The organism is Streptomyces sp. NPDC037273 (genome assembly GCF_055603625.1).
This window is the reverse complement of the sequence record NZ_JBVJVO010000016.1, coordinates 1-110,714: the sequence shown is the minus strand read 5'-3', so window position 1 is coordinate 110,714 and position 110,714 is coordinate 1. Positions and strand designations below refer to the sequence as shown.

The window sequence follows — 110,714 nt, the reverse complement described above, 5'->3', positions numbered from 1 at the left end:
CGAAACCGGGCTTGGTGCAGAACTGGCCCGTGCCCAGGGTCATGGAGCCGGCCAGGCCGCCGCCGATCTCCTCGGCCCGCTCGCCGACGGCGGCCGGGGTGAGCACGACCGGGTTGAGGGAGCCGAGTTCGCCGTGGAAGGGGATGGGGACGGGCCGGGCGACGGCCGCGTCGAAGAGGGCCCGGCCGCCGCGGATCGAGCCGGTGAAGCCGGCCGCCGCGACCAGCGGGTGACGGACGAGTTCCACGCCCGCGTCGAAGCCGTGCACCAGGACGAGGACGTCCTCGGGGAGCCCGGCCTTGGCGGCGGCCCGGCGCAGCAGGGAGGCGCAGAGCTCGGAGGTGGCCGGGTGGTCGGGGTGGGCCTTGACCACGACGGGGCAGCCGGCGGCGAGGGCGCTCGCGGTGTCGCCGCCGGGGACGGAGAAGGCCAGCGGGAAGTTGCTGGCGGCGTATACGGCGACGACGCCGAGCGGGATCTTCCAGCGGCGCATGTCGGGCCGGGGCGGGGTGGCTCCGGGGTCCGGGAGGTCGATGCGCACGTCGAGGAAGGAGCCCTCTTCGACGACCTCGGCGAAGGCCCTCAACTGGGCGGTGGTGCGGGCGAGTTCGCCGGTGAGGCGGACCGGTCCGAGTGCCGTCTCGGCGTCGGCGGCCTCGGCGATCTGCGCGCCGGCCCCGTCGAGGAGGTCGGCGGCGGTACGGAGGAAGGCGGCCCGCGCGGTGCGGTCGGCGAGCGCCTCGCGGGTGGCGTGCGCGCCCCGGACGGCCCGGTCGACCTCGGCCGCTGTGGCCTCCACCGCAACCTGTTCGCGCGGCTTCCCCGTCCGGGGGTCCACACTCCACACTGGTTCTGCCGCCACCGCCACGCCCCTGTTCGCTATTCTGAACACAGTTCCCGTAGATGAACGCATCTGTGCGGGACTCTATTGACGGCCCGGCCGTCTCCACAAGGGCTCCGGCCCGCGTGACGGGGGGGGCGACGGGACAACGGAAAAGGGGCGAGGGTCATGGCGACTGCCGACGCGGGTGGGGCACAGGTGAAGTCCGCCGTGCGGACCGTGGAACTGCTCGAGTACTTCGCCGGGCGCCCCGGGATGCACTCGCTCGCCGCCGTCCAGGAAGCCGTCGGCTACCCCAAGTCCAGCCTCTACATGCTGCTGCGCACCCTCGTCGAGCTGGGCTGGGTGGAGACCGACTCCACCGGCACCCGGTACGGCATCGGTGTGCGGGCCCTGCTCGTCGGCACCTCGTACATCGACGGCGACGAGGTCGTGGCCGCCTCCCGGCCCACCCTGGACCGGCTCTCCGACGACACCACCGAGACCATCCACCTGGCGCGCCTCGACGGCACCAACGTGGTCTATCTGGCGACCCGCCAGTCCCAGCACTACCTGCGGCCGTTCACCCGTGTCGGGCGGCGGCTGCCCGCGCACTCCACCTCGCTCGGCAAGGCGCTGCTCGCCACCCACACCGACGAGCAGGTGCGCAAGCTGCTCCCGGAGACGCTGCCGGCGCTGACCGAGCACACGATCACCGACCGCGAGCGGCTCATCGAGGAGCTGCGGGTCATCCGCGAGCAGGGCTACGCCGTCGACCGCGAGGAGAACACCCTCGGACTGCGCTGCTTCGGCGTCGCCATCCCCTACCGGACCCCGGCACGGGACGCCATCAGCTGCTCGGTGCCGGTGGCGCGGCTCACCCCGGCCCACGAGCAGATGATCAAGGACGCGCTCTTCGACGCGCGCGACCGCCTGACGCTGGCGACCCGCCGGCTCTGAACCGGAGGCCGGCCGCGCGCCTTGCACACCGGCCGGCCGCGCCCTGCGTGGCGGTCAGCCGCGCTCGGCGAGGGCGGCCTGCCAGACCGGGCTGTCGACGTAGTGGTTGTCGTACTGCTCCGAGGACGCCTTGATCTCCTCGAAGCTCGCCTCGCCCCGCATGACCCGGCCGAGCAGGCGCAGGTAGTCGAAGCGGGCCATGCCGGGCGTGAAGGCGAAGAGCACGTCGGCCTCGGCGCCGGGAGCCGCCGCGAAGGCGTGCGGGGTGTGCGGCGGGACGAGCAGGAAGTCGCCCTGCTCCAGGACGGTCAGCTCCTCGCCGACCAGGACCTGGAGCGAGCCGCCGAGCACGAAGAACATCTCCGAGGCCTTGGTGTGGAAGTGCGCCGGCGCCCCGACCGCGCCCTTCGCGAACGAGGAGCGGTAGCTGGTGAGCTGCCCGCCGGTGGTGTCGGAGTCGGCGAGCAGGGTCATCACGCTGCTCGGGTCGGCGGTGGTCTCGGCGGTGGCGGCGCGGGTCAGGAGCGGGGCGAAGGTCTCGATCTCGTTCATGATCACTACCCTAGGGCGCCATTGACCCGGCCGAAGGGTTCAATCGATCACCAAGAAGTCGGGTCAATTCCGGCCGCACCGGCGGCCCGTAGGAGGGCTCCTCACGGCCCGGGAGGAGGGCCCCTCCCCCGTGCGGCGGAGGCGGTTCACCATCGGGCAGGAGGTGGGGACACCGGCCCGCGCGGGAGCGTGGAGCCATGACACAGACCGCGCACCCCACCGCCCCGGCGACCGGCACCGGCCACGGCCCCGGCGCACTCCGCAGGGCGCTCCGCGTCCTCGCGATCCTGGCCTGCCTCCCGTACATCGTGCTCAAGGTCATGTGGGTGGCGGGCGCCGAGACCGGCATCCCGGCCGGGAGCGCGCTCCTGGAGCACCGGCAGATGCTGGTGATCGCCAACTCGGTCTCGATCGTCGCCGACGCGCTCGTCGTCGTCCTGGCCCTGCTGCTCACCCAGCCCTGGGGGCGCCGGGTGTCCGCCCCGCTCCTCGCCCTCCCCATGTGGGCGGCGACCGGGCTGCTCACGCCGATCATGACGGGGTATCCGGCGCAGCTCGCGGTCTCCTTGTTCACCGGCGGCGAGAAGGCCGCCGCGCCGAGCGAACCCTTCCTCGACCCCTGGGTGTTCGGGGTCGTCTACGGCGGTTTCATCCTCCAGGGCCTCTCCCTCGGCACCCTCTTCGCCCTGTACGCCCGGGACCGCTGGGGTCACCTCTGGCGGGGCCGGCTCGGCGAGCTGTCCGCCCGCACGTCCGGGCCCGTGGCGCGGACCCTCGCCGTCGCCGGCGCCGCGGTCGCGCTCGTGCCCGCCACGCTCCACCTGCTGTGGGCGGCCGGCGCCACCGCGGGCCTGTCCGCCCGGCGGATCGCCGAACGCGACGCCGACTTCCACGTCCTGGAGGCCGAGCGGTTCGGCTTCGTCGTGGTCGCCGTCGTCTTCACCCTCCTCCTGGTCCTGCGCCGTCCCGCCCGGCTCCGGGTGCGCACCACGCTCGCCCTGGCCTGGACGGGGTCGGCCGCCGCGGGCTGCTGGGGCGCGTACCTGTCGCTCGTCGCGCTGCTGCCGGACCCGGATCCGACCAAGCGCGTCCCCGAGCTCGTACAGCTGTCCTACGCTGGCGACATGATCACCGGGTTCCTGCTCGCCGCGTGCGTGGCCGTCTTCCTGCGGCGCCGGAGCGCCGAGGCGTGAGGCGGGCCGCGGTCGCCCTGTTCGGGCAGCGGGCCAGGCGGCGCTGGCTCCATCTCATCCTGGGCGGCGCGCTGTTCATGCCCTTCTGGATGGTCGGCACGCTGGTCACGGGCCCCCTGGCGGGCGGCGGCGGGATGTTCACCGGCAGTCTCGGAGTCCAGTTCGGGGCGTACGCGGTCGGGCTGCCGCTCGCCGCCGTCGCCGCGCTCTTCCCGCTGGCCCGGCCGATGTCGGTGGCCGTGGCGCGGACGCTGTGCGGGGTGCCGGCGGACCGGTTCGCGGACGGCCCGGCGCGGGGCCGGGCGGCGAAGGCCAGGACGGCCGGCTGGTTCGCCCTGCACCTGGGGGCCGGGGCGCTGATCAGCGGCGCGAGCCTCGCCCTGCCGCCGTTCGCGGTGTCGGTGATGGCGCTGCCGTTCTCGCCGGCGCTGCGGGAATCGGAGCTCGGCCGGATCTGGGGGCTCGACCGCCCCGGATGGGTCTGGGCCGGGCTCCCGGCGGGGCTCCTCATGCTGCTCGCCCTGGCCGGCGCGGCCGCGGCCGCCGGGGCCCTGCTCGCCCGGCAGGCACCCCGGCTGCTCGGGCCGAGCCCGGCGGACCGGCTCGCGGCGGCCGAGCGCCGCGCGGCGGAGGCCGAGTCCCGCAACCGCCTCGCCCGTGAGCTGCACGACTCGGTCGGCCACGCGCTCAGCGCGGTCACCCTCCAGGCGGGCGCGGCCCGCCGGGTCCTCGACGGCGACCGGGCCGACCTGGACTTCGTACGGGAGGCGCTGGCGGCCATCGAGGAGACCACCCGGCGCACGGTCGGGGAGCTGGACTGGGTCCTGGGCGTCCTGCGGGACGACGGGGCGGCGGCGCAGGCCGGACCCGGGCCCGGGCTCGACGCGCTGGAGGCCCTGGTGCGGGGGGCGGGCCCGCGGGTGGCGCTGACCGTCACCGGGGACCCGGCGGAGGTACCGGAGGCGCTCTCCCGCGAGGCTTACCGGATCGTCCAGGAAGGGCTGACGAACGCGGCCCGTCACGCGGGCGGCGAGCCCGTCACCGTACGGCTCGACGCACGGGCCGCGGAAGTGGAGATCACCATGGAGAACCCCCTGTCCGAGCGGCCGCCGGCGGTCCGCCCGCACGGCGGACGCGGCCTGCTCGGGGTCGGCGAGCGGGCCCGGCTGCTCGGCGGCACCGCCGAGGCGGGGCCGACGGACGGCGTCTGGCGCCTCGCGGTCAGGATCCCCCGGTGAGCGCCCCGGTCAGGGTCGTCCTCGCGGACGACGAGCGGATGGTCAGGACCGCCCTGCGGGTCATCCTCGACGCCGAGCCCGACCTGACGGTCGTCGGCGAGGCGGCCACCGGCGCCGAGGCCGTCTCGGTCGTCCGGGCCGAGCGGCCGGACGTCGTCCTCATGGACGTGCGGATGCCGGAGATCGACGGCATCCGGGCCACCGAGCAGATCCTCGCCGGGATGGCCGAGCCGCCCCGGATCGTCGTGGTCACGACCTTCGAGAACGACTCCTACGTCTACGACGCCCTGCGCGTCGGCGCCGCCGGCTTCCTCCTGAAGCGCGCGGCGGCGGAGGACCTCGTCAGCGCCGTCCGCCTCGTCGCCCGCAGCGACTCGCTCCTCTACCCGGCCGCCCTGCGCGGCCTCGCCGCCGAGCACGCCCGCCACCGGCCGCCCACCGCCCCGCCGTGGGCCGCGCGCCTCACCGAGCGGGAGGCCGACGTCCTCCGGCTCGTCGTCACCGGCCTCACCAACGCCGAGATCGCCGACCGCATCGGCATCGGCCCCGCCACCGTCAAGACCCACGTGGCCGCCGTCCTGGCCAAACTCGGCGCCCGCGACCGCACCCAGGCGGTGATCCTGGCCTACGAGTCGGGGTTCGTCCGGGCGGGGTGACGCCGGCGGCCGGTCACGACGGCGCGGCGGCGCTCTCACGAGCGTGAGCGGCCCTCACGACGGCGAGGCGGCGCTCACGACCGTGCGGCGGCCGTCACGACCGTGTGGCGGCCCGGCACTTCCCCGCGACCGCGGCGCCCTTGTCCAGGGGCGCCGTGCGGTCGTACGGGTCGACCATCGGGCCGCCGTCCAGGGGGACGTCGGAGCCGCCGCCGAACTCCGGCCTGAAGAAGCCGGTGGGGGCGCCGCAGCCGCCGTTGGTCTGCTCGTACCGGTACGACAGGAGGCTGAGCTTCCCCTTCTCGGTCATCACCTTCGCCGGGTCCTCCCAGCTCACCACGGTCTCCCGCCGCACGATCACGCGCACGACCTCGTCGCCGCCGCCGGCCGGGGCCACCGGGTAGACGTAGGTGACGTCGGCGGTCACCTCAAGGGCCCCGCGCTTCCCCTCCCGGTAGGAGATCCGCCCCCGGGTCCTGACCACGTCGCCGACCGGGCGTGCTTGCGCCGGGTCGAAGCGGCTGAAGAGCGCCACCGGGTCGTGGTCCTCGTCCGGCGCGCGCAGCGCCGTCGCCACCAGGGTCCTGACGTCCTCCTGGTGGGGGTTCATCAGGGCGATCGCCTTCTCCGGGCGCGCACCGCGCAGCACCGCCCGGTCCAGGCTGCCGGCGACGAGGAAGTCACGGGTCCGGGTGAGCGCCCGCGCCACGTCCGCCTTCGTCATCCAGCCGGTCGCCTGGGCGGGCGGCACCGTGATGCCGGCGGCGCCGTTCGCCCAGTGCGCGGCCGGGGAGCCGCGGAACGGCTCGGCGAGCGTGGGCCGGCCGCCGCCCTCGGCGGGCGGCGCCTCCGTCGGCGCCGCCGTCTCCTGCGCGAGGGGCTTGCCGTCCGCGCCGCCGCCGCCCGACGACCACCCGATGAAGCCGCCCGGGTCCACGGCCACGACGAGGAGCGCGACCGCGGCGACGAACCCCGCCACGTACCGGCCCTTCCGGCGCCGGGGCCGTACGGGCGCGTGCGCACGCCAGGCGGTCGGCTCCGCGGGCTCGTTCCGCAGCCGGCCCGCCACCTCGCGCGCCCGCGCGGACGGCTCCTTCGGGGCGTCCGCCGTGCCGTCGGCCGAGGTCCGCAGGAACTCCGCCCACACCTCGTCCGGCACGTCCTGGCCGCCGCGCTCCCCGCCCTTGCTCATGCTCGACTCCCCACCCCGTACGTCTCGGGCCCCTCCCCAGGGCCTCAGCATGATCACATCAGCGGTGCCGGGCCCGCACGGCGGGGCGGGGACATGAAGGTTCGCTGAGAAAAGGGACACATGCGGAACGTCCCGTACCGCGCCGTTCGTCCCCACCAGTGCGATGAACAAGACGATCAGGCACACGTCGGTCTTCGTCCTGGTCCTGGTGCTCGCCCTGCTCGGGCGGGCCACCTGGGTCCAGGCGTACGAAGGCAAGGCGCTCGCGGACGACTCGAAGAACCGGCGGAAGACCATCGCGCAGTACGCGCAGCCGCTCGGCAACATCGTCGTGGCCGGCTCGCCGGTCACCGGCTCGAAGAAGACGAAGGGAGAGGACCTCGCCTACCAGCGCACCTACACGGACGGCGAGCTGTACGCGGCCGTCACCGGCTACAGCTCGCAGGCCTACGGCGCCACGCAGCTCGAAGGCATCTACTCCGGCGTCCTCGACGGCACCGACGACCGGCTGAAGAGCCCGCTGGACGCCGTCACCCGCAAGCAGCAGGAGCCCGGCACGGTCGTCACCACGATCGACCCCGACGTCCAGAAGGCCGCCTACCGGGCGCTCGGCGGCAAGAAGGGCGCGGCCGTCGCCGTCGACCCGGCGACCGGCCGGATCCTCGCCATGGTCTCCACCCCGTCCTACGACCCGTCGAAGATCGCCGGGACGACCGACGGCGCCGCCTGGAAGGCGCTGATGGCCGACGAGGACAAGCCGATGGTCAACCGCGCGCTGCGCCAGCCGCTGCCGCCCGGTTCGACCTTCAAGCTGGTCGTCGCGGCGGCGGCCCTGGAGGACGGCCTCTACGGCTCGGTCGACACGGCGACGGCCAGCCCGAACCCGTACACCCTGCCCGGCACCCGGAAGGTCCTCGCCAACGAGAACCCCTCCGCGCCCTGCGAGAACGCGACCATCCGCACCGCGCTCCAGTACTCCTGCAACAACGTCTTCGCCAAGATGGCCGTCGACCTGGGGCAGGACAAGGTCAAGGCGATGGCCGAGAAGTTCGGCTTCAACGACGACGAGCTCGACGTCCCCGTCCGCGCCTACGCCAGCGTCTACCCCTCCGGCATGGACAAGGCCCAGACGGCGCTGACCGGCATCGGCCAGTTCGACGTCACGGCCACCCCGCTCCAGATGGCCATGGTCTCCGCCGCCATCGCCAACGACGGCCTCCTCGCCGCCCCGCACATGGTCTCCGAGGTCGTCGACTCCGACGGCGACACCCTGACCTCCTTCAAGGACGGCGACGACAGGCGGATCGTCTCCTCCTCCACCGCCGAGCAGCTCCGCAGCGCCATGGTCACCGTCGTCGAGAAGGGCACGGGCAGCAACGCCGCCGTCTCCGGCGCCGAGGTCGGCGGCAAGACCGGCACCGCCCAGCACGGCGAGAACAACAGCAAGACCCCGTACGCCTGGTTCACCTCCTACGCCAAGGACGCCGCCACCGGCAAGCAGGTCGCCGTCGCCGTCATGATCGAGGACTCCGGCGCCGCCCGCTCCGAGGTCAGCGGCAACGGCCTCGCCGCCCCCGTGGCCCAGAAGATGATGGCCGCGGCCCTGAAGTGACGGGGGACGGCGGCCGATTGGCCGTCGAGCCCCGTCACACGATATGCAGGGGCACTCCCCACGATTCGAATGTCCGATCGGATCGCGGGGAGTGCCCCTGTTCCCGTCCCACGGAGGACCGCCGTGCGCCGCCTGCCCCGTTCGCTCTCCGGCTGGACCATGGCGGTCTTCGGCGCACTCGCCGCCGCCCTGGGGATCGTCGGCCTCGTCACCCCCGACGCCCTCCTCACCGTCATGGGCTTCGACCCGGTCCCCTCGGGCGCCCGTGCCGACTCCGACCACACCCTGGTCTTCCTGACCGCCTCCTCCATGGCCGCCCTCAACATGGGCGTCTACTACGTCCTCGCCGCCCTGGCCGACTGGAAGCCCTTCTTCCGCTGGACCGTCCCCTTCCGCCTCCTCACCTGCGCCGTCTTCACCCTCGCCGTCCTCACCGGCCGCGCCCCCGCCGGCTTCCTCGGCGTAGGCCTGTGGGAGGGCCTCGGCGCGCTCGCCACCGGCCTCGCGCTGCGGTACGAGAAGCAGGGCGCCGCGGTAAGGGAGGCCGGCGCCGCGGTAGGGAAGCCGGCGCCCGAGAAGCCCGCGCCCTAAGGCCCTCCCCGCCCCGGCCTCGGCGCGGTTCTAAGGCAGGTGACCGATCCGGGCGCGCGTCCTCAGACAGCAGGCTGCGGGCATGCGCTGGTATCTGACAGGTGTCGTCGTGTCCGGATTCGGGACGACGGCGATGTGGCTGGTCTCCGGTATCTGGGTGAAGTCCCTGACCGGGTCGGACAGCCTGGCGGCACTGACCGCCTTCGCCCTCTGGGCGCCCGTACTCCTCGGGCCGGTTCTCGGCACGCTCGCCGACCGGGTGCGGCGCAGACCGCTCCTGGTCGCCGTCAACGCGGCGATGGCGGTGCTGCTCCCGCTGCTCCTGTGGGTGGAGTCCGCCGACCGCGTCTGGCTGCTGTTCGCGGTGCTCGTGCTGTACGGCGCGCAGGGCGCGATCCACGAGGCGGCCGAACAGGCCCTGGTGGCGACGGTCCTCGACGAGGACCGGCTCGGCACCTTCAACGGGCTGCGGATGACCGCCAACGAATCGATGAAGCTCGTCGCGCCGCTGGTCGCGGCGGGGCTCTTCGCCCGGTACGGAGGCGGTCCCGTCGCCCTCATCGACGCGGCGAGCTTCGCGGTGGCGGCCCTGGTGTTCGCCCTCATGCCGGTCCGCGAACCGAAGCCGACGCCGCCCGCCGCCCGCCACTGGTGGCGCGAGACGGCCGAGGGCGTCCGCATCCTCCGCGCCTCGCCGGTCCTGCGGCCGCTGGTGGCGACGGGCGCGGTCACCATGCTGATCGCCGGCGTCAACGGCGCCGCGATCTACTCCGTCGTCGACCGCGTCCTCGGCCACGCGCCCGCGTACGCCGGTGTCCTCTACGCCGTCCAGGGCGCCGGCTCCGTCCTCGCCGGCCTGGTGGCCGGCCCCCTGCTGCGCCGCGTGCCCGAGCGGACGCTCGCCACCACCGGCCTCGCCCTGTTCTCGCTGGCGATCGCCGTCCGCGCCCTCCCCTACGACGCGACGGCCCTCGCCGCCAGCGCCGCCATCGGCCTCGGCCTCCCCTGGGTCCTCATCGCGGTCGTCACCGCCGTCCAGCGCGAAGCCCCCACCGAGGCCCTCGGCCGCGTCGCCGCCACCGCCCACACCCTCGTCCTCGCCCCCAACGCGATCGCCATCGCCCTGGGCGCGGGCCTGGTCGCCGTCTTCGACGTCCGCGTCCTGCTGGCCGTGCTCACCGTGGTGGGCCTGGCCTGGGCCGTGACCGTCGCCCCGCGCGGCCTTTTCGGCGCGCGGGGCGCGTGGGGGACGGGGAGCATGGAGGGAGGTGGTGCGTCGGGAGGAGGGCAGGGTGACGGCCGGTTCCTTTCCGGGGACGACGGGGCTGGTCGGGGTGCGCCTGGAGGGACGGGGACTGCTTGACGTCCTGGGGGTGGCGGCCGTCGTCATCGACGCCCGGGGACGGATCGTGCTGTGGAGCCCCCAGGCGGAGGAACTGTTCGGGTTCGCGGCGGACGAGGCGCTGGGGCGGTACGTGGCGCGGCTGATCGTGGGGCCGGAGCATCGCGAGGAGGCGATGCGGCTGTTCGGCGAGGTGCTGCGGGGCGGGGCGACCTGGTCGGGGACCTTTCCCGTACGCCACAAGGACGGGACGGAACGGCAGGTCGAGTTCCGGAACATGCGGCTGACCGACGACCGGGGGGCGTTGTACGCGCTGGGGATCGCGGCGGACCGGTCGGCGGTGGAGCGGGTCGAGACGGAGCTCGCGCTGTCCGACCGGCTGGTGAGGCAGTCGCCGATCGGCCTCGCCCTGCTCGACACGGAGCTGCGGTACATGCTCGTGAATCCGGCCCTCGAACGGATCAACGGCGTTCCGGCGGAGCTGCACGTGGGGCGGCGGATCGGCGACATGCTGCCGTCGCTCGACACGGGAGGTCTGGAGACGGCGCTGCGGGCGGTGCTCGCCACGGGGGAGCCGCTGCTCGACCACACGACGAAGGGGCGCACTCCGGCGGACCCGGACCACGACCACTCGTGGTCGGTGTCGCTGTCGCGGCTCGAAGGGCCCGAGGGCCGGGTCCTGGGCGTCGCGGTGTCGGTGATCGACGTGACGGAGCGGCACCGGGCGGACGCGGCGGCGGACCGGTCGCGGCGGCGGCTGGCGCTGATCGCGGATGCCTCGGCGCGGGTGGGCACCACCCTGGAGGTGGAGCGGACGGCGGACGAGCTGGCGTCGGTGGTGGTGCCGGAGCTCGCGGACATCGCGGCGGTCGACGTGCTGGACTCGGTCCTCGCGCTGCGGCGGCCGGGGGCGCCGGAGGAGGGCCCGGAGCTGTTCCGGGCGCTGGCGGTGAAGGCGGCGGGGCGGACGGAGGCGCTGCCGGCGGCGGACCCGCCGGGGGCGGTGGCGATGTACGGGGCGGACCGGCTCGTCACCCGGTGTGTGCACACGGGTCTGCCGGTGCTCGTGGAGCACGTCGGACCGGGGGACCTGTCGCGGATCGCCCGCAGTCCGCAGGCGGCGGAGCTGCTCGCCCGGGCCGGGGTGCATTCGTATCTGGCGGTGCCGCTGATCGCGCGCGGCGAGGTGCTGGGGGCGCTCGACCTGAAGCGGGACCGGAACGCGCTGCCGTTCGACGGCGACGACGTGCTGCTCGCGACGGAGCTGGCGGCCCGGGCGGCGGTCAGCATCGACAACGCGCGCTGGTACCAGAGCGTGCGGAACTCGGCGGTGACGCTCCAGCGCAGCCTGCTGCCGGGCGCACCGCCGGAGCTCGCGGGCCTGGAGATCGCGGCCCGGTACCAGCCGGCGCAGGCGTCGAGCGAGGTCGGCGGGGACTGGTACGACGTGATCCCGCTGCCCGACGACAAGACGGCGCTGGTGGTCGGGGACGTGATGGGCAGCGGGATCGACGCGGCGGCGACGATGGGCCGTCTGCGGACCGCGACCTGCGCCTTCGCCGACCTCGACCTCTCCCCCGCGCAGGTGCTCCGGCATCTGGACCGGATCACCGCGGGTCTTGAGCACTACATCGCCACGTGCCTGTTCGCGGTGCACGACCCGGTGCGCGGCCGGTGCCGGATCGCGAACGCGGGCCATCTGCCGCCCGTGCGCGTCCCGGTGGACGGGCCGGCCGAGCTGGTCCGGCTGTCGACGGGGGTGCCGCTGGGCGTCGGCGGCGGCAGCTTCCACACGGCGCGGGTGCCGTTCCGGCCGGGGGACCGTCTGGTGCTGTACACGGACGGCCTGATCGAGACCCGTGACGAGGGGATCGACGAGCGGCTCGAACTGCTCGTGGGGCTGCTCGACGAGGCCCGCGGGCCCTTGGAAGAGACCTGCGACCTGCTGCTGCGGGCGCTGCGCCGGCCGGGTGCGCCGGACGACGTGGCGCTGCTGATCGCGCGGAGCACGGGATGACGGCCCGGGACGGGCCCGGCGCGGGCCGCGGGAACGGGGGACGGCGGGACCCCGGTGCGGGCCGGTGGTGGAACCGGGGGCGGGGCGGGGCGCGCGGGCGGGAGCGGGAAGGGCGGGCGACCGGGCTGCGGAGCCTCGCCGGGCAGGTGTTCGCGCTCGAGGCGCTGATCGCGCTGCTTGTGATCGCGGCGGCGGTGTTCGTGACGTTCCACCAGGCGCGCCTCGACACCGAGCGGGACGCCCGGATCCGCTCGCTCGCGGTCGCGGAGGGCTTCGCGCACGCGCCGGGCGTCGACGCGGCGCTGATGTCCGCCGATCCGACGGCGGAGCTGCAGAGCCGGGCGGAGGCGACCCGGCGGGCGACGGGCGTCGACTTCATCGCGGTGCTGAGCCCGTCCGGGGTGCGCTACACCGACTCGGAGCCGGAGCTGATCGGGCGGAAGGCGACCGGGGACCTCTCGCGGGCGGCGGTGGACGGCGAGTCGTTCACCGAGCTGTTCCACGGCGCCCCGAACGACGCGGTACGGGCCGTGGTCCCGGTGGAGGACGAGCGCGGCCGGATCGTCGGCATGGTGAGCAGCGGCATCGAGGTGGAGAGCATCACGCACGCGGTGGAGGGCCGGCTGCCGCTGCTGATCGGTGCGGCGGGCGGGGCGCTCGCGCTCGCGGTGGGCGGGGCGGCGCTGGTGAGCCGGCGGCTGCGGCGGCAGACGCACGGTCTCGGCCCGGCGGAGATGACCCGGATGAAGGAGCATCACGAGGCGGTGCTGCACGCGGTCCGCGAAGGGGTGCTGATCGTGGGCGCGGACCGCCGGCTGCTGCTCGCCAACGACGAGGCCCGCCGTCTCCTCGGGCTCGCCGCGGACGCGGAGCGGCGGCACGTCTCGGAGCTCGGTCTCGATCCCCGTACGGTCGAGCTCCTGGAGTCGGGCCGGTCGGCGACCGACGAGGTGCACCGGGCGGGCGACCGGCTGCTCGCGGTGAGCGTCCGGCCCACCGTCGCGGGCGGCGCGGAGTCCGGGTGCGTGATGACGATGCGGGACACCACGGAGCTCGCCGCCCTGACGGGCCGGGCCGCGGTGGCCCGGGGCCGGCTCCAGCTGCTGTACGAGGCGGGGGTGCGGATCGGGACGACCCTGGAGGTCGTACGGACGGCGGAGGAGCTGGCGGAGGTGGCGGTGCCGCGGTTCGCGGACTTCGCCACCGTGGAGCTTCTCGAACCGGTGCTGCGCGGGGAGGAGCCGCCGGAGACCGGGGCGGCGGCCACGGAGCTGCGGCGGACGGCGCTGAGCGGGCTGCGGCCCGACCAGCCGCTCCAGCCCGTCGGGGACACCGTCCGCTTCGACGTGCCCAGCACGCCGATGGCGAAGGCCCTGCACGCGGGGCACGCCGTGGTGCAGCCGGAGCTGGCGTCGGCGGAGGGCTGGCGGGCGCAGGACCCGGAGGGTGCGGCCCGGGCGCTGGCGTACGGGATGCACTCGCTGCTCACGGTGCCGCTGCTGGCCCGCGGGGTGGTCCTCGGGATGGCGAACTTCTGGCGCGCGGACACCCCGGAGCCGTTCGGCGAGGAGGACCTGTCGTTCGCGGAGGAGCTGGCGGCGCGGGCGGCGGTGGCGATCGACAACGCGCGCCGGTTCACCCGGGAGCACGCGATGGCGGTGACGCTCCAGCGGAGCCTGCTGCCCCGGGTGCTGCCGGACCAGAGCGCGGTGGAGGTGGCGTACCGCTATCTCCCGGCGAAGGCGGGGGTGGGCGGCGACTGGTTCGACGTGATCCCGCTGCCGGGTGCGCGGGTGGCGCTGGTGGTGGGCGACGTGGTCGGGCACGGCCTGCACGCGGCGGCGACGATGGGGCGGCTGCGGACGGCGGTGCACAACTTCTCGACCCTGGACGTGCCGCCGGACGAGCTCCTCGGCCATCTCGACGAGCTGACGGGCCGGATCGACGACGTGGAGACGGGGGGCGCGGAAGGCGCGGACGCCGTAGGGCGGCGGCGGGACGAGGGCATCACCGGTGCGACCTGTCTGTACGCGATCTACGATCCGGCGTCCGGGCTGTGCACGATGGCGAGCGCCGGGCATCCGGGCCCCGCGCTGGTGAGCCCGGACGGGCGGGTCGAGTTCCCCGAGCTGTCGCCGGGGCTGCCGCTCGGCCTGGGGCTCGGCGACGTGCCGTTCGAGGCGGCCGAGCTGCGGCTGCCGGAGGACAGCAAGCTGGTCCTGTTCACGGACGGGCTCCTGGAGGACCACGGCCGGGACATGGACACCGGGCTCGGGCTGCTGCGGTCCGCGCTCGCCCGCCCGGACCGCAGCCCCGAGCAGACCTGCGCCGACGTCCTCGCCACGCTCCTGTCCGCCACGCCCCGCGACGACATCGCCCTGCTCGTGGCCCGCACCCAGCGCCTCGACCGGTCTCGGATCGCCGAGTGGGAGGTCGTACGGGACCCGTCGGCGGTCTCGCCGGTACGGAACGCGGCGGCGGCGAAGCTGGCCGAGTGGGGGCTCGAAGGGCTCGCCTTCTCGGCCGAACTGGTCCTCAGCGAACTCATCACGAACGCCGTGCGGTACGGGGCCGATCCGGTACGCGTACGGCTCCTCCACGACCGGGCCCTGATCTGCGAGGTGTCCGACGGCAGCAGCACGTCCCCGCACCTGCGGCACGCGGCCACGACCGACGAGGGCGGCCGCGGGCTCTACCTCGTCGCCCAGTACGCCGACCGCTGGGGCACCCGTTACGCCCGCCGCGGCAAGACGATCTGGGCCGAACTCCGCGCGGGCGCCGGCGACGCCGAGCCGGTCGCGACGGCCGTGCCGGACCTGGACGCGCTGGAGGACCTCGCCTGGTGACGGCGAGGCGGACCACCACGACCCTTGGTATACCAAGCCGTGGTATACCAGAAGGCGCCCCTTCGCCCCTTCGCCCCTTCGCCCCTTCGCCCCTTCGCCCCTTCGCCCCTTCGCCCCTTCGCCCCTTCGCCCCTTCGCCCTCGCCCCGCCACCCCAAGGAGCCCCCGTGACCACGCCGCAGCCCCGCACCGCGACCCTGTTCCACGACGTACGCCCCTTCGGCGGCCCGGCGCGCGACCTGTTCGCGGTGGACGGGGTCCTCGTGGCGGAGGTCCCGGCGGACGCGCGGGTCGAGCGCGTGGACGGGGGCGGGCGGCTGGCGCTGCCGACGCTGGTCGACGCGCACATCCACCCCGACAAGACGTCCTGGGGCGAGCCGTGGCACAGCCGGCGGCCCGCCCGGGGCATCGCCGAGTACGTCGAGGGGGACGTGGAACTGGCCCGCGCGCTGCCGACCCCGGTGGGCGAGCGGGCGCTGCGCCTGATGTCCCACGCGGCGGCGCGGGGCACGCGGGCGATGCGCGCCCACGCGGACGTGGCTCCGGCGTTCGGGCTCGCGGGGATCGAGGGCGTCGCCGAGGCCGCGGCGAAGCTCGCCGGGGTGGTGGACGTGGAGCTGGTGGCCTTCCCGCAGCACGGGGTGGTGCGGACGCCGGGAGTGGCCGAGCTCCTCGCCGAAGCGGCCGCGAGCGGTCTCGTCACGCACATCGGCGGGATCGACCCGGCCGGTTTCGACGCCGAGGGCGACCACGACGGCGACCAGCTGGGCACGGTCTTCGGCCTCGCCGAGAAGCACGGGCTCGGGCTCGACATCCACCTCCACGACCGGGGCGAGCAGGGCCTGGCCCCGCTGCGCGACATCGCGGCCCGCACCCGCGCCCTCGGTCTCCAGGGCCGGGTGAGCGTGGCGCACGCCTTCGCGGTGGCGCAGCTGTCCGGGCGCGAGCTGGACGAGACGGCGGACCTGCTCGCGGACGCCGGGGTCTCGCTGACGACGGTGGCGCTCTCGGTGACGACGATCCTGCCGTTCCGGCGGCTCGCCGAGCGCGGGGTGCGGGTCGGTCTCGGCTCGGACGGGGTGCGGGACAGCTGGAGCCCGTTCGGGAACGCGGACATGCTGCACCGCGCCTGGCTCGCCGCCTGGGCGCTCGACGTGCGGCTCGACGAGGAGATCGAGGCCTGCTTCCGGCTGGCCGCCGACGGCGGCGCGGAACTCCTCGGCCTCCCGAAGGCGGACCTCGCGCCGGGCTCCCCGGCCGACTTCATGCTCGTGGACGGCGAGTGCCTGCCGCAGACCGTGGTGGACCTGCCCCGGCGCGACCTCGTGGTCCGCGCGGGCCGGGTGGTGGCCAGGGACGGCCGCCTGGTGTGACGGCACGACAGGGGGCGCCGGCCGGTCTGCGAGGATCGGACGTCCACCGCCCCCCACGCCCTCCTGGAGCCCTCCCCATGACCACCCCCCGCCCCGCCGGTGAGGACGGCCGCCCGTCCCTGCGCGAGCGCGTGTACGTGGAGCTGCGCGAGCGGATCGTCGAGGCGGAGTACCCGGCGGGCACGCGGCTCGTGGAGCGGGAGATCGCCGACGAGCTCCGGGTCTCGCGGGTGCCGGTGCGCGAGGCGATGCAGCGGCTCGAATCGGAGGGCTTCCTCTCGGTGCGGCCGCGCCGGGGCGCGGTGGTGACGGACTTCGGCCCGCGTGACGCCGCGTACCTCTTCGACGTGCGGGAGAACCTGGAGGGCCTGGCCGCCCGCCTCGCCGCCCGGCACGCCACCGCCGCTCAGCTCGACGACCTGGAAGGGCTGCTCGCCCGCGCGAGGAGGGCGTCCGAGGCGGGGCGGCTGCGCGAGGCGGTCTCCCTCAACGCCGACTTCCACCGGCGGATCGTCGAACTCTCCGGCAACCCCCTCCTGGTGGACCTGATGGCCCCGCTCGACTCCCGGCTGCGCCGCCTCTTCCGGCTCACCTCCGCGCAGTCCGACGGCGAGCCGATGTGCGGCGCCCACGAGCGGCTCTACGCGGCCGTCCGCGACCGCGACGAGGACCGCGCCGAGGCCCTGGCCCGCGCCCACGTCGCCGACACCCGCGCCGCGGCCCGGCGCCTCCTCCCCGAACCCCCGGAGGAGGACGCCTCCTAGGGGGTGCCCCTCACAGCTCCCCCAGTGCCCTGCGGACCGCGTCCAGGTCCTCGTCGGAGGCCAGTCCCGCGTGGTAGAGCCGCAGTTCGGTGGCGCCCTCGGCGCGGGCCCGCGCGCCGAGCCCGGCCAGCCGCTCCGGGGCGCCGCCCATGCCGGTGACGACGGAGAGGTTGGCGGCGAGGACGGAATCCGGGCGGGCGTGGGCGGCGAAGGCGGCGAGCTTCGGGGGGCGGGCGACGACCCCGTCCGCGAGGCCCAGGATGTGCGCCGGGTCGGTGCCGGCGTCGGCGCCGCAGCGGTACGGGTCGGGGTCGGCGTGCAGCAGGACGCGGAAGCCGGGCGGGGCGGCGGCCCGTACGGCGGCCACGGCGGCCTCCTGGAAGCCGCGGGCGGTCCCGGCGCGCCAGGCGAGGGCGGGGGCCTCCAGGGCGCCGAGGCCGCCCGCGGGTCCCTTGCCGGCCCACACGGGTTCCAGGGCGGCGCGCACGGCGGCGGCCAGTTCGTCGGGGTCGGCGCCCCCGTCTCCGTACCCCTGCCGGCAGGCGGGGCAGAAGCAGAGCGACATCAGGTACCGCTCGCGCTCCTCCAGGGCGATCCCGCCGGTCTTGTCGTGGGCGTGCAGGTGGGCGAGGCCGTACCAGCCGCAGGATTCCAGTTCGGTGCCGGCGGCGCCGGGGCGTACGGCGGCCTCGGCGGCGAGGTCGACGAGGAGCTCTCGGACGTCGGGGCGGGCGACGCAGGGGGCCCAGGGGTAGCGGTCGCCGTAGGCGTTGACGACGGAGGTCTCGGGGTGTTCGGCGCCGAGCCGGGAGTTGTGCGCGAGGACGACCCAGCTGTGCACGTCGAGGCCGGTGTCCGCGAGGGCTTCGGCGGCCCGCCCGTACGCGTCGCCGGGTGCCCACTCCCCCGCCGGGTACGGGCGGAGGGCGCGGCCCGCCCAGCGGTCCGGGTCCGGCGGGTAGAGCACGGCGGCGTGGTCGGCGGTGACGATCCGGTGGGCCGGGTGGCGGGGACTCAGGGCCCGGGTGGAGTGGTAGGCGGCGGCCAGGGTGACCTGGGCGATGCCGAGTCCGGCGAGCAGCGCGGGCGCGGCGGGGTCTCCGTCGACGTCCCACGGGTAGAGGAAGGCTCCCGCCCTCATGCTCCGGCCTCCTTGAGGAGGGCCCGGCCGCGCTCGACGAGGGCGGCGAGTTCGCGCAGGTGGGCGGGGGTGGGCTCGCTGAGCGGCGGCCGTACCTCGCCGACGTCCAGGCCTCCGGCCCGTACCGCCGCCTTGACGAGGGAGACGGCGTATCCCCGTCCCTGGTCGCGGAGTTCGACGAGCGGCCGGAAGAAGCCGTCGACGAGCAGGTCGACGGTGGCGTCGTCGCCGGCGGCGAGGGCGCGGTGGAAGGCGAGGGCGAGGTCGGGGGCGAAGCAGAAGACGGCGGAGGAGTAGAGGGTGACGCCGATGGCCCGGTAGGCGGCGCCGGTGAGTTCGGCGGTCGGCAGGCCGTTGAAGTACAGCAGGTCGAGGCCTTCGGCGCGGACGGCGCTGACGATCCGCTGCATGAGGCCGAGGTCGCCGTGGCCGTCCTTGAGGCCGATGACGCCGTCGGTGCGGGCGAGGGCGACGGCGGTCTCGGGGGTGAGGATCGCGTTGTCGCGCTGGTAGACGATGACGTCGAGCGAGGTGGCGGCGGCGAGTTCGGTGTAGTGGCGGAGCAGTCCGGCCTGGTCGGCGACGACGAGGTACGGGGGCATGGCGAGGAGCCCGTCCGCGCCCGCCTCCTCGGCGAGGCGGGCGAACGCGACGGCGAGCGCGGTGCCGTAGCCGGTGCCGGCGACGACCGGGACGCGGCCCGCGGCCTCCTCGACGGCGGCGGCGACGCAGTCGCGGTACTCCTCGGGGCCGAGGGCGTGGAACTCGCCGGTGCCGCAGCAGGCGAACACGGCGGCGGCGCCCGCGTCGACTCCGGCGCGGACGTGGGCCCGGAAGGCGTCGAGGTCGACGGAGCCGTCCGGCGCGAAGGCGGTGACGGGGAAGAAGAGCAGGCCGTCGAGCCGGCCGGCGAGCGGGGCAGTGGTCACGGGCGCTCCCAGGGAAGTCCGTCGTACACAGATGCCGCACACAGATGCTGTGCACAGTCATGACTGTCATCCATATGCTTGAACGATGCCGTCAGGCACGCTAGATCAGCCCCGAACAAGGGTCAAGGCGAAGTGCGCCGGGATGACCGACCCTTGACGCTCCGTCGGACCGCTCCCTAGCGTGTCCATGGTTGTGAACGACGCTTGACCAGCCGCATGGCACCCGACGGAGGAGACCCGCCCCATGCCCGCACCCCGCACCGTCCTGCTCACCGGCGCCGCCGGAGGCGTCGGCACGCTGATGCGGGAGCTGCTGCCCCCGTACGGCTACGCGCTCCGCCTCCTGGACGCCGTCCCCGTGCCCGGCGAGCCGGACGCGGTCGTCGCCGACCTCGCGGACCGCGCGGCGCTGCGCGAGGCGGTGCGGGGCGTCGACGCGATCGTGCACCTGGCGGGCATCTCCCTGGAGGCCGACTTCGAGAAGATCATGGCCGCCAACATCGCCGGCACCCACCACCTCTACGAGACCGCCCGCGAAGAGGGCGTCCGGCGCGTGGTGTTCGCCTCCAGCAACCACGCCGTCGGCTTCACCCCGCGCCCGCGTGCGGGCGACCCCCTGATCCCGGTCGACACCCCGCACCGCCCCGACACCTTCTACGGCCTCTCCAAGTGCTTCGGCGAGGACCTGGCGCAGCTCTACTGGGACCTGCACGGCATCGAGACCGTCTCCGTCCGCATCGGCTCCTGCTTCCCCGAGCCCACGTCCGTGCGGATGCTCTCGATGTGGCTCAGCCCCGCCGACTGCGCCCGCCTCCTGCACGCCGCGCTCACCGCCCCCGACGTGGCCCACACCGTCGTGTACGGCTCCTCGGCCAACACGCGCGCGTGCTGGGACCTCGGCAGCGCCCGGGCGCTCGGCTACGAGCCGCGGGACGACTCGGAGCCGTACGCGGAGAAGCTCGTCGCCGAGAAGGGATACCCGCCGGAAGGCAGCGCCGACGACCTCTATCTGGGCGGCCACTTCTGCGTGGACCCGCCCCGCTGGCCGCACTGAGCGGGGGGCGGCCATGCGGGGGACGGGGGTACGCAGGACCCGGCCGGACTGATACGGGGGAGCCGGCCGGGGCCCGGGTCTCGGTGCGCGCTGGCGACCGGACCTGCCCACCGTAGGCCCGCACGAAGATCATCGCGATCCGCGGAACGCGACCCCTGTCCGGAATACGCGACGAATGGGCGCACAGAAGCACGAACCGGCGTGCAGGGGGCACACAGCGCGCCCGTCGGCCCCTCGCCCCGCCCCGCACCGCGCGCCCCCGGTGCGTCAGCGGCCCTCGCGGAGCGTCCGGGACGGCGATTCGCCGAACCTCTCCCGGTAGCGGGCCGCGAACCGGCCCTGGTGCGCGAAGCCCCAGCGCCACGCCACCTCGCTCACGCTCACCTCGTCGGGAGCCGCCGCCCTGAGCTCCTCGTGGACCCGGTCGAGCCGGACCTCGCGGACGTACGCCATCGGCGACATCCCCACGTACTCGCGGAACGACTCCTGGAGGCGCCGCACGCTGACCCGGGAGAGGGCCGCGAGCTCGGTCGTCGTGAAGGGGTACTCGGGGCGCTCCCGCACCGCGTCCATCGCCCGCTTGACCGGCGCCGGGCGGAGCGGCTCCGCCGGGTGGGCGAGCGCCTCGCGCCAGGGGTGGTCGGCGGCGAGCAGCAGCCCGTTCAGGAGGGCCTCCTGGAGGGGCCGCGCCACCAGTTCGTGCCGGGCGAGGCCCTCGCCCGCGAGCGCCTCCGCGGCGACCTGCCGGGCGAAGCGCACCCAGCTGAGGCCGGGGCCGCTCGTGATGTCCAGGTGGGGCGCGAAGGCGAGCGGGCCGCCCGGCGGCCGGCCGATGAGCTCGCCCAGGCGCTCGCGCAGCGCGGCCGCCCCCACCTTCACCGACAGCGCGCGGCAGTCCCCGCTCCAGCGGTCCAGATAGGTGTCCCCGGACGGGTCGAGGAGCAGCGCCTCGGCCGGCGAGGCGACGATCGTGGGCCCGTGGCCCTGGCGCAGCTCCATCGTCCCGCTGAGCGGCGCGTTCAGGTGGTAGGCGCCGAGCTCGCCGAAGCTCATCCGCACGTCGGCGCCGCAGCTCAGGTCGCCGATGACCAGCGGCCCCAGCGTCACGGTGTCGAAGCGGGCCGCGAAGGGCCGCCGCTCCCCCGCCAGGACGTCCATCCGGTTCGCGTAGTAGCGCGTGTCGAGCTCCAACCGCGCCTCGTCCACGTCCTCCGTCCGGAACGAACGCCCGCCCATCGACCCCGCGGCGTCCGCGGTCCCCACTGCACCCATGGACCGAAAGAATATTCATATGACGGATCTGACCGGGAACGGCAGGATGCCCGGCATGCCACGACCCCATGGATTCAGCTACGAACAGCGCGCGGACGGCTCGGTCGTCCTCACCCACCAGGGGCGCGCCGCCGGCGTGCTGCGCGGCGGGCGCGCCGAGAAGTTCCTCGCGGAGGTGGAGTCGGGCGACGCCCAGCTGGTCATGGCCCGGTGGACGGGCTCGTACCGCTTCGGGAACGAGCGGCAGGCCAGGAACCACCCCCGTAACCAGGGCCGCCGGTAACCAGGGTGGCCGAACCGGGCGCGGGTAAGGGAACGGCAAAGGGACCCGGATCGTTAGCCCTGGCATGACCGCTATGACCCCCGGCTCGAACATCCCTCTCACCGCCGCGCGCGTGGCGGTGGACGTCGCCGCCCCGGTGCGGCTCGACGTCTCGGGCCTGCTGCTCGGCGCCAACGGCAAGGTGCGCTCGGACGACGACTTCATCTTCTACAACCAGCCCACCGGGCCCGGCGTCTCCTACCGCTCCGGCGGCGGGACCGCCCCCGACGCCATCCTGGTGGACACCGGCGCCGTCCCGGCCGGCGTCGAGCGGATCGTCGTCACGGCGAGCCCCGACGCCGCCGGCCAGACCTTCCAGGGCATCGAGCCCACGGCCACCCTGCGCAACGCGGACGACGGCACCGTCCTCGCCACCTTCACGCCCCCGAGCCTGGCCACCGAGACGGCCCTGGTGGTCGTCGAGATCTATCTGCGCAACGGCGCCTGGAAGGCCCGCGCGGTGGGCCAGGGGTACGCGAACGGCCTGGCCGGCATCGCGACCGACTTCGGCGTCTCGGTGGACGAGGAGCCGGCCGCCGCCCCCGCCGCCCCCGCCGCCGTCGCCCCGCCGGTCCCGCCCGCGCCGCCCGCCGCCCCAGTGGACCCGCGGATCGCCGCCCCGCCGGCGCCGCCCGCTCCCCCGGCCGCCGCGCCCGCCGCCCCCGTCTCCACCGGCAAGATCAACCTCGACAAGGGCCGGGTCAGCCTCCAGAAGAACCAGACGGTGTCCCTGGTCAAGGGCGGCCGCCCGCTGCTCTCCCAGGTCAAGATGGGCCTCGGCTGGGAGCCCGCCTACCGCGGCAAGGACATCGACCTGGACGCCTCCGTCATCGCGTACGGCCCGCAGCGCAACCACCTGGACAGCTGCTACTTCGGCAAGCTGTCCATCCTGAACGGCTCGATCAAGCACTCCGGCGACAACCTCACGGGCGAGGGCGCGGGCGACGACGAGGTGATCGTCGTCGACCTCGGCCGCCTTCCGGCCGACGCCACCGGCCTGGTCTTCACGGTCAACTCCTTCTCCGGCCAGAAGTTCACCGAGGTCGCCAAGGCCTACTGCCGGCTCATCGACGCCGCGACCGGCGAGGAGCTGGTCCGCTTCGACCTCACCACCGCCGAGCCGCAGACCGGCGTCATGATGGCCAAGCTCATCAAGCAGTTCTCCGGCGAGTGGGAGATGACCGCGATGGGCGAGTTCGTGAAGTCCCGGACCGTCCGGGGCATGGTGAAGCCGGCCGCCCAGTCACTCTGAGCGGCCGGCCGCGGCGCCGCTAGAACAGGGCGCTGTAGGCGTTGAGGGCGGGCTGGCCGCCGAGGTGGGCGTAGAGCACGGTCGAGTCCCGGCCGATCTCCCCCCGGTCCACCAGGTCGACCATGCCCGCCATCGACTTCCCCTCGTAGACGGGGTCCGTGACCATGCCCTCGGTGCGGGCGGCGAGCCGCATCGCGTCGAGGGTGGCCTCGTCCGGGACGCCGTACACCCCGCCGTGGTAGCGCTCGTCCAGCTCCACGTCGGCCGCCGTCACCTCGCGCTCGACGCCGATGAGGGCGGCCGTGTTCCGGGCGATCCGGGTGATCTGCTCGTGCGTCGGGCCGGGCTTCGCCGAGGCGTCGACGCCGATGATCCGGCGGGCCGGGCCGCCCTCCTCGGCGAGCGCGGCGAAGCCCGCGACCATGCCGGCCTGGGTGGAGCCGGTCACCGAGCAGACGACGACCGTGTCGAAGAAGACGCCGAGCTCCCGCTCCTGTTCGGCCACCTCGTAGGCCCAGTTCGCGAAGCCGAGCCCGCCGAGCCGGTGGTCGGAGGCGCCGGCCGGGATCGCGTACGGCTTCCCGCCGCCCTCCTCGACCTCCCGCAGCGCCTGCTCCCAGCTCTCCTTGAAGCCGATGCCGAAGCCGGCCTTCACCAGGCGCACGTCGGCGCCCGCGAGCCGGCTGATCAGGATGTTGCCGACCTTGTCGTAGACCGGGTCGGGCCAGTCGACCCAGCTCTCCTGGACCAGGACGCACTTCAGTCCCGCCCGCGCGGCGACGGCGGCGACCTGCCGGGTGTGGTTGGACTGCACGCCGCCGATGGACACGAGGGTGTCGCAGCCCTGCGCGAGGGCGTCCGCGACCAGGTACTCCAGCTTGCGGGTCTTGTTCCCGCCGTACGCCACACCCGAGTTGCAGTCCTCGCGCTTGGCCCACAGCGTGGCCCCGCCCAGATGATGCGTGAGCCGCTCCAGCGGATGGACCGGCGAAGGCCCGAAGAGGAGCGGGTAGCGTTCGAAGTCGGTGATCGGCAAGGCGGCTCCCGGTGAGTGGCGGCTGCTGGGACGACTGGGGCTGTTCAGGGGGTGCGTTCCGCGGGGGCCGGGATGCCGGTGACCTCGGCGACCTCGATGGCGTCGTCCGCGAGCTGTTCGAGCGCCGCCCAGATCTCGGTGGTGACGCGGACCGCCTCCTCGGCGTCCCCCGCCGCGCAGGCGTCGATGAGCCGGGCGTGCAGTTCGGCCGAGCCGCAACTTCCGGAGTCGCCGAAGAGCCGCCGTTCGACACGGCGGATGAGCGGGGTGTAGCGCGCGATCGTGGCGGCGGCGGCGTGGTTGCCGCTGGCGACCACGAGGACCTCGTGCAGTTCGTCGTCGGCGCTCAGGGCGGCCTCGACGTCGGAGGCGCGGACGGCGGCGGCGAAGCGCTCGTTGGCCTCGCGCATGGCCCGGATGCCCTCGGGGCCGAGGAGGGGTACGCCGGTGCGGGCGGCGAGTTCGTGCATCACGCGCACCACCGAGGCGGCGTCGCGGACGACCCGGCTGACCGGCCGGGTGACCCGGGTGTAGCTCTGGGGCTTGGACTCGACGAGTCCCTCGTCGCCGAGCCGGGCCAGGGCCTCGCGCACGGGTGCGCGCGAGAGCCCGAGCCGTTCGGCGAGATCGGCGTCCTTCAGCGGGGCGCCGGGCGCGAGGTCGCCGCGCACGATGGCCTCGCGCAGTGCCTCGTACGCCCGGTCACGCAGCAGGGTCCGGCCCACGGGCCGCAGTGCGTCCATGGGCTGACATGTTAGATGTCAGCCCATGGGGGTGAACAGGGATCAGTTTCGGCCCCCCCGACCGGGAGAGGGCCGTGCGTCGGGACCTAGCCGCGCGGCTGGCGGCGCCACGGGCCGGTGATGGCCACCATGATGCCCGGGTCCTGGATGTTGGCGAACAGGGTGTCGCCGTCGGGCGAGAAGGTCACGCCGGTGAACTCGCTGTCGTTGAGGTCGTTCCGGGCGATCGCGTACGTGCGGCCGGAGTCGGTGGCGCCGAAGAGGTGCTGGACCCCCTCGCCGTCCTCGGCGATGACGAGCCCGCCGTAGGGCGAGACGGTGATGTTGTCGGGGCCGTCGTAGGCACCGTCCTCGGCGGGCGCCGGGTTCACGCCGAGCAGCACCTTGAGGGTGAGGGTGCGGCGCTTGGGGTCGTAGAACCAGACCTGGCCGTCGTGCGCGGCGCCGGGGCTCTCCGCGCGCGCGTAGGAGGAGACGACGTAGGTGCCGCCGTCGGCCCACCACATGCCCTCCAGCTTGCGGGCGCGGGTGACCTGGCCGTCGGCGAACTGCTTGCGGACGGCGGTGGTGCGGCCGTCGCGGTCGGGGACGTCGACCCAGTCGACGCCGTAGACGGTGCCGATCCGGGTGGCGCGCGAGAGGTCGTCGACGAACCGGCCCGTGGAGTCGGTGCACTTGAAGGCCTGGAGCACACCGGCGTCGTCGGCGAGGGTACGGAGCTTCCCGCGGCCGTGCTCGAAGCCCGCCGGCGGCGTCCAGCGGAAGAGCAGCCCGTTGGGGTTGGAGGCGTCCTCGGTGAGGTAGGCGTGACCGCGCTTGGGGTCGACGACGACGGCCTCGTGGTCGTAGCGGCCGAAGGCCTTGACCGGCTTCGGGTCGAGGTTGGCGCGGCGGTCGCGCGGGTCGACCTCGAAGATGTAGCCGTGGTCCTTCGTCATGCCGTTCACGCCGGCGCGGTCGGAGTTCTCCTCGCCGGTCAGCCAGGTGCCCCAGGCGGTGCGGCCGCCGGCGCAGTTGGTGGAGGTGCCGGCGATGCCGACCCACTCGGCGACGGTGCCGTCGCGGTGCACCTCGACGACCGTGCAGCCGCCGGCCGCGGCCGGGTCGTAGACGAGGCCCTCGGTGAGCGGCACCGGGTGGGCCCACTTGGCGCGGGGGCCCTTCAGCTCGTGGTTGTTGACGAGGTACGTGGTGCCGCGCGGGCCCGCGAAGGCGGCCGTGCCGTCGTGGTTGGACGGCGTGAACTCGCCGCTCTCCAGGCGCGTCACGCCGCTGTGCGTGATGACGCGGTACGAGAATCCGGCGGGCAGCGCGAGTATCCCGTCCGGGTCGGCCTCCAGCGGCCCGTACCCGAGCGTGCGGCCGTGGTGGTGGCCGTGCTCGTGGCCCGCCCCGTACGTCTCCGGCTCGTCGGAGGCGAGCGCCTCGGGCGCGGTGGCGAGGGCCCCGACGACACCGGTGAGGGCGAGGCCCGCACCGGTGGCGGCGGACTGCTTGGCGAACTCTCTGCGGTTGAGAGGCATGGTGTGGGGTTCTCCCTGTGACGGCCGGATCTCGCGCGCCACCCTGCCCCGCCTCCGCGAACACCGCCTGAACGCCACGGAAACACCACCGGACGCCGCCCACCCGGGCTGGGACCGGGCGCGGGGCCTCAGGACCCCGCGCGCGAGCGGGCCTTGAAGGCGGCCTTGCGGGCGTCCTTCGCGGCCGTCTTGTCGCGGTGGAGGCGGCCCATCGCCTCCAGGACCTCGGCGGTCGCCGGGTGTTCGACCCTCCAGGCGGCCTCGAAGAAGCCGCTGTGCCGGCCGGTGAGGCCCTCGATGAGCTCCTGGAGCTCCTCCAGGTCGCCGTCCGAGCCGAGCTGGGCGGCGATGGTGTCGATGGCCAGCCAGAAGATCATCGACTCCGGCGGCGCGGGCACGTCCGCCGCGCCCCGCTCGGCGAGCCAGACCCGGGCCAGGCCGCCGAGTTCGGCGTCGTCCAGCACCTCGCGTACCGCGGGCTCGGCCTCGGGGCCCACCAGGGAGAGCGTCTGCTGGCAGTGCAGGCGGCGCAGCGGCGAGCCGGCGTCGGAGCCCCGGGCGGCGGCGAGCAGTTCGCGGGCGGCGCTGACCGCGTCGCGGCCGGCGAGCCACGCGGCGGTCTCCTCGCGGGCGGCGCCCTCGGGGTAGCCGGCGATGCCGTCGAGGAGCGCGTCGGCGCCCTTCTCCGTCAGGTCGCCGACGGCGGGCGCGTCGACGCCGGCCTCCAGCATGCGGGCCCGGATGCCGTAGAGCCCGAGGGGGGTGAGCCGGACCATGCCGTACCGGGAGACGTCCTCGTCGTCGACGGGCGGCGCGGGCTCCTCGCCCTCCTCGGCCATCAGGGCCTCGTCGACGGGCTGGTACTCGACGAGGCCGATCGGCTCCAGGAGCCGGAACTGCTCGTCGAGCCGCATCATCGCGTCGGAGACCTGCTCCAGGACGTCGTCGGTGGGCTCGCCCATGTCGTCGGGCACGACCATGGACGCGGCGAGCGCGGGCAGCGGCACCGGGCCCTCGCCGGCGCCGCCCTCGCTGACGGTCAGCAGGTAGAGGTTGCCGAGGACGCCCTCCAGGAAGTCGGCCTCCGCCTCGGGGTCCCAGTCGAGGGCCTCGAAGTCGACCTCGCCGTCCTCGCCGACGATGGCGTCCAGGTCGTCGAGGACGGGGGCGACGGCGTCCGCGAAGACCGCGTCGAAGCCGTCGAGCCAGAGCGCGAGGACGTCCTGGGGGGAGCCGCCGGTGACGAGCGCCAGGTTCTCGCCGGGGGCGGCGCGCCCGGGCGTCTCGCCGCCCTCGGTCTCCTCGCCGTCCTCGACGTCCACGAGCCCGGTGTCGACGGCGAGCCGCCAGGCGTCACCGGCCAGGAGCTCGGCGTCCTCCTCGCCGGCGAGGCCGAGGACCTCGACGGCCTCGGGGAGCTGTTCGTCGACGAGTTCGCCGCCCGCGTCGACCCGGGTGTCGGGCCCGGCCCAACGGGCGAGCCGTACCGCCTGGACGAGGAGGGGGGCGGCCAGGGCGTCCCGCGCCAGCTCCGCGTCCGCACGGAGCCGAACGGGGGGAAGGGTGGGGTGGTCCGCTGACATCTGGGGGGTCTCCTCGACGCGTGCGTGGGTGAAGGGGGAAGGGCTCACGGAGCGGTCCTCAGCGTAGACGCATCCGGGGGCCCGTCCGCCGGTTCACGGATCCGTCAGCCTTCGTACACCCGTCGACTCTTGACAAGTCCACCGCTCTCACCGGAGATTGACGCGCGTAGATGTTTCTGCCGATCGTCCAAGCACCCTCGGAGTCCTCTGATGTCTTCCTCCATACCGAGATCCGCCGCGGTCTCCGCCGTCGTCGCCGCCGCTCTCGCCGCCGGTCTGCTGGCGAGCTCGTCGAGCGCCGCCGCCGACGAGGCGGCCGCCGGTGTCCGCATCCACGACATCCAGGGCACGACCCGCGTCTCCCCGCTCGTCGGCAAGCAGGTCACCGGCGTCACGGGCATCGTCACCGGCGTCCGCACCTACGGCTCGCGCGGTTTCTGGATCCAGGACCCCGAGGCCGACGCGGACGCGGCGACCAGCGAGGGCATCTTCGTCTTCACCAGCTCCGTCCCGACCGTCGCCGTCGGCGACGCGGTCCGCCTGAACGGCACGGTCACGGAGTACGTCCCCGGCGGCCTGACCTCCGGCAACCAGTCGCTGACCCAGATCTCCAAGCCGGTCGTCACCGTGCTGTCGAAGGGCAACCCAGTCCCGGCCCCGGTCACGATCTCGGAGTGGTCGGTCCCCGAGGAGTACGCCCCCGAGGGCGACCCGGCCGCGGGCGGCTCGATCAACGGCCTGACGCTCGACCCGGAGACGTACGCCCTGGACTACTACGAGTCCCTGGAGGGCACCAACGTCCGGATCGACTCCTCGCGGGTCGTCGGCGCCACCGACGCGTACGCCGAGCTCTGGGTGACGGTGAAGCCCTGCGAGAACGACAACGAGCGCGGCGGCACGGTCTACGGCTCGTACGAGTCCCAGAACACCGGCCGGCTCCAGATCCAGTCGCTGACCCCGCTCGCCCAGCAGCCCTTCCCCAAGGCGAACGTCGGCGACCGGCTGACCGGCACCACCGAGGGCCCGCTCGACTTCAACCAGTTCGGCGGCTACACGCTGACCGCCCGCACCCTGGGCACGGTCGTCGACGAGGGCCTGGAGCGCGAGACCACGGACAAGCAGCACAAGAACGAGCTGGCCGTGGCGACGTACAACGTCGAGAACCTCGACCCGACCGACCCGCAGGAGAAGTTCGACGCGCTCGCCAAGGCGGTCGTCGACAACCTCGCCTCGCCCGACATCGTGGCCCTGGAGGAGATCCAGGACAACAACGGCGCCAAGAACGACGGCACGGTCGCCGCCGACGTGACGGTGAAGAAGTTCACCGACGCGATCGTGGCCGCCGGCGGCCCCGCGTACGAGTGGCGCTCGGTCGACCCGCAGAACGGCAAGGACGGCGGCGAGCCCGGCGGCAACATCCGTCAGGTCTTCCTCTTCAACCCCGAGCGGGTCTCCTTCACGGACCGCGCCGGCGGCGACGCGACCACCGCCACCGCCGTCACGGGCACCAAGGGCCGCGCGGCCCTGACCCTCTCCCCCGGCCGCATCGACCCGGCGAACGCCGCCTGGGAGGCCAGCCGCAAGCCGCTCGCGGGCGAGTTCGTCTTCCGCGGCCGCACGGTCTTCGTGATCGCCAACCACTTCGGCTCGAAGGGCGGCGACGAGTCGATCGTCTCGCACCACCAGCCGCCGAACCGTTCCTCCGAGGCGAAGCGCCTCCTCCAGGCACAGGCCGTCAACGCCTTCGTGAAGGAGATCACCGCGGTCGAGAAGCAGGCCGACGTCCTCGTCGTCGGCGACATCAACGACTTCGAGTTCTCCGGCACGACGCAGGCGCTGACCGACGGCGGCGCGCTGTACCCGGCCGTCAAGTCGCTGCCCCGCAGCGAGCGCTACTCGTACGTCTACCAGGGCAACAGCCAGGTCCTCGACCAGATCCTGACCAGCCCCGGCGTGCACCACTTCGAGTACGACAGCGTGCACATCAACGCGGAGTTCGCCGACCAGGACAGCGACCACGACCCCCAGGTCCTGCGCTTCCGCCCGTAAGCACACCCGTCCGGGAGAACCGGTCCGGTCACACGCCCGCGCTCAGGCTGAGCGCGGGCGTGTACCGCTTCACCCGGCCGCCCGTGAGCCCCGGGTGGTGGTGCACCCGCTTCCAGGCCTCGGTCAGCCGGCCCTCCTCGGCCAGCCAGTCCTCATGGGCCCGCTCGCTCTCCCACTCGGCGTAGTTCAGGACCCGGCCGCCGTCGACGGTCAGATGGAACTGTCCGCTGATCCCGCCGGACTCCCGCCCGGCCGCCGCGTCCTCCGCCAGGGCGGTGAACACCGCGTCCACCCACTCCTCCCTGCTCCCGTCCGCCCCGTCGAAGTCCGCCTCGACGATCACGACGACCCCGGGCTCCTTCGCCGTCCCCGTCCCGTCGAGGGCCGTGGAGCGGTGGATGGGCCCGTAGCGGCGGAGTTCCACCCGCTCGATGCCGGGGACGGCCGCGTCGATCTCGGCGTTCCGGTCGTCGCGGTAGGTGCGGACGAAGTCGTCGTACGCCCGCTGCTCGGTCCACTGCGAATAGTGCAGCAGCGTGTCCCCGTCGGTCCCGACGGCGACGCTGTACGAGAGCAGGCCGAGGTCCGGCCACGGGCGGCTCTCCCAGGCGGCCTTGATCGCCGCGACGGCGGCGCGCTGGCGCTCGGGGGTGCCGACCCGCCAGGTGCTGACGAGGACGGCGCCGACTCCGGGGCGGTGCAGGTCGGGGCGGGCGTCGGGGTGTGCGACGGCGTTCACGGGGTTTCTCCTCCTGCTCGGTGCGGATGGTTCGACCCTCCTCCCTCAACCACGCTTGAGGTCAAGGGAATCCTCCGTGCGACACTCGGCGCCATGATCCTTCGCCCCGCCACCCGCGCCGAACTCCCCGCCGTCCTCGCCCTCCTGGCCGACGAGGACACGGTCGTGGAGCCGGCCTCGGTCACCGTCACCGAGGCCTACGAGCGGGCCTTCACCGCCATCGAGGCCGATCCGCGCAACGAGATCCTCGTCCTCGTGGACGGCGACCTCGTCCTCGGCTGCCTCCAGGCCACGTACATCCCCGGCCTCGGCAAGGGCGGCGCCGAGCGCGCCCTGATCGAGGCGGTCCGCATCAGGGCCGACCGACGCGGCACCGGTCTCGGCCGGGCCCTGATGGAGGGCGCCATGGCACGCGCGGAGGAACGCGGCTGCGCGCTGATCCAGCTGACGAGCAACAAGCAGCGAACCGAGGCCCACCGCTTCTACGCCTCCCTGGGCTTCACCCGCAGCCACGACGGCTTCAAGCGCGCGCTCTAGCCGCCGCGAGCCCGGCCTGATCGGCAAGACACCCCCCTAGCCCAGCAGGTGACCGCCGCCGTCGACGAGGAGCACCTCGCCGGTGATGTACGGGGAGTGGGCCAGGTCGTGGACGGCGCCGGCGATGTCCTCGGGGCGGCCGACGCGGCGCAGCGGGACGACTCCGGCCACGTGTTCCTTGGCGGCGTCGGCGCCGTCGACCCCGTCGAACCAGGGGGTGTCGATCAGTCCGGGCGCGACCGCGTTGACCCGGATGTCCGGCCCGAGGGTCTTGGCGAGGAGCTTCGTCATGTGGTTGACGGCCGCCTTGGAGACGGCGTACGGGATGGAGCTGCCGCCGGGCCGGACGCCGGCCTGGGAGGAGATGGTGACGATGGCGCCGCGGGTCTTCCGCAGGTGCGGGACGGCGGCCGTGACGGTCTGCCAGACGCCGATGACGTTGACGTCGTAGAGGTGGCGCCAGACGTCCGGGGAGGCGGCTTCGAGGTCGTCGTGCGGGATGAACCGGGTGGTGCCCGCGCAGTTGACGAGGATGTCGAGGCGGCCGTACGCCTCCACCGCGGCGGCGACGAGTCCGGCGGCCTGGGTCTCGTCGGAGACGTCGGCCTGGACGTAGACGGCGTCCGGCAGTTCGGCGGCGAGGGCCCGGCCGGCTTCGACGGAGCGCGCGGAGTTGACGACGACCCGGAGGCCGGCGTCGGCGAGCCGCCGGGCGATGGCGGCCCCGATGCCCGAGGACGAGCCGGTGACGAGTGCGACGCGCTGTCCGGCCGTGCTGTGTGAGCTCATGCTGTGTTGTTCTCCATGTCCCCCTGTCGCGCCCGGCCGATCATGCCAGACACCCATCGTTCACAGAAACTGAATTCTCAAGCCAAGCAGATCTAAGTGGACCTTCACGGTCACTGGCGCACAGACTTCTCTGATGAACACGGAACGCCCCTTCGGCCGCGCGCTCTGCGCGATGGTCACCCCGTTCGCCCCGTCCGGCGCGCTCGACCTCGACCGGGCCGGCGAGCTGGCCGCCCGGCTCGTCGCGGAGGGCTGCGACGGGCTCGTGCTCAACGGCACCACCGGCGAGTCCCCGACCACCACCGACGCCGAGAAGGCCGCGCTCGTCCGGGCCGTCCGGGAGGCCGTCGGTCCCGGCCCCTCGGTCGTCGCGGGGGTCGGCACCGCGGACACCCGGCACACCGCCGAACTGGCCCGGGAGGCCGAGCGGGCCGGCGCCGACGGCCTGCTCGTCGTCACCCCGTACTACAGCCGCCCGCCCCAGGCGGCCGTCGAGGCGCACTTCCTGAAGGTCGCGGACGCCACCGGCCTGCCGGTCATGGTCTACGACATCCCGGGCCGCACCGGCACCCGCGTCGAGCCGGCCACGATGCTGCGGCTCGCCGCCCATCCGCGGATCGTCGCGGTCAAGGACTGCGCGAACGACCTGCTGGGCTCGGCGCGGGTGATCGCGGAGGGCGGCCTCGCGTACTACTCGGGCTCCGAGGAGCTGAACCTGCCGCTGTACGCGGTCGGCGGCGCGGGCTACGTCAGCACGGTCGCGAACGTGGCGCCCCGGCAGCTGCGCGCGGTCCTGGACGCCTTCGACGCGGGCGACACGGCCGGCGCGGCCCGCCTCAACGCCCGGCTGCTCCCGCTCACCGAGCTGATGATGGCCTCCGGCCTGCCCGGCACGGTCACCGCCAAGGCGCTCCTCGGCGGCCCGGTGCGCGAACCGCTGCAGCCCGCCGACCAGGAGACGGTCGACGGGCTGCGGGCGGCGTACGAGGCGCTGATTCAGGCGGAGTCGGTGGTCGTGGTGTGACCCAGGATCGCGGCGTGCTCCAGGACGTCCTCCAGCGGGTCGTCGATCTGCCCGGTGGAGATCAGGGAGACGTTCGGTCCGTTGTGCGAGTGACTGTGCGTCTCGTCCGCCAGGGCCTCGCCGGCCGGCAGCAGGACCGCCGCCATCGTGAGCACCCCGACGACCGTGGGCTTCGTCCTCATGTCGACTCCTCGCCTTGTCTGCGTGCAGTGACTCTGCGCCCTGCCTAACGGCAGTCGCTGACGCAGAGTCACCACGTCAGTTGTGGCTGTGCAGGACGTCGTTCAGGCCGCCCCAGACCGCGTTGTTCGGGCGGGCCTCGACGGCGCCGGTGACCGAGTTGCGGCGGAAGAGGATGTTCGAGGCGCCGGAGAGCTCGCGGGCCTTGACGATCTGGCCGTCGGGCAGGGTGACCCGGGTGCCGGCGGTGACGTACAGACCGGCCTCGACGACGCACTCGTCGCCCAGCGCGATGCCGACGCCCGCCTCGGCGCCGATCAGGCAGCGCTCGCCGATCGCGATGACGACGTTGCCGCCGCCGGAGAGGGTGCCCATGGTGGAGGCGCCGCCGCCGATGTCGGAGCCGTTGCCGACGACGACGCCGGCGGAGATGCGGCCCTCGACCATGGAGGTGCCGAGGGTGCCGGCGTTGAAGTTGACGAAGCCCTCGTGCATGACGGTGGTGCCGGCGGCGAGGTGGGCGCCGAGGCGGACGCGGTCGGCGTCGGCGATCCGGACGCCGGCGGGCACGACGTAGTCGGTCATGCGCGGGAACTTGTCGATCGAGGTGACCTGGAGGTGCAGGCCCTCGGCGCGGGCGTTGAGCCGCACCTTCTCGATGTCGTCGACGGCGACCGGGCCGAGCGAGGTCCAGGCGACGTTGGCGAGCAGGCCGAAGACGCCGTCCAGGCTCTGGCCGTGCGGCTTGACCAGCCGGTGGCTGAGCAGGTGGAGGCGGAGGTACGCGTCGTGGGCGTCGAGCGGCTTGTCGTCGAGCGAGGCGATGACGGTACGGACGGCGACCACCTCGACGCCACGGCGGGCGTCCACGCCGAGGGCCTTGGCGGCGCCCTCGCCGAGGGCGTTCACGGCCTCGTCGGGGCTGAGCCGCTCGGTGCCGGCGACGCCGGGCGCGTCGGTCAGCTCGGGGGCGGGGAACCAGGTGTCGAGAACGGTGCCGTCGCCGGAGATGGTGGCGAGGCCGGCGGCGACGGCGCCGGTGGTGCGAGGAGCAGTGGTCATGACGGAAAACCTAACCGGCGGGCCCCCGCCCGGGCCAACCGGTCTCAGGTGTCGGTCGAGCTCGTAGGCGGTTTCGACGAACTCCCGGAGCCGCTCTTCGGCTCTTCGTTCAGGACCCGCGCCAGCACGGTCCTCGCGTACTCCTCGTCGTACGTCCCGTCGGTGAGCAGCACCTGGAGGCAGATTCCGTCCATCAGGGCAACGACGGCCCGGGCCGTGACCGGGTCGGTGTGCGGGGCAAGGGCGGCGGCGACGCCCTCGCACCACTCGGCGGCGACCGGCCGCAGCGCGGGCCTGCGCAGGGCCGCGAGGTACAGCTCGTATTCCAGCTCCACGCGCGCGCGTTCCCCGCCGAGCCACTCGCCCAGCAGCCGGGCGATGACGCCGGCGAGGTCGCCCTCCGGCACGGTGACGCCGGGGCTCTCGCGCAGCAGCCTCCCGAAGCCCTCGTTCGCCTTCCGCAGCGCGGCGACGAGCAGCTCGTCGAGCGAGGCGAAGTGGTACGTGGTCGAGCCCAGCGGCACGTCCGCCTCGGCGGCCACGCTCCGGTGGCTCAGCCCCGCGATCCCGGACCGCCCCGCCACCCTGAGCGCCGCGTCCACGATCCGCTCCCGCCGCCCGGGGTCGTACCGTCGCGCACGGGCGGTCAATGCGCCCCTCCGAGGTTCAGGACCGCGACCCCGGCGATGATCAGCACGATCCCCGCGATCTTGGTCGCGTTGAGGCTCTCGCCCAGGAAGAGGAAGCCGATGGCCGCCACGGCCGCGGTGCCCACCCCGGACCATATGGCGTACGCCGTCCCGACCTGCAGCGTCTTCAGAGCCTGCGCGAGCAGGGCGAACGCGATCAGATACCCGGCCCCGGTGACGACCGAGGGCCACAGCCTGGTGAACCCCTCGCTGTACTTCATCGAGGTGGTGGCCAGAATCTCCGCCGCGATGGCGCCCGCGAGCAGTCCGTATCCCATGCGTACGAGCGTACACATCGACGGACGCTACCGTGTGGCCATGACATATCCCTCGGGGCCGTACGGATACGGATACGCTCCCCCGCCGCCACCGCCGAAGCCCGGCGTCATACCCCTGACGCCGCTGTCCTTCGGCCAGATCCTGACCGGCGTGTTCAGTACGTACGGGCGCTACTGGAAGCCCCTCCTGGGCGTCGCCGTCACCGCCTACGGGCTGGCGACGGCGATCGTCGGCGGCGCGATGGTGCTCGGCTGGAACGCCGTGTCCGACAACGTCGAGCGGCTCTCGAACCTGCCGCGGTACCAGGACCCCGACTTCGCCGACCTCCGGGCGCTCTTCCTCACCTTCGGCTGCGTCTGGCTGACCGGCGCGATCTGTCTGGTGCTCGCCACCGGCCTGGTCTCCGCCGCCGCCCCCGCCGTCGCCCAGGAGGCCGTCCTCGGCCGCCCCCTCGGCTTCCGGGCCACCTGGCGCCGCGCCTGGTCACGCCTCGGCGCGGTCCTCGGCTCCGTCTTCCTGACGATGCTGGCCGCCTTCCTGCCGACCCTGCTCTTCCTGCTCGGCTTCGGCTTCCTGATGTTCGGCATCGTCTCGAACGTCAACGCGTCCGGCGCCGACGAGGACTACGGCCCCCTCATCGCCGCCCTGCTGATCTTCCTGCTCGCCCTGGCCACCTTCCCCCTCGCCCTCTGGCTCTGGGTGAAGTTCAGCCTCGCCCCCTCCGCCGCCGTCATCGAGGGCACCGGCGCCGTCGCCTCCATGCGCCGCTCCGCCGCCCTCGTCCGCGGCTCCTGGTGGCGCGTCTTCGGCTGCACCCTCGCCATGGCCGCCATGGTCGCCGTGGCCGGCTGGCTGGTCCAGCAGATCTTCTCCTTCGCCGCCTGGATCCCCATGACCACCGTCGACGTCGACCCCGACACCACCCCCGGCGACTTCCTCGCCTCCATGGCCGGCGTCCTCGGCTTCGTCTACCTCGGCGCCATCGCCTCCCAGGCCCTCCTCGCCCCCTTCCAGCCCCTCGTCTCCGCCTTCCTCTACGTCGACCAGCGCATCCGCAAGGAAAACCTGGCCCCGTCCCTCGCCCAGGCGGCGGGCGTGATCTGAGCAACGGAAGAGGGCCGCACCCCCAGGGGGTGCGGCCCTCTTCGCGTCATGCGGCGGCGTCCGCGGGACGCCGGTGATCAGACGTTGAAGCCGAGCGCGCGGAGCTGCTCGCGGCCGTCGTCGGTGATCTTGTCGGGGCCCCACGGGGGCATCCAGACCCAGTTGATCTTGAGCTCGTTGACGATGCCGTCGGTCGCGGACTTGGCCTGGTCCTCGATGACGTCGGTCAGCGGGCAGGCCGCGGACGTGAGCGTCATGTCCAGGGTCGCGACGTTGGAGTCGTCGATGTGGATGCCGTAGATCAGGCCCAGGTTGACGACGTCGATGCCCAGCTCGGGGTCGACGACGTCGTACAGCGCCTCGCGGACTTCTTCCTCGGAGGCCGGCTTCATGGTGGCCTCGGCGTTCTCGGTCATGCCGACTTCCTCTCCGCGTCGCCCAGCGCCTGGGCGGTCGCGTCCTTCCACGCCATCCAGCTGAGCAGCGCGCACTTCACACGGGCCGGGTACTTGGAGACACCCGCGAACGCGACCGCGTCCTCCAGGATCTCCTCCATCGCGTCGTCCGGCTCGATCTGGCCCTTGGACTGCATCAGCTCCAGGAAGGTGCCCTGGATCTTCTGCGCCTCGGCCAGCTCCTTGCCGACGAGCAGCTCGTTGAGGACGGACGCCGAGGCCTGGCTGATGGAGCAGCCCTGGCCCTCGTACGACACGTCCTCGATGCGCGAGCCGTCGTACTTCACGCGGAGCGTGATCTCGTCGCCGCACGTCGGGTTGACGTGGTGCACCTCGGCGTCGCCGTCCCGAAGACCGCGCCCGTGCGGGTGCTTGTAGTGGTCCAGGATGACGTCCTGGTACATCGAATCCAGCTTCACGAGCCGTTCCCCTAGCCGAAGAAGTTACGGACGTGCTCCAGCCCCTCGACCAGGGCGTCGACCTCGGCCGGAGTGGAGTACAGATAGAACGACGCTCGCGTGGTCGCGGGAATTCCGTACCGCAGGCAGACCGGCCGCGCGCAGTGGTGGCCGACCCGGACCGCGATGCCCTGCTCGTCGAGGACCTGGCCCACGTCGTGCGGGTGGATGTCGCCCAGCGTGAAGGAGATCGCGGCGCCGCGGTCCTCGGCCGTGGTGGGGCCGATGATCCGCAGGTCGGGGACCTCCTGGAGGCGCCGGACGGCGTACTCCGTGATCGCGTGCTCGTGGCGCGCGATGTTCTCCATGCCGATCGCCGACAGGTAGTCCACGGCCGCGCCGAGGCCGACGGCCTGGGCGATCGGGGGCGTACCCGCCTCGAACTTGTGCGGGGCCGGCGCGTACGTCGAGGAGTGCATCGAGACGGTCTCGATCATCTCGCCGCCGCCGAGGAAGGGCGGGAGGTCCTCCAGGAGCTCCTGCCGTCCCCACAGCACGCCGATGCCGGTCGGACCGCACATCTTGTGGCCGGTGAAGGCCACGAAGTCGGCCTGGAGCGCCTGCACGTCCAGGACCATGTGCGGGGCCGCCTGGGAGGCGTCGATGCAGACGAGCGCACCGACCTCCTGGGCGCGACGGATGATCGTCTCCACCGGGTTGACCGTGCCCAGCAGGTTCGAGACCAGCGTGAACGAGACGATCTTGGTCTTCTCGGTGATGACCTCTTCGATGTTCGAGAGGTCGAGACGGCCGTCGTCGGTGAGGCCGAACCACTTCAGCTTCGCGCCCGTGCGCTGCGAGAGCAGCTGCCACGGCACGATGTTGGAGTGGTGCTCCATCTCCGTGATGGCGATCTCGGTCTCGTGGTCCACGCGGTAGGGCTCTTCGGCCCAGCCCAGCATGTTGGCCACGAGGTTGAGCGACTCGGAGGCGTTCTTGGTGAAGATCACCTCGTCGCGGCTCGGCGCGTTGATGAAGGCCGCGACCTTGTCACGGGCGCCTTCGTACAGCGCCGTCGCCTCCTCGGCGACCAGGTAGACGCCGCGGTGCACGTTGGCGTTGTGCTGCTCGTAGTACTCGTTCAGCGCGTCGAGCACCTGGCGCGGCTTCTGCGAGGTCGCCGCGGAGTCGAGGTACACGATCTTCTTGCCGTCGTGGACCACGCGATCCAGGAGCGGGAAGTCCTTGCGGATCGCCTCGGTGTCGAGGAGGCCGGAGAGCCCCTGATGGGCAGAAGTCACGCGGATGCGCCACCCTTCACGTACTTGTCGTAGCCCTCGTTCTCCAGCTGGTCGGCGAGCTCGGCGCCGCCGGACTCGGCGATGCGGCCGTTCGCGAAGACGTGCACGAAGTCGGGCTTGATGTAGCGCAGGATGCGCGTGTAGTGGGTGATCAGCAGGGTGCCGACCTCGCCGGTCTCGCGGACGCGGTTGACGCCCTCGGAGACGATGCGGAGCGCGTCGACGTCCAGGCCGGAGTCGGTCTCGTCGAGGATCGCGATCTTCGGCTTGAGGAGCTCCAGCTGGAGGATCTCGTGGCGCTTCTTCTCACCGCCGGAGAAGCCCTCGTTGACGTTGCGCTCGGCGAAGGCCGGGTCCATCTGGAGCTGCTCCATCGCGGACTTGACCTCCTTCACCCAGGTGCGCAGCTTGGGCGCCTCGCCGCGGACGGCGGTGGCGGAGGTGCGCAGGAAGTTGGAGACCGAGACACCGGGGACCTCGACCGGGTACTGCATGGCGAGGAAGACGCCGGCGCGGGCGCGCTCGTCGACCGACATCTCCAGGACGTCCTCACCGTCGAGGGTGACGGTGCCGCCGGTGACCGTGTACTTCGGGTGGCCGGCGAGGGAGTACGCCAGGGTCGACTTGCCGGAGCCGTTGGGGCCCATGACGGCGTGGGTCTCGCCCTGCTTGATGGTCAGGTCGACGCCCTTGAGGATCTCGCGGGGGCCGTTCTCCGCCTCGACGGAGACGTGCAGGTCGTGGATTTCAAGCGTAGCCATGGGTGACTCAGGACTCCTGGGTGACGGAGACGAGCACATCGTCCCCTTCGATCTGTACGGGGTATACGGGGACGGGGCGCGTCGCGGGAAGGCCGGAAGGCTTGCCGGTGCGCAGGTCGAAGCTGGAGCCGTGGAGCCAGCACTCGATCGCGCAGTCCTCGACCTCGCCCTCGGAGAGGGAGACGTTCGCGTGCGAGCAGATGTCGTTGATGGCGAACACCTCGCCCTCGGTGTGCACGAGGGAGATCGGCGTGCCGTCGACCTCGACCCGCTTCGGGGTGTCGGCCTCCAGCTCGCTCAGCGCGCAGACTCGGACGAAGGCCATCAGACGGAGGCCTCCAGCTCGGCCTCGATCTTGGCGATCAGGCGCTCCTGGACGTCCGGCAGCCCGATCTGCTGGACCAGCTCGGCGAAGAAGCCGCGGACGACGAGGCGGCGGGCCTCGGCCTCCGGGATGCCGCGGGCCATCAGGTAGAACAGCTGCTCGTCGTCGAAGCGGCCGGTGGCCGAGGCGTGACCGGCGCCGGCGATCTCGCCGGTCTCGATCTCCAGGTTCGGCACGGAGTCGACCCGGGCGCCGTCCGTGAGGACCAGGTTCCGGTTGAGCTCGTACGTGTCGGTGCCCTCGGCGGCGGCCTGGATGAGCACGTCGCCGATCCAGACGGCGTGCGCGTCCTGGCCCTGCAGCGCGCCCTTGTAGGCCACGTTGGACTTGCAGTGCGGGGTGTTGTGGTCGACCAGGAGGCGGTGCTCCTGGTGCTGGCCCGCGTCGGTGAAGTAGAGGCCGAAGAGCTCGGCCTCGCCGCCCGGAGCCGCGTAGGAGACGCGCGGGTGGATGCGGACGACGTCGCCGCCGAAGGTGACGACGACCGACTTGAAGGAGGCGTCGCGGCCGACCAGCGCGTTGTGCTGGGCGACGTGGACGGCGTTCTCGTCCCAGTCCTGGACGGAGACGACGGTGAGCTTCGCGCCGTCGCCGAGGACGTAGTCGACGTTGGCGGCGAGGACGGCGTCACCGGTGTGGTCGATGACCACGACGGCCTCGGCGAAGGCGCCGAGCTCGATCACCTGGTGGCCGAACGCGACCCCGCCGACGCCGTGCACCGCGATGCGGATCGGCTCGGTGAGGACGGCCTCCTTGGCGACGGTGACGACCGAGGCCTTCTCGAAGGAGGTGTACGCCTGGGCGGCGACCCGGTCGACGGGCGTGCCGGCCTTGCCGAGTCGGGCGTCGTCGCGGCCGACGGTCTCGACGGTGACGCCCTCGGGGGCCTCGATCTCGACCTTGACGCCCTCGCCGGAGGCGACGGCGGTGCCGTCGTGGAGCCCGCGCAGCCGCGCCAGCGGCGTGAACCGCCACTCCTCTTCACGGCCGTGCGGGACGGGGAAGTCCGCGACGTCGAAGGACGGGGGCGCGCTCATGCGCGTGGCGACGGTGGACTCGGCGGCCACCGCGATCGAGCCCGCGGTCGTGGAACCCGCGGGGATGTTCTGAGCCTCAGCCATGGCTGTCGTGTTGCTCTCTTCCTGCGTACGTAGAAGTCGGTCGCTGCGGGTGCGGGGCTCTTAGCCGACCGCGCCTTCCATCTGCAGCTCGATCAGCCGGTTGAGCTCCAGCGCGTATTCCATCGGCAGCTCCTTGGCGATGGGCTCGACGAAGCCTCGAACGATCATCGCCATCGCCTCGAACTCGGTGAGGCCGCGGCTCATGAGGTAGAAGAGCTGGTCCTCGGAGACCTTGGAGACGGTGGCCTCGTGACCCATGGAGACGTCGTCCTCGCGCACGTCCACGTAGGGGTACGTGTCCGAGCGGGAGATGGTGTCGACGAGCAGCGCGTCGCAGAGCACGTTCGACTTGGCGCCCGGGGCACCCTCGCCGATCTCGATGAGACCGCGGTAGGAGGTGCGGCCGCCGCCTCGCGCCACCGACTTGGAGACGATGTTGGAGGAGGTGTTCGGGGCCATGTGGACCATCTTGGCGCCGGCGTCCTGGTGCTGGCCCTCGCCCGCGAAGGCGATGGAGAGGGTCTCGCCCTTGGCGTGCTCGCCCATCAGGTAGACGGCCGGGTACTTCATGGTGACCTTGGAGCCGATGTTGCCGTCGACCCACTCCATGGTGGCGCCCTCGTAGGCGACGGCGCGCTTGGTCACCAGGTTGTAGACGTTGTTCGACCAGTTCTGGATGGTCGTGTAGCGGCAGCGGCCGCCCTTCTTGACGATGATCTCGACGACGGCGCTGTGCAGCGAGTCCGAGGAGTAGATCGGGGCGGTGCAGCCCTCGACGTAGTGGACGTAAGCGTCCTCGTCGACGATGATCAGCGTCCGCTCGAACTGGCCCATGTTCTCCGTGTTGATACGGAAGTAGGCCTGGAGCGGGATCTCGACCTGCACGCCCTTCGGCACGTAGATGAAGGAGCCGCCGGACCACACGGCCGTGTTCAGGGAGGCGAACTTGTTGTCGCCGACCGGGATGACGGTGCCGAAGTACTCCTTGAAGAGCTCCTCGTGCTCCTTCAGCGCGGTGTCGGTGTCGACGAAGATGACGCCCTGCTCCTCCAGGTCCTCGCGGATCTGGTGGTAGACGACCTCGGACTCGTACTGGGCGGCGACACCGGCGACGAGGCGCTGCTTCTCCGCCTCCGGGATGCCGAGCTTGTCGTACGTGTTCTTGATGTCCTCCGGCAGGTCCTCCCAGGACTCGGCCTGCTTCTCGGTGGACCGCACGAAGTACTTGATGTTGTCGAAGTCGATGCCGGAGAGGTCGGAGCCCCAGGTCGGCATGGGCTTCTTGTCGAAGAGGCGCAGACCCTTGAGGCGGAGCTTCAGCATCCACTCGGGCTCGTTCTTCTTCGAGGAGATGTCGCGGACGACGTCCTCGTTGAGACCGCGCTTGGCAGCGGCGCCGGCGGCGTCGGAGTCGGCCCAGCCGTACTCGTACCGACCCAGGCCCTCGAGCTCGGGGTGGCTGATCTCGGTGGTCATGCGGGGTTCCTCCCGGCCGTGCTTGCGGATGCTGATTCGGTGGTCTGTGGGGCGCCGTGCGGGATGAACGTGGTGCAGACGCCGTCACCATGCGCGATGGTGGCCAGACGCTGGACGTGCGTTCCCAGGAGGCGGGAGAAGAATTCTGTCTCCGCCTCACACAGCTGGGGGTACTGCTCGGCGACGTGGGCGACCGGGCAGTGGTGCTGGCAGAGCTGCTCGCCGACCGGCGCGTTCCGCGCAGTGGCAGCGTACCCGTCCGCCGTCAGAGCCTTGGCCAGCGCCTCGGTGCGCTGGGCGGGCTCGGCCGATTCGACCGCCGCGCGGTAGGCGTCGGCCTGGGCCTCGATCCGGTCGCGGGCGAAGGCGGCGACGGCCGCCTCTCCTCCGGCGTTGCGCTCGATCCAGCGGAGCGCCTCGACGGCGAGGGAGTCGTACGACTGGTCGAAGGCGTCGCGGCCGCCGTCGGTGAGCGCGAAGACCTTGGCCGGTCGGCCGCGGGAGCGGGTGCCGTAGACGCGCTTCTCGCGCGCTTCGACGACGCTCTCGGCGACCAGCGAGTCGAGGTGGCGGCGGACGGCGGCCTGGGTGAGGCGGAGCCGTCCCGCCAGGTCGGCGACGGTCGAGGGACCGTGGTCCAGGATCGACCGCGCGACCCGGTTGCGCGTCGAACGCTCTCGGGTCGCGAGTTCCTCCACCGGAGCCGCGCCAACGTTTTTCACAACGCCATTGTTGCGTAATTAATCGAAGACTGACAAGCCGCGCCGGGACCGGCGGCGGTGCCGTGCGTCACTCAGGTAAGGCTTACCTGACCTGCGTAAACGATCATTCGTAGGACGAATCGGCGGCCCGCTCGGGACGCCCCGTGAACCAGTACGCGCAGGCCACCAGCGCCCCGCCGCCCACGATGTTCCCCGGCACCGTGAAGATCAGGTTCCGTCCCAGATCGCCGAAACCGGCCGTCCCGTCGAGGATCGCCAGCGCGAACAGCGCCATGTTCGCCACGCAGTGCTCGAAGCCCACCGCCACGAAGACCAGCACCGGCAGCCACAGCACGAAGACCTTCGCCCCGTCGCCCTTCGCCCGGTAGAACATCCAGACCCCCAGGCAGACCAGCATGTTGCAGAGCACCGCCCGCCAGAACAGCTGACCGCCCCCGAGCGCCTCCTTGCCGGCCACCAGCTCCGCCAGCATCGCCTTCGCGGACGGCGCCGACAGCACCCCCGAGGCGTGCACCATCGCCCCGAACGCGAACGCCCCCGCCAGGTTCCCCGCCAGCGACAGCGCCCAGCTCCCCACCAGGTCCCGCACCCCCGTACGCCCGGACAGCGCGCCCAGCAGCATCACCATCACGTTGCTGGTGAACAGCTGCGCCCCGGCGAACATCACGATCGTCAGCGCGACCGGGAAGACCGCCCCCTCCAGCAGCTTCACCGCCGCCGAGTGCTGCGCCACGAACGGCGACACCGCCACGAGCAGCAGCACCTCGCCGATCCCGATGTACGCCCCCGCCAGCATCGCCGACACCGTGTACCGGCCCGGTCTGGCCAGGTCGTGCGCCTTGTGCGCGGCCTGACCGACGGTCTCCTGGAGGTTCTCCGCCACACTGATCACCCCTCGACGCTATGCCCGCCCCCGGAGGCGAACCGCACGGAAAAGTCCCGATTCCAGGGACCCGGGCCCCGCGCCGGAGGGACCTTCGCCCCCTCTCTAGACTTCCTCCCATGGGAAATCAGTCCGTCGTCCAGGTCCGGGGTCTGGTCAAGCGGTACGGCAGCAAGACCGCGGTCGACGGCCTCGACCTCGACGTACGGGCCGGCACCGTCACCGCCGTCCTCGGCCCCAACGGGGCCGGCAAGACCACCACCATCGAGACCTGCGAGGGCTACCGCAGGCCCGACGGCGGCACCGTCCGCGTCCTCGGCCTCGACCCGGTCACCGAGGCCGCCGCCCTGCGACCCCGGATCGGCGTGATGCTCCAGTCCGGTGGCGTCTACTCCGGCGCCCGCGCCGACGAGATGCTCCGCCACATGGCGAAACTGCACGCCCACCCCCTCGACGTCGACGCCCTGATCGAGCGCCTCGGCCTCGGCTCCTGCGGCCGTACGACCTACCGGCGGCTCTCCGGCGGCCAGCAGCAGCGCCTCGCGCTCGCCATGGCCGTCGTCGGCCGCCCCGAGCTGGTCTTCCTCGACGAACCGACCGCCGGACTCGACCCGCAGGCCCGCCGCGCCACCTGGGACCTCGTCCGCGAGCTGCGCGCCGACGGGGTGAGCGTCGTCCTCACCACCCACTTCATGCAGGAGGCCGAGGAACTCGCCGACGACGTCGCCATCGTCGACGCCGGCCGCGTCGCCGCCCAGGGCAGCCCCGAGGAGCTCTGCCGCGGCGGCGCCGAGAACACCCTCCGCTTCACCGGCCGCCCCGGCCTCGACCTGGGCTCCCTGCTCAAGGCGCTGCCCGACGGCACCGCCGCGGTGGAGCCGCTCCCCGGCACCTACCGGATCACCGGCGCCGTCGGCCCCCAGCTGCTCGCCACCGTCACCACCTGGTGCGCCCAGCACGGCGTGATGCCCGAGGGCATCTCCGTCGAGCGCCACACCCTCGAAGACGTTTTTCTTGAGCTCACGGGCAAGGAGCTGCGCGCATGATGCCGGCCGACATGGAGACTCGCCGGGGGTCCGGGGGTTGTCCCCCGGATGGACACAGCCTGGAACTGACAGGCAAGGAACTGCGGTCATGAGCACGGGCACCTACTCCCCCAAGCCGGGCGCGGCGCCCGTCGGCCGGATGATCGCGGCGCAGACGGCGCTGGAGACCCGGATGCTGCTGCGCAACGGCGAACAGCTGCTCCTGACGGTGATCATCCCGTCGCTGCTGCTCGTCCTGTTCTCCACCGTCGACATCATCGACACCGGCGCGGACAAGGCGGTCGACTTCCTCGCGCCCGGCGTCCTCGCGCTCGCCGTGCTCTCCACCGCCTTCACCGGCCAGGCCATCGCCACCGGCTTCGAGCGGCGGTACGGAGTCCTCAAGCGGCTCGGCGCCTCACCGCTCCCCCGCTGGGCGCTGATGACCGCCAAGACGCTCGCCGTCCTGGTCACCGAGGTCCTCCAGGTCGTCCTGCTCACGGCGATCGCGCTCGCCCTCGGCTGGTCGCCGCACGGCAACCCGCTCGCCGTCGTCCTGCTCCTGGTCCTGGGCACGGCCGCCTTCTCCGGCCTCGGCCTGCTCATGGCGGGCACGCTCAGGGCCGAGGCCACCCTCGCCGCCGCCAACCTGGTCTTCCTGCTGCTCATCGTGGCCGGCGGGGTCATCGTGCCGCTCGACAAGTTCCCCGAGCCCGCCCGCGCGGTCCTGGAACTGCTCCCGATCTCGGCGCTCTCGGACGGCCTCAGGGACGTCCTCCAGAACGGCGCCGGAATGCCCTGGGGCGACGCTTTGATCCTCGCGGTCTGGGCGGTCCTGGGCCTGGGCGCGGCGGCGAAGTTCTTCCGCTGGGAGTAGCCGAAGCGGCTCAGAGGGTGACGTTTCCCGACAAGGCACCCCCTCGTGAAAGCGTGCACAAGCCCCGGCCTACGATGGGGCCCGTGCTGACCCCCCTCGCCTACATCGCCCAGCGCTGGACCCCGTCCCCCCGGACGCTCCGGCGCGCCGCGCTCTCCGCCGTCGTGATGAGCGTGCTCATCATCGTCACGGGCGGCGCGGTCCGGCTGACCGGTTCCGGTCTCGGCTGCGACACGTGGCCGAAGTGCACCGACGACAGCCTCATCGTGACGCCCGAGCAGGGCTACCGCGGCCTGATCGAGTTCGGCAACCGGATGCTGACCTACGTCCTGTCGGCGGCCGTCGGCTGGGCGATCGTCGCCGCCCGCTCCACCAAGCCGTGGCGCCGGACGCTGACCCGCTGGGCCTGGGCGCAGTTCTGGATCGTCATGAGCAACGCCGTGATCGGCGGCATCACGGTGTGGATGGGCCTCAACCCGTGGACCGTGGCCGGCCACTTCATCGCCGCGAACTCGCTGCTCACGGTCGCCGTCATCACCTGGCACCGGGCCGGCGAGGGCGACACCGCCCCCCGCCCGCGCGTGCCGCGCCCGGTCCGCAAGCTCTCCTGGGCCATCACGGTCGTCTCGGGCCTGCTGATCGTCCTCGGCACGACGGTCACCGGCGCCGGCAAGCACGCCGGCGACAGCAGCGACGTCCCGCGCATGCCGTGGGACTGGACGAACGCCGCCCACGTCCACGCCATCGCCGCCTGGGTCGTCTGCGCCCTCGCCCTCGCCATGTGGCTGGTCCTCCGCGTCGTCGACGCCCCGGACGACACCCGCGCCCGCGCCCGCGACCTGCTGATCGTGCTGCTCGCCCAGGGTGGCGTGGGCTACCTCCAGTACTTCACCGGTGTCCCGGAAGTCCTGGTCGCCGCCCACATGTTCGGCTCCTCGCTGATGTGGATCGCCGTCGTCCGCCTGGCCCTGAGCCTGCGCGAGCGCCCGGCCCCCACCCCGGAGATCCCGGCGCAGGCCGACTCCGAGCTCGCGACCGCCTGATCACCCGCCGCGTCTACCAGCGGGGCCCGGCAGCGGGTCCCAGCCGGTAGACGCGGCGTGCGTTGTCCGCGGCGATCATGCCGGCGACGCGCCGGGCGTCCGAGGGGGACCAGGCGCCGTCGGCGACCCATTCGCCGAGCACCCGGGAGAGCGCCGAGCGGAAGGTGCTCGCGGCCACCACATGGAGCTCGGGCAGCGCGTGGGCGCCGCTGGAGAAGAGCAGTTTGCCGAACGGCGCCCGTTCGAGGACCTCGGCGAGCGCCGCCGCCGCCCGCGCCCCCGTGTGCGCGAGTACGGGTCCCAGGTCGGCGTACACGTGCGCGTGGACCCCGGTCAGCCGCGCCGCCTCCCGGTGGTACGGGTAGGCGTGGAGCAGCACGAGATCGGCCCCGAGCCCCGCGGTCGCGGCGGCGAAACCGGCGACGACGGACGGGTCGCGGTCCCCGGTGTGCAGCTGGAGGGGGCGCCCGGCGGTGACGGCGATCCAGAGCAGATGGCGCAGCAGGACGGGGTCGGTGAGCCGGTCGCCGGCGGCGCGGCCGGCGAGCCAGCGCCCGGCGGCCCCGCGTACCTCACCGGGACCCGGCGGGTCGGGGGTGTGCGCGAGCCCTCGGCGTACCCCCGAGGAGGAGGCGAGGGCCACCGCGCCGGCGGCGGCTCCGTGGACGGCCTCGGCGAGGTTGGCGAGGAAGGCCTCGACGGTCCCCGAGGTGTCGGCGACCTGTTCGGCGAGGGGTTCGAGGCGGACGATCTCATGGGCCTCGGCGGCGCCCGCGGCGGCGAGCTCGGCAGGTCCTGTGAGGTCGCCGGGGAGCCCGGTGTCGACCAGGTACGTGGAGATCCCGGAGGCCCGCAGCAGCCGGCGGCCCGCCTCGGCGGCGCCGAGTTCGCGGCGGCGGGCGAGGTAGCGGGCGGGCGGGCAGTGCGGTTCGAGGCCGAGGAGCGGCGGGCACCAGCGGCGTACGGCGAACCCGGTCTGGGTGTCGAACAGGGTAGTGCCGGCGGCGGGCAGCGCGGTGGCCTGGCCGAGGTGGGCGCCGAGCCGGGCCTCGAAGGTGCCGAGGCCGAGCTCGGTACGGAGCACCCCGTGGCAGTACTGGTCGACCAGGCTCGGCGTGTCGATCATCTCGGGGGGCTCCCTGTGTGGACGTGTCTCCACACGTCCTAACGGGTGAGCCCCGCGCGAGGTTGTTGCCTCGGCCGTCAGCTGTTGGACGGGCCGCCGATCTGGATACCGGCCATCCGGGTCCACTCGTACGGGCCGGTCTCGACCTTGGCGGCGAACTCGCCGTCGAACTCCTCGTGGAGGGTGAGGCCGGCCTTGTCGGCGGCCTGTCGCGCGACCTCGTAGGTCGGCGCCACCAGGTCGCCCCAGCCGCCGTCCGTGCCGACGAGGACGATCCGGGTGCCGGCCTGGCCGATGTGCGCGAGGTGGCCCTCGGAGCCGCCGTGCTCCTTGGAGAAGGCCTGGATCTCCTTGGCGAGCTTGGCCGCCTTGCGCTCTGCCTGCTTCGTGTCTGCCATGACAGGGATGCTACCGAGCGGTAGATCGACTGGCGACGGCCGGGTCACGTGGCCTATCCCACGTGACCCGGCCGCCGGCCGTGCGTATCAGATGAGCGCGTCAGCGCAGGAAGGGGTCCACCGCGACCGCCACGAAGAGCAGCGAGACATAGGTGATGGACCAGTGGAAGAGGCGCATCTCCTTGAGCTTGGCGCCCGTCGCCTCGGCCTTCGCGCGGTTGAGGAGCGCGTGCGCCTCCCAGAGCCACCAGCCGCCGGTGAGCAGCGCCACCGAGGTGTAGAACCAGCCCGTGTAGCCCAGCGGGGTGAGCAGCAGCGAGACGGCGACCATGACCCAGCTGTAGAGCACGATCTGCTTGGCGACCACCTTGTTGGAGGCCAGCACCGGCAGCATGGGCACGCCCGCGCGTGCGTAGTCGTCCTTCACCTTCATGGACAGCGGCCAGTAGTGCGGCGGCGTCCAGAAGAAGATGACCAGGAAGAGGATGACCGCGGCCCACGACATCGAGTTCGTGACGGCCGACCAGCCGATGAGCACCGGCAGGCAGCCCGCGATGCCGCCCCAGACGATGTTCTGGGCGGTGCGCCGCTTCAGGATCATCGTGTAGACCACGACGTAGAAGAGGAGCGCGCCGAGCGAGAGCGCGGCGGAGAGCCAGTTGACCAGCAGGCCGAACCAGAGCGTGGAGACCACGGCGAGGGTGAGTCCGAAGACCAGGCCCTCACGCGGGGTGAGGACGCCGGTGACCAGCGGCCGCTGGGAGGTGCGGTCCATCAGCGCGTCGATGTCGCGGTCGATGTACATGTTCAGCGCGTTGGCGCCGCCCGCCGACAGGTAGCCGCCGAAGCAGGTGGCGAGCACCAGCCAGAGGTCGGGCACGCCCTGCTCGGCGAGGAACATCACCGGGACGGTGGTGATGAGCAGAAGCTCGATGATCCGCGGCTTGGTCAGCGCCACGTATGCCTTGACGCGGGCCCCGAACGGCCGATGGCCCCCCGGGCTGGGAGTCAAGACGACCCCTGCGGGTCGGGACTCGACGGCCGTCACGCACACCCCTGACAGAGAATTTCCCAGCAAGCTCCCCGGATGAAGGCGGGGTGAAGCTTGCGCGTACCACGCCACTGTAGACGTTGCCCAGACGCCGATCTTCGCGGGGGTGGGGTCGTGTTGGAGGGGTACGTCCCAAGGGGTGGACGCGTTCTGCGGCGAGTCCGGGCGCGGCTCGGCAGGCGAAGTCGCACAGCCACCGGCACTCTTGCTGTGTCCTTTCATTTCTCCGCTCATTTGAGGGGCATGGACACGAAAAGAGGGGCGTTCGGCGGGGGTAGGCTCGACAACGCCGGTACACCCTCAGTCACCGGCCCAAGACATGTGGAGAGGAGCCCTGACCCAGGGTGAGCACTAAGCCGACCACCACAGACCTCGAGTGGACCGAGTTGGACCAGCGGGCCGTCGACACCGCCCGCATCCTGGCCGCGGACGCCGTACAGAAGGTCGGCAACGGCCATCCCGGTACGGCGATGAGCCTGGCGCCCGCCGCGTACACCCTCTTCCAGAAGGTGATGCGGCACGACCCGGCCGACCCCGAGTGGGTCGGACGCGACCGGTTCGTCCTCTCCGCCGGCCACTCGTCCCTGACCCTGTACACCCAGCTCTACCTGGGTGGCTTCGGTCTCGAGCTGGACGACCTGAAGACCTTCCGCACCTGGGGCTCGAAGACCCCCGGTCACCCGGAGTACGGCCACACCGCCGGCGTCGAGACGACCACGGGCCCGCTGGGCCAGGGTGTCGCCAACGCCGTGGGCATGGCCATGGCCGCCCGCTACGAGCGCGGTCTGTTCGACCCGGAGGCGGCCACCGGCACCTCCCCGTTCGACCACCACATCTACGTGATCGCCGGTGACGGCTGCCTCCAGGAGGGCATCTCCGCGGAGGCGTCCTCGCTCGCCGGCCACCAGAAGCTCGGCAACCTGATCCTGCTGTGGGACGACAACCACATCTCGATCGAGGGCGACACCGAGACGGCCGTGTCCGAGGACACGATGAAGCGGTACGAGGCGTACGGCTGGCACGTCCAGCGCGTCGAGCCGCAGGCCAACGGCGACCTGGACCCGGCCGGGCTGTACGCGGCGATCAAGGCCGCCGAGGCCGAGACCGAGCGTCCGTCGTTCATCGCGATGCGCTCGATCATCGCCTGGCCCGCGCCGAACGCGCAGAACACCGAGGCCGCGCACGGCTCGGCGCTCGGCGACGAGGAGATCGCGGCCACCAAGCGCGTCCTCGGCTTCGACCCGGAGCAGACCTTCGAGGTCTCCGACGAGGTCATCGCGCACACCCGCTCGCTCGGCGACCGCGGCCGCGAGGCCCGCGCCGCCTGGGAGAAGTCGCTCGCCGAATGGCGTACGGCCAACGCGGAGCAGGCCGCCCTCTTCGACCGGATCCAGGCGAACGAGCTGCCGGCCGGCTGGGCCGAGAAGCTCCCGGTCTTCGAGCCGGGCAAGGGTGTCGCCACCCGCGCCGCCTCGGGCCAGGTCCTGCAGGCGCTCGGCGCGGTCATCCCGGAGCTGTGGGGCGGCTCGGCCGACCTCGCCGGCTCCAACAACACGACGATCGACAAGAACTCGTCGTTCCTGCCCGAGGGCAACCCGCTGCCGGAGGCCGACAAGTACGGCCGCACGATCCACTTCGGCATCCGCGAGCACTCCATGGCCGCGGAGATGAACGGCATCGCGCTGCACGGCAACACGCGCATCTACGGCGGCACCTTCCTGGTGTTCTCCGACTACATGCGCAACGCCGTGCGTCTGTCGGCCCTGATGCACCTGCCGGTGACGTACGTCTGGACCCACGACTCGATCGGTCTTGGCGAGGACGGCCCGACGCACCAGCCGGTGGAGCACCTGGCCTCGCTGCGCGCGATCCCGGGTCTGAACGTGGTTCGCCCGGCCGACGCCAACGAGACGGCGATCGCCTGGCGCGAGATCATGCAGCGCCACACCAAGGTCTTCGGCAAGGGCGCCCCGCACGGCCTCGCGCTGACCCGCCAGGGCGTGCCGACGTACGCGCCGAACGAGGGCACCGCCAAGGGCGGCTACGTGCTGTTCGAGGCCGAAGGCGGCGACGCCCAGGTCGTGCTGATCGGCACCGGCTCCGAGGTGCACCTCGCCGTCGAGGCCCGCGATCAGCTCCAGGCCGCCGGTGTCCCGACCCGGGTGGTCTCGATGCCGTCCGTGGAATGGTTCGAGGAGCAGGACCAGGCGTACAAGGACTCGGTCCTGCCGCCGTCGGTCAAGGCCCGGGTCGCCGTCGAGGCGGGCATCGGTCTCACCTGGCACAAGTACGTCGGCGACGCCGGCCGGATCGTCTCCCTGGAGCACTTCGGCGCCTCGGCCGACGCGAAGGTCCTCTTCCGCGAGTTCGGCTTCACGCCCGAGGCGATCGTCGCCGCGGCGCGGGAATCCCTCGACGCCGCCGCGCGCTGACGCCCATACGTACGACTTAATGGAGATGCAATTCCCATGACAGACGCTCTCAAGCGCCTCTCCGACGAAGGCGTCGCGATCTGGCTGGACGACCTCTCGCGCAAGCGGATCACGTCCGGCAACCTGGCCGAGCTCATCGACCAGAGCCATGTGGTCGGTGTGACCACCAACCCGTCGATCTTCCAGAAGGCGATCTCCTCGGGCGACGGTTACGAGCAGCAGCTCGCCGACCTCGCCGCCCGCAAGGTGACCGTCGACGAGGCCATCCGCATGATCACGACGGCGGACGTCCGCGACGCCGCCGACATCCTGCGGCCGGTCTTCGACGCGACCGACGGCCAGGACGGCCGGGTCTCCATCGAGGTCGACCCCCGTCTCGCCCACGAGACGGCCCCCACCATCGCCGAGGCCAAGCAGCTGGCCTGGCTGGTGGACCGCCCCAACACGCTCATCAAGATCCCGGCCACCAAGGCGGGTCTGCCGGCGATCACCGAGGTCATCGGCCTCGGCATCAGCGTCAACGTGACGCTGATCTTCTCGCTGGAGCGCTACCGCGCGGTCATGGACGCCTACCTGGCGGGCCTGGAGAAGGCCCGCGAGCGCGGCCTCGACCTCTCCAAGATCCACTCGGTGGCCTCCTTCTTCGTCTCCCGCGTGGACACGGAGATCGACAAGCGCCTGGACGGCATCGGCACCGACGAGGCCAAGGCACTCAAGGGCAAGGCCGCGCTGGCCAACGCCCGCCTGGCCTACGAGGCGTACGAGGAGGTCTTCTCCTCCGACCGCTGGGCCGCCCTCGACAAGGCGCAGGCCAACAAGCAGCGTCCGCTGTGGGCCTCGACCGGCGTCAAGGACCCGGCGTACAAGGACACCCTGTACGTGGTGGACCTGGTCGCCCCCGGCACCGTGAACACCATGCCGGAAGCCACCCTGGAGGCCACCGCCGACCACGGCGAGGTCACCGGTGACACCGTGCGCGGCACCTACGAGCAGTCCCGCGCCGAGCTGGCGGCCATCGAGAAGCTGGGCATCAGCTACGACGAGGTCGTCCAGCTCCTGGAGGACGAGGGCGTCGAGAAGTTCGAGGCGTCCTGGAACGACCTCCTCAAGTCGACCGAGGCGGAGCTCGCCCGCCGCGCACCCTCGGAGGCGTAAGCACCTTGAGCGCAGTCACCGGAGCCAACCCGCTCCGTGACGCCGCAGACCGACGGCTCCCGCGTATCGCGGGGCCGTCGGGTCTGGTGATTTTCGGTGTCACGGGCGATTTGTCCCGTAAGAAGCTGATGCCCGCCGTCTACGACCTCGCGAACCGTGGTCTGCTGCCGCCGGGCTTCTCGCTGATCGGCTTCGCCCGTCGCGAGTGGCAGGACGAGGACTTCGCCCAGGAAGTCCACGATGCCGTCAAGCAGCACGCCCGCACCCCGTTCCGCGAGGAGGTGTGGCAGCAGCTGATCCAGGGGATGCGCTTCGTCCAGGGCGACTTCGACGACGACGACGCCTTCGACCAGCTGAAGGCCACCATCGAGGAGCTGGACAAGGCGCAGGGAACGGGCGGCAACTTCGCCTTCTACCTGTCGGTGCCGCCGAAGTTCTTCCCCCTCGTCGTCCGGCAGCTCAAGAAGCACGGCCTGGCCGACCAGAAGAACGGCTCCTGGCGCCGTGCCGTCATCGAGAAGCCCTTCGGCCACGACCTGGCCTCCGCCAAGGAGCTCAACGAGGTCGTCCACGAGGTCTTCCCGCCCGAGGCGGTCTTCCGCATCGACCACTACCTCGGCAAGGAGACCGTCCAGAACATCCTGGCGCTCCGCTTCGCCAACACCCTCTTCGAGCCGCTCTGGAACCGGTCGTACGTCGACCACGTCCAGATCACCATGGCCGAGGACATCGGCATCGGCGGCCGCGCCGGCTACTACGACGGCATCGGTGCCGCCCGTGACGTCATCCAGAACCACCTGCTCCAGCTGCTCGCGCTGACCGCGATGGAGGAGCCCGCCTCCTTCGACGCCGACGCGCTCGCCGCCGAGAAGACCAAGGTCCTCGGCGCCGTGAAGCTGCCCAAGGACCTGGGCGAGTCCACGGTCCGCGGCCAGTATGCGGCCGGCTGGCAGGGCGGCGCGAAGGCCGTCGGCTACCTCCAGGAAGACGGCATCGACCCCCAGTCGAAGACCGACACCTACGCGGCGATCAAGCTGGAGATCGACAACCGCCGCTGGGCGGGCGTCCCCTTCTACCTGCGCACCGGCAAGCGTCTCGGCCGCCGCGTCACGGAGATCGCGGTCGTCTTCCAGCGCGCCCCGCACTCCATCTTCGACCACACCGCGACCGAGGAACTCGGCCGCAACGCCATCGTCATCCGGGTCCAGCCGGACGAGGGCGTGACGATGCGGTTCGGCTCCAAGGTGCCCGGCACCCAGATGGAGATCCGGGACGTGTCCATGGACTTCGCGTACGGCGAGTCCTTCACGGAGTCCAGCCCCGAGGCGTACGAGCGGCTCATCCTCGACGTCCTGCTCGGCGACTCGAACCTCTTCCCGCGCGTCGAGGAGGTCGAGCTGTCCTGGAAGATCCTCGATCCGATCGAGCAGTTCTGGGACAAGCACGGCAAGCCCGCGCAGTACCAGTCCGGGACCTGGGGTCCGGTCGAGGCGGACGAGATGCTCGCACGAGACGGCAGGAGCTGGCGCCGGCCATGAAGACCGACCTGACGGACACCACGTCCTCCAAGATCAACAAGGCGCTGGTGCTCGGGCGGCGGGCGATCGGTACGCCGGCCGTCGGCATGGTGCTCACCCTCGTGATCGTCACCGACGAGGAGAACGCCTACGACGCGCTGAAGGCGGCCAACGACGCGTCCCGCGAGCACCCCTCGCGGACGCTCGTCGTCATCAAGCGGGTCTCGCGCTCGCCGCGGGACCGCGCCACGGCGCGGCTCGACGCCGAGGTCCGCCTCGGCGCCGACGCCAGCACCGGCGAGACGGTGGTGCTCCGGCTGTACGGCGAGGTCGTCGACCACGCCCAGTCGGTGGTGCTCCCGCTGCTCCTCCCGGACGCCCCCGTCGTCGTCTGGTGGCCGGTGAACGCGCCGACCGACCCGGCGCACGACCCGCTGGGCGCCCTCGCCCAGCGCCGGGTGACCGACACCTACTCCGCCGAGCAGCCCATCCAGGAGCTGACGGCGCGGGCGGACACGTACACCCCGGGCGACACGGACCTCTCGTGGACCCGGATCACCCCGTGGCGCTCGATGCTGGCCGCCGCGCTCGACCAGGTCGCGTGCGAGGTCACCTCCGCCGAGGTGGAGGGCGAGGAGTTCAACCCCAGCGTCGAACTGCTCGCGATGTGGCTGGCCGAGCGGCTGAAGGTGCCGGTGCGGCGCTCGAAGTCGACCGGCCCGGGCCTGACCTCCGTCCGCATGGAGACCAGCACGGGGCCGATCGTCCTCGACCGGCCGGACGGCTCGCTCGCGACGCTCTCCATCCAGGGGCAGCCCGACCGTGCCGTGGCGCTGAAGCGCCGCGAGACGGCCGAGCTGATCGCGGAGGAGCTGCGCAGGCTCGACCCGGACGACACGTACGCGACGGCGCTCAAGTACGGCCTTGAGCGTCTCGACGAGGAGGCGGCCACCATCGCCCCCGAAGCCGCGCCCGAGGCCCCCGAGGCCGAGGCCGAGGCCGTCGTGACGCCCGAGCCGGCCGCCAAGCCCGCCGCGAAGAAGGCCACGGCCAAGAAGGCGGCGGCCAAGTGAGCGCCCCTCAGCTGGTCGTCCACCGCGACAAGGAGCTGATGGCGCAGGCCGCCGCGGCCCGGCTCATCACCCGGATCGTGGACGCCCAGGCCACCCGCGGCTCGGCCTCGGTCGTGCTGACCGGCGGCCGCAACGGCAACGGCCTGCTCGCGGCGCTCGGTTCGGCGCCCGCGCGGGACGCGGTCGACTGGTCCCGGCTCGACCTGTGGTGGGGTGACGAGCGCTTCCTGCCCGAGGGCGACCCCGAGCGGAACGTCACCCAGGCACGTGGGGCACTCCTCGACCGGGTCCCGCTGGACCCGGCGCGGGTGCACGCCATGCCCGCCTCCGACGGCCCGTACGGCGACGTCGACTCCGCCGCCGCCGCGTACGCGGAGGAACTGGCCGCGGCCGCCGAACACGGCCCGGTACCGGCCTTCGACGTCCTGATGCTGGGTGTCGGCCCCGACACCCACGTGGCCTCGCTCTTCCCCGAGCTCCCGGCCGTCCGCGAGACCGAGCGCACGGTGGTCGGCGTCCACGGCGCCCCCAAGCCCCCGCCGCTCCGCGTCTCCCTCACCCTCCCGGCCATCCGCGCCGCCAAGGAGGTCTGGCTCCTCGCCGCCGGCGAGGACAAGGCCAAGGCCGCCGCCATCGCCCTCTCCGGCGCCGGCGAGATCCAAGCCCCCGCCGCCGGCGCCTACGGCCGCACCCGCACCCTCTGGCTCCTCGACGCCGCCGCCGCGTCCGAGCTCCCACGAGACCTGTACCCACCGGCCTCGGCCTGACGCACCACCCCACAGGCCCGGTTCACCCCTCGGTGGACCGGGCCTTTGGCATGTGCAGGGTCGCGGCGCGGTCAGCGGCGCCCGCGGAGCGAGAGGCGCGTCCTGCCCAGGACCAGCCGGCGTCCGGGCTCCTCCACATACGTGTAGAGAAGGGCGGCGAGCGCGAGGGAGGCGGCGAAGGCCAGTCCGGTGAGGCCGAGCGCCGGCAGCGTGTCGAGCCCCGGCTTCTCGCCCACCCACAGCCGCAGGGAGTGCATCACCAGCAGGTGGATCATGTAGAAGGCGAACGACCACTCGCCCAGCTTCACGAGCGCCGGACGGCGCCACATCGACGGCTCCGCCTTGATGTCGGCCACGGCGCCCGCGGCGATCAGCGTGGTGAGGCCGATGAGCGCGGTCCAGGAAAGACCGCGCGGTGACACGAGCGGGACGGCGAAGTAGCCGATCAGCGTCAGGGCCATCGCGCCTTCGAGGCCGGGCCCACGCCACTTGCCGAGCTGGACGAGCCTCGCCACCGCGATGCCGAGGACGAACTCGGCGAGCCTGGCCGGCGGGAAGCTGTAGAGGTAGTAGTCGTCGGGCTGGTAGACGACGCTGAGCACACACAGCACCGCCACCCCGGTCAGGACCTTCGGTCCCACCCTTCGCAGCACCGCGTAGAGCAGCGGGAAGCACGCGTAGAAGAACGCCTCGCAGACCAGGGACCAGCTGACCGGGTTGGCCGCCTGCCACCAGTCGTAGTCCCAGGAGCTCACCAGGAGCAGGTTGGCGGCGATCGCCTCGGGTGCGGTCCGCTCCCCGCTACGCAGCCAGGGCAGCACGGTGAAGGCGAGGGCGAGGGCGATGCCGGCGGTGACCAGGTGGACCGGGTAGATACGGGCGAGCCTTCGCCGGAAGAAGGTGAAGAACCGATCCTTCGGACGGGCCGACCAGGTCAGCACGAATCCGGAGAGGACGAAGAAGAACATGACCCCGACGCTGCCGGAGCGGGTGGCCCAGGCCACCAGCTTCTCCTCCTCGGGTCCGTAATATCCGAACTTGTACGTGTGGAACGCGAAGACCAGGAAAGCCGCGGCCCAGCGCATGCCCGTCAGTGACGGCAGCATGCCGCCCGCGCGTCCGGCCGAAGGAGCGGCCGGGGCCTCGGGCAGCGGCGCCTCGCGTATGAGCGTGGGCAAGAGCGGACTCCGTTCGACGGTGGACCGGCAGGAGCGCGGCACACCGCGATCAGGCCCGATTCAGGCGCACATATTACGGTGCACCGCTCACACGTTCCCCAGGGGCTTCGCGTCCTCCTCGCGCGGGCTCCGTTTCGAGGAACGGCTCCAGGAGGCCGGGCACGGCCCCGGCGGCGAAGGACAGGCCCTGGGTGTCGCTCGCGTCCAGGATGTCGTAGGCGCCCTGTCCCGCCGCTGTCGTGGCGGTGAGGGTGAGGAGGCCTGCCTTGCGTTGGAAGTAGGACTGTTTGAGGGTCCAGCCGATGACGCCGGAGCGTTGGAGGGCGACGGTGGCGCGGCGGAGGGTGCCGGAACGGGTGACGAGGTAGTCGTCGGTGAGGGCGTGGCCGAGGCCGCGGTAGGCGTCGAGGGCGAGGAGGGTGGCGAGGGGGGTGAGGACGAGGGCGCAGCCGGCGGCGACGTAGAGCAGGACCGGGGTGAGGAGGAGGCCGAGGAGGGCGAGGAGGGCGACGGGGGCCAGGACGCTCCACAGGGCCCAGCGCACGCGGCGGGTGCGGGCGGCGCGGGGGTGGGGGGTGAGGGGGGCGGCGGTGGGGGGTTCGGGCTCGCGCAGGACGAGGGCGGCGACCCTGTCGGCGGTGGCGCGGTCCACGGCCGGGAGCAGGTTCTTGAGGTCTGCGTGTTTGTCGCCGTCGTCCTGGGCGAGGCCGGTGGCGACGGCGTCGACGCGGGCGGCGCCGAACAGTCGTACGCCGAGCGGCTGGACCAGCTCGATCCCGCGCAGCCTGCGTTCCTCCAGGGAGACCGAACGGGCGGTGAAGAGGCCGCGGACGACGCGGAGGGTGCCGCCGGGTTCGCGCTCCAGGCGGTAGTTCCACCACATCTCGACCCAGAGGCCGAGGGCGCCGACGGCTCCGACGACGGTGGCGATCAGGGCCAGGTCGACGATCATCCAGGGCACGGAGATGTCCTGGAAGCGGTCCCCTATCCAGTGGATGACCTTGCCCTGGGCACCGAACCACTCGCTGACCTGCATGACGGCGCCGGCGGCCGCGCCGCCGAGGGCGGGCGCGAGGAAGGAGACGGGGGCGTAGCGGATCCAGCGCGGGTCGAGGGTGGCGAGGGTGTGGTCCTCGTCCGTTTCCCCGGCGGGCTCGGCGGTGCGGGCGAGCAGTTCGTGCCGGAGCCGCTCGCCCTCGGCCCGGGTGACCAGGTCGAGTTCGAGGGTCGACTCGCCGCCGCTGTGCTCGCCGGTGCCGACGCGGACCTTGACGAGGCCGAAGACGCGCTGGAGGGGGTTGGCGCTCAGGTCGGCGCTGCGGACGCGCTCGCGGGCGAGCGAGCGGCGCTGTATGACGAGCAGTCCGGTGTGGAGTTCCACCCGTTCGGGGCCGATGCGGTAGCGGGTGCGGCGGTAGCGGACGGTCTCGGTGACGATGTCGACGGCGAGGGCGAGCGCGACCCCGGCGGCGACCCAGCCGAAGGCCTGCCACAGCGGCCGGTCCCCGGCCAGGCCGAAGGCGATGGGCAGTGCGGCGCCGCCGAGGACGCCGGCGAAGAGGGCGACCCGGACGACGACGGTACGGGGGTCCAGCTGCCGCCACTCCCCGCCGTCGGCGCCGCCGGGCGCCTCGCTCATGTGGCGTCCCCGGGGGTGGCCCGGGTGAGCAGCGTGAGCCGTTCGGCGAGTTCGGCGGCCGGCTCGTGGTCGAGGCCCTCGATGCGGATGGCGCCCTTGGCGGAGGCGGTGGTCACGGTGACGGTGGCCAGTCCGAAGTACTGCTCCAGCGGGCCGCGCACGGTGTCGACGGTCTGGATCCGGGACATCGGGGCGATCCGCCATTCCTGCCAGAAGGCCCCGGTGCGGACGTAGACGGCGTCGTCGGTGACTTCCCAGCGGTGGACGCGGTACCACCAGGCGGGGAGGAACGTGGTGCAGGCGAGGCCGAGGGCCGCCACGGCGCCGGCGGCGGTGAGCAGCCAGGGCCGGGCGGGCCCGATGAGCGCGCCGAGGACGGCGAGCACCAGCACCGGGAGGGCGGTGGTGATCAGGAGCCGGCATCGCCACCAGGTGACGGCCCGCTCGTCCACGGCGTTCCTCGGCGGCCTCAGCCGCACCGCGTTCTCCCCCGTCATGGTGTTCAGCCCCGGTCGCGCAGCGTTCGGTAGGCGGTGACGAGCCCGGAGGTCGAGCTGTCGAGGTGTTCGCCGCCCTGGACCCCGTCGGCAGCCGTCAGGACCGGCTCGATCTTCTTGGCGAGGACCTTGCCGAGTTCGACGCCCCACTGGTCGAAGGAGTCGATGTTCCAGACGGCGCCCTGGACGAAGACCTTGTGCTCGTAGAGCGCGATCAGCTGGCCGAGGACGGACGGGGTGAGCGCGTCGGCGAGGATCGTGGTGGTCGGGTGGTTGCCCTGGAAGGTCTTGTGCGGGACGAGCTCCTCCGGGACGCCCTCGGCCCGTACCTCTTCGGGCGTCTTGCCGAAGGCGAGTGCCTGGGTCTGGGCGAAGAAGTTGGCCATCAGCAGGTCGTGCTGGGCGACGAGACCGGGGAGCAGGTCGTCGACGGGCCGGGCGAAGCCGATGAAGTCGGCGGGGATGACCTTGGTGCCCTGGTGGATCAACTGGTAGTACGCGTGCTGCCCGTTGGTGCCCGGGGTGCCCCAGACGACGGGTCCGGTCTGCCAGTCGACGGGGTTGCCGTCGCGGTCCACCGACTTGCCGTTGGACTCCATGTCGAGCTGCTGGAGGTAGGCGGTGAACTTGGAGAGGTAGTGGGAGTACGGCAGGACGGCGTGCGACTGGGCGTCGAAGAAGGCGCCGTACCAGACGCCGAGGAGGCCGAGGAGCAGGGGCGCGTTCTCCTCGGGCGGGGCGGTGCGGAAGTGCTCGTCGACGAGGTGGAAGCCGTCGAGCATCTCGCGGAAGCGCTCCGGGCCGATGGCGATCATCAGGGAGAGGCCGATGGCGGAGTCGTAGGAGTAGCGGCCGCCGACCCAGTCCCAGAACTCGAACATGTTCGCCGTGTCGATGCCGAACTCCTCGACCTTCTCGGCGTTGGTCGAGAGGGCGACGAAGTGCTTGGCGACGGCCTCCTGGCCGGCTCGCAGTTCGGTGAGGAGCCAGTCCCGCGCCGAGGTGGCGTTGGTGATCGTCTCGATGGTGGTGAAGGTCTTCGAGGCGACGATGAAGAGCGTCTCGGCCGCGTCGAGGTCGCGGACGGCCTCGTGGAGGTCGGCGCCGTCGACGTTCGAGACGAAACGGAACGTCAGGTCCCGCTGCGTGTAGGAGCGCAGGACCTCGTAGGCCATGGCGGGGCCGAGGTCGGAGCCGCCGATGCCGATGTTGACGATGTTCTTGATCGGCTTGCCGGTGTGGCCGGTCCAGGAGCCCGCGCGGACGGTGCCGGCGAAGGCGGCCATCTTGTCGAGGACCGCGTGGACGGCGGGGACGACGTTCTCCCCGTCGACCTCGATCACGGCCCCGCGGGGGGCGCGGAGCGCGGTGTGGAGGACCGCCCGGTCCTCGGTGGTGTTGATCTTCTCGCCGCGGAACATGGCGTCGCGGAGCTCGGCGACGCCGGTGGCGGCGGCCAGTTCGCGCAGCAGGTTCAGCGTCTCGCCGGTGACGAGGTGCTTGGAGTAGTCCAGGTAGAGGTCGCCGACCCGCAGGGTGTGGTCGGTGCCGCGCGCCGGTTCGGCGGCGAACAGCTCACGCAGGTGGGTCTCGCCCAGCTGCTCACGGTGCTTGCCGAGGGCCGCCCACTCGGGCAGCCGGTTGAGCCTGGTACGGCCTTCGGTAGTCATCTCGGACATCGCCCACTTCTTCTCTTACTGCTTGTCTGCCCCGCTGCACCCCCCAACCTAATTGATCAGGGGGGCGGTCGACGCGCAGCGGAGCGGGAACGGCGAACGGGCCCCGCCCGCGAATCGAATTCGCGGGCGGGGCCCGTTCGTCACACCGTCACACCACGCTCAGATCTCGCCGCGCAGTTTGGCGAGCGCCTCGGCGAGGATCGCCTCGCCGTCGGCGTCGCTGCGCCGCTCACGGACATAGGCGAGATGGGTCTTGTACGGCTCCGTGCGCGGCGGGTCCGGCGGGTTGTCCCGGTCCTGACCTGCCGGGAAGCCGCAGCGCGGGCAGTCCCAGGTGTCCGGGACCGCTGCGTCGCTGGCGAAGCTCGGCTGCGTCTCGTGCCCGTTCGAGCACCAGAAGGAGATGCGGAGGCGCGGTGCCGACTCGCCCCGCTCGGCCTCCCCCATCGGCCCCGCTCCGACCCGGCTTCCCCGGATCGCGTTGCCACTTGCCACGGTCGTAACTCCCTGCGTGATGGTGCTCGAAGATGCCCCAGTCTACGTAAGGCCCAACGCGCGTCCAGTGATTGGAGTTACCCGTCCAACTTCATCAGCAGGCCGAGTACGACAATGCACGCGAACCAGAGCAGACCGACCACGACGGTGATGCGGTCCAGGTTGCGCTCGGCGACCGAGGAGCCACCGACGGAAGACTGCATTCCGCCTCCGAACATGTCGGAGAGGCCGCCACCCTTGCCCTTGTGCATCAGAACGAGCAGCATCAGCAGCCCGCTGAAGACGATGAGGGCGATCGAGAACCCCATAACCACGGCTGGACCAACTTCCTCGGACTTATACGGACGGGGGCCGGGCACCTGCCCGACCCCCGCAAGGGTACGACGTAACTCCGCTACCGCATACTCACTGGTCGCGGAAGCGAACGATCTTGACGAACTCGTCGGCGTCCAGCGCCGCGCCGCCCACCAGGGCGCCGTCGACGTCGGGCTGCGCCATGATCGCGGCGACGTTCCCGGACTTCACCGAGCCGCCGTACTGGATGCGGACCTTGTCGGCCAGCTCCTGCGAGTACAGCTCGGCGAGGCGGCCGCGGATCGCCCCGCAGACCTCCTGGGCGTCCTCGGGGGTGGCGACCTCGCCGGTGCCGATCGCCCAGACGGGCTCGTACGCGATCACGATGGTCTCGGCCTGCTCGGCCGGGATGTCCTTCAGACCGCCGTCGATCTGCGCGAGGGTGTACTCGACCTGGTTGCCGGCCTTGCGGATGTCCAGGCCCTCGCCGACGCAGAGGATCGGGGTGATGCCGTGCTTGAAGGCGGCCTTCACCTTGGCGTTGCAGACCTCGTCGTTCTCGGCGTGGTACTGGCGGCGCTCGGAGTGGCCGACGGCGACGTAGGCGCACTTCAGCTTGGACAGCATCAGGCCGGAGATCTCGCCGGTGTAGGCCCCGGAATCGTGCGCCGAGATGTCCTGGGCGCCGTACTTGATCTTCAGCTTGTCGCCGTCGACCAGGGTCTGGACGGACCGCAGGTCGGTGAAGGGGACGAGGACGGCGACCTCACAGGCGTCGTAGTCCTTGTCCGTCAGGGCGAAGGCGAGCTTCTGGACGTGGGCGATGGCCTCGAGGTGGTTGAGGTTCATCTTCCAGTTGCCCGCCATCAGCGGGGTGCGGGTGCTCATATGGGTTTTAGCCCTCCAGTGCGGCGAGGCCGGGAAGCGTCTTGCCCTCGAGGTACTCGAGGGAGGCGCCGCCGCCGGTCGAAATGTGGCCGAATGCCTTCTCGTCGAAGCCCAGGATGCGGACGGCGGCGGCGGAGTCGCCACCACCGACGACCGTGAAGGCCGGGGAGTCGACGAGCGCCTGGGCGACGGCCTTGGTGCCCTCGGCGTAGTCGGGGTGCTCGAAGACGCCCATCGGACCGTTCCAGAAGACGGTGCCGGCGTCGGCGAGCTTCGAGGCGTAGAGCTTACGGGTCTCCGGACCGATGTCCAGGCCCTCCTCGTCGGCCGGAATGGCGTCGAAGGCGACCGTGGTCGGGTTGGCCGGGGCCTTGGTCTTGAGGTCCGGGAACTCGGACGAGACCAGGACGTCGACGGGGAGGACGAACTCCACGCCGCGCTTCTCGGCACGGTCCAGGTAGTCGAGGACCGCGGGGATCTGGTCCTCCTGGAGCAGCGAGATGCCGACCTCGTGGCCCTTGGCCTTGAGGAAGGTGTACGCCATGCCGCCGCCGATGAGGATGCGGTCGGCCTTCTCCAGGAGGTGGTCGATGACCCCGAGCTTGTCGGAGACCTTGGCGCCGCCGAGGACGACCACGTACGGCCGCTGGACGTCCTCGGTGAGCTTCTTGAGGACGCCGACCTCGGTGGCGATGAGGTAGCCCGCGGCGTGCGGGAGGCGCGCCGGGAGGTCGAAGACCGAGGCGTGCTTGCGGTGCACGGCGCCGAAGCCGTCGCCGACGTACAGGTCGGCGAGCCCGGCCAGGCTGTCCGCGAAGGCGCCGCGCTCGGCGTCGTCCTTCGAGGTCTCGCCGGCGTTGAAGCGGAGGTTCTCGAGCACGGCGACCTGGCCGTCGGCGAGGCCCGCGACGACGGCCTTGGCGGAGTCGCCGACGGTGTCGGTCGCGAAGGCCACGTCGGCGCCGAGCAGCTCGCCGAGGCGCGCGGCGGCCGGGGCGAGGGAGAACGCCGGGTCCGGGGCGCCCTTGGGGCGGCCCAGGTGCGAGGCGACCACGACGCGGGCGCCGGCGTCGGCGAGGGCCTTCACCGTGGGGACGACGGCGCGGATGCGGCCGTCATCCGTGATGGTCGTGCCGTCCAGCGGCACGTTCAGGTCGGCGCGGACGAACACGCGCTTGCCTGCGACGCCCTCTTGGATAAGCTCGTCGATCGTCTTCATCTGTTAACAGACTCCTTGGTACGCGGTGGAGCACACAAACAGGGCTCGCACAGCGCGACATTGCGCTGCCCGAGCCCTGCTCACATCGAAAGCCTGCCCTGAAGTTTAGAGCTGGCCGCCGACGAAGACGGTGAGGTCGACGAGACGGTTGGAGTAACCCCACTCGTTGTCGTACCAACCCAGGATCTTGACCGTGTTGCCTTCCTGGACCATGGTCAGCGAGGCGTCGAAGGTGCAGGACGCCGGGTCGCTGACGATGTCCGAGGAGACGATCGGGTCCTCGGTGTAGAACAGGATGCCCTTGAGGTCGCCGTCGTCGGCGGCCTTCTTGAACGCGGCGTTGACCTCGTCCTTGGTGACCTCGCGGTCCAGGGTGACGACCAGGTCGGTGGCGGAGCCGGTCGGGACCGGGACGCGCATCGCGATGCCGTCGAGCTTGCCCTTGAGCTGCGGGAGGACCAGGGCGGTGGCCTTGGCGGCACCCGTCGTGGTCGGGATGATGTTCTCGGCGGCGGCGCGGGCGCGGCGCAGGTCCTTGTGCGGGAAGTCCAGGATGCGCTGGTCGTTGGTGTACGCGTGGACCGTGGTCATCAGGCCCTTGACGATGCCGAAGTTCTCGTCGAGGACCTTCGCCATCGGGGCGACACAGTTGGTGGTGCAGGACGCGTTCGAGATGACGTTGTGCTGCGCCGGGTCGTACTTGTCCTGGTTGACGCCCATGACGATGGTGATGTCCTCGTCGGTGGCCGGAGCCGAGATGAGGACCTTCTTGGCGCCGCCTGCGATGTGCTTCTCGGCGTCGGCCTTCTTGGTGAAGATGCCGGTCGACTCGATGACGATGTCGACGCCGAGCTCGCCCCAGGGGATGTCGGCCGGGTCGCGCTCGGAGAGCACCTTGATCGTGTGGCCGTCGACCGTGATGGTGTCGGCGGTGTGGGTGACCTCGGCCTTGAGGCGGCCCAGGATGGTGTCGTACTTCAGCAGGTGTGCGGTGGTCGCGGTGTCACCGAGGTCGTTGACAGCCACGATCTCGATGTCGGCACCCTGCTCAAGGAGCGCGCGGAAGTAGTTCCGGCCGATGCGGCCAAAGCCGTTGATGCCTACGCGGATCGTCACGAACCGATCTCCTCGTCAGGTACGCCGGTGTGCTCGACGCCGGCGAGATTTTTGTTTTTTGGGATGTCCCCGACCGCTTACGACCCTACCCCCACAGGGGCCGCGGAGTGACATCCAGCGCAGCCGTACGAGCCCGGAAAGTGAGGGAAAAAGGCCGACGGCCCGTCCCTACCAACGGGTACGGGCCGCCGTGGGACCTTTGTCCCCACTACTCTCCGTCAGCGCCGGAGCACCCCGAGGGCGCGTCCGATGAGCCGTGCCCGCTCGGCCTCACCGGTCACGTGTTCCAGGCCGAAGCCCAGGAGCACGGTGTCCTTCGTGGTGACCGCCGCCTGGGAGTGGAAGAGTGCGGCGGAGCGGGTCCAGTCGGTGCCGTTGCCGGGGCTGCCGGCGGGGGCGCCCGGCACGGTCCAGGCGCCGAGGGAGCTCTCGAAGCCCTCCGCGTCGGTGGTGGCGCCGGTGATGAGCCGGGTGTCGTCGACGAAGGCGCCCATCTCGCCCGTACCGGGGTCGGAGACGTACGAGATCGAGAGCTCGACCTTCTTGCCCGCCCAGGCGCTCAGGTCGACGGAGGCCTGCCGCCAGCCGTTGGAGGGGCCGGTGAAGGCGTTCCAGGAGCCGGTGGTGCCGGTGGCGGCGCAGCCGTCCTCGCCGACGGTGAGGTAGTGGGCGAGGAAGGGGTGGCCGCGGAGGTAGAAGCCCTCGCCGCAGTCGGCCGGGGGTTCGGTGGAGGTGCCGCCGTTGACGTCGGGCAGGGTGGTCCAGTCGTCCAGGCCGGTGGTGTGGGCCTCGACGACGAGGTTGTCGTAGCCGGGCTCGGTGTCGTAGCTGACCTGGAAGTCGAGCCGGGGCCGGTCGGCCGCGGTGACGCCGGTGAGGTCGACGGTCCTGCCGAGCCGGGCCCAGGTGCCGTCGCTGTGCTTGACGGCGGCGAAGGAGGCGCCCTCGGCGGGTTCGAAGGGGGTCCGGATGCCCGGGTAGTCGCCGGCCGAGGCGCTGTCGGCGAACTGCGGGAACTCCTTCGGCTTCAGGGTGTCCGAGGTGACCGTGTACGCGCCCGCGTTGTCGAGCGGGTTGTCGGTGGCGGCGCCGAGGGCCGCGCCGGCGCCCGCGAAGGCGCCGGTGCCGGCGAAGGCGGGCGGGTTCTTGAGGCCCGCGCGGTGGTAGGCACCGAGGTAGTACTGGGCGAAGTCGTTGGACTCGGCGCGGCCGATCTGGGTGAGTCCGCCGGACTTCTCGCCGGCGTTGACCAGCTTGCCGCCTTCGTTGAGGTAGCCGCGGACGGCGAGCTGGGTGGCTCCGGAGGGGCGCTCGGCGCCGGTGTACCAGACGACGGTACGGAAGTGGGAGAGCACGCCGAGGGTGTCCGGGGCGCCCTGGGTGGCGACGTCCCAGACGGCGGCCTTGCGGCCGTTGTCGGCGAGCGCCTTCACGTACGCGGCGCTGTGCCGGGCGGCGGTGGTGCCGCCCTCGTCGGCGAGCACGAGGACGTCGCCGCGGGGGCGTTCGGCCACCTTGTAGGTGAAGGGGGCGGAGGCGGTGGCTCGGCCTTCGCGGGTGCGGGCGGTGAACCAGACCTCGACGGAGTCGCCCGGCCGGGCGCCCTCGACCTCGGCGCGGTACTCGTCGAAGTAGAGGTTGTCCTCGCCGCCGTAGGTCTCGCCGCCCTTCCAGGCGTCGAGCTCCTCGCTGTGCGTACGGCCGCCGTTGACGCGGTACTTCAGGGTCTTGCCGCGCAGCGACTTGCGCGCGGTGACGGCGACCTCCTGGTCCCCGCCGCGGGCGTAGGAGGTGGCGAAGGCCTTCGGGGTGAAGTCGGGGGCCTCGATGCCGACCGGGGAGACGGGCCGGTCCGGGTGGGCGGCGGTCTCGGCGACGGCGAGCGCGAACGGGATGTTCTTGGCGAACTCGGCCTGGATCAGCTTCTCGTCGTCCGGGAAGGTGAACACGGAGGCGCAGTCGGCCGGGTTCCAGGCGTCGTTCGGGTCGACCCGGGACGCGGTGGCGCAGGTCGACATCTCCGGGGTGAACATCTGCATCCCGTTGACGTTGGCGGCGTGTCCGTCCGCCTCGCCGTTGGTGATGTACAGCTCGGAGGAGACCTGCGGCCGGTAGCCGGGCACGGCCGACTTCTGCGGGGTGCCGGCGAGGGCCTTGAGGGCCACGTCGTCGGGGGTGTCGGTGGCGACCTGCCAGCCGACGCCGTACAGCAGCAGTTGGGCGGCCGAGTGGTAGTTGATGCCGTACGCGAAGCCGATGCGCTTCTGGAAGGCGTCGAGGGCCCTGGTCTCGGGCTCCGACATGGCGGCCTTGCCGCGGAAGGTCTCGTCGGCCGGGTCGGGCGACGAACCCTCGTTGTCGTAGCCCCACTTGTAGGCGAAGTTGCGGTTGAGGTCGACGCCGTCGCCGGAGGCGATCCGTCCGTCGCCGTCGTTGTCGCGGAGGTTCTTGCGCCACTGCCGGTTGGCGGGGTCGGCGTGCGTGAAGTCGTAGCCGTCCGGGTTGGCGGAGAGCACGAACCACAGCTCGGTCGAGTCGACGATCCGGGTGATCCGCTCGTCCTTGCCGTAGCCGTCGAGGTAGTGGTGGAGCAGCCGCCGGGTCATCTCGGGGGTGATCCACTCGCGCGCGTGCTGGTTGGACATGTACAGCGTGGCCGGCTTGGAGCCGTCCTTGGTGCGCTGGGCGCCCTTGCTGACCTTGAGGGCGAGGATGTCCTGGCCCTTGACGGTCTTTCCGATGGAGACGACCTTGGTGATGCCGGGGTTGGCCCGGGCGGTGTCCAGGATCTCCTGCTTGAGGCCGTTCGGACCGCCGTACGGGCGGAAGACGCCGTCCCCCGCGGCGGCCACCCGCTTCTCGGCCTGGGCGGACAGCTGGTGCTCGGCGAGTTCGACGCCCTGGCCGCGCAGTTGCCCGGCCTGCCGGCCGGTGAGGAAGAGCTCGACCGTCGCGGAGCCCTTGGCGGGCACCTGCTCGGTCAGTTCGTGCGCGTCGGCGCCCGCGTCCAGGAGCAGGGGTACCTGTTCCTTGGTGACCACGGCACGCCATACGGAGAGGGCGTCACCGCCGTCCCGGTCGTCCGGCTGCGCTCCGGCGACGGGTGCCGCCGCCACACCGGCGATCAGCAGTGAAGCCGCGGCGAGGATCGATCTCGCTCTGCGTCCCATGAGCCCCCCTTGCTGTTGTCTGCCACGAAGGTGAACAGACGCCAGGCTCATGGGCGCCCATGGGCCTGTCAAGGGTGCCTCGCGGGGTGTACGAAAAAGCTGCCGGTGCCTCAGAAAGGCACCGGCAGCGTGGAGTTCACGGTTCCGTACGGTCTCCGCCGGGCGGCGGCTCCCGTCAGCCCACCAGGCTGTCGTCGAGCTCCTCGGTCAGGTTCGACTCGGTCCCGGGGATGCCCAGGTCCTGCGCCCGCTTGTCGGCCATCGCGAGCAGCCGGCGGATCCGGCCGGCCACCGCGTCCTTCGTCAGCGGCGGGTCGGCGAGGGCGCCCAGCTCCTCCAGGGAGGCCTGCTTGTGCTCCATGCGGAGCCGGCCGGCCGCGGCGAGGTGCTCGGGCACCTCCTCCGCGAGGATCTCCAGGGCGCGCTGCACCCGGGCACCCGCGGCGACCGCGGCACGGGCCGAACGGCGCAGGTTGGCGTCGTCGAAGTTGGCCAGGCGGTTGGCGGTGGCGCGGACCTCGCGCCGCATCCGCCGCTCCTCCCAGGCCAGCACCGACTCGTGCGCGCCGAGCCGGGTGAGCAGGGCGCCGATCGCGTCGCCGTCGCGGACGACGACCCGGTCCACCCCCCGCACCTCGCGGGCCTTCGCCGCGATCGAAAGCCGGCGGGCCGCCCCGACCAGGGCGAGGGCCGCCTCGGGACCAGGGCAGGTCACCTCAAGGGACGAGGACCTGCCGGGCTCGGTCAGCGAGCCGTGCGCCAGGAACGCGCCGCGCCAGGCCGCCTCCGCGTCGCAGGTCGCGCCGGAGACCACCTGCGGCGGGAGACCCCGGATGGGGCGACCCCGGCCGTCCACGAGCCCCGTCTGCCGGGCCAGCTGGTCGCCGCCGGCCACCACCCGCACCACGAAGCGCGAACCGCGCCGCAGCCCGCCGGGGGCCATCACGATCAGCTCGGAGCTGTGCCCGAAGATCTCCAGGATGTCCCGCTTGAGGCGGCGGGCCGCCATCGCCGTGTCCAGCTCCGCCTCGATCACGATGCGGCCGCTCACCAGGTGCAGCCCGCCCGCGAACCGCAGGATCGACGAGACCTCTGCCTTCCTGCAGCAGGTCCGGGTGACGGGAAGCCGGGAGATCTCGTCCTTCACCGCTGCCGTCATCGCCATGGGCCGATCCTTCCATGCATCCGAAAAATACGGTCGTACGCGGCGGCCAACAGCTCCGGGTCATGCTTCGCGGAGCCGTCGGGCCCGGCCACCGGCGCCAGCTCGACCGCGGCGCCGAGCCGCTTGGCGGCATCGGCGAGGGACTCGCGATCGGGCACGGCAGCCTCGTCGGCGAGCACCACGTCCAGGGCGAGTTTAGGGGCGTGTCGTCCCAAAACCTCCAAATGACGCTGCGGGGAGAAGCCCTCTGTTTCTCCGGGCTGCGGCGCGAGGTTCAGCGAGAGCACTTTCCGGGCCTTCGTCTCGGCCAGGGCGTCGAGGAGTTCGGGGACCAGGAGGTGCGGGATCACGGAGGAGAACCAGGAGCCCGGACCGAGCACGACCCAGTCCGCGTCGAGGACCGCCGCGACCGCCTCGGGCACCGCCGGCGGGTCGTGCGGGACGAGGTGCACGGACTGCACCTCGCCCGGCGTGAGCGCCACCGTCGCCTGCCCGGCCACCGTGTCCACGTCGTCCGGACGCGCCGGGTCGTGGCCCCTGACCAGGGCCTGGAGCTCCAGCGGCACGGCGGACATGGGCAGCACCCTGCCCTGGGCGCCCAGCAGCCGCCCGACCAGGTCGAGGGCCTGGACGGGGTCGCCGAGCTGCTCCCAGAGGGCGACGATCAGCAGGTTGCCGACGGCGTGGCCGCCCATCTCGCCCTTGGACTGGAAGCGGTGCTGGATCACCCGGGCCCAGGTCTGGCCCCAGTCGTCGTCCCCGCAGAGCGCGGCGAGCGCCTTGCGCAGGTCGCCCGGGGGCAGCACGCCGAGCTCCTCGCGGAGCCGGCCGCTGGAGCCCCCGTCGTCGGCGACGGTGACGACGGCCGTCAGGTCGCCGGTGATCCGGCGCAGCGCGGCCAGCGAGGCCGACAGGCCCATGCCGCCGCCGAGCGCGACGACCTTGGGCTGCGCGCCGCGCCTGCGGAGCGTGCGCCGCACCGCGAGGGTGGAGGCACGCCGGCGGTACGGTTTCACTCGCGCCCCATGTCCCGGTGGACGACGACGGTCTCGACGCCTTCGGCCGCGAGGCGGGCGGCGAGCCGCTCGGCGGTGGCCACGGAGCGGTGCTTGCCGCCGGTACAGCCGACGGCGATGGTGACGTACCGCTTGCCCTCGCGGCGGTAGCCCGCGGCGATCAGCTGGAGCAGCTCCGTGTAGCGGTCGAGGAACTCCTTGGCGCCGGGCTGGTTGTAGACGTAGTTCGACACCTCCTCGTTGAGGCCGGTGAAGGGGCGCAGCTCGGGGACCCAGTGCGGGTTCGGCAGGAAGCGCATGTCGACGACGAGGTCGGCGTCGACCGGCAGGCCGTACTTGAAGCCGAAGGACATCACGGTGGCCCGGAGCTCGGGCTCCTCGTCGCCGGCGAACTGGGCGTCCATCTTGGCGCGCAGCTCGTGGACGTTGAGGCTGGAGGTGTCGATCACCAGGTCGGCGTCGCCGCGCAGCTCGCGCAGCAGGTCGCGCTCGGCGGCGATGCCGTCGGTGATCCGGCCGTCGCCCTGGAGCGGGTGCGGCCTGCGGACCGACTCGAAGCGGCGGACCAGGGCGTCGTCTGAGGACTCCAGGAAGACGATCCGGCGGGTGACCTGCTTGGAGTCGAGGTCGGCGAGGGAGTCCCTGAGGTTGTCGAAGAACTGCCGGCCGCGGACGTCCACGACGACGGCGATCCGGGCGACGTTGCCCTGGGAGCGTGCGCCGAGCTCCACCATGGTGGGGATCAGCGCGGGCGGCAGGTTGTCCACGACGAACCAGCCGAGGTCCTCCAGGCACTTCGCCGCGGTGGACCGGCCGGCTCCGGACATGCCGGAGATGATCACCAGCTCGGGAATGGCCGCCTCGGCGCCGTTGTCGCCGGGGGTCTCCTTCGTGCCCGTACTCACGTGTCCTGCTCCGTCTTCTCGGTCGTGCTGGTCGTGCGGTTCGTTCCGGTGCTGCTCGTGCGCGGTCATGCCGTGCCGTCCCCGTCTTCCATGATCTCTCCTGTCGCCGTGTTCACGGCGGGTGCGGCCGGGGCCGCCTGGGCGAGGGCCACGACGACCGCCTCCGCGGTCTTCCGGCCCATGCCGGGGACCTCGCAGATCTGCTCGATTGTCGCCTGCCGGAGCCGCTTCACCGAGCCGAAATGCTTGATCAACGCTTGTTTCCGGGTGTCTCCGAGGCCGGGGACGGCGTCCAGGGGGCTGGTACGGATGCGTTTCGTCCGCTTGGACCGCTGGTAGCGGATGGCGAAGTCGTGAGCCGTGTCACGTACCCGCTGGAGCAGGTAGAGGCCCTCGCTGGAGCGCGGCAGCACCACCGGGTCGTCGTCGCCGGGCAGCCACACCTCCTCCAGGCGCTTGGCGAGCCCGCAGACCGCGATGTCGTCGATCCCCAGCTCGTCGAGGGCCCGGCGGGCCGCGGCGACCTGCGGCTGCCCGCCGTCGACCACCACGAGCTGCGGCGGGTACGCGAAGCGCTTCGGCCGGCCGTCGTCCTCCGGCGTCTCCGCCGGGACCTCGCCGTCGGCCGCCGGCCCCCACTCCCCCGTACGGTCCTTCTCGGCGAGGTAGCGCTTGAAGCGGCGGCTGATCACCTCGTGCATGGACCGGACGTCGTCCTGGCCCTCGAAGCCCTTGATCTGGAAGCGGCGGTACTCGCTCTTGCGGGGCAGGCCGTCCTCGAAGACCACCATCGAGGCGACGACGTCCTCGCCCTGGAGGTGCGAGATGTCGAAGCACTCGATCCGCAGCGGCGCCGAGTCCAGGTCGAGTGCCTCGGCGATCTCCTCCAGGGCCCGGGAGCGGGTGGTCAGGTCGCTGGCCCGCTTGGTCTTGTGCAGCACGAGGGCCTGCTGCGCGTTCCGCGCGACGGTCTCCATCAGGTCCTTCTTGTCGCCGCGCTGCGGGACGCGCAGCGAGACGTTGGACCCGCGGCGGCCGGTGAGCCAGGCGGTGACCGCCGCCGCGTCCTCGGGGAGGGCCGGGACCAGGACCTCCTTGGGGACCGTGTCGCCGCTCTCCTCGCCGTACAGCTGCTGGAGGGCGTGCTCGACGAGGCCCGCCGTGTCGACGGCCTCGACCTTGTCGGTGACCCAGCCGCGCTGGCCGCGGACGCGTCCGCCGCGGACGTGGAAGATCTGGACGGCGGCCTCCAGCTCGTCCTCGGCGAGGGCGATCAGGTCGGCGTCGGTGGCGTCGGCGAGGACGACGGCGCTCTTCTCCATCGCCCGGCGCAGCGCCTCTATGTCGTCCCGGAGCCGGGCGGCCTTCTCGTACTCCATGTCCTCGGCCGCGATCGTCATCTGCTTCTCGAGCCTGCGGATGTACGTGCCGGTGCGGCCGGCCATGAAGTCGCAGAACTCCTCGGCCAGTTCACGGTGCTCCTCGGGCGACACGCGGCCGACGCAGGGCGCCGAGCACTTGCCGATGTAGCCGAGGAGGCACGGCCGGCCGGCCGAGGCGGCGTTCCGGAAGACGCCCGCCGAGCAGGTCCGCACCGGGAAGACCCGCAGCATCAGGTCGACCGTCTCGCGGATCGCCCAGGCGTGCCCGTACGGCCCGAAGTAGCGCACGCCCTTCTTCTTGTGGCCGCGCATGACCTGGACCCGGGGGAACTCCTCGTCCAGGGTGACCGCGAGGTACGGGTAGCTCTTGTCGTCCCGGTACTTGACGTTGAACCGCGGGTCGAACTCCTTGATCCAGGTGTACTCCAGCTGGAGCGCCTCGACCTCGGTCGACACCACCGTCCACTCGACGGAGGCGGCGGTCGTCACCATCGTCGCCGTGCGCGGATGCAGGCTCGTCAGCGGCTGGAAGTAGTTCGCCAGCCGCTGGCGCAACGACTTCGCCTTGCCGACGTAGATCACTCGCCGGTGCTCGTCGCGGAACTTGTAGACCCCCGGCGAGTCGGGGATCTGACCCGGCTTGGGGCGGTAGCTGGAGGGGTCTGCCATGCTCCCCACCCTACTGGCGGGGACCGACACTCCGGCCTCGCGTACTCGTTGGCGAGGCATGGCGAATCATGGTGCGGAAACGGCTCACGGACGGCTGGCGGACCGGGTGTGCGTGATCACGGGTGCGGCGAGCGGCATCGGGCGGGCGACGGTGGAACGGTTCCTCCGCGAAGGGGCCCTCGTCGTGGCCGCCGACCGCGACGCGGAACGCCTCGCGACGCTGTCCGGCGTCGTCCCGGTCGTCGGCGACGTCTCCCGCGCGGAGGACGCCCGCCGCATGATCGGCACGGCCGTGGACCGCTTCGGACGCCTCGACGTCCTGGTGGCCAACGCGGGCGTCATCCCGCTGCTCTCCGTCACCGAGGCGGAGGCCTCCGACTTCGACGAGGTCATGGCCGTCGACGGCCGCGGCATGTTCCTCACCTGCAAGTACGCCATCGAGGCCATGATCGGATCGGGCGGCGGGTCAATCATCTGCACCTCCTCCATCTCCGGCGTCGCCGGCCAGGCCCGGCAGGCCGTCTACGGCCCCGCGAAGTTCGTCGCCACCGGCCTCACGAAGCACCTCGCGGTGGAGTGGGCGGCGCACGGCATCCGCGTCAACGCGGTCGCCCCGGGCACCATCGAGACGGAACGGGTCGCCGCCGCCCGCCACGAGCCCGGCGGTCCCGAGTACCTCGCCGAGGCACTCGGCGCCCACCCCATGGCCCGCTTCGGCACCCCCGCCGAGGTCGCCGCCGCCATCCTCTTCCTCGCCTCCGACGACGCCTCCTTCATCACCGGCGCCGTCCTTCCCGTGGACGGCGGCTACCTCGCCCGCTGACCCGCACGCCCACCCCCGTGGCCGGGGCGGCCGCGGGGGTGGGCGGGAGGAAGGGAGGGAGGGCTAGGGCCGCGGGGAGGTGCGGCGACGGTGGTGGAGGGCGGTGGCCGCGAGGGCGAGGGCGGCGACGGCACCCGCGCCCGCGGCGAGCGGGAGGCCGGTGTCCTCCTGGGGAGCGGCGGGCGGCGAGGCGTAGCCGCCCGCCGCGCCCTTGCGGGCGTAGGAGGAGCCGGGGAGCTTGTCGGCGTAGGCGCGGACGACGCGGTCGCGGTAGGCCGCGAGGGTCGTGCCGTTGCGGCCGACGGCCCGTATCGCGTCCTCGTCGAGGGGCAGGACCTTGGTGCCCTTCTGGACGTACCACGCGTCGATCTGGGGCTCGCGGAAGACGAGTCCGCCGGGCAGCAGCCGCCCGCCCTGCTCCGCGTAGCGGATCTCGTCGTCGCCGGTGGCGATGTTGACGACCTGCCAGCCGCCGGGCTGTTCGACGGTCCAGAGCGAGGCCTTCTGGCCGTCCGACGCGACGGCCCGGCTGGCCCGGAACTCGACCCGGGCGACGGGCGCGCCCGCCTTACCGGCGACGAAGTCCGGGGAGAGGATCCGTACCGGCACGGACGCGCCTTCGACGTGCGGCGCGGCGGCGGACCGGGCGAGCGCGCCGTCCCGGGCGAAGAACCGGGACAGGGTGTCCAGGGTCTGCGGCGCGGAGGCGGCCTGTTCGGGGGTGGCCGCGGGCGGCAGGGCGCCGCCGGGGGCCGCCGAGGCGGTGGGGGCCGTCGCCGCCAGGCCGGCGAGGGCGGTGAGGAGGAGGGCGGTGGGGCGTCGGGTCATCGTGGTCACGCCCCGATCCGGTAGAGGGAGTGGGTCCAGGAGAAGGAGCTGTTGTCGACGTACCAGGCGTGCGAGGCCCAGTTGTAGCGGTCGCTCGACGGCCAGGGATCGCCCCAGTAGACCCAGCTGTTCGCGTCGTCGTAGCCGTAGACGACGTGCATGTGGCCGCCGCCGCTGGCCCATTGGATGCGGGTCTCGACGGGCCGGTTGGCGTTGATCTCGGTCTGGACGGTGGAGTAGCGCAGCCAGCCGTCGACGTACGAGCCGGGGTTGATGCCGGCCCAGCTCAGTCCGGTCTGGACGTTGCCGAGCGTGGCCTGCCAGTTGGGGCAGTCGTAGCCCTGCTGGCGGTTGAAGGCGGCGTTGCAGAACTGGTTCTGGCTGTAGCCGCGGCCGAACCAGGTGGCGATGGTGTTGCCGCTCGCGGCCCAGCACCAGTTGGTCTTCTGCTGGGCCTGCATGGTGATGTTCAGTCGCTTGGAGGCGAGGGCGGAGACGTCCTCGCCGGCGGGGGCGGCGGAGGCCGAGGTGGTCGGGACGAGGAAGAGGGCGGCTGCGGCGAGTGCCGCGAGGGTCGTTCTTCTGCTGCGCATCGCGTTCCTCCCATGGCGGGGGGTGGGGATGTGGGGAGTGGAGGAGCGCGTCCGGACGCTGGTCAGGAGCATGTTCCGTTGTCCGGAGCGGGTCAACACGCTTCAATGCGGGGTGACATCGGACTGTGAACGGTGTGACCCGGGTGTGAACGGACGCCCTCGGCCCACCTGCCCGCCCACCCCACGCGGCGCGACGGTCCGCACCCCCACCGTGAACGTTCACTGAGGAGTCCTCGTGAGCCACACCGAGGCCGATCTGGTGCAGCTGCTGCACACCGGCCCCTTCCATCTGGCGCTGCGCACGGCTTTCGCGGTGCGCGGGCTGCCGCTCCAGCGGGTCCAGCACCATCTCGCGCACCGGGGCGTCCGGGTCGGGGTGACGAGCCTGAGCTACTGGCAGCAGGGCGCCCGCCGCCCGCAGCGGCCGGAGTCCCTGAAGGCTGTACGGGCCCTGGAGGAGGTGCTGCAGCTGCCGGGGAACTCGCTGCTCCGGCTGCTCACCGAGGACGCGGCCGCCCGGTCCGAGGTGGAGCGTCCGGCGGCCCGCTCGTACCGCTCACTGGTGGAGGCGTCCGGCTCGGTCGAGGAGCTGCTCGCGGAGCTGGACGTGCCGACGGACGGCGGGCTGCACACGGTGGGGCACCATGAGCGGGTACGGATCGGGGCGGGCCGGGAGCTGGTGGGGCGGGATTCGCAGCACGTGGTGCGGGCGCACCGGGACGGCGTCGACCGCTATCTCGCGATCCACCACGGGGATCCGGGCTGCGACCCGTCCCGGGTGGCGGTGCGTGCGGTGGAGAACTGCCGCACCGGTCGGGTGCGGTGGCATGCCGGGACGGGCGTGCTCGTCGCCGAGCTGCTCTTCGACGCGCGGCTGCGCGCCGGGGACACGTACCTCTTCTCGTACGGCTTCGAGGACGGTACGGCGGGTGCGAGCGGCGAGTACGTGCGCGGGTTCAGCTTCGCGGGTGGGCAGTACGTGCTCCAGGTCCGCTTCGACGAGGCCGCGCTTCCGGTGCGCTGCCGGCGCTTCGCCCAGGCCTCCGCCGGCGCGTCCCGCGGGGGCCGCGCGGAGCTGACCCTGAGCGGCCGGCACCGCACGGTGCACCTCGTCGAGCAGGGCGTACGCCCCGGAATCCTGGGCATCGACTGGGACTGGGCCTGAGGCCCGGCCCCGGTCGGGCTCCGAGGGCGTCCCGGGGACTCAGGCCTCGGGGCCGGCGACCAGCTTGCCGTCCTCGACGCGGATCGGGACCTCGGGGAGCGGGACGGTGGCGGGGCCGCGGAGGGCCTTGCCGGTGGTGACGTCGAAGCGGCTGCCGTGGCAGGGGCAGTTGCCCTCGTTCGCCTCGACCTTGTCGAGGACGCAGCCGGCGTGGGTGCACTGGGCGCTGAACGCCTTGTACTGGCCCTTGGCCGGGCAGCTCACCACGAGTCGCTGCTCGCGGTAGAGCTTGGAACCGCCGACCGGGACCTCGTCCGGGGCGCCGAGCGGCACGGGCGCGGTCGGGGTCGGGACCTGGGCGTGGCCGAGCTTCGAGTCCGTGGAGCAGGCGGCGACTCCCAGCCCGGCGGCACCGGCGAGGGCCGCGCCTTTCAGTACGGTGCGGCGGCTGGACTGGCCGGACATGAGCGCTCCACGTGAGATCGGGGACAAACACACCCCAGGGGTGACCCGACCGACGATACCGGCGCCCTCTCCGGGCCCCGACGGCCACCCCTGACCTGGCCCCGTACGCGGCAGGGCCCCCGGTCGGGGGCCCTGCCGTGGGGTCACGCCTTGCGGGCCCGGGTGGTGGCCTTCTTGGCCGCGGCCTTGGTGGCGGTCGCCTTCGTGGCCGCCGCCTTCGTGGCCGTCGCCTTCGTGGCCGTCTTCTTGGCCGGGGCGGCGGTCTTCTTGGCGGGGGCCTTCTTCGCCGCCGCCTTCTTCGCGCCGCGGGCGGCCGGGACGGTCGCGCCGGAGTCGCTGACGCGGTCGGCGCCGAGGATCTCGCGGAGGAACTTGCCGGTGTGGCTCTCAGGGACGGAGGCGACCTCCTCCGGCGTGCCCTCGGCGACGACCAGGCCACCGCCGCTGCCGCCCTCGGGACCCATGTCGACGACCCAGTCGGCGGTCTTGATGACATCGAGGTTGTGCTCGATGACGATCACCGAGTTGCCCTTGTCGACGAGGTTGGAGAGGACCTTGATCAGCTTCGAGATGTCCTCGAAGTGCAGACCGGTGGTCGGCTCGTCCAGGACGTAGACCGTGCGGCCCGTCGAGCGCTTCTGGAGCTCGGAGGCGAGCTTGACGCGCTGCGCCTCGCCGCCGGAGAGCGTCGGCGCCGACTGGCCGAGGCGGACGTAGCCGAGGCCGACCTCGTTGAGCGTGCGCAGGTGGCGGGCGATGGTCGGGACGGCCTCGAAGAAGTCGAGGGCCTCCTCGATCGGCATGTCCAGGACCTCGGCGATGGACTTGCCCTTGTAGTGGACCTCCAGGGTCTCCCGGTTGTACCGGTCGCCGTGGCAGACCTCGCACGGGACGTAGACGTCCGGGAGGAAGTTCATCTCGATCTTGATCGTGCCGTCGCCGGAGCAGTTCTCGCAGCGGCCGCCCTTGACGTTGAAGGAGAACCGGCCGGGCAGGTAGCCCCGGACCTTGGCCTCCATCGTCTCGGCGAAGAGCTTGCGGACGTGGTCGAAGACGCCGGTGTACGTCGCCGGGTTCGACCGCGGGGTGCGGCCGATCGGGGACTGGTCGACGTGCACGACCTTGTCGACGAGGTCGTCCCCGTCCACCCGCGTGTGCCGGCCGGGCACCGACTTGGCGCCGTTGAGCTCGCGCGCGAGGTGGGTGTAGAGGATGTCGTTGACCAGGGTCGACTTGCCGGAGCCGGAGACTCCGGTGACGGCGGTGAGGACGCCCAGCGGGAAGGAGACGTCGATGTCCCGCAGGTTGTTCTCCCGGGCGCCGTGCACGGTGAGCCGGCGCGAGGGGTCCACGGGGCGGCGGATGTCGGGGGTGGCGATCGAGCGGCGGCCGGAGAGGTACTGCCCGGTCATCGACTCCTCGTTGGCGAGGAGCTCCTTGAGGGACCCGGAGTGGACGACCTTGCCGCCGTGCTCGCCGGCGCCGGGGCCGATGTCGACGACCCAGTCGGCGACCTTGATGGTGTCCTCGTCGTGCTCGACGACGATGAGCGTGTTGCCCATGTCGCGGAGCCGGACCAGGGTCTCGATGAGCCGGTGGTTGTCGCGCTGGTGCAGGCCGATGGACGGCTCGTCGAGCACGTACAGCACGCCGACCAGGCCGGAGCCGATCTGGGTGGCGAGCCGGATGCGCTGGGCCTCGCCGCCGGAGAGGGTGCCCGCGGCGCGGTTGAGCGAGAGGTAGTCGAGGCCGACGTCGACGAGGAAGCGCAGCCGCTCGTTGACCTCCTTGAGGACCCGCTCGGCGATCTTCTTGTCGCGGGCGTTGAGCGTCAGGCGGGCGAGGAACTCGGCGCAGTCGCTGATGGACATCGCGGAGACCTCGGCGATGGACCGGTCCATGACCGTGACCGCGAGGACGATCGGCTTGAGGCGGCTGCCCTCACAAGTGGGGCAGGGCACCTCGCGCATGTAGCCCTCGAAGCGCTCGCGGCTCGAGTCGCTCTCGGCCTCGCTGTGGCGCCGCTTGACGAAGGAGACGGCACCTTCGAAGGCGGGGGTGGTGTAGGCCCGCTCGCGTCCGTACCGGTTGCGGTAGCGGACCTCGACCTGGGTCTTGTGGCCGTACATCAGGGCCTTCTTGGCTCGCTGCGGCAGTCCCGCGTACGGGATGTCCGTGCGGAAGCCGAGGGCCTGGGAGAGGCCGCCGATGAGCCGGCCGAAGTACTCCTTGGTGTGGCCGTGCGACCAGGGGTGAATGGCGCCCTCGTCGAGGGACTTGTCCTCGTCGGGGACGACCAGCTCGGGGTCGACCTCCATGCGGGTGCCGATGCCGGTGCAGTCGGGGCAGGCGCCGAAGGGCGAGTTGAAGGAGAAGGAGCGCGGCTCCAGCTCCTCGAAGGACAGGTCGTCGTACGGGCAGTAGAGGTGCTCCGAGTACATCCTCTCGCGCTCGGGGTCGTCCTCCGGGAGGTCGACGAAGTCGAGCACGACCATGCCGCCGGAGAGTCCGAGCGCGGTCTCGACGGAGTCGGTGAGCCGGCGCTTGGCGCTGTCCTTCACGGTGAGGCGGTCGACGACCACCTCGATCGTGTGCTTCTCCTGCTTCTTCAGCGTCGGCGGCTCGCTGAGCTGGATCGTCTGCCCGTCGACCCGGGCCCGGCTGTAGCCCTTGGTCTGGAGGTCGGCGAAGAGGTCGACGAACTCGCCCTTCCGCTCGCGGACGAGCGGCGAGAGGACCTGGAAGCGGCTGCCCTCGGGCAGGTCGAGGACCTTGTCGACGATGGCCTGGGGCGACTGGCGGGAGATCGGGCGGCGGCACTCGGGACAGTGCGGCTTGCCGATGCGGGCGAAGAGCAGCCGGAGGTAGTCGTAGACCTCCGTGATGGTGCCGACCGTCGAGCGCGGGTTGCGCGAGGTCGACTTCTGGTCGATGGAGACGGCGGGCGACAGACCTTCGATGAAGTCGACGTCCGGCTTGTCCATCTGGCCGAGGAACTGCCGGGCGTACGAGGAGAGCGACTCGACGTACCGGCGCTGCCCCTCGGCGAAGATCGTGTCGAACGCGAGGGAGGACTTGCCCGATCCCGAGAGCCCGGTGAAGACGATGAGGGAGTCACGCGGGAGGTCGAGCGAGACGTTCTTGAGGTTGTGCTCGCGAGCGCCACGGACGATGAGACGGTCGGCCACGCCGGTCCGCACCTTTCTTGAGAGAGCGGATGTGCCTGACACACCCAACAACCAAGGATGCCGGATGCTTCCACCGAGCCTATAGCACGCACATTCGATTTCCGGCCGCGTGGAGACCGCTTCACCCGAACGAGTGGCGGCGCTAGGGTCGGCGCCATGATCGACCACGAACTCGACCTTGCCTCCGTACGCGAAGCGACCGACCGGCTGATCGCCGACGTCGCCTCATGGGACAACGCCGCGGCGGCCGAGCCGTCACGGCTTCCGGGCTGGACCCGCGGCCATGTGCTCGCCCACCTCGCCCGTAACGCCGACGCTCTGGTCAACGTGCTCCGGGGTCTGCCCATGTACGCGGACGCCGCCACCCGCGACGCCGACATCGAGCGCGACTCCGGCCGCCCGCTCGACGTCCACCTCGCCGACCTGCGCGAGTCCGCCGACCGGTTCCAGGCCGTGGGCGCCGAGCCCGCCGACTGGGCCCGCACGGTCGAGCTCCGCAACGGCGTCACGGACAGCGCCTCGCGCGTCCCGTTCCGCCGCTGGGTGGAGGTCGCCCTGCACCACGTCGACCTGGGCACCGGCTACGAGCTCGAGGACCTGCCGGAGGAGTTCGTCCGACGGGAGACCGACTTCCTCGCGGACCGCTGGACGGGCGCCGCCGGCGTGCCGCCGACCCGGCTCGCGGCCACCGACGGCACCGGGACCTGGACCACCGGCGCGGCCGAGGGCACCGGGGCGGCCGTGACCGTGTCGGGGCCCGCGGCGGAGCTCCTCGGCTGGCTCTCCGGCCGCCGCGACGGCTCCGCGCTGAAGACCGAGGGCGGCCCGCTCCCGGTGCTCCCCGCGCTGTAGCCGCACGAGCCCCCGCGCTGTCGGTGCGCGGAGCTAGGCTGAGCCCATGACGTACAGCGGAGTGGTGAAGGTCGGCGGAGCGGCGGACGTGCACGAGCTGACGGACCTGATGATCTCGAAGGTCGCGGTCGGCCCGATGGACAACAACGCGTACCTGCTGCGGTGTCGGGCGACCGGCGAGCAGCTGCTGATCGACGCGGCCAACGACGCGGACACGCTGCTCACGCTGATCGGTGACGACGGCATCGCCGCCGTCGTCACCACCCACCGTCACGGCGACCACTGGCAGGCCCTGGCCGAGGTGGTCCGCGCCACCGGCGCGCGCACCTACGCGGGCGCGTACGACGCGGAGGGCATCCCGGTCCCCACCGACGTGCCGGTCGAGGACGGCGACACGATCCGGGTGGGCCGGGTCGAGCTGACCGCCCGCCGTCTTGTCGGGCACACCCCGGGCTCGATCGCCCTGGTCTACGACGACCCGCACGGCCACCCGCACGTCTTCACCGGCGACTGCCTCTTCCCCGGCGGGGTGGGCAACACCTGGAAGGAGCCGGACGCCTTCACGAGCCTGCTCCACGACGTGGAGACCAAGCTCTTCGCGGTCCTGCCGGACGAGTCCTGGGTCTACCCGGGCCACGGCAAGGACACCACGCTCGGTGACGAGCGCCCGCACCTCGCCGAGTGGCGCGAGCGCGGCTGGTGACACCCGGCGTGCGGCCTCGGGGCCGTACGCCTCCGCACGCCCCCCGTAACCCGGACGGATGCGGGGTAGTTGGCGGCACATGCCCCACAGTCACCCTCCGTCGCCTTCCGCCCCGCCCGCCGTCCCCGGTCCGCCGACTCCCCCGGCCGCCGGGACGGCCCCCTCGATGGGGCGGCTCGCCGCGGCCTCGCTCGTCGGCACCGCCATCGAGTTCTTCGACTTCTTCGTCTACGGGACCGCCGCGGCCCTCGTCCTCGGACCGCTCTTCTTCCCGACCTTCTCGCCGCTCGCCGGGACCCTGGCCGCCTTCGGCACCTTCGCCGCCGGATTCCTCGCCAGGCCGCTGGGCTCGGTCCTCTTCGGTCACGTCGGCGACCGGTACGGCCGCAGACCGGTCCTCTTCGCCTCGCTGCTGCTGACCGGCTGCGCGACGGTCGCGGTCGGCTGCGTCCCCACGTACGCGACGCTCGGCATCACCGCCCCCGTGCTGCTGCTCGTCCTCCGCTTCCTCCAGGGCCTGGGGCTCGGCGGCGAGTGGGGCGGTGCGGTGCTGCTGACCGCCGAGCACGCCCCGCCGCACCGGCGCGCGCTGTGGTCGAGCTTCCCGCAGATCGGTCCGGCGGTCGGCTTCCTGCTCGCGAACGGGGTGATGCTGGCGCTCACGGCCGGACTGAGCGAGGCGGAGTTCCGCTCCTGGGGCTGGCGGGTGCCGTTCTGGGCCGCCGGGGTGCTGGCGGCGGCCGGACTGCTGCTGCGCTCCTCGCTGGCCGAGACCCCGCAGTTCGAGGAGCTGTCCGCGTCCGGGCGGCGGGCGGGTGCCCCGCTGGCCGAGGTGGCGCGCGACCACTGGCGCCTGGTGCTCCTCACGGCCGGTGCGCTCGCGGTCGGGTACGCCGTCTTCTACACGGTCTCCACCTGGGCGCTGGCCTACGGCACCGAGCGGCTCGGGGTGAGCAGCACGGTGATGCTGACCTGTGTGATGGCGGCGGTGGCGGTCAAGGGCGCGGCGACCCCGTTCGTGGCGCTGCTCGCCGACCGCTGGGGCCGCCGGCCGCTGTGTCTGGCGGGGTGCGCGGCCTCGGCGCTCTGGATGTTCCCGATGGTGGCGCTGCTGCACACCGCGCGGCCGTTCCTGATGTTCCTGGGCTTCCTGGGCTCGCTGCTGGCCTTCATCACGATGTTCGCGGTGGTCGCCGCGTATCTGCCGGAGCTGTACGAGCCCCGCGTGCGCTGTACGGGGGCGGCCGTCGGCTACAACCTCGCCGGCGTCCTGGGCGGGGCCCTCACGCCGATCGTGGCGACGGCACTCTCCGACGGCGGTTCCGGGCCGCCGTGGGGTGTGGCGGCCTATCTGACGGTGGTGGCGCTGGTCAGTCTGGGCTGCTTCGCGCTGCTGCCGGAGACCCTGCCGGAGCGGTCGCGCGCGGAGGCCGAGGAGGTCGCGCCCGCCTGACCGGAGAACGGCCTCACCGGAGAACGGCCTCACCGGAGAACGGCGACGGCCGGCCGCGGGACGCTGTCCCGGGGCCGGCCGTCGCCGTGTCGTGCCGCGTCAGGCGCCGATGCTGTCCTTCTCGGCACCGTCGGCGTCGGCCACGCTCTCGGCGGCCTCGCGCTCCGCCTGCTTCTTGGAGGCGATGAGGCTGGTGATCGTGGTGACGACCAGGACGCCGCCGATGACCGCGAGCGAGACCGGGATGGAGATCTCCGGGACGTGGACCCCGGACTCGTGCAGGGCGTGCAGCACCAGCTTGACGCCGATGAAGCCGAGGATCACCGACAGGCCGTAGCTGAGGTGGACCAGCTTCTTGAGCAGGCCGCCGATCAGGAAGTACAGCTGGCGCAGACCCATGAGGGCGAAGGCGTTGGCGGTGAAGACGATGTACGGGTCCTGGGTGAGTCCGAAGATCGCCGGGATGGAGTCGAGGGCGAAGAGGATGTCGGTGGTGCCGATGGCGAGCATGACGACCATCAGCGGCGTGAGCACCCGCTTGCCGTTGTTGCGGATGAAGAGCTTGGTGCCGTGGTACCGGTCGGCGACGCCGAACTTCTTCTCGACGGTCTTGAGGAGACGGTTCTCCTCCCAGTCGTCCTCGTCCTCGTCGGAACGCGCCTCCTGGATGAGCTTCCAGGCGGTGTAGATCAGGAACGCGCCGAAGATGTAGAAGACCCAGGAGAAGCTCGCGATGATCGCGGCGCCGGCGGCGATGAAGATCGCGCGGAGCACCAGGGCGATCAGCACGCCCACGAGCAGGACACGCTGCTGGAGGTGGGAGGGCACCGAGAACTTCGCCATGATCAGGACGAAGACGAAGAGGTTGTCGACACTGAGCGACTTCTCGGTGATGTAGCCGGCGAAGAACTCTCCCGACGCCTGGCTGTTGCCGAAGATCAGCAGGCCGAGTCCGAAGAGCGCGGCGAGCACGATCCAGACGATCGTCCAGATGCCGGCTTCCTTCACCGAGACGTCGTGGGGCTTCCGCCCGATGAAGAAGTCGGCTCCGATGAGGGCGCACAGACCGAGAATGGTCAGCACCCACAGGGTCATTGAAACGTCCACTGCGCCTCCGGCGTCGTACGGCTACTTGATCAGCGTCGTCGCTGCCGGAGGTCTCTTCCACCCGGGCGGGCTATCGCCGCCGGGCCGACGCCCCGGGATCGGATCACCGAGGATCCGTCCGTATTGACGGGTACGCCGCGCATGGGGAGTACTCCCCTCCGCACGAAAAAGACTACCCGAAAGACCAAGAGAAGGTAAAGGGCAGGGTAAAGAGCCACCAAAAGGCCAGGTCAGGGCTGCTTTCCATAGCGGGCGGCGGCCACCTGCCCGAGGACCTGCCGGAGCACTCCGCTGCCCGGCGGGAGGATCGGGGGCTCGTACGACCAGGCGTGGCCGACCCAGGGGTCGGCGAGGTGGTCGTCGGGCACCGGGGTGAGCCTCAGCAGCGAGCGCCACAGCGGATCGAGCAGGGGTCCGTACGCGGCGGCGTCCGCCCGGTCCGCGACCATCAGCAGGTGGACACCGACCGACGGGCCCTCGTCGGCCAGGTACCGCAGCCGGGTCACCGCCCGGTCGTCGAAGCCGTGCGGGAAGTCGTGCACGATCAGCAGCTGCCGGGCAGTGTCGAGCCCGGGAGGCAGCGCGTCGGCGGCTCCGCCCCGTACCGCCATCTGGAGGAGGTCGACCCGCTCGGTGAGCTGTTCCAGGACCGCCGAGACCCCGGCCGCGCCCCGGGCCGGCGGGGCGGCGAGGACGCCCGTGTCCACCAGCGGCGCGAGCGCGGTGGTGCCCGCGCCGGCGGCGTCGAGGACGTGGACGGCGAACTCGCCGGCCGGGTGCGCCGCGAGCAGCCGGGCCGCGTGCGCCACCGCGCTGTCCAGGGCGAGCCGCCGCAGCTCGATCTCGTCGAGCAGACCCGCGGCCTCGGAGTTGCCCCGTCCCGAGTCCACCCACAGCCCGCGCTCCAGAGGCAGCCGGACCAGCATCGGGATCCGCAGGTCGGTGCGCTCGGGGAGGTGGAGGTCGCCCAGGCGGACGGCCATCGGCTCCTCGGCCGGGACGCGGTAGGCGTGCCAGACGGGGCTGTCCCAGCGGGCGTACGCCGGTGGCAGCGCCGGTTCGACGACCTCGGACTCGGCCGCGAGCTGCGCGAGGTCCCGGTCGAGCACCTCCTGGGCCCGCTCCACCAGCTCGTCGTGGCGGGCGCGGGCGGTCGCCCGCGCCGCGTCGTTCGCGCCGCCGACCCGGGAGCGGTAGTCGGTGAGCGACTGGTCGAGCTCCCGGTCGAGCCGCGACTCCGCGAAGTCGCAGGCGCTGCGGTAGGCGGCGGCAGTACGGGCCAGGTCCTCGAACATCCCCCAGACCTGGTTGTACAGGCGCTCGTCCATCGACCACCCCGACGCGTCCCCGGCGACCGGCACCGGCGGCGCCTGCCGGGGCGGCGGGGTCTCGGCCGCCTGGCGGCGGGGGTGGGCGTAGCTGATGGGTCCGCCCGTGCCCATCGGGGGCGTGGGCGTGCCCGCCGGAGGCGTGGGCGGGGGCGTCGTCGGCATGGGCGGGGGCGTCACCTGCAGGTCCGGCACCGTCGCCGGAAGCGAGGGCTCGGGAACGACCTGCCCGGCCGTGACCTGCTCGGAGGCGACCGGCTCGGGAACGGTCTGCTCGGCGGTGACCCGCTCGGAGGCGACCGGCTCGGGAACGGTCTGCCCGGCGGTGACCCGCTCGGAGGCGACCGGCTCGGGAACGGTCTGCCCGGCGGTGACCCGCTCGGAGGCGACCGGCTCCGGGGCGGCCGCGGCCAGGACGGAGGCGGCGAGTTCGGCGGGGCGCTCCAGGCCCTGGTCGCCGAGGAGGGCGGCGAGACCCCCCTCGTACCCCTGGCCCATGGCGCGGACCTTCCAGGCGCCCTGGCGGCGGTAGAGCTCCAGGGCCACGACGGCGGACTCGTCGGCGAGTCCGGTGATCGTGTAGCTGGCGAGGTCCGCGCCGTCGTGGCCGGAGACGGCGACGAAGGGGGCGGCGAGGGCTCCGAAGCGGCCGGCGCCGGGACCCGCCGGGAGCACCAGGACGACGGAGACCCGGTGGACGGCCTCGGGGACCGCGGCCAGGTCGACGGTGAGCCGGTGCTCGGCGGCGCACCGCCCGGGGACGTCGACGCCGGGGAGCGAGGGGGCGCCGGGGTGGGCGATCCACTCCGCGCCGGGGACCCTGCCGTGCTCGTCGCCGAGGGTGGCTCCGGCGAGGACGGGGTGACCGGCCGACACGCGGATCTCCAGTCGGGTGTCGGGCAGGGGGTGGTTCTGCCCCCGGACCAGCTCGGCCGTCATCGACTCTGTCCCCTCGGTGCTTCCTGGTTCCGGTACGCGTTCATGCGGGACAGCTCCCGGCGGCCTGCTGCCTCCGGGAGCTGTGGGTGGGCCGTGCCGCGGTTACAGGTGCGGCAGGATCGCGGGCATCAGGTCCTGGAAGGTGCGGCCGTTGGCCGGGTTGCCCAGGGCGGTCATCTGCCAGCCGGAGCCGACCCGGTGGACCTTCGCCATGATCTGCGCGGTGTAGTTGCCGCCGCCGTCGAGGGTGTAGCGCGCGAGCTCCTGGCCGTTCGTCTCGTCGACGATGCGGCAGAACGCGTTCTGCACCTCCTGGAACGTCTGGCCGGTGAAGGAGTTCACCGTGAAGACGATCTGGTCGATGTGGACCGGGACCCGCTCCAGGTCGACGAGGATCGCCTCGTCGTCGCCGCCCTGGCCCGCGCCGCCGACGAGGTTGTCGCCGGTGTGCTTGACCGAGCCGTCATCGCTGACCAGGTGGCGGAAGAAGACCACGTCGACCGGCTGCTTGTCGGCGAAGAGGACCGCCGAGGCGTCCAGGTCGATCTCCCGGGTGCGCGAACCGAAGAGGCCGCGGCGCGGCGCGGCCTGCCAGCCGAGGCCCATCCGCACCTGCGTCAGGCTGCCCCCGCCCCTCTTCTCCAGGCTGATGGCCTGGCCCTTGGTCATGTTGACCGACACGCGTCTGCCCCTCTCGTTGGCGTTCCCCGCGTCCGCTGTTCCGGTGCGTGCGGTTGTCGAGCACACTACGCAGCGCCACTGACACCGCGGAGGGTGCGGTCCGGTTTTGTGTCGGTCTTGCAACACACCGGACCGCTCCCGGTCAGGCGAGTCCCGCCTCCTTCATCTGGCGCAACTCCTTCTTCAGCTCCCCCACTTCGTCGCGGAGCCGGGCGGCCACCTCGAACTGGAGCTCGGCCGCGGCGGCCCGCATCCGCTCCGTCATCTCCTCGATGATCGCGGCCAGTTCGGTCGCGGGCCGGTCGCCGAGCTCGACGGTCGAGCCCGCCTTGCCGCGGCCCTTGGGGGCGTGTGCGGCGAGCGCGGGGACGGGCGCCTTGGCGCCCTTGCCCTCCTTGGCCTGGCGGTAGCCGCTGCCGAGGAGTTCCTCGGTGTCGATCTCCTCGCGCGCGATGGTCGCGACGATGTCGTTGATCTTCTTGCGGAGCGGCTGGGGGTCGATGCCGTGTTCCGTGTTGTACGCGATCTGCTTCTCGCGGCGCCGGTTGGTCTCGTCGATGGCCTGCTCCATCGCCGGGGTGATCCGGTCGGCGTACATGTGGACCTGGCCGGAGACGTTTCGGGCGGCTCGGCCGATGGTCTGGATGAGGGAGGTCCCGGAGCGCAGGAAGCCCTGCTTGTCGGCGTCGAGGATGGCGACGAGGGAGACCTCGGGCAGGTCGAGGCCCTCGCGGAGCAGGTTGATGCCGACGAGGACGTCGTACTCTCCGGCGCGCAGTTCGCGGAGCAGTTCGATGCGGCGGAGGGTGTCGACGTCGCTGTGGAGGTAGCGCACCTGGATGCCGAGCTCCAGGAAGTAGTCGGTGAGGTCCTCGGCCATCTTCTTGGTGAGGGTGGTGACGAGGACGCGCTCGTCCTTCTCGGTGCGCAGCCGGATCTCGTGGACCAGGTCGTCGATCTGGCCCTCGGTGGGCTTGACGACGACCTCGGGGTCGACGAGGCCGGTGGGGCGGATGATCTGCTCGACGAAGCCGTCGCCGCGCGAGAGCTCGTACGTCCCGGGGGTCGCGGAGAGGTAGACGGTCTGGCCGATCCGCTCCTGGAACTCCTCCCACTTCAGCGGGCGGTTGTCGAGGGCGGAGGGGAGCCGGAAGCCGTGGTCGACGAGGGTCCGCTTGCGGGAGGCGTCGCCCTCGTACATGGCGCCGATCTGCGGCACGGTGACGTGCGACTCGTCGATGACGAGGAGGAAGTCCTCGGGGAAGTAGTCGATGAGGGTGTTGGGCGCGGAGCCGGGCTCGCGGCCGTCGAAGTGCATCGAGTAGTTCTCGATGCCGGAGCAGGAGCCGATCTGCCGCATCATCTCGATGTCGTACGTGGTCCGCATGCGCAGCCGCTGGGACTCCAGGTGCTTGCCCTGCTTGTCGAGCTCGGCGAGGCGGCCCTCCAGCTCGCGCTCGATGTCGTTGACCGCGCGCTCCATGCGCTCGGGGCCGGCGACGTAGTGGCTGGCGGGGAAGACGTACAGCTCGCGGTCCTCGCTGATGACCTCGCCGGTGAGCGGGTGGAGGGTGGAGAGGGCCTCGATCTCGTCGCCGAACATCTCGATGCGGACGGCGAGCTCCTCGTACACCGGGAAGATCTCGATGGTGTCGCCGCGGACGCGGAAGGTGCCGCGGGTGAACGCCAGGTCGTTGCGCGTGTACTGGATGTCGACGAAGCGGCGGAGCAGCTGGTCGCGGTCGATCTCCTCGCCGACCTTGAGCGGGACCATGCGGTCCACGTACTCCTGGGGGGTGCCGAGGCCGTAGATGCAGGAGACGGAGGCGACCACGATGACGTCCCTGCGGGTGAGCAGCGAGTTCGTGGCGGAGTGGCGGAGCCGCTCCACCTCCTCGTTGATGGAGGAGTCCTTCTCGATGTAGGTGTCCGACTGGGGGACGTACGCCTCGGGCTGGTAGTAGTCGTAGTACGAGACGAAGTACTCCACCGCGTTGTTCGGCAGGAGCTCGCGGAACTCGTTCGCCAGCTGGGCGGCCAGCGTCTTGTTCGGCGCCATCACGAGGGTGGGGCGCTGGAGTTTCTCGATCATCCAGGCGGTGGTCGCCGACTTGCCGGTGCCGGTCGCGCCGAGGAGCACGACGTCCTTCTCGCCCGCGCGGATGCGCCGCTCGAGGTCGGCGATGGCAGCGGGCTGGTCGCCGCTTGGCTGGTAGGAGCTGACGACCTCGAAGGGCGCCACCGAACGTTCGATCTTGGAAACGGGCCGCATGGAACCACCGTACGACCCGGCACTGACACTCGGGGGCTCTTGTGGACGGCGACCGGCTCAGCGGCCTTCCGGCGGGTGTCCCGTCACCAGTCCTGGGAGCGGTGGCCGCCCCTCGGGACGCTGCGGCGGGCGGCGCGTCCGGGCTTGGCGGTCCAGTTGGCCGGCTCGCCGTAGGAGGGCACGTGGCGCGGGGCGGGCACGCCGGGCCGGTGCACGCTCCGGGCGTCGGACCGCTGCCAGTCCGGGTCGCCCATCACGAGCAGCGGGTCGAACATGACGACGACGGCGGCCAGGATCAGGAAGACGGCCGGGCCGATCAGCATCGGCAGGAGGAGCGAGGTGGCGGTGTCGCCGCTCCCGCCGCGGGGCTCGGCGCCGTGCAGGTGGACGCTGACGGCGGCCATGGCGGTGTAGTGCATACCACTGACGGCGACGCCCATCACCAGGCTGGCACCGAGGCTGGCCAGAAATCCATGTACGGATACGGCCGCCCAGAGGGCCGCGGTGGCCGCCACGACGGCGATGACCACGGAGAGGGCGACGGTGAGGGTGTCGTACTCGATGCGCCCCTGGAGCCGCATGCCGGCCATGCCGAGGTAGTGCATGGTGGCGACGCCGAGGCCGGTGATGGTGCCGCCGGTGACCAGGGTGAGGGCGGTCGCGCCGCGGTAGCCGACGATGAAGATGCCGATGCCGACCATGAGGACGGCGACGCCCAGGCTGGCGAAGGTGATGGGGCGGTCGTAGCTGACGGGCGCCTGCTGGACGGAGAAGCCCATCATGGCGATGAAGTGCATCGTCCAGATGCCGGTGCCGATCGAGGTGGCGCCGAGGGCGAGCCAGCCCGCCTTGAAGCTGTCGCGGTGGCGGAGCGATCTGGTGGTGCACCTCAGCCCGAGGGCGCCGCCGAGGCACGCCATGAGAAAGGCGGCCACCGGCGTGACGAGACCGTAGCTGAATCCGTCGACCGTGCCCTGCATGAGCGTGTGTCCTCCACCCCTGGTCCCACGTCGTCCGAAAACAGTCGGTACCGCTGGGTAGTACTACCGGCGAGATTATGGCGCGCCGACGCCCTCACGACCACGTGACCGGGGAATTTCCGGTGGTGAGACCGGAGCGAGACCGGCCCGTGATCTTGAGAGCGCTGTCAGTGCCCGGTCGTATCGTGAACGGCATGGACATCGAAGCGGGGACGACGGGCGGGACCTCTCCCGGGGCGCCCGTCCCGGTGGAGTGGACGGTCGTGGAGAGCCCCATCGGGCCGCTCTTCCTCGCCGCGACCGAGCGGGGTCTGGTGCGGGTCGAGTTCCACGCGGACGCGGCGCGGCGGGAGCGGATGCCCGACCGGCTCGCCGGGCAGCTCGGCGCGGAGCCGGTGGAGCGCGCCTCGGGTCTGCTCGCCGAGCCGATACGGCGGTTCGAGCGCTACTTCGCGGGCGAGCCGGGCGACATCGTCCTCCCCCTTGACTGGAGCCTGACGACCGGCTTCAACCGGCAGGTGCTGCGCGAACTGGTGGCCGGCGTGCCGTACGGGACGGTCGTCGGGTACGGCGAGCTGGCGCGGCGCGTGGGGCAGCCCGGGGCCGCGCAGGCGGTCGGGGCGGCGATGGGCGCCAATCCGCTGCCGCTGGTCGTGCCGTGCCACCGCGTGGTGGAGAGCGACGGGGGCCTGGGCGGCTTCGGGGGTGGCCTGGAGACCAAGCGGCAGCTGCTCGCCCTGGAGGGCGTGCTGCCCGCGCCGCTGTTCTGAGCGGGGGCGTCCCCCGGAAGCCCGGGTGGCGTTCCCCTGGGGTGGGAGGGCTGGCACACTCACGTAAGTGACCCAGACCTCCGATGCCCCTGACTCAGCGCTGCCCGGGCGGATACCCGTCAGCGAGGCCGAACTGCCGGCGCTGCGCCGCCGTATCCAGGCGGTGCTGATCGGCACCCAGATCCTCGGCGGCCTCGGCATCGCCACCGGCGTCGCGCTCGCCGCCGTCCTGGCCAGGGACGTCAGCGGCTCCGAGGCCCTGTCCGGCCTCGCGTCGACGGCCAGCGTGGCAGGGCCCGCCCTGCTCGCCATGCCGCTGGCCTCCCTGATGGCCGCGCGCGGCCGCCGGGCCGGGCTCGTCCTCGCGTATCTCATCGGGGCGCTCGGCGCCGGGGTCGCGGTGCTCGGGGCCGTCGCCGACAGCTTCCCGCTGCTGCTCGTCGGCCTGGTCGGCTTCGGGGCCGGGTCCTCGGCGAATCTGGCGGCCCGCTTCGCCGCCGCCGACCTGGCCGAACCGGACCGCAGGGCGCGGGCCATCTCCACCGTCGTGTGGGCCACCACCATCGGTGCGGTGCTCGGCCCGAACATCGCCGCGCCCGCCGGGAAGAGCGTCACCGGCCTCGGCATCCCGGCCACGGCCGGCCCGTTCGTCTGGGCCGCCGGCGTCTTCGTCATCGCGGCGGTCCTGGTCGCCGTGCTGCTTCGCCCCGACCCGCTGCTCACCGCCCGCGCGCTGACCGGCTCCGAGGCGGGCGAGGCCGCCGCCGAGGGACGGTCGCTGCGCGCCGGCCTGCGGGCGGTGCGCGAGTCGCCGATGGCCCGGCTCGCCCTGGTCACCGTCGCCGCCTCGCACACCGCGATGGTGTCGATCATGTCGATGACCCCCGTGGCGCTCACCCACCACGGCGCGGACATCCAGCTGATCGGTCTGGTCATCAGCGGGCACATCGCGGGCATGTACGCCTTCTCGCCCGTGATGGGCTGGCTCTCCGACCGGCTCGGCCGGCTGTCGGTCATCGGTCTCGCCGTCGGCCTCCTCGGCATCGCCGCGCTGGTCGCGGGCACCTCGGGGGCGAGCCACGGCCAGACCGCCGCGGGCCTCTTCATCCTCGGCCTCGGCTGGTCGGCGGGGCTCGTCTCCGGCTCCGCGCTGCTCACCGACTCGGTGCCGCAGGCCGCGCGGGCGGCGGTCCAGGGCCTCTCCGACACCGTCATGAACACCGCCGCCGGTCTCGGCGGTCTCGCCGCGGGCCTGATCGTGTCGCAGGCCGGCTACGGCCCGCTGAACGCGATCGCCGCCTGCCTGCTCCTCCCGATGGCCGCGCTCGCGGTCCGGAGCGCCTTCCGCAAGGCCTGACCGCCGCTGCTCCCGACTCCCCCGGCCCCCGGTCAGCGGGGCGCCGCCGGGGACGAGGCCCCGTCGGCGAGCCGGCGCGGGGAGCCGGTGCCGTCGGCCGGCACCGACCAGACCGCTCCCCCGTAGCCGTACGCGAGGGTCCCGCCGTCCGTCCACAAAGCCTGGTCGTCGATGCCGCGCCGCTCGGCGACCGGGTGCTCGCGGCCGGAGCGCAGGTCGTACACGTACAGCCGCCACGGGTCCCGCGGGCCGTCCGAGACCCGCTTCTTGAAGGCGATCCGGGTGCCGTCCGGGGAAAGCGACGGGCATTCGGCGTTCTCCCTGAGGTCCCGCGCCTTCCAGGCCGCCATGTCGCCCTCGACGAGGTGGGTGCGGCCGCCGGTGGACACGGTGGCGTAGAAACGGTTGTCGTCGGCGGCGAAGGTGACGCCCCAGTAGTTGACGTCCGGGGCGTGGTGGCGGCGGCCGGCGAGGGTGAGCGGGATCTGCTCCATGTTCTTCACCAGATAGCCGGTGCGCAGGTCGAGGATCGAGGTGCGGGTCGCGAAGGACGCGCGCGCGTAGGAGTCGCCCGTCGCGAACATCGTCCACGACAGCATCCTGCCCGAGGCCGACACCCGGGCCCTGCTGGGGATGCCCGGCAGGGCGATGCGGCGCACCTCGCGCAGGTCGCGGTCGAGGACGAGGACGTACGAGCGGGCCGGTACGCCCGGCCGCCGCTGGAGGCAGACGGCGGTGCCGCCCGCCGCGTGGAAGCGGTCGCAGGTGGGGCCGCCCACCACCCGTCCGCCGGGCGCGGACGGCTCCACGCGCGCGACGCGCCCGCTCGCGGTGTCCCGGACGTAGAGCGCCCCGGCACCGCCGTCGAGGGTGAAGCCCGCCGCGGCGGTTCCGGCGGCCGCGGCCGGCCGGCCGGAGGCCACCCGCAGGGTGTAGGCCGTGGCGCCGCCGCCGAGCAGCAGCAGGGCGAGGACGAGGATGCCCACGCGCGCGCGTGCGGAGAGGCGGGCACCGGTCGGGGCGTTCATGGGTCAGTCCTCTCGCGGGGCTGCGGGGGTGGTGGGCGCGGTGAGGGGCGGTGTCGTGGGCAGCAGGCGGGCGGCGCAGCACAGGGCGGCGGCGAGGGCGACGAGCGCGGCCACGAGGGCGGTCCCGGTGCCGCTCGCGGTCCAGACGGCCCCGAAGGCGACGCCGGCGCCGACCCGGGCGAGCGCCTGGACGGTCTGGACGAGGGCGAGGCCGCCCGCCTGCCGTCCCTCGGTGAGGAAGGGGCCGGCCAGCGCCATCAGGACGCCGTCGGTGGCCGCGTAGAACACCCCGAGCAGCAGCAGGACGCCGGGGAGCGCCACGCCGCCGGGCACGGGGGCGAGCAGCAGCCCGTACGCCAGGAGCAGGGCCCCGTGGCCGTACAGGAGCGGTCCGCGCCGCCCGGTGCGGTCGGCGAGGCGGCCGGCCGGGACGGCGAGCAGCAGATAGACGGCGGCCGCGCCGAGCGGCAGGAACGGGAACCAGGTCGGGTCAAGGTCGAGCCGCCGCTGGAGCAGCAGGTAGAGGAAGGAGTCGCCGACGGTGGCGGCCCCGAGGAGGCCGGCGCAGAGCACGATCCGCCGGTACGCGGGTGAGCGCGGCGCCGCGAGGAGCCGGCCGCGCGCGCGTGGGCGAGGCCGGGGGGACGCGGCCCGCGTGTCCCGTCGGCCGGGGACCAGGAGGAGCCAGAGGAGGACGCCGAACGCGCCGACGCAGAAGCTGACGGCGAAGACGGCCTCGTACGCCTCGGCCGTCGCCGACAGGAGGGCGAACGCGGCGAGGGGGCCGAGGAGGGCGCCGGTGGTGTCCATGGCGCGGTGTGTGCCGAAGGCGCGGCCCAGGTCCTCCGGCGGGCTGTGCAGGGTGATGAGCGCGTCGCGCGGGGCGGTGCGGACTCCTTTGCCGAGCCGGTCGGCGGCGAGCGCGGTGGCGATCCAGCCGGTCGCGCCGCCCGCGAGGAGGAGGCCGAGCCGGGAGCAGGCGGAGAGGGCGTAGCCGAGTCCGCCGACCTGCTTGTGGCGGCCGCCGCGGTCGGCGGTGGCGCCGCCGAGGAGCCGTACGAGCGCGGTGGCGCCGGTGGACAGGCCGTCGAGCAGCCCGAACTGGAGGGGGGAGAGGCCGAGTCCGAGGACCAGGTAGAGCGGCAGGACGGCCGTCACCATCTCCGAGGAGACGTCGGTGACCAGGCTGACCGCGCCGAGCGCGAGGACGGTGCCCGGGACGCGCCGCCTGACCCCCGAGGGGGCGGGCGGCGCGTCGCGGCGACCGGTGGTCGCGAGGTACATCAGTGGCAGGTGTAGGTCGGGCCGGAGTCCTTGACCTGGTCGTCGGTGCCGACGTACTGCCAGGTGTAGGTGGTGTCCGTGAAGTTCAGCTTCAGGACGCCGTACGGTCCGCTGATCCGCTTCTGGCTGTTCGGCTGGACGGTCTCGATGTCGTACGGCTCGGCGCCGCCCATGCCGCCGACGATCTCGACGATGCCGTCGGCGGTGGCCCGCCCGCTCGGGTCCTGCGGGGCGAAGCGCTCGTAGTGGTGGTCGTGTCCGTTGAGGACCAGGTCGGCCTTGGCGCCGTAGAGGATCTGCCAGACGGGCTTGGAGACCGGGTCGTTGCCGTGGCCGCCGGAGGAGTACAGCGGGTGGTGGAAGTAGGCGGCGATGCAGCCCTTGGTGTTCCGCGCGAGGTCGTCCTTGAGCCACTGGATCTGCGCGGCGTCGTCGAAGGAGTTGGAGTCGAGGGCGACGAAGTGCCAGTTGCCCTGGTCGTAGCTGTAGTAGGGCTTGCCCTGGGGGTAGGCGATGGCGCCGAAGTAGGACTTGTAGCCGGCGAGCGATCCCGCCGGGTCGTAGGTCTCGTGGTTGCCGGGGACCGGCCGGGTCTTCGCCTTGAAGGCGCCCCAGCTCTTGTCGTAGTAGGCGCGGAAGTCGGAGAGCAGGGCGTCGTCGTACTGGTTGTCGCCCATGGTCAGGTAGAAGGAGGGCGCGATCCGCTGGGCCAGCGCGGCCGTCTTGGGGTGCGCGCAGGAGCTGCTGGAGGCCGTGCACTGGGCGGCGATGTCACCCGCCGCGACGACCGTGAAGGAGCCGGTGGGCGGGGGCGTGGTGGAGGTGGTGCCGTAGACCTCCACGCTGTAGAGCGAGTAGCCGTACGAGGTGCCGCGGGCGGTCCCGTAGACACGGAGGTAGCGGCCGGTTCCGGTGAGTCCGGTCCAGTCGTCGGTGCCGCCGTTCCCGGCGGTCTCGGTGGCGAGACGGGTCCAGGTGGAGCCGTCGGCGGAGATCTCCACGCGGTAGGTCTTGGCGTAGGCGGCCTCCCAGACGAGCTTGACGCGGGAGACGGTGGACGAGGGGCCGAGGTCGACCTTGATCCACTGCGGGTCGACGCCTTCGGCGCTGGCCCAGCGGGTGGTGGCGATCCCGTCGAAGGCCTTCTCCGGGCCGAAGGTGGAGTCCTCGACGGAGGAGGAGGTGGCGGGCCGTCCCTGGGATATCAGGGAGTCGGCGGCCGCTCCGGCCCGGTCCGGGAGGGCGAGCACGAGCCCGCCGACGAGCAGCAGGACGGCCGCGAGGACGAGCGGGAGGCGGGTGGTGGGGCGATGGGGTGGGGCGGAGGCGTACAGGCGCATACCTGGGCTCCCTGGCCTGAGGGGGTGGCGAGAGCTGGACACCGGTGCGGCGCACCACGGTCCGGCCGCGCGGGCCGGACGCACGCGCCCGCGGGGAAGCGGACGTGAGCGCCCGGCCGGTGGCGATTCGGGCGCCACGCGGCGGGGTGGTGCTCGGCGGCCGGGTCAGAGCTCTCGCTGAGCGCGTCACGCCCCTGGTTCGGGCGCCGCGCCAAGCCGCCGCCGGGGATGCTATCGGATAGGAAGGTTTCCTACCAGACTCTCGACCGGCGGCGTTCCCAGGGACTTCAGAGGCTGATGTGGTACGCCTTGCGGAGGGTCTCGTGCACGGTCCAGGTCGTCTTGTCGCCCTCGCGCAGCACGCAGGCGTCACCGGGCCCGATCTCCAGCGTCGCGCCGCCCTCGACGGCCACGGTCGCCCGGCCGGAGACCACCACGAAGAGCTCGTTGGCCTCGGTGTCGGTGACGACGCCGGGGGTGATCTGCCAGATGCCCCGCAGCTGCTTGCCGTCGGCCGACTCCCACAGGACCTTGCCGGTCACCTCGGGCGTGCCGGAGACGATCTGGCCGGGGTCGAGCGGCTCCGCTTCGAGCTCGGCGTCGGGGATGTGCACGGCGAAGGAAGGCAGGTCATGTGTCGTCATGGGCGGTGACTGTAGCGGGACTCCAAGGCCTCCCGGCGACCGGGACCGGGTGGAATTTTCCGCTCCGCATCGCCTCCCACCAGGCGCGATGCCGGAATCCCGGCGCGGCGACGAAATCCGTACCGACCCTCCCCCGCAGTCCCCGCCGGGCCCCGCCCACTCCCCCGCCGCCCCCGGCGCTCTCCCCGTGACGGATTCCGCAGCCCCCTCCCGGAGCGTGGCAGGAGCTCGCCAACGAGGTTTGCGGGGCCCGTGGGCGCGCCAAGGAATGACACATGTCCACACAGGTGTCCGAAGAGGTAAGGGAAGCGCTCCACGAGGGCCGCCCCGTCGTCGCGCTCGAATCGACGATCATCGCCCACGGCCTGCCGCGCCCGCGCAACCTCGCCGTGGCGGTGGAGCTGGAAGAGCTCGTACGGGCCGGCGGCGCCGTCCCCGCCACCATCGCGGTCGTCGACGGCACGGCCAGAGTGGGCCTCGACCGTACGGCCCTGACCCGGATCGCCGAGGACCCGGCCGTACGCAAACTCGGGCACCGCGACCTGGCCCCGGCCCTGGCGACCGGAGTCACCGGGGCGACGACGGTCTCGGCGACCGCCTGGCTCGCGCACTCCGCCGGCATACGGGTGTTCGCCACCGGCGGCCTCGGCGGCGTGCACCGCGCATGGAGCGAGACCCAGGACGAGTCGGCCGACCTGCGGCTGCTCGCCCGCGTCGGGATCACCGTCGTGTGCGCCGGGGTCAAGTCCATCCTCGACGTGCCCGCGACCCTCCAGCGCCTGGAGACGCTCGGCGTCACCGTCGTCGGATACGGCACCGACCGCTTCCCCGGCTTCTACCTCTCCTCCTCGGGCGAAGCCGTCGACTGGACCCTGCGCACCCCCGAGGAGGTCGCCTCGGTCATACGCTCCCAGGACGCCCTCGGCGGCCCCCCGGCCGCGCTCGTCGTCGCCAACCCGGTCCCGGTGACCGAGCAGCTCGACCCCGCCCTGCACGACCGGGTGCTCGCGAGCGCCCTCGACGCCGCCAGGGAGAAGGGGATCACGGGCCAGGCGGTCACCCCCTTCCTGCTCGAATACCTCACGGTGCACACCGAAGGCGCGTCCCTGGAGGCGAACCTCGCGGCCGTGCGTGGCAATGTGCGGCTCGCGGCGAGCATCGCGGGAGCGTACGGCGCGGGGGCGCCCGGCGCGGTCGGCCGGTGAGGCTCCGGTGACACCTTCGCCCGAGGGAGCGCGCCCCGAAGACGCGCCCGCGCTCCGGCGGGTGAGGCCCGCACCCGGTGGCGGTGGCGCGCTGCTCGTCGTCGGGGACGTCGTCACCGACGTCGTGGCCCGGCACCGGACGCCCCTCGCGCCCGCCACCGACACGGCGGCGGAGATCCGGACCCTGCCGGGCGGCGCCGGGGCCAACGCGGCCTGCTGGGCCGCCCGTTCAGGCCACGGGGAGGTACGGCTGCTCGGCCGGGTGGGGACGGACACGGCGGGCTGGCACGACCGGGCACTGCGGCGGGCGGGCGTGCTGCCCCTCCTGGTCCCGGACGCGGAGACCGCCACCGCCACGGTGATCTCGCTCGTCGACGCGACCTCGGAGCGCACCTTCCTCACCGACAGCGGCGCCGCGCTCCGCCTCTCCCCCGCCGACTGGTCCGCCGGCCTGCTCGACGGCGTGGCCCGACTCCACCTCTCCGGCTACCTGTTCTTCGCCGCCCCCAGCCGCGAGACCGCCCGGCGGGCACTCCGTGACGCCCAGGAGGCCGGCGTCCCGGTGAGCGTCGACCCGGCATCGGCCGGATTCCTCGACCAACTCGGCGTGGACCGGTTCCTGGCCTCGGCCAAGGGCGCCGACGTCCTGCTGCCCAACGCCGACGAGGCCCGCACCCTCACCGGCGGCGCCGAACCGGAAGCCGCGGCGGCCGAGTTGAGCCTGCTGTTCCCGCTGGTCGTGGTCACCCTCGGCGCGGCGGGCGCCCTCGTCGCCGAGGCCGGCGCGGTCACGGCCCGGGTGCCCGCGCCCCTCGTGCCACCCGAGCGGCGCCTCGACTCGACGGGTGCGGGCGACGCCTTCACCGGGGCCTTCCTCGCCGCCCTGCTCGCGGGCGCGGAGCCCGTACCCGCCACCGAGGCGGGGTGCCACGCGGGCGCGGAAGCGGTCACCCTGGTGGGCGGCAGACCTCCGGCCGGGGAGTGAGTCCGGTCGGCTCCGCGGCCCGCGACCCGGTCCACCGCTACTCCGCCGTCCGGCTCCCGCCCAGCCCCGTCCAGGCCGGGTGACGCGGGTCGTCGGCGCGGACGACGGCGTCGGCGCTGGCCGCCGGGTCGACCTCGGAGTCGTAACGGGCGAAGGCGGGCAGGGTCCACTGCTCCTCGGTGCGCCGAGCCAGGGCGGCGCGCGACAGCCGCAGGTGCACCGTGAGGTCGAACGGGAACCAGTGGCCGAGGAGGAACGGCCCGTGCACCACGAGCACCCCGCCGGGCGGCAGCATGACGTACGGGCTGCGGGTGGCGCGGTCCTTGACCGGGTCCCACAGGTCGGGCAGCACACGGCCGGTGCCGTCGGGGCCCAGCGGGCCGAAGACCTCGCGCCAGAGGGCCCCGGTGTCGACCCAGCCGCCGTAGTACGCGTCGGGGTCCCGCTTCCCGTACTCGTACCGGAGCGACGCGGGCCGCAGGAACCCGCCCGTCCCCACCACATGGACCGAGCGTCCGCGGGCCCGCAGCGCCCCGGCGAGCAGCCCCGCAAGCTCGCCGCCGGGCGCGGCGGGCGGCCCGTCGATGCCGACCTTCAGCCACTCGCCGCCGTCGCCGGGGGCGGCCGCGCCGACGTGCCCGGCGAGGGCCTCGGCCAGCCGGTCCCAGGTGATCGCCTCGTATCGCATCCCGCCCATTGTGTCCGCCGCGCCCCCGGACCACGAACCGCGGTCACACCACGGTCGCGGGGCGCCTCGTCACCGCGCGCCTCCCGGCGACCGCGGCCGCCCGCGCCCGGCCACCGAGGCCCCGCCGCTTGACCTTGTCACTGGCGTCACTGTTCGAGCATCCACCCCATGGACACCACCACCGCAGACACCAGGGTCGTCGTCGTCACCGGCGCGGGCACCGGCATCGGCCGGGCCACCGCGCGCGCCTTCGCCGGGCAGGGGGCGACGGTCCTCGCCGTCGGCCGCCGGGAAGGGCCGCTGCGGGAGGCCGCCGAGGGGCACGCGGGCATCCACCCGCTGGTCGCCGACGTCACGGCGGAGGGCGCCGCCGAGGAGATCGTGCGGACCGCGCTCACCGCCCACGGCCGCCTCGACGTCCTCGTCAACAACGCCGGGGTCTCCGGCGGCGGCCCGCTCGGCACCCTCGACCGCGCCGTCATGGCCCCGCTCCTGGAGACGAACCTCGTCGCCCCCGTCCTGCTCACCCAGGCCGCCGTGCCCGCCCTCCGGGAGTCCCGGGGCGTCGTCGTGAACGTGTCGACGACGATCGGTCAGCGCGGCTGGCCGGCCAACTCCCTCTATCCGGCGACCAAGAGCGCCCTGGAGACCCTGACCCGCTGCTGGGCGGTGGAGCTCGCGCCGGACGGCGTCCGGGTGGTGGCGGTCGCGCCAGGGGCGATCGAGACCCCGATCGCGGACCACATGGGACTCTCGCCCGAGCGGCGGGCCGCCCTGCGGGCCTGGCAGCTCGCGCACACCCCGCTGGCGCGGATCGGCCGGCCCGAGGAGGTCGCCTGGGCGATCACCGCGCTCGCCGCGCCCGGTGCCGCCTTCGTGACCGGCACCGTCCTCCCCGTCGACGGGGGTGCGCTGGTCGCGTGATACGACTGCGTGCGGAGGTGGCGTCCTTGCGCATCGGCGAACTGGCCCGGCGGACCGGGGTGTCGGCGCGTGCCCTGCGCCACTACGAGACGGCGGGGCTCATCACCTCGGCCCGCGCGGCCAACGGGTACCGGGTGTACGAGGAGGGTGCCGTCGCGCGGGTGGCGAACATCCGCCACTTCCTGGCCGCCGGGCTCACCCTGGACGACGTGTCCGCCTTCCGCACCTGCCTCGACGGGGACGTCACCGCCGCCGCTCCCTCCCCTCGCGCCCTGGAGATCGCCCGCGAACGGCTGGCCGTCCTCGACGCCCGGATCGCGGCGCAGACCGCTGCCCGCGACCGCCTCGCGGACGCGCTCGCGGCGACCCGGGAACCGGCCCCCGAACCGGCCCGCACACCGTCTCACGTACCGGCTCCCGCACCGGCTCTGTCACCGGAGACCGGCGGGCTCTGAGCGCGTTCGGGTGGCCGGTCAGCCCGCGAGGGCGTCGGCGGCCGGCGCGGTCCGTTCGAGGGTGGCGCGCCCCGCCGCGAGCGCCTCGGTGAGGGTCAGCTCGCCGGCGGCGAGGGCGCGGCAGGTCGCCGTGTCGGTGCTCAGCCGGGCGTCGGGCCGCTCGGCGGCACCGTCACCGTACGCAGCCTCGCCGTACGCACCTTCGCCGTAGGCGCCGTGCACGCCGTCACCGCCCCCCAGCCGCACATGGAACTCCCCCTCGTCGAGGGTCACTTGGACGACACCCTGGCCGAGTTCACCGAGTTCGGCGAGCGCGCCGAGCAGCGGGACGGCGTACCAGTGCGCCCGGACGGCGTCGGTGGGCCGGGGTTCGCCGAGGTCGGGCGCGCCCCAGGCGGCGAGGGCGCGCAGTACGGGGAGGAGGTCCCGTCCGCGCGGGGTGAGTTCGTAGACGTACGCGGAGGCGGGCGGGGGGAGCCGGCGCCGGGTGACGAGTTCGGCGCCCTCCATGTCCTTGAGCCGGCCGGCGAGCATGTCGGTGCTGACGCCGGGGAGGTCGGCGTGGAGGTCGGTGTACCGGCGTGGTCCGGCGAGGAGTTCGCGGACGACGAGGAGGGTCCAGCGGTCGCCGACGAGGTCGAGGGCGCGCGCGGCGGCGCAGTGCTGGTCGTAGCTGCGGCGGCGTGGCTGACGTGGCATGCGACGCAGTCTAGACATGTTGTTGGACTTTCCAAGCTCGAACTTGGTAAAACCAAGCAACACGAAACCGATGGGGACCTTGGGGAGATCCGACATGGAGTTCCGGCAGTCGAGCAAGCTGAGCGAGGTCTGCTACGAGATCCGCGGCCCGGTGATCGAACACGCCAACGCCCTGGAGGAGGCGGGCCACAGCGTCCTGCGCCTCAACACCGGCAACCCGGCGCTCTTCGGCTTCGAGGCTCCCGAGGAGATCGTCCAGGACATGATCCGGATGCTCCCCAAGGCCCACGGCTACACGGACTCGCGCGGCATCCTCTCCGCCCGCCGCGCGGTCGCCCAGCGCTACCAGTCGATGGGCCTGCCGGACGTGGACGTCGACGACATCTTCCTCGGCAACGGCGTGTCCGAGCTGATCTCGATGGCCGTCCAGGCCCTGCTGGAGGACGGCGACGAGGTTCTCGTACCCGCCCCCGACTACCCGCTGTGGACGGCGGTGATCACGCTCGCGGGCGGCAAGCCCGTGCACTACCTCTGCGACGAGTCGGCCGACTGGTACCCGGACCTCGACGACATGGCGTCGAAGATCACCGACCGGACCCGGGCCATCGTCATCATCAACCCCAACAACCCCACCGGCGCGGTCTACCCCAAGGAGATCGTCGAGGGCATGCTCGACCTCGCCCGGCGCCACGGCCTGATGGTCTTCGCCGACGAGATCTACGACCAGATCGTCTACGACGAGGCCGTCCACTACCCGGCCGCCTCCCTCGGCCCCGACCTGGTCGTCCTCACCTTCGGCGGCCTCTCCAAGACCTACCGGGTCGCGGGCTTCCGCTCCGGCTGGCTGGTCGTCAGCGGCCCCAAGGAGCAGGCCAGGAACTACCTGGAGGGCCTCACCATGCTGGCCTCCATGCGGCTCTGCCCCAACGCCCCCGCCCAGTACGCCATCCAGGCCGCCCTCGGCGGCCGGCAGTCGATCCACGAGCTCACCGCCCCCGGGGGCCGGCTGCGCGAACAGCGCGACCGCGCCTGGGAGAAGCTCAACGAGATCCCGGGCGTCTCCTGCGTGAAGCCGAAGGGCGCCCTCTACGCCTTCCCGCGCCTCGACCCCTCCGTGCACAAGATCCACGACGACGAGAAGTTCGTCCTCGACCTCCTCCTGCGCGAGAAGATCCAGGTCGTCCAGGGAACGGGCTTCAACTGGCCGAGCCCCGACCACTTCCGCATCCTGACCCTGCCGTACGCCGACGATCTGGACGCCGCGATCAGCCGCATCGGACGCTTCCTGAGCAGCTACCGGCAGTGACGCCCCGCCCTCCCGGCTGTCATGATCTACGGGTCTGCGGGCCGAACGAATCGGGGAGGGCGGCCGGTCATGGATGCGGCGCTGATAGCCGTGGCGGGAACCCTGTTGGGTGCCGTCTTCACACACTGGTTCCAGGGGCGGGCCACCGAGCGCACGGCCGCGCTCGCCCGCACCGAACAGCTCCGGCAGGAACGGATCGAGACCTACAGCGCCTTCGCCGGCGCGGTCGTCGACTACCGGCACAGCCAGAACGACCGCTGGTTCACGGCGCTCCGGCAGCCCGGCTCGGAAGAGGCAGAGGAGTCGCGTCACGCCTCCTACCGGCAGCGCACCGCCGCCCGGCAGGCCCTCTTCCGCGTCCAGCTGGTGTGCGACGACCCGAAGGTCCGCCGGCTCGCCGACGCGGCCTTCGTCGAGTCCCACTGCATCCACGAGTCGGCCGACGAGGCGGAGCGCGCCCGTCGCTCGGAGCAGGCGAAGGAAGCGCTCGCCACGTTCATCGCCGCCGCGGCGCCCGGCGTCCGCTGAGGCACCACCGGAGAGAGGACCGGCCATGGACCTCGTCGCACCCGTCGTCGTCGAACCGCTCCGCCGCCGCCGCTGCTCGGAATGCCTGCGGGGGCCGCTGGAGCGGATGATCGTCGAGTTCAACGCCCCGGTCTGCCTGGACTGCGCCGACCTCGGGCACCTGGTCTTCCTCCGCCGGGGCGACACCGCGCTCACCCGCCGGGCCCGCGAGGGCAGCGGCCTGTGGGCCGTGGTGGTCCGGCACAACCGGCGCCGGACGCGGTACGAGCGCCAGGGCCTGCTCGTGGAGGAGGAGGCGCTCGCCCGGGCGGAGCTCGCCTGCCTCGCGGACGCCGAGGCGCGGGCCAGGCGACGGGCCCGGGACGCGGTGCGGCGCGCGGCGCTCGACGCCGAGATCACCGCGCTCCTCCGGGCGGAGATCCGGCGCCTCTTCCCGTCCTGCCCGGAGGACCGGGTCAGCGAGATCGCCGTCCACGCGTCGGCGAAGGGCAGCGGACGGGTGGGACGGACGGCCGCGGGGCGCTCGCTCGACCGCGGCGCCGTCACCGCCGCGGTTCGCGCTTCCGTACGCCATGTCGACACCCCGTACGACACCCTGCTGATGCAGGGGGTCCCTCGGCACCAGGCCCGGACGAGGGTCGCGCCCGCCATCGAGGCGGTGCTCCGGGCCTGGCGTCGCGGCGACGGGGACACGCACGGCCGGGGACGCGGCTGACCGCTCGGGGGTCAGCACGCGGCTGCCGGGCCGGTGGGGGCCGAAGCCTCAGGCCCGGTCTCCGGCGCGGCGCGCGCGACGGTACAGCAGGGCGCCGCCGAGCAGCAGCGCGGCGCTCGCCGGGGCGGCGTAACCGATGGTGTCCGAGCCGGTGGAGGCCAGCGCGACCGAGCTGGTCTCGCCCTGCGGCGCGGGGGCCGGGGCAGGGGCCTCGGTCTCGGCGCGCGGGACCGGCACGTTCCGCACGGGGGTCTGCGGGCGCGGCGTCGGGATCTCGACGGGCTGCTCGGGCTTGCCGGGGCCGTTGACCGAGGTGTTGCCGAAGACCGGGTTGCCGACGCCGACGACGTTGACCGAGTTGCCGCTGAGGTTCAGGGGGAGGTCGATGGGGAGCTGGAGGCCGTTCCCGGAGAGGACGCCGGGCGAGCCGACGGCCTTGCCCTCGGCGGTGGACCCGCCGCCGTTGGAGGAGCCGGCGCCGCCGCCGTGCGAGCCGCCGGCCTGCTCTCCGCCGCGCGGGGTGGCGGGCTCGTCCTTGTGGGCGCGGCCGCCGTGGTCGTCCGAGCCGTAGCCGTCCGGCTCGGCGGAGCGGTTGGAACAGCCGTTGCCGAAGGCCGGGTTGAGCAGTCCGACGACGTTGACCGTGTTCCCGCAGAGGTTGACCGGCACGTGCACCGGGAGCTGTACCGCGTTGCCGGAGCCGACGCCCGGCGAACCGACCGCGGCGCCCTGGGCGCCGGAGTCGGCGTGCGCGGCGCCCGCCGACAGTGCGAGCGCCCCACCCGTGACCAACAGTGTGGCCAGACCACTTCGGCGAATCTGCCTCATGGCTTCCTGCCTTCCGGAGGTGTACACGGGCAAGTGCCCGTACCGGAATCAACGCGACAATCGGGTATGCCGGATCCGGCCGTTGACGGGTTTCACTCCATCGAGTGGGATTCCGTCCAGGTGTCCGGTCAGCGCCCGAGAAGATCGGTGAGGGCCCCGACCGGGTCGGTGTCGGGGCCGCCGCGCGGCCACCAGTCCTCGCGCCCCGCGTCCGACTCGTAGCCGTACCAGAGACCGTCCTTGCCCAGTCTGAGCTGGAGCGATTCGGTGGAGAGCCGGTTGCGCCAGGGACGGAAGGCGGGGAAGTCGGCGGCGAGCAGCGCGGGTCTGGCGCGGTCGAACGGGCCGGCCGGCGGGTCCCACGGCTCTTCGAGGACGAGGAGCCCGGCGGCGCCGCCCTGCCGCCAGGCGGCGACGGCGCGCGCCAGGTCGGTGGGCGTGCGGTCGAGCGCGAACGCCAGGTCGCGGTAGAGCGCGCGGGTCGAGGCGGTGAGCCCGGAGCCGGGGTGCGCGGCGGCCAGCCGGACCGCGTCCTGCCAGGGGGTGAGTTCGGCGACCGGGTCGCGGCCGGTGGTGAGGAAGACATGGGCGCGGGCGGCGGCCTCGGTGGCGAGGAGCTCGAGGGCGAGCGGGTCGGGGGCGTACGGGTCCGACGGGAAGACGGCCGGGCGGCCGGGCCGGTCCGGGACGGGCAGTTCGGGGGGCAGCGGCGGGAGCCAGGCGCGCGTGCCGGTGCCCGTGTCCAGCGCGGTCCGGGCGAGGACCGTGGGCATCGGCGGCGCGGCGGCGGTGGTCTCGGCGGCGGACCGGGCCGCGTTGCGCCGGGTGAGCTCGGCGAGCAGCTCCTGCTCGCCGCGGCCGCGCATCAGGAAGAGGACGAACGGGTCCTCGTCGAGGATCCGGGCCGCCTGGTAGCAGAGGGCGGCGGCGTGCTTGCAGGGGTAACCGTCGTCGGGGCAGGAGCAGTCGGGGACGAGGTCCCCCGACGCGGGCAGCAGTCCGGCGACCGCCTCCAGGGCGTGCGGCACGTCCTTGTCGAGGAGGGCGGCGATGTGGTCGGGGCGGGCGGTGGCCTCGTCGAGGAACCGCTCCCAGCCGTCGTCGCCGAGCGTCCGCATCCGGATCTCGGTGCGGTACGGGCGGGCCCGGGTGCCGTGGACGTAGGCGACGACCCGGCCGGGGGTGACCGTGATCGCGTCGACGTGCCCGCGTCCCGCGTACGCCTTCCCGCGGGCGAGACGAGCCGGGTCGAGAGCGGTGTCCTCCAGGGCCTCCACCCAGGCGTTCCCCCACCAGGTGGCGGCGAACCGGCCGTCGGGCGCCTCGCGGGGCGCGACCTGGGGGAAGGTGCGGCGGCGGTCGTCGTGGCGGGGGGCGGCTCCGCGCGCGCTCCGGGCGTGGTTCACGCGGGCCTCCTCAGGGACACCAGGTCGGCCAGTTCCCGGTCGGTCAGTTCGGTGAGGGCGGCCTCTCCGGAGCCGAGGACGGCGTCGGCGAGGGCCCGCTTGGCGCGGAGCATCTCGGCGATGCGGTCCTCGACCGTGCCCTCGGCGACGAGCCGGTGCACCTGCACCGGCTGGGTCTGCCCGATCCGGTAGGCGCGGTCCGTCGCCTGCTCCTCGACGGCCGGGTTCCACCAGCGGTCGTAGTGCACGACATGGCCGGCCCGGGTGAGGTTGAGGCCGGTGCCCGCGGCCTTGAGGGAGAGCAGGAAGACGGGGACCTCGCCGGCCTGGAAGCGGTCGACCATCCGCTCCCGCTCGGCCACCGGGGTGCCGCCGTGCAGCAGTTGGGCCGGGATGCCGCGCGCGGCCAGGTGGTCGGCGAGGAGCCGCGCCATCGACACGTACTGGGTGAAGACGAGCACGGAGCCGTCCTCGGCGAGGATCGTGTCGAGGAGTTCGTCAAGCAGGGCGAGCTTCCCCGAGCGGCCGGCGAGGCGGGCGGTGCCGCTGCCCCGCGGGGCCTGTTCCTTGAGGTACTGGGCGGGGTGGTTGCAGATCTGCTTGAGGGAGGTCAGCAGCTTCATGACGAGGCCGCGGCGGGCGATGCCCTCGGCCCCTTCGATCAGCGCCATGGTCTCGCGGACGACCGCCTCGTACAGCGAGGCCTGCTCCCGGGTGAGGGAGACGGGATGGTCGGACTCCGTCTTGGGCGGCAGCTCGGGCACGATGCCGGGGTCGGACTTGCGGCGGCGCAGCAGGAAGGGCCGCACGAGCCGGGCGAGCCGCTCGACGGCCTCCTCGTGCTCGATCTCCTCGTGGTTCTCGACGGCCCTGGCGTGGCGTGCCCGGAAGGCCTTGAGCGGCCCCAGGAGTCCGGGGGTGGTCCAGTCGAGGAGCGCCCAGAGTTCGGAGAGGTTGTTCTCGACGGGGGTGCCGGTGAGGGCGACGCGCGCGGGGGCGGGGATCTCGCGGAGCGCCTTCGCCGTCGCCGAGAACGGGTTCTTGACGTGCTGTGCCTCGTCGGCGACGACCATCCCCCAGTCCCGCCCGGCCAGTTCGGCGGCGCTGGTGCGCAGGGTGCCGTAGGTGGTGAGGACGAATCCGCCCTCGGTGCCGGTGAGGTCGCGCTCGGTGCCGTGGAAGCGGCGGACGGGCACGTCGGGGGCGAACCTCCGCACCTCCCGCTGCCAGTTGCCGAGGAGCGAGGCCGGGCAGACGACGAGGGTGGGTGCGCGGCGGGCGCGGCGCAGGTGGAGGGCGATGAGGGTGACCGTCTTGCCGAGGCCCATGTCGTCGGCGAGACAGCCGCCGAGGCCGAGCGAGGTCATCAGGTCGAGCCAGGCGAGGCCGCGGAGCTGGTAGTCGCGCAGGGTGGCGGTGAGTCCCGCCGGGGCCTGGACGTCCTCGGGTCCGGCGAGGAGGCGGTCGCGGAGCGCGGCGAGCGCCCCGACGGGAACGGCGGGGACGGTCTCGCCGTCGACCTCGGCGGTGCCGGTGAGGGCGACGGACAGGGCGTCGACCGGTTCGAGCAGGCCGAGTTCCCGCTTGCGGGCCTTGCGGACGAGGGCGGGGTCGACGACGACCCACTGGTCGCGGAGGCGGACGATGGGCCGGTGGGACTCGGCGAGCAGGTCCATCTCGCGCTCGGTGAGCGGATCGCCGTCGAGGACGAGCTGCCAGTTGAACCGCAGCAGCTCCTCGCTGTCGAAGAAGGACGTGCCGTCGGTCGCCGAGCCGGGCGCGGCGAGGGCGGGCCGGACGACGGCGGAGGCGCTGAGCGAGCGGGCCAGTTCGCGCGGCCAGTGGAGGGCGACCCCGGCGTCGGCGAGCCGGGCGGCGGCCGGCCCGAGGAGCTCGTACAGCTCGTTCTCGGTGACCGCGAGGACGTCGGGCACGTCCATCTCCAGGAGCCGGGAGAGCGGGGGCCAGACCCGGGCGGCCCGGCGCAGGGCGAGGACGGCGTCGATGCGGGCGCGGGGTCCGAAGTGCTCGCCGTCGCCCGCCCACAGGTCGGCGGCGTCGATGACGAGGGTCGGGTCGGCGAGGCTGTGGATCTGGAGGAGCGCGGCGGCCGCGTGCCGCTCGTCGCCGTCCCCGTCGGCCGAGATGTCGAAGAGTTCGTACCCCGAGAGGTCGAGGCGGAGCGAGACGCGGACGCCCGCGTCCATCCCGGCCGCCGCCTCGGCCGCCCAGGCGCGCGCGTGCGGCAGGTGCTGGGGCGCGCGGGAGGCGAACGGCGCCCCGACCGCGTGGGCGGCGGCCGGGGTGCGCGGCAGCGTGTCGGCGACCGCGTCGAGGAAAGCCCGCACGAGGGCCTCGGGTTCGGGCAGCCGCAGCGCGCCCCGCCCGGGGACGGGCACGGCGTACGCCTCGTACGGCAGGGCGGCGGCGACGGCCCGCAGATGCGCGATGTCGTCGGCGTCCAGCGGACCGGCCCGCCAGGCGTCCAGGTCCTCCGCGGTGAGTCCGGGGAGGAGCCGGCCCCGGGCGGTCAGGTGCAGGGCGTGCAGGGCGGCGGCGCCCCAGCCGGCGGTGGCGGGGTGGGCCGCCGGATGGTGCCGGGCGACCACGAGATGCGGCAGGGCGGCCTCGATCGGCAGGGTGACCGCGGGCACGGCACGCCCCCGGGCCCCGGCGCCGTGCCGCCGTGCGACGGTCAGCTCGACGCGCTCGGCACCGCTCTCCCCGGGCTCGGGCGGTTCCCCGCCGTCGGGTGCCCAGAAGGCGACCCGGCCTTCCCGGGGAAGGCTCGCCGGCAGGAAGACGGCGGCGCTCGTCAGCCAGGTGTGTCCCACGGCTCTGCCCTCCTCCCGGTGCGCGTCGCGCTCCTCATTGGACCTCCGACCTTACGGGTGGGGTCTGACAACGGCTGCCATGGCCGGTTCCCCCGGCTGGCGCAACAACAGATGACAACGGACATCGCGGGCGGCATGGTGGCCTGAAACGACACGACAGAAGAGGATTTCGCCATGTCCGTACGCCGGCGTCTCACGACCGCCACCGGGGCCGTGCTGCTCACTCTCGCCGTCGCCGGCTGCTCGGGCCTCGGCCGCAGCGCCGTGGGCACCCTCTCGTACGAGACGGAGCACGAGCTCGCGGTGACGGTGACGAGCCCGTCGGTGAAGGGCTGCCACCGCATGGCCCCGTCCGGTGTGACCAAGGTGGAGAACAACACCCTGGTCGACATCGTGCTCTACCCCACCCGCGACTGCCGGGGCCCGGTCTCCACCTACCTGCCCAGCAACAGCAGCAACCAGATCGTGCCGGACACCCTGCCCTGGCGCAGCTACAGCGTCATCCACTAGGGGGTGTCTTGTCGATCAGGCCGGATCAGGGAGCGGCGTCTGGTGCCGTGCATCGCAAGGCGGAGGAGGGAGGCAACGCGGAGCGTTGTGG

At 72.7% G+C, this 110,714-nt stretch carries 101 protein-coding genes (1 of these 101 running past the window's edge); 41 read left to right on the top strand and 60 right to left on the bottom strand.

The window, feature by feature from the left end; genetic code table 11:
• Nucleotides 1–862, bottom strand: partial view of an aldehyde dehydrogenase (NADP(+)) gene (locus ACZ7G1_RS32210; protein ID WP_470878294.1) — the 5' portion only. The gene continues 641 nt to the left of window position 1, outside the view; the window shows 862 of its 1,503 coding nt (coding positions 1–862); the start codon lies at nt 860–862; the stop codon falls past the left edge of the window.
• Between the two features lie 147 nt (nt 863–1,009).
• Between ACZ7G1_RS32210 and ACZ7G1_RS32205 the strand changes: the two genes are divergently transcribed.
• On the top strand, nt 1,010–1,780 hold the full coding sequence (locus ACZ7G1_RS32205; protein ID WP_470878296.1) for an IclR family transcriptional regulator: 771 nt from the start codon (nt 1,010–1,012) through the stop codon (nt 1,778–1,780).
• Nucleotides 1,781–1,834: 54 nt separating this feature from the next.
• On the opposite strand, the gene ACZ7G1_RS32200 is transcribed toward ACZ7G1_RS32205, so the two are convergent.
• Complete coding sequence (locus ACZ7G1_RS32200) at nt 1,835–2,332, bottom strand: cupin domain-containing protein (RefSeq protein ID WP_470878298.1); 498 nt, start codon at nt 2,330–2,332, stop codon at nt 1,835–1,837.
• A 197-nt stretch (nt 2,333–2,529) separates the two neighbouring features.
• Between ACZ7G1_RS32200 and ACZ7G1_RS32195 the strand changes: the two genes are divergently transcribed.
• From ACZ7G1_RS32195 to ACZ7G1_RS32185, 3 genes are read left to right on the top strand one after another with little or no spacing between them, the layout of a single operon-like run.
• Entirely contained in the window at nt 2,530–3,525 is a 996-nt protein-coding gene (locus ACZ7G1_RS32195; RefSeq protein WP_470878300.1) for a hypothetical protein, read from the top strand.
• Entirely contained in the window at nt 3,522–4,763 is a 1,242-nt protein-coding gene (locus ACZ7G1_RS32190) for a sensor histidine kinase (protein WP_470878302.1), read from the top strand. Before ACZ7G1_RS32195 ends, ACZ7G1_RS32190 begins: the two co-directional genes overlap by 4 nt.
• Before the next feature lie 38 nt (nt 4,764–4,801).
• Nucleotides 4,802–5,419, top strand: coding sequence for a response regulator (locus ACZ7G1_RS32185; RefSeq protein ID WP_470878454.1), 618 nt, complete (start codon nt 4,802–4,804; stop codon nt 5,417–5,419).
• A 94-nt stretch (nt 5,420–5,513) separates the two neighbouring features.
• Here the strand turns inward: ACZ7G1_RS32185 and ACZ7G1_RS32180 are convergent, their stop codons facing one another.
• Nucleotides 5,514–6,611 carry a hypothetical protein gene (locus ACZ7G1_RS32180; RefSeq protein ID WP_470878303.1) on the bottom strand — a complete coding sequence of 366 codons (1,098 nt, stop codon included), beginning with the start codon at nt 6,609–6,611 and terminating at the stop codon, nt 5,514–5,516.
• A gap of 163 nt (nt 6,612–6,774) precedes the next feature.
• On the opposite strand from ACZ7G1_RS32180, the gene ACZ7G1_RS32175 reads away from it, so the two are divergent.
• The 7 genes from ACZ7G1_RS32175 (at nt 6,775) to ACZ7G1_RS32145 (ending at nt 17,155) form a co-directional block, all read left to right on the top strand.
• Nucleotides 6,775–8,223 carry a peptidoglycan D,D-transpeptidase FtsI family protein gene (locus ACZ7G1_RS32175; protein WP_470878305.1) on the top strand — a complete coding sequence of 483 codons (1,449 nt, stop codon included), beginning with the start codon at nt 6,775–6,777 and terminating at the stop codon, nt 8,221–8,223.
• Nucleotides 8,224–8,346: 123 nt separating this feature from the next.
• The gene (locus ACZ7G1_RS32170; RefSeq protein ID WP_470878306.1) at nt 8,347–8,814 is read left to right on the top strand and encodes a hypothetical protein; all 468 of its coding nucleotides are present in this window, start codon (nt 8,347–8,349) and stop codon (nt 8,812–8,814) included.
• Nucleotides 8,815–8,896: 82 nt separating this feature from the next.
• Nucleotides 8,897–10,177 carry an MFS transporter gene (locus ACZ7G1_RS32165; RefSeq protein ID WP_470878308.1) on the top strand — a complete coding sequence of 427 codons (1,281 nt, stop codon included), beginning with the start codon at nt 8,897–8,899 and terminating at the stop codon, nt 10,175–10,177.
• Nucleotides 10,107–12,173: a SpoIIE family protein phosphatase gene (locus tag ACZ7G1_RS32160; protein ID WP_470878310.1), complete on the top strand. Its 2,067-nt coding sequence runs from the start codon at nt 10,107–10,109 to the stop codon at nt 12,171–12,173. Before ACZ7G1_RS32165 ends, ACZ7G1_RS32160 begins: the two co-directional genes overlap by 71 nt.
• Nucleotides 12,170–15,019 (top strand): SpoIIE family protein phosphatase, encoded by a 2,850-nt coding sequence (locus ACZ7G1_RS32155; RefSeq protein WP_470878311.1) that lies wholly within the window; start codon nt 12,170–12,172, stop codon nt 15,017–15,019. Before ACZ7G1_RS32160 ends, ACZ7G1_RS32155 begins: the two co-directional genes overlap by 4 nt.
• A 166-nt stretch (nt 15,020–15,185) precedes the next feature.
• Nucleotides 15,186–16,391 (top strand): amidohydrolase, encoded by a 1,206-nt coding sequence (locus tag ACZ7G1_RS32150; RefSeq protein WP_470878313.1) that lies wholly within the window; start codon nt 15,186–15,188, stop codon nt 16,389–16,391.
• 77 nt (nt 16,392–16,468) lie between these two features.
• Nucleotides 16,469–17,155, top strand: a complete 687-nt coding sequence (locus ACZ7G1_RS32145; RefSeq protein ID WP_470878314.1) for a GntR family transcriptional regulator — start codon at nt 16,469–16,471, stop codon at nt 17,153–17,155.
• A 10-nt stretch (nt 17,156–17,165) separates the two neighbouring features.
• Here ACZ7G1_RS32145 and ACZ7G1_RS32140 read toward each other — a convergent pair whose 3' ends face one another.
• Together ACZ7G1_RS32140 and ACZ7G1_RS32135 are read right to left on the bottom strand one after the other, a co-directional pair.
• A complete protein-coding gene (locus tag ACZ7G1_RS32140; protein ID WP_470878316.1) occupies nt 17,166–18,296 on the bottom strand; it encodes a hypothetical protein in 1,131 nt (376 codons plus the stop codon).
• A complete protein-coding gene (locus ACZ7G1_RS32135) occupies nt 18,293–19,225 on the bottom strand; it encodes a 5-dehydro-4-deoxyglucarate dehydratase (RefSeq protein ID WP_470878318.1) in 933 nt (310 codons plus the stop codon). The genes ACZ7G1_RS32140 and ACZ7G1_RS32135 overlap by 4 nt, the downstream gene beginning before the upstream one ends.
• A 244-nt stretch (nt 19,226–19,469) precedes the next feature.
• On the opposite strand from ACZ7G1_RS32135, the gene ACZ7G1_RS32130 reads away from it, so the two are divergent.
• Nucleotides 19,470–20,279 carry an NAD-dependent epimerase/dehydratase family protein gene (locus ACZ7G1_RS32130; protein WP_470878320.1) on the top strand — a complete coding sequence of 270 codons (810 nt, stop codon included), beginning with the start codon at nt 19,470–19,472 and terminating at the stop codon, nt 20,277–20,279.
• A gap of 267 nt (nt 20,280–20,546) precedes the next feature.
• On the opposite strand, the gene ACZ7G1_RS32125 is transcribed toward ACZ7G1_RS32130, so the two are convergent.
• Complete coding sequence (locus ACZ7G1_RS32125) at nt 20,547–21,551, bottom strand: AraC family transcriptional regulator (protein WP_470878322.1); 1,005 nt, start codon at nt 21,549–21,551, stop codon at nt 20,547–20,549.
• A gap of 55 nt (nt 21,552–21,606) precedes the next feature.
• Between ACZ7G1_RS32125 and ACZ7G1_RS32120 the strand changes: the two genes are divergently transcribed.
• Together ACZ7G1_RS32120 and ACZ7G1_RS32115 are read left to right on the top strand one after the other, a co-directional pair.
• Nucleotides 21,607–21,834, top strand: a complete 228-nt coding sequence (locus tag ACZ7G1_RS32120; protein ID WP_470878323.1) for a hypothetical protein — start codon at nt 21,607–21,609, stop codon at nt 21,832–21,834.
• A gap of 64 nt (nt 21,835–21,898) precedes the next feature.
• The gene (locus tag ACZ7G1_RS32115) at nt 21,899–23,125 is read left to right on the top strand and encodes a TerD family protein (RefSeq protein ID WP_470878325.1); all 1,227 of its coding nucleotides are present in this window, start codon (nt 21,899–21,901) and stop codon (nt 23,123–23,125) included.
• 19 nt (nt 23,126–23,144) lie between these two features.
• On the opposite strand, the gene ACZ7G1_RS32110 is transcribed toward ACZ7G1_RS32115, so the two are convergent.
• The 4 genes from ACZ7G1_RS32110 to ACZ7G1_RS32095 form a co-directional block, all read right to left on the bottom strand.
• Nucleotides 23,145–24,161: a 1-aminocyclopropane-1-carboxylate deaminase gene (locus ACZ7G1_RS32110; protein WP_470878327.1), complete on the bottom strand. Its 1,017-nt coding sequence runs from the start codon at nt 24,159–24,161 to the stop codon at nt 23,145–23,147.
• 44 nt (nt 24,162–24,205) lie between these two features.
• A complete protein-coding gene (locus tag ACZ7G1_RS32105; protein ID WP_470878329.1) occupies nt 24,206–24,904 on the bottom strand; it encodes a GntR family transcriptional regulator in 699 nt (232 codons plus the stop codon).
• 86 nt (nt 24,905–24,990) lie between these two features.
• Nucleotides 24,991–26,427, bottom strand: a complete 1,437-nt coding sequence (locus tag ACZ7G1_RS32100) for an alkaline phosphatase PhoX (protein WP_470878331.1) — start codon at nt 26,425–26,427, stop codon at nt 24,991–24,993.
• Between the two features lie 128 nt (nt 26,428–26,555).
• A complete protein-coding gene (locus ACZ7G1_RS32095) occupies nt 26,556–28,010 on the bottom strand; it encodes a hypothetical protein (RefSeq protein WP_470878332.1) in 1,455 nt (484 codons plus the stop codon).
• Nucleotides 28,011–28,220: 210 nt separating this feature from the next.
• Between ACZ7G1_RS32095 and ACZ7G1_RS32090 the strand changes: the two genes are divergently transcribed.
• Nucleotides 28,221–30,059, top strand: coding sequence for an endonuclease/exonuclease/phosphatase family protein (locus ACZ7G1_RS32090; RefSeq protein ID WP_470878334.1), 1,839 nt, complete (start codon nt 28,221–28,223; stop codon nt 30,057–30,059).
• 28 nt (nt 30,060–30,087) lie between these two features.
• Here ACZ7G1_RS32090 and ACZ7G1_RS32085 read toward each other — a convergent pair whose 3' ends face one another.
• Nucleotides 30,088–30,798 (bottom strand): antibiotic biosynthesis monooxygenase, encoded by a 711-nt coding sequence (locus ACZ7G1_RS32085; RefSeq protein ID WP_470878336.1) that lies wholly within the window; start codon nt 30,796–30,798, stop codon nt 30,088–30,090.
• Between the two features lie 93 nt (nt 30,799–30,891).
• Here ACZ7G1_RS32085 and ACZ7G1_RS32080 point away from each other — a divergent pair, with 93 nt between their 5' ends.
• A complete protein-coding gene (locus tag ACZ7G1_RS32080) occupies nt 30,892–31,335 on the top strand; it encodes a GNAT family N-acetyltransferase (RefSeq protein WP_470878338.1) in 444 nt (147 codons plus the stop codon).
• 36 nt (nt 31,336–31,371) lie between these two features.
• On the opposite strand, the gene ACZ7G1_RS32075 is transcribed toward ACZ7G1_RS32080, so the two are convergent.
• Entirely contained in the window at nt 31,372–32,124 is a 753-nt protein-coding gene (locus ACZ7G1_RS32075; protein ID WP_470878340.1) for an SDR family NAD(P)-dependent oxidoreductase, read from the bottom strand.
• A gap of 133 nt (nt 32,125–32,257) precedes the next feature.
• Between ACZ7G1_RS32075 and dapA the strand changes: the two genes are divergently transcribed.
• Nucleotides 32,258–33,148 carry a 4-hydroxy-tetrahydrodipicolinate synthase gene (dapA, locus tag ACZ7G1_RS32070; protein ID WP_470878342.1) on the top strand — a complete coding sequence of 297 codons (891 nt, stop codon included), beginning with the start codon at nt 32,258–32,260 and terminating at the stop codon, nt 33,146–33,148.
• On the opposite strand, the gene ACZ7G1_RS32065 is transcribed toward dapA, so the two are convergent.
• The 4 genes from ACZ7G1_RS32065 to ACZ7G1_RS32050 form a co-directional block, all read right to left on the bottom strand.
• Nucleotides 33,121–33,330 carry a hypothetical protein gene (locus tag ACZ7G1_RS32065; RefSeq protein ID WP_376441256.1) on the bottom strand — a complete coding sequence of 70 codons (210 nt, stop codon included), beginning with the start codon at nt 33,328–33,330 and terminating at the stop codon, nt 33,121–33,123. The genes dapA and ACZ7G1_RS32065 overlap by 28 nt on opposite strands.
• A gap of 76 nt (nt 33,331–33,406) precedes the next feature.
• Entirely contained in the window at nt 33,407–34,390 is a 984-nt protein-coding gene (gene dapD, locus ACZ7G1_RS32060) for a 2,3,4,5-tetrahydropyridine-2,6-dicarboxylate N-succinyltransferase (protein WP_470878344.1), read from the bottom strand.
• Nucleotides 34,391–34,434: 44 nt separating this feature from the next.
• On the bottom strand, nt 34,435–35,040 hold the full coding sequence (locus ACZ7G1_RS32055; RefSeq protein WP_470878346.1) for a TetR/AcrR family transcriptional regulator: 606 nt from the start codon (nt 35,038–35,040) through the stop codon (nt 34,435–34,437).
• On the bottom strand, nt 35,037–35,357 hold the full coding sequence (locus ACZ7G1_RS32050; protein ID WP_470878348.1) for a DMT family transporter: 321 nt from the start codon (nt 35,355–35,357) through the stop codon (nt 35,037–35,039). The genes ACZ7G1_RS32055 and ACZ7G1_RS32050 overlap by 4 nt, the downstream gene beginning before the upstream one ends.
• Nucleotides 35,358–35,397: 40 nt before the next feature.
• Between ACZ7G1_RS32050 and ACZ7G1_RS32045 the strand changes: the two genes are divergently transcribed.
• Nucleotides 35,398–36,462: a DUF7847 domain-containing protein gene (locus ACZ7G1_RS32045; RefSeq protein ID WP_470878349.1), complete on the top strand. Its 1,065-nt coding sequence runs from the start codon at nt 35,398–35,400 to the stop codon at nt 36,460–36,462.
• Nucleotides 36,463–36,539: 77 nt separating this feature from the next.
• Here ACZ7G1_RS32045 and ACZ7G1_RS32040 read toward each other — a convergent pair whose 3' ends face one another.
• The 9 genes from ACZ7G1_RS32040 to ACZ7G1_RS32000 all read right to left on the bottom strand — a co-directional run bounded on the left by ACZ7G1_RS32040 (nt 36,540) and on the right by ACZ7G1_RS32000 (nt 43,973).
• Complete coding sequence (locus ACZ7G1_RS32040) at nt 36,540–36,878, bottom strand: metal-sulfur cluster assembly factor (RefSeq protein ID WP_017238620.1); 339 nt, start codon at nt 36,876–36,878, stop codon at nt 36,540–36,542.
• A complete protein-coding gene (gene sufU, locus ACZ7G1_RS32035; protein ID WP_017238621.1) occupies nt 36,875–37,336 on the bottom strand; it encodes a Fe-S cluster assembly sulfur transfer protein SufU in 462 nt (153 codons plus the stop codon). Before sufU ends, ACZ7G1_RS32040 begins: the two co-directional genes overlap by 4 nt.
• A gap of 11 nt (nt 37,337–37,347) precedes the next feature.
• Nucleotides 37,348–38,616: a cysteine desulfurase gene (locus ACZ7G1_RS32030; RefSeq protein WP_470878351.1), complete on the bottom strand. Its 1,269-nt coding sequence runs from the start codon at nt 38,614–38,616 to the stop codon at nt 37,348–37,350.
• Complete coding sequence (gene sufC / locus ACZ7G1_RS32025; RefSeq protein ID WP_017238623.1) at nt 38,613–39,377, bottom strand: Fe-S cluster assembly ATPase SufC; 765 nt, start codon at nt 39,375–39,377, stop codon at nt 38,613–38,615. Before sufC ends, ACZ7G1_RS32030 begins: the two co-directional genes overlap by 4 nt.
• Nucleotides 39,378–39,384: 7 nt before the next feature.
• A complete protein-coding gene (locus ACZ7G1_RS32020) occupies nt 39,385–39,702 on the bottom strand; it encodes a bifunctional 3-phenylpropionate/cinnamic acid dioxygenase ferredoxin subunit (RefSeq protein ID WP_017238624.1) in 318 nt (105 codons plus the stop codon).
• On the bottom strand, nt 39,702–40,883 hold the full coding sequence (gene sufD / locus ACZ7G1_RS32015) for a Fe-S cluster assembly protein SufD (RefSeq protein WP_470878353.1): 1,182 nt from the start codon (nt 40,881–40,883) through the stop codon (nt 39,702–39,704). The genes ACZ7G1_RS32020 and sufD overlap by 1 nt, the downstream gene beginning before the upstream one ends.
• Before the next feature lie 60 nt (nt 40,884–40,943).
• Nucleotides 40,944–42,359, bottom strand: a complete 1,416-nt coding sequence (gene sufB / locus ACZ7G1_RS32010) for a Fe-S cluster assembly protein SufB (RefSeq protein WP_470878355.1) — start codon at nt 42,357–42,359, stop codon at nt 40,944–40,946.
• Nucleotides 42,356–43,081, bottom strand: coding sequence for a helix-turn-helix transcriptional regulator (locus tag ACZ7G1_RS32005; protein WP_470878356.1), 726 nt, complete (start codon nt 43,079–43,081; stop codon nt 42,356–42,358). Before ACZ7G1_RS32005 ends, sufB begins: the two co-directional genes overlap by 4 nt.
• Before the next feature lie 103 nt (nt 43,082–43,184).
• Nucleotides 43,185–43,973 carry a formate/nitrite transporter family protein gene (locus ACZ7G1_RS32000; protein ID WP_470878358.1) on the bottom strand — a complete coding sequence of 263 codons (789 nt, stop codon included), beginning with the start codon at nt 43,971–43,973 and terminating at the stop codon, nt 43,185–43,187.
• A gap of 110 nt (nt 43,974–44,083) precedes the next feature.
• Here ACZ7G1_RS32000 and ACZ7G1_RS31995 point away from each other — a divergent pair, with 110 nt between their 5' ends.
• The 3 genes from ACZ7G1_RS31995 (at nt 44,084) to ACZ7G1_RS31985 (ending at nt 46,909) form a co-directional block, all read left to right on the top strand.
• Entirely contained in the window at nt 44,084–45,010 is a 927-nt protein-coding gene (locus ACZ7G1_RS31995) for an ABC transporter ATP-binding protein (RefSeq protein ID WP_470878360.1), read from the top strand.
• 88 nt (nt 45,011–45,098) lie between these two features.
• A complete protein-coding gene (locus ACZ7G1_RS31990; protein WP_470878362.1) occupies nt 45,099–45,866 on the top strand; it encodes an ABC transporter permease in 768 nt (255 codons plus the stop codon).
• Between the two features lie 74 nt (nt 45,867–45,940).
• Nucleotides 45,941–46,909 (top strand): COX15/CtaA family protein, encoded by a 969-nt coding sequence (locus tag ACZ7G1_RS31985; protein ID WP_470878364.1) that lies wholly within the window; start codon nt 45,941–45,943, stop codon nt 46,907–46,909.
• A 13-nt stretch (nt 46,910–46,922) separates the two neighbouring features.
• Here ACZ7G1_RS31985 and ACZ7G1_RS31980 read toward each other — a convergent pair whose 3' ends face one another.
• The 3 genes from ACZ7G1_RS31980 to ACZ7G1_RS31970 form a co-directional block, all read right to left on the bottom strand.
• On the bottom strand, nt 46,923–48,035 hold the full coding sequence (locus tag ACZ7G1_RS31980) for an amidohydrolase family protein (protein WP_470878366.1): 1,113 nt from the start codon (nt 48,033–48,035) through the stop codon (nt 46,923–46,925).
• A 77-nt stretch (nt 48,036–48,112) separates the two neighbouring features.
• Nucleotides 48,113–48,433, bottom strand: coding sequence for a hypothetical protein (locus ACZ7G1_RS31975; protein ID WP_470878367.1), 321 nt, complete (start codon nt 48,431–48,433; stop codon nt 48,113–48,115).
• Between the two features lie 100 nt (nt 48,434–48,533).
• The gene (locus ACZ7G1_RS31970) at nt 48,534–49,481 is read right to left on the bottom strand and encodes a heme o synthase (RefSeq protein ID WP_470878369.1); all 948 of its coding nucleotides are present in this window, start codon (nt 49,479–49,481) and stop codon (nt 48,534–48,536) included.
• Nucleotides 49,482–49,828: 347 nt separating this feature from the next.
• Here ACZ7G1_RS31970 and tkt point away from each other — a divergent pair, with 347 nt between their 5' ends.
• From tkt to pgl, 5 genes are read left to right on the top strand one after another with little or no spacing between them, the layout of a single operon-like run.
• Nucleotides 49,829–51,916 (top strand): transketolase, encoded by a 2,088-nt coding sequence (gene tkt / locus ACZ7G1_RS31965; RefSeq protein ID WP_470878370.1) that lies wholly within the window; start codon nt 49,829–49,831, stop codon nt 51,914–51,916.
• A gap of 36 nt (nt 51,917–51,952) precedes the next feature.
• The gene (gene tal, locus ACZ7G1_RS31960; protein WP_470878372.1) at nt 51,953–53,071 is read left to right on the top strand and encodes a transaldolase; all 1,119 of its coding nucleotides are present in this window, start codon (nt 51,953–51,955) and stop codon (nt 53,069–53,071) included.
• Nucleotides 53,072–53,076: 5 nt separating this feature from the next.
• Nucleotides 53,077–54,609 carry a glucose-6-phosphate dehydrogenase gene (zwf, locus tag ACZ7G1_RS31955; protein WP_470878373.1) on the top strand — a complete coding sequence of 511 codons (1,533 nt, stop codon included), beginning with the start codon at nt 53,077–53,079 and terminating at the stop codon, nt 54,607–54,609.
• Nucleotides 54,606–55,661, top strand: coding sequence for a glucose-6-phosphate dehydrogenase assembly protein OpcA (opcA, locus tag ACZ7G1_RS31950; RefSeq protein ID WP_470878375.1), 1,056 nt, complete (start codon nt 54,606–54,608; stop codon nt 55,659–55,661). The genes zwf and opcA overlap by 4 nt, the downstream gene beginning before the upstream one ends.
• Entirely contained in the window at nt 55,658–56,428 is a 771-nt protein-coding gene (pgl, locus tag ACZ7G1_RS31945) for a 6-phosphogluconolactonase (RefSeq protein WP_470878377.1), read from the top strand. Before opcA ends, pgl begins: the two co-directional genes overlap by 4 nt.
• A gap of 71 nt (nt 56,429–56,499) precedes the next feature.
• Here the strand turns inward: pgl and ACZ7G1_RS31940 are convergent, their stop codons facing one another.
• From ACZ7G1_RS31940 to uvrC, 14 genes are all read right to left on the bottom strand, one after another.
• Nucleotides 56,500–57,606: an acyltransferase family protein gene (locus ACZ7G1_RS31940; RefSeq protein WP_470878379.1), complete on the bottom strand. Its 1,107-nt coding sequence runs from the start codon at nt 57,604–57,606 to the stop codon at nt 56,500–56,502.
• A 73-nt stretch (nt 57,607–57,679) separates the two neighbouring features.
• A complete protein-coding gene (locus ACZ7G1_RS31935; RefSeq protein WP_470878380.1) occupies nt 57,680–59,245 on the bottom strand; it encodes a PH domain-containing protein in 1,566 nt (521 codons plus the stop codon).
• On the bottom strand, nt 59,242–59,742 hold the full coding sequence (locus ACZ7G1_RS31930; RefSeq protein WP_470878382.1) for a PH domain-containing protein: 501 nt from the start codon (nt 59,740–59,742) through the stop codon (nt 59,242–59,244). Before ACZ7G1_RS31930 ends, ACZ7G1_RS31935 begins: the two co-directional genes overlap by 4 nt.
• A gap of 5 nt (nt 59,743–59,747) precedes the next feature.
• Nucleotides 59,748–61,421 carry a glucose-6-phosphate isomerase gene (gene pgi / locus ACZ7G1_RS31925; RefSeq protein WP_470878384.1) on the bottom strand — a complete coding sequence of 558 codons (1,674 nt, stop codon included), beginning with the start codon at nt 61,419–61,421 and terminating at the stop codon, nt 59,748–59,750.
• Nucleotides 61,422–61,580: 159 nt separating this feature from the next.
• Nucleotides 61,581–61,916: an RNA polymerase-binding protein RbpA gene (locus ACZ7G1_RS31920; RefSeq protein WP_078908267.1), complete on the bottom strand. Its 336-nt coding sequence runs from the start codon at nt 61,914–61,916 to the stop codon at nt 61,581–61,583.
• Nucleotides 61,917–61,993: 77 nt separating this feature from the next.
• On the bottom strand, nt 61,994–62,224 hold the full coding sequence (secG, locus tag ACZ7G1_RS31915) for a preprotein translocase subunit SecG (protein ID WP_017238647.1): 231 nt from the start codon (nt 62,222–62,224) through the stop codon (nt 61,994–61,996).
• A 97-nt stretch (nt 62,225–62,321) separates the two neighbouring features.
• Entirely contained in the window at nt 62,322–63,098 is a 777-nt protein-coding gene (tpiA, locus tag ACZ7G1_RS31910; RefSeq protein WP_470878386.1) for a triose-phosphate isomerase, read from the bottom strand.
• Nucleotides 63,099–63,105: 7 nt separating this feature from the next.
• A complete protein-coding gene (locus ACZ7G1_RS31905) occupies nt 63,106–64,317 on the bottom strand; it encodes a phosphoglycerate kinase (RefSeq protein WP_470878388.1) in 1,212 nt (403 codons plus the stop codon).
• Between the two features lie 105 nt (nt 64,318–64,422).
• A complete protein-coding gene (gene gap, locus ACZ7G1_RS31900; protein ID WP_470878389.1) occupies nt 64,423–65,433 on the bottom strand; it encodes a type I glyceraldehyde-3-phosphate dehydrogenase in 1,011 nt (336 codons plus the stop codon).
• A 218-nt stretch (nt 65,434–65,651) separates the two neighbouring features.
• Nucleotides 65,652–68,603 (bottom strand): M14 family metallopeptidase, encoded by a 2,952-nt coding sequence (locus ACZ7G1_RS31895; protein WP_470878390.1) that lies wholly within the window; start codon nt 68,601–68,603, stop codon nt 65,652–65,654.
• Between the two features lie 175 nt (nt 68,604–68,778).
• On the bottom strand, nt 68,779–69,768 hold the full coding sequence (whiA, locus tag ACZ7G1_RS31890; RefSeq protein WP_017238652.1) for a DNA-binding protein WhiA: 990 nt from the start codon (nt 69,766–69,768) through the stop codon (nt 68,779–68,781).
• On the bottom strand, nt 69,759–70,784 hold the full coding sequence (locus tag ACZ7G1_RS31885) for a gluconeogenesis factor YvcK family protein (protein WP_470878392.1): 1,026 nt from the start codon (nt 70,782–70,784) through the stop codon (nt 69,759–69,761). Before ACZ7G1_RS31885 ends, whiA begins: the two co-directional genes overlap by 10 nt.
• Nucleotides 70,781–71,758 carry an RNase adapter RapZ gene (gene rapZ, locus ACZ7G1_RS31880; protein WP_470878393.1) on the bottom strand — a complete coding sequence of 326 codons (978 nt, stop codon included), beginning with the start codon at nt 71,756–71,758 and terminating at the stop codon, nt 70,781–70,783. The genes ACZ7G1_RS31885 and rapZ overlap by 4 nt, the downstream gene beginning before the upstream one ends.
• A complete protein-coding gene (uvrC, locus tag ACZ7G1_RS31875) occupies nt 71,755–73,740 on the bottom strand; it encodes an excinuclease ABC subunit UvrC (RefSeq protein WP_470878394.1) in 1,986 nt (661 codons plus the stop codon). Before uvrC ends, rapZ begins: the two co-directional genes overlap by 4 nt.
• Before the next feature lie 112 nt (nt 73,741–73,852).
• On the opposite strand from uvrC, the gene ACZ7G1_RS31870 reads away from it, so the two are divergent.
• Nucleotides 73,853–74,563 carry an SDR family NAD(P)-dependent oxidoreductase gene (locus ACZ7G1_RS31870; protein ID WP_470878396.1) on the top strand — a complete coding sequence of 237 codons (711 nt, stop codon included), beginning with the start codon at nt 73,853–73,855 and terminating at the stop codon, nt 74,561–74,563.
• 63 nt (nt 74,564–74,626) lie between these two features.
• On the opposite strand, the gene ACZ7G1_RS31865 is transcribed toward ACZ7G1_RS31870, so the two are convergent.
• Entirely contained in the window at nt 74,627–75,391 is a 765-nt protein-coding gene (locus tag ACZ7G1_RS31865) for a hypothetical protein (RefSeq protein ID WP_470878456.1), read from the bottom strand.
• 5 nt (nt 75,392–75,396) lie between these two features.
• A complete protein-coding gene (locus tag ACZ7G1_RS31860) occupies nt 75,397–75,984 on the bottom strand; it encodes a papain-like cysteine protease family protein (RefSeq protein WP_470878397.1) in 588 nt (195 codons plus the stop codon).
• Nucleotides 75,985–76,219: 235 nt separating this feature from the next.
• On the opposite strand from ACZ7G1_RS31860, the gene ACZ7G1_RS31855 reads away from it, so the two are divergent.
• Entirely contained in the window at nt 76,220–77,149 is a 930-nt protein-coding gene (locus ACZ7G1_RS31855; RefSeq protein ID WP_470878398.1) for a hypothetical protein, read from the top strand.
• 39 nt (nt 77,150–77,188) lie between these two features.
• On the opposite strand, the gene ACZ7G1_RS31850 is transcribed toward ACZ7G1_RS31855, so the two are convergent.
• Nucleotides 77,189–77,614 (bottom strand): Rieske (2Fe-2S) protein, encoded by a 426-nt coding sequence (locus tag ACZ7G1_RS31850; RefSeq protein WP_470878399.1) that lies wholly within the window; start codon nt 77,612–77,614, stop codon nt 77,189–77,191.
• Between the two features lie 143 nt (nt 77,615–77,757).
• Nucleotides 77,758–80,802: an excinuclease ABC subunit UvrA gene (uvrA, locus tag ACZ7G1_RS31845; RefSeq protein WP_470878400.1), complete on the bottom strand. Its 3,045-nt coding sequence runs from the start codon at nt 80,800–80,802 to the stop codon at nt 77,758–77,760.
• A 156-nt stretch (nt 80,803–80,958) separates the two neighbouring features.
• On the opposite strand from uvrA, the gene ACZ7G1_RS31840 reads away from it, so the two are divergent.
• The 3 genes from ACZ7G1_RS31840 (at nt 80,959) to ACZ7G1_RS31830 (ending at nt 83,810) form a co-directional block, all read left to right on the top strand.
• Entirely contained in the window at nt 80,959–81,654 is a 696-nt protein-coding gene (locus tag ACZ7G1_RS31840; RefSeq protein ID WP_470878401.1) for a maleylpyruvate isomerase family mycothiol-dependent enzyme, read from the top strand.
• Between the two features lie 46 nt (nt 81,655–81,700).
• Nucleotides 81,701–82,357 carry an MBL fold metallo-hydrolase gene (locus tag ACZ7G1_RS31835; RefSeq protein ID WP_470878403.1) on the top strand — a complete coding sequence of 219 codons (657 nt, stop codon included), beginning with the start codon at nt 81,701–81,703 and terminating at the stop codon, nt 82,355–82,357.
• Nucleotides 82,358–82,523: 166 nt separating this feature from the next.
• Complete coding sequence (locus ACZ7G1_RS31830; RefSeq protein ID WP_470878405.1) at nt 82,524–83,810, top strand: MFS transporter; 1,287 nt, start codon at nt 82,524–82,526, stop codon at nt 83,808–83,810.
• A 99-nt stretch (nt 83,811–83,909) separates the two neighbouring features.
• On the opposite strand, the gene ACZ7G1_RS31825 is transcribed toward ACZ7G1_RS31830, so the two are convergent.
• The 5 genes from ACZ7G1_RS31825 to ACZ7G1_RS31805 all read right to left on the bottom strand — a co-directional run bounded on the left by ACZ7G1_RS31825 (nt 83,910) and on the right by ACZ7G1_RS31805 (nt 91,117).
• Nucleotides 83,910–84,917, bottom strand: coding sequence for a TerC/Alx family metal homeostasis membrane protein (locus tag ACZ7G1_RS31825; RefSeq protein ID WP_470878407.1), 1,008 nt, complete (start codon nt 84,915–84,917; stop codon nt 83,910–83,912).
• Nucleotides 84,918–85,147: 230 nt separating this feature from the next.
• Entirely contained in the window at nt 85,148–87,184 is a 2,037-nt protein-coding gene (locus tag ACZ7G1_RS31820; protein ID WP_470878409.1) for a TerD family protein, read from the bottom strand.
• Nucleotides 87,185–87,286: 102 nt separating this feature from the next.
• Nucleotides 87,287–87,865 carry a TerD family protein gene (locus ACZ7G1_RS31815; protein WP_366302121.1) on the bottom strand — a complete coding sequence of 193 codons (579 nt, stop codon included), beginning with the start codon at nt 87,863–87,865 and terminating at the stop codon, nt 87,287–87,289.
• Nucleotides 87,866–88,007: 142 nt separating this feature from the next.
• On the bottom strand, nt 88,008–90,137 hold the full coding sequence (gene uvrB / locus ACZ7G1_RS31810; protein WP_470878411.1) for an excinuclease ABC subunit UvrB: 2,130 nt from the start codon (nt 90,135–90,137) through the stop codon (nt 88,008–88,010).
• A gap of 83 nt (nt 90,138–90,220) precedes the next feature.
• Complete coding sequence (locus ACZ7G1_RS31805; RefSeq protein WP_470878413.1) at nt 90,221–91,117, bottom strand: MHYT domain-containing protein; 897 nt, start codon at nt 91,115–91,117, stop codon at nt 90,221–90,223.
• Nucleotides 91,118–91,311: 194 nt separating this feature from the next.
• Here ACZ7G1_RS31805 and ACZ7G1_RS31800 point away from each other — a divergent pair, with 194 nt between their 5' ends.
• Together ACZ7G1_RS31800 and ACZ7G1_RS31795 are read left to right on the top strand one after the other, a co-directional pair.
• Nucleotides 91,312–91,887 carry a methylated-DNA--[protein]-cysteine S-methyltransferase gene (locus ACZ7G1_RS31800; RefSeq protein ID WP_470878415.1) on the top strand — a complete coding sequence of 192 codons (576 nt, stop codon included), beginning with the start codon at nt 91,312–91,314 and terminating at the stop codon, nt 91,885–91,887.
• 67 nt (nt 91,888–91,954) lie between these two features.
• Nucleotides 91,955–93,244: an MFS transporter gene (locus ACZ7G1_RS31795; RefSeq protein WP_470878417.1), complete on the top strand. Its 1,290-nt coding sequence runs from the start codon at nt 91,955–91,957 to the stop codon at nt 93,242–93,244.
• Between the two features lie 32 nt (nt 93,245–93,276).
• Here ACZ7G1_RS31795 and ACZ7G1_RS31790 read toward each other — a convergent pair whose 3' ends face one another.
• The 4 genes from ACZ7G1_RS31790 to ACZ7G1_RS31775 form a co-directional block, all read right to left on the bottom strand.
• Entirely contained in the window at nt 93,277–94,272 is a 996-nt protein-coding gene (locus tag ACZ7G1_RS31790; RefSeq protein WP_470878419.1) for a TolB family protein, read from the bottom strand.
• A gap of 3 nt (nt 94,273–94,275) precedes the next feature.
• Nucleotides 94,276–95,556, bottom strand: a complete 1,281-nt coding sequence (locus ACZ7G1_RS31785) for an MFS transporter (RefSeq protein WP_470878422.1) — start codon at nt 95,554–95,556, stop codon at nt 94,276–94,278.
• Nucleotides 95,556–96,896, bottom strand: coding sequence for a discoidin domain-containing protein (locus tag ACZ7G1_RS31780; RefSeq protein WP_470878424.1), 1,341 nt, complete (start codon nt 96,894–96,896; stop codon nt 95,556–95,558). Before ACZ7G1_RS31780 ends, ACZ7G1_RS31785 begins: the two co-directional genes overlap by 1 nt.
• A gap of 287 nt (nt 96,897–97,183) precedes the next feature.
• A complete protein-coding gene (locus ACZ7G1_RS31775) occupies nt 97,184–97,540 on the bottom strand; it encodes a cupin domain-containing protein (protein ID WP_470878425.1) in 357 nt (118 codons plus the stop codon).
• A gap of 275 nt (nt 97,541–97,815) precedes the next feature.
• Here ACZ7G1_RS31775 and ACZ7G1_RS31770 point away from each other — a divergent pair, with 275 nt between their 5' ends.
• Together ACZ7G1_RS31770 and ACZ7G1_RS31765 are read left to right on the top strand one after the other, a co-directional pair.
• Entirely contained in the window at nt 97,816–98,745 is a 930-nt protein-coding gene (locus tag ACZ7G1_RS31770; RefSeq protein WP_470878427.1) for a pseudouridine-5'-phosphate glycosidase, read from the top strand.
• A gap of 61 nt (nt 98,746–98,806) precedes the next feature.
• The gene (locus ACZ7G1_RS31765) at nt 98,807–99,730 is read left to right on the top strand and encodes a carbohydrate kinase family protein (protein ID WP_470878429.1); all 924 of its coding nucleotides are present in this window, start codon (nt 98,807–98,809) and stop codon (nt 99,728–99,730) included.
• 37 nt (nt 99,731–99,767) lie between these two features.
• On the opposite strand, the gene ACZ7G1_RS31760 is transcribed toward ACZ7G1_RS31765, so the two are convergent.
• The gene (locus ACZ7G1_RS31760) at nt 99,768–100,418 is read right to left on the bottom strand and encodes a nucleoside/nucleotide kinase family protein (protein ID WP_470878430.1); all 651 of its coding nucleotides are present in this window, start codon (nt 100,416–100,418) and stop codon (nt 99,768–99,770) included.
• A gap of 168 nt (nt 100,419–100,586) precedes the next feature.
• Here ACZ7G1_RS31760 and ACZ7G1_RS31755 point away from each other — a divergent pair, with 168 nt between their 5' ends.
• Both ACZ7G1_RS31755 and ACZ7G1_RS31750 read left to right on the top strand, forming a co-directional pair.
• Entirely contained in the window at nt 100,587–101,342 is a 756-nt protein-coding gene (locus ACZ7G1_RS31755) for an SDR family NAD(P)-dependent oxidoreductase (protein WP_470878432.1), read from the top strand.
• Between the two features lie 26 nt (nt 101,343–101,368).
• Nucleotides 101,369–101,797 carry a MerR family transcriptional regulator gene (locus ACZ7G1_RS31750; RefSeq protein WP_470878458.1) on the top strand — a complete coding sequence of 143 codons (429 nt, stop codon included), beginning with the start codon at nt 101,369–101,371 and terminating at the stop codon, nt 101,795–101,797.
• A gap of 18 nt (nt 101,798–101,815) precedes the next feature.
• Here ACZ7G1_RS31750 and ACZ7G1_RS31745 read toward each other — a convergent pair whose 3' ends face one another.
• Nucleotides 101,816–102,496, bottom strand: coding sequence for a winged helix-turn-helix transcriptional regulator (locus tag ACZ7G1_RS31745; protein WP_470878434.1), 681 nt, complete (start codon nt 102,494–102,496; stop codon nt 101,816–101,818).
• Between the two features lie 94 nt (nt 102,497–102,590).
• Between ACZ7G1_RS31745 and ACZ7G1_RS31740 the strand changes: the two genes are divergently transcribed.
• The 3 genes from ACZ7G1_RS31740 to ACZ7G1_RS31730 all read left to right on the top strand — a co-directional run bounded on the left by ACZ7G1_RS31740 (nt 102,591) and on the right by ACZ7G1_RS31730 (nt 105,045).
• Complete coding sequence (locus ACZ7G1_RS31740; RefSeq protein ID WP_470878436.1) at nt 102,591–103,802, top strand: pyridoxal phosphate-dependent aminotransferase; 1,212 nt, start codon at nt 102,591–102,593, stop codon at nt 103,800–103,802.
• Nucleotides 103,803–103,871: 69 nt separating this feature from the next.
• Nucleotides 103,872–104,330, top strand: coding sequence for a hypothetical protein (locus tag ACZ7G1_RS31735; RefSeq protein WP_470878438.1), 459 nt, complete (start codon nt 103,872–103,874; stop codon nt 104,328–104,330).
• Between the two features lie 25 nt (nt 104,331–104,355).
• Entirely contained in the window at nt 104,356–105,045 is a 690-nt protein-coding gene (locus ACZ7G1_RS31730) for a DUF2293 domain-containing protein (protein ID WP_470878440.1), read from the top strand.
• 48 nt (nt 105,046–105,093) lie between these two features.
• Here ACZ7G1_RS31730 and ACZ7G1_RS31725 read toward each other — a convergent pair whose 3' ends face one another.
• From ACZ7G1_RS31725 to ACZ7G1_RS31715, 3 genes are all read right to left on the bottom strand, one after another.
• On the bottom strand, nt 105,094–105,873 hold the full coding sequence (locus ACZ7G1_RS31725; protein ID WP_470878442.1) for a chaplin: 780 nt from the start codon (nt 105,871–105,873) through the stop codon (nt 105,094–105,096).
• A 128-nt stretch (nt 105,874–106,001) separates the two neighbouring features.
• Nucleotides 106,002–107,279: an SWIM zinc finger family protein gene (locus ACZ7G1_RS31720; protein WP_470878444.1), complete on the bottom strand. Its 1,278-nt coding sequence runs from the start codon at nt 107,277–107,279 to the stop codon at nt 106,002–106,004.
• On the bottom strand, nt 107,276–110,113 hold the full coding sequence (locus ACZ7G1_RS31715; RefSeq protein WP_470878446.1) for a DEAD/DEAH box helicase: 2,838 nt from the start codon (nt 110,111–110,113) through the stop codon (nt 107,276–107,278). Before ACZ7G1_RS31715 ends, ACZ7G1_RS31720 begins: the two co-directional genes overlap by 4 nt.
• Nucleotides 110,114–110,287: 174 nt before the next feature.
• On the opposite strand from ACZ7G1_RS31715, the gene ACZ7G1_RS31710 reads away from it, so the two are divergent.
• Nucleotides 110,288–110,623: a hypothetical protein gene (locus ACZ7G1_RS31710; protein ID WP_470878448.1), complete on the top strand. Its 336-nt coding sequence runs from the start codon at nt 110,288–110,290 to the stop codon at nt 110,621–110,623.
• The last annotated feature ends 91 nt before the right edge of the window (nt 110,624–110,714 follow it).

What these genes read in the sequence shown, in the direction of transcription:
- ACZ7G1_RS32205 (WP_470878296.1), top strand. Translation starts at nt 1,010, where the DNA reads ATGGCGACTGCCGACGCGGGTGGGGCACAGGTGAAGTCCGCCGTGCGG.
- ACZ7G1_RS32200 (WP_470878298.1), bottom strand. Translation starts at nt 2,332, where the DNA reads ATGAACGAGATCGAGACCTTCGCCCCGCTCCTGACCCGCGCCGCCACC.
- ACZ7G1_RS32195 (WP_470878300.1), top strand. Translation starts at nt 2,530, where the DNA reads ATGACACAGACCGCGCACCCCACCGCCCCGGCGACCGGCACCGGCCAC.
- ACZ7G1_RS32185 (WP_470878454.1), top strand. Translation starts at nt 4,802, where the DNA reads ATGGTCAGGACCGCCCTGCGGGTCATCCTCGACGCCGAGCCCGACCTG.
- ACZ7G1_RS32180 (WP_470878303.1), bottom strand. Translation starts at nt 6,611, where the DNA reads ATGAGCAAGGGCGGGGAGCGCGGCGGCCAGGACGTGCCGGACGAGGTG.
- ACZ7G1_RS32175 (WP_470878305.1), top strand. Translation starts at nt 6,775, where the DNA reads ATGAACAAGACGATCAGGCACACGTCGGTCTTCGTCCTGGTCCTGGTG.
- ACZ7G1_RS32165 (WP_470878308.1), top strand. Translation starts at nt 8,897, where the DNA reads ATGCGCTGGTATCTGACAGGTGTCGTCGTGTCCGGATTCGGGACGACG.
- ACZ7G1_RS32155 (WP_470878311.1), top strand. Translation starts at nt 12,170, where the DNA reads ATGACGGCCCGGGACGGGCCCGGCGCGGGCCGCGGGAACGGGGGACGG.
- ACZ7G1_RS32145 (WP_470878314.1), top strand. Translation starts at nt 16,469, where the DNA reads ATGACCACCCCCCGCCCCGCCGGTGAGGACGGCCGCCCGTCCCTGCGC.
- ACZ7G1_RS32140 (WP_470878316.1), bottom strand. Translation starts at nt 18,296, where the DNA reads ATGAGGGCGGGAGCCTTCCTCTACCCGTGGGACGTCGACGGAGACCCC.
- ACZ7G1_RS32130 (WP_470878320.1), top strand. Translation starts at nt 19,470, where the DNA reads ATGCCCGCACCCCGCACCGTCCTGCTCACCGGCGCCGCCGGAGGCGTC.
- ACZ7G1_RS32125 (WP_470878322.1), bottom strand. Translation starts at nt 21,551, where the DNA reads ATGGGTGCAGTGGGGACCGCGGACGCCGCGGGGTCGATGGGCGGGCGT.
- ACZ7G1_RS32120 (WP_470878323.1), top strand. Translation starts at nt 21,607, where the DNA reads ATGCCACGACCCCATGGATTCAGCTACGAACAGCGCGCGGACGGCTCG.
- ACZ7G1_RS32115 (WP_470878325.1), top strand. Translation starts at nt 21,899, where the DNA reads ATGACCGCTATGACCCCCGGCTCGAACATCCCTCTCACCGCCGCGCGC.
- ACZ7G1_RS32105 (WP_470878329.1), bottom strand. Translation starts at nt 24,904, where the DNA reads ATGGACGCACTGCGGCCCGTGGGCCGGACCCTGCTGCGTGACCGGGCG.
- ACZ7G1_RS32100 (WP_470878331.1), bottom strand. Translation starts at nt 26,427, where the DNA reads ATGCCTCTCAACCGCAGAGAGTTCGCCAAGCAGTCCGCCGCCACCGGT.
- ACZ7G1_RS32095 (WP_470878332.1), bottom strand. Translation starts at nt 28,010, where the DNA reads ATGTCAGCGGACCACCCCACCCTTCCCCCCGTTCGGCTCCGTGCGGAC.
- ACZ7G1_RS32090 (WP_470878334.1), top strand. Translation starts at nt 28,221, where the DNA reads ATGTCTTCCTCCATACCGAGATCCGCCGCGGTCTCCGCCGTCGTCGCC.
- ACZ7G1_RS32080 (WP_470878338.1), top strand. Translation starts at nt 30,892, where the DNA reads ATGATCCTTCGCCCCGCCACCCGCGCCGAACTCCCCGCCGTCCTCGCC.
- ACZ7G1_RS32075 (WP_470878340.1), bottom strand. Translation starts at nt 32,124, where the DNA reads ATGAGCTCACACAGCACGGCCGGACAGCGCGTCGCACTCGTCACCGGC.
- dapA (WP_470878342.1), top strand. Translation starts at nt 32,258, where the DNA reads ATGAACACGGAACGCCCCTTCGGCCGCGCGCTCTGCGCGATGGTCACC.
- ACZ7G1_RS32065 (WP_376441256.1), bottom strand. Translation starts at nt 33,330, where the DNA reads ATGAGGACGAAGCCCACGGTCGTCGGGGTGCTCACGATGGCGGCGGTC.
- dapD (WP_470878344.1), bottom strand. Translation starts at nt 34,390, where the DNA reads ATGACCACTGCTCCTCGCACCACCGGCGCCGTCGCCGCCGGCCTCGCC.
- ACZ7G1_RS32050 (WP_470878348.1), bottom strand. Translation starts at nt 35,357, where the DNA reads ATGGGATACGGACTGCTCGCGGGCGCCATCGCGGCGGAGATTCTGGCC.
- ACZ7G1_RS32045 (WP_470878349.1), top strand. Translation starts at nt 35,398, where the DNA reads ATGACATATCCCTCGGGGCCGTACGGATACGGATACGCTCCCCCGCCG.
- ACZ7G1_RS32040 (WP_017238620.1), bottom strand. Translation starts at nt 36,878, where the DNA reads ATGACCGAGAACGCCGAGGCCACCATGAAGCCGGCCTCCGAGGAAGAA.
- sufC (WP_017238623.1), bottom strand. Translation starts at nt 39,377, where the DNA reads ATGGCTACGCTTGAAATCCACGACCTGCACGTCTCCGTCGAGGCGGAG.
- ACZ7G1_RS32020 (WP_017238624.1), bottom strand. Translation starts at nt 39,702, where the DNA reads ATGGCCTTCGTCCGAGTCTGCGCGCTGAGCGAGCTGGAGGCCGACACC.
- sufD (WP_470878353.1), bottom strand. Translation starts at nt 40,883, where the DNA reads ATGGCTGAGGCTCAGAACATCCCCGCGGGTTCCACGACCGCGGGCTCG.
- sufB (WP_470878355.1), bottom strand. Translation starts at nt 42,359, where the DNA reads ATGACCACCGAGATCAGCCACCCCGAGCTCGAGGGCCTGGGTCGGTAC.
- ACZ7G1_RS31995 (WP_470878360.1), top strand. Translation starts at nt 44,084, where the DNA reads ATGGGAAATCAGTCCGTCGTCCAGGTCCGGGGTCTGGTCAAGCGGTAC.
- ACZ7G1_RS31990 (WP_470878362.1), top strand. Translation starts at nt 45,099, where the DNA reads ATGAGCACGGGCACCTACTCCCCCAAGCCGGGCGCGGCGCCCGTCGGC.
- ACZ7G1_RS31985 (WP_470878364.1), top strand. Translation starts at nt 45,941, where the DNA reads ATGGGGCCCGTGCTGACCCCCCTCGCCTACATCGCCCAGCGCTGGACC.
- ACZ7G1_RS31980 (WP_470878366.1), bottom strand. Translation starts at nt 48,035, where the DNA reads ATGATCGACACGCCGAGCCTGGTCGACCAGTACTGCCACGGGGTGCTC.
- ACZ7G1_RS31975 (WP_470878367.1), bottom strand. Translation starts at nt 48,433, where the DNA reads ATGGCAGACACGAAGCAGGCAGAGCGCAAGGCGGCCAAGCTCGCCAAG.
- tal (WP_470878372.1), top strand. Translation starts at nt 51,953, where the DNA reads ATGACAGACGCTCTCAAGCGCCTCTCCGACGAAGGCGTCGCGATCTGG.
- opcA (WP_470878375.1), top strand. Translation starts at nt 54,606, where the DNA reads ATGAAGACCGACCTGACGGACACCACGTCCTCCAAGATCAACAAGGCG.
- ACZ7G1_RS31935 (WP_470878380.1), bottom strand. Translation starts at nt 59,245, where the DNA reads ATGAGCGAGGCGCCCGGCGGCGCCGACGGCGGGGAGTGGCGGCAGCTG.
- ACZ7G1_RS31930 (WP_470878382.1), bottom strand. Translation starts at nt 59,742, where the DNA reads ATGACGGGGGAGAACGCGGTGCGGCTGAGGCCGCCGAGGAACGCCGTG.
- pgi (WP_470878384.1), bottom strand. Translation starts at nt 61,421, where the DNA reads ATGTCCGAGATGACTACCGAAGGCCGTACCAGGCTCAACCGGCTGCCC.
- secG (WP_017238647.1), bottom strand. Translation starts at nt 62,224, where the DNA reads ATGGGGTTCTCGATCGCCCTCATCGTCTTCAGCGGGCTGCTGATGCTG.
- tpiA (WP_470878386.1), bottom strand. Translation starts at nt 63,098, where the DNA reads ATGAGCACCCGCACCCCGCTGATGGCGGGCAACTGGAAGATGAACCTC.
- ACZ7G1_RS31905 (WP_470878388.1), bottom strand. Translation starts at nt 64,317, where the DNA reads ATGAAGACGATCGACGAGCTTATCCAAGAGGGCGTCGCAGGCAAGCGC.
- ACZ7G1_RS31895 (WP_470878390.1), bottom strand. Translation starts at nt 68,603, where the DNA reads ATGGGACGCAGAGCGAGATCGATCCTCGCCGCGGCTTCACTGCTGATC.
- whiA (WP_017238652.1), bottom strand. Translation starts at nt 69,768, where the DNA reads ATGGCGATGACGGCAGCGGTGAAGGACGAGATCTCCCGGCTTCCCGTC.
- rapZ (WP_470878393.1), bottom strand. Translation starts at nt 71,758, where the DNA reads ATGACCGCGCACGAGCAGCACCGGAACGAACCGCACGACCAGCACGAC.
- uvrC (WP_470878394.1), bottom strand. Translation starts at nt 73,740, where the DNA reads ATGGCAGACCCCTCCAGCTACCGCCCCAAGCCGGGTCAGATCCCCGAC.
- ACZ7G1_RS31865 (WP_470878456.1), bottom strand. Translation starts at nt 75,391, where the DNA reads ATGACCCGACGCCCCACCGCCCTCCTCCTCACCGCCCTCGCCGGCCTG.
- ACZ7G1_RS31860 (WP_470878397.1), bottom strand. Translation starts at nt 75,984, where the DNA reads ATGCGCAGCAGAAGAACGACCCTCGCGGCACTCGCCGCAGCCGCCCTC.
- ACZ7G1_RS31850 (WP_470878399.1), bottom strand. Translation starts at nt 77,614, where the DNA reads ATGTCCGGCCAGTCCAGCCGCCGCACCGTACTGAAAGGCGCGGCCCTC.
- ACZ7G1_RS31840 (WP_470878401.1), top strand. Translation starts at nt 80,959, where the DNA reads ATGATCGACCACGAACTCGACCTTGCCTCCGTACGCGAAGCGACCGAC.
- ACZ7G1_RS31835 (WP_470878403.1), top strand. Translation starts at nt 81,701, where the DNA reads ATGACGTACAGCGGAGTGGTGAAGGTCGGCGGAGCGGCGGACGTGCAC.
- ACZ7G1_RS31830 (WP_470878405.1), top strand. Translation starts at nt 82,524, where the DNA reads ATGGGGCGGCTCGCCGCGGCCTCGCTCGTCGGCACCGCCATCGAGTTC.
- ACZ7G1_RS31820 (WP_470878409.1), bottom strand. Translation starts at nt 87,184, where the DNA reads ATGACGGCCGAGCTGGTCCGGGGGCAGAACCACCCCCTGCCCGACACC.
- uvrB (WP_470878411.1), bottom strand. Translation starts at nt 90,137, where the DNA reads ATGCGGCCCGTTTCCAAGATCGAACGTTCGGTGGCGCCCTTCGAGGTC.
- ACZ7G1_RS31805 (WP_470878413.1), bottom strand. Translation starts at nt 91,117, where the DNA reads ATGCAGGGCACGGTCGACGGATTCAGCTACGGTCTCGTCACGCCGGTG.
- ACZ7G1_RS31800 (WP_470878415.1), top strand. Translation starts at nt 91,312, where the DNA reads ATGGACATCGAAGCGGGGACGACGGGCGGGACCTCTCCCGGGGCGCCC.
- ACZ7G1_RS31790 (WP_470878419.1), bottom strand. Translation starts at nt 94,272, where the DNA reads ATGAACGCCCCGACCGGTGCCCGCCTCTCCGCACGCGCGCGCGTGGGC.
- ACZ7G1_RS31785 (WP_470878422.1), bottom strand. Translation starts at nt 95,556, where the DNA reads ATGTACCTCGCGACCACCGGTCGCCGCGACGCGCCGCCCGCCCCCTCG.
- ACZ7G1_RS31780 (WP_470878424.1), bottom strand. Translation starts at nt 96,896, where the DNA reads ATGCGCCTGTACGCCTCCGCCCCACCCCATCGCCCCACCACCCGCCTC.
- ACZ7G1_RS31775 (WP_470878425.1), bottom strand. Translation starts at nt 97,540, where the DNA reads ATGACGACACATGACCTGCCTTCCTTCGCCGTGCACATCCCCGACGCC.
- ACZ7G1_RS31770 (WP_470878427.1), top strand. Translation starts at nt 97,816, where the DNA reads ATGTCCACACAGGTGTCCGAAGAGGTAAGGGAAGCGCTCCACGAGGGC.
- ACZ7G1_RS31760 (WP_470878430.1), bottom strand. Translation starts at nt 100,418, where the DNA reads ATGCGATACGAGGCGATCACCTGGGACCGGCTGGCCGAGGCCCTCGCC.
- ACZ7G1_RS31755 (WP_470878432.1), top strand. Translation starts at nt 100,587, where the DNA reads ATGGACACCACCACCGCAGACACCAGGGTCGTCGTCGTCACCGGCGCG.
- ACZ7G1_RS31745 (WP_470878434.1), bottom strand. Translation starts at nt 102,496, where the DNA reads ATGCCACGTCAGCCACGCCGCCGCAGCTACGACCAGCACTGCGCCGCC.
- ACZ7G1_RS31740 (WP_470878436.1), top strand. Translation starts at nt 102,591, where the DNA reads ATGGAGTTCCGGCAGTCGAGCAAGCTGAGCGAGGTCTGCTACGAGATC.
- ACZ7G1_RS31735 (WP_470878438.1), top strand. Translation starts at nt 103,872, where the DNA reads ATGGATGCGGCGCTGATAGCCGTGGCGGGAACCCTGTTGGGTGCCGTC.
- ACZ7G1_RS31730 (WP_470878440.1), top strand. Translation starts at nt 104,356, where the DNA reads ATGGACCTCGTCGCACCCGTCGTCGTCGAACCGCTCCGCCGCCGCCGC.
- ACZ7G1_RS31725 (WP_470878442.1), bottom strand. Translation starts at nt 105,873, where the DNA reads ATGAGGCAGATTCGCCGAAGTGGTCTGGCCACACTGTTGGTCACGGGT.
- ACZ7G1_RS31710 (WP_470878448.1), top strand. Translation starts at nt 110,288, where the DNA reads ATGTCCGTACGCCGGCGTCTCACGACCGCCACCGGGGCCGTGCTGCTC.